The organism is Pseudomonas syringae, from assembly GCF_021605415.1.
Lineage (GTDB): Bacteria > Pseudomonadota > Gammaproteobacteria > Pseudomonadales > Pseudomonadaceae > Aquipseudomonas > Aquipseudomonas syringae_S.
Genome location: NZ_WKEQ01000016.1, coordinates 1 through 105,751 on the forward strand (window position 1 = coordinate 1; position 105,751 = coordinate 105,751).

Genomic DNA, 105,751 nt, shown 5'->3' on the forward strand with positions numbered 1-105,751 from the left:
CGCCGACGCGGTCTGAACCGTCAGCGGCCACGGCCCCAGCGCCGACGCGGTCTGAACCGTCAGCGGCCACGGCCCCAGCGCCGACGCGGTCTGAACCGTCAGCGGCCACGGCCCCAGCGCCGACGCGGTCTGAACCGTCAGCGGCCACGGCCCCAGCGCCGACGCGATCCGAACCGTCAGCCGCCACGGCCCCAGCGCCGACGCGGTCTGAACCGTCAGCGGCCACGGCCCCAGCGCCGACGCGATCCGAACCGTCAGCCGCCACGGCCCCAGCGCCGACCCGATCCGAACCGTCAGCGGCCACAGCCCCAGCGTCGACACGATCCGACCCATCGGCCGCCACCGCTCGCGCCTCGGCGGCCCAAACTCCAGGCACGACGACGGTTGTCGCCAGCGCAAATAGAACGCCTGACAAAAGCTTGTGTTTCATCATCTTCTCCACGACCCGTCAGCCACCCTTGAATGAGGCGTGGTGCGCTGATTCGGTTCAAGCAAATTGGCGATTGGCACGCGCGCGGACAAGCGCACGAGTGTCGATGTTTGCAAGGCTCACAGACAGAAAACTGGATGAGTATAGATGGCTATTTCGCGTTCACCCGTCGAGTAGACGACCGTTCGGCATTAGGCGTTTAGCTTCCTTGAACGGCCGTGCAGGAAGGAAATCAGTCTAAAAACCCGGCGGCAAATTTTCCGGGGTTTGCTAGGCTTTTAAAGGTAGGCGAAGACGCAGACTGATGCGCAAGCGGATAGCAAGCGAGCGTGGGGCGCGCTCCGAAGGGTACACGGTTAGAAAGATCTCCGCGCTGAGATCCAGCCCTTATGCCGTGTGAAGCAGCAGAGCACATTGCCTGATCTGTGGGAGTCCCGATAAAGCTTGTAAGCCAGATACCAGCACTGGCCGCCTACTCGAACATAGCTTCAAGCTACAGGCGTCAGAGCCCGCATTGTGCGGGCTTTGTCGTTTCTGTTGTCCGCACGCCTGGCACCTTCTCGTTCCCATGCTCCGCGTGGGAATGCCTCTAGGGACGCTCCGCGTTCCAGCTCTCGAATTGGAACGCGGTGCACAGGAAGGCTCCTCAGATCGAGGCCAGTGCCTGCGCAAGGTCGGCGCGCAAGTCCTCGACATCCTCAACGCCGACCGACAGACGCACCAATCCGTCGCCAATGCCCAGTTGCGCGCGGGTTTCTGCCGGAATGGTGGCGTGGGTCATGATTGCCGGGTGCTCGATCAGGCTTTCGACGCCGCCGAGGCTTTCGGCCAACGCGAAGATTTTCACGTTTTCCAGAAAGCGGCGGGCGCCGGCGAGGTCGCTGTTCAGGTCGATGGAGATCATCCCGCCGAAACCGCGCATTTGTGTGCGGGCCAGTTCGTGCTGCGGGTGCGACGGCAAGCCGGGGTAGTAGACCCGCGTGACCTGCGGCTGTTTTTCCAGCCATTGCGCCAAATTGAGAGCATTGCTGCAATGCCGCTCCATGCGCAAAGCCAGTGTTTTTACGCCGCGCAAGGTGAGAAACGCATCGAACGGCCCGCTGATCGCACCCACGGCGTTCTGCAAAAAGCCTAGCCGTTCGGCCAGTTCAGTGTTCTGCCCGACCACGGCGATGCCGCCGATCACGTCGGAGTGGCCGTTCAAATACTTGGTGGTCGAGTGCAGGACGATGTCGAAGCCCAGTTCCAGCGGCCTTTGAATCCATGGGCTGGCGAACGTATTGTCGGCCACGCAGATGATCCCGCGTGCGCGGCAGATACGTGCGATGCCGGCCAGATCGGCCAGGCTCAGCAGGGGATTGGTCGGCGTCTCGACCATGACCATCCGCGTGTCGTCCTGCAACGCCGCCTCGAAGGCCGACAGGTCAGTCAGGTCGACAAAACTGAAGCGATGCCCGGCGCTGCGCTGGCGCACCTTGTCGAACAGCCGAAATGTGCCGCCATACAAATCATTGCCGGACACGATATGCGAACCGGCGTCGAGCAATTCAAGCACCGTGGAAATCGTCGCCAGACCCGAGGCGAACGCGAAGGCGCGGGTGCCACCTTCAAGATCCGCCACGCAACGTTCCAGGGCAAACCGCGTCGGGTTGTGCGAACGCCCGTAATCCAGGCCTTTGTGTACGCCGGGGCTCTGTTGCAAATAGGTGGAATTGGCGTAGATCGGCGGCATCAAGGCGCCCGTGGACGGATCCGGTTCCTGCCCGGCGTGGATCACGCGGGTGGCGAAGGCCTGGGGCCGGTCGTTGTGGTCGGACTGACTCATGTCAGGGATCTCCGCAGTTGATTGAGCATGTCGACCCGTGTGATCAGGCCATGGAAACCGGTCGTGTCGGCAATGATCGCCACAAGGCCCCGGTCAAGGACTTTTTCCAGTTCCGCCAGCCCGGCGTCGGGCGCCAGGGTCTGCAATTTGTCGGTCATCGCGCCGGCCACCGGTTTGCTGAAGTGGGCGGCGTCTTCATGCACGCCGAGCAGGATATCCGACTCGTCGATCACCCCCACCAACCGTTGGCCATCCACCAGCACCGGCAACTGCGAAACGTCGGCCAGGCGCATGCGCTGGAACGCGGTCATCAGGGTGTCGTCCGGGCCGACGCTGATCACCCGGCCATCCTCGAAACGGCGGGCAATCAGGTCACGCAAATCGCCATAACCCTTGCGAGCAAGCAAGCCCTGATCGGTCATCCACTGGTCGTTGTAAACCTTCGACAGATAGCGCGTGCCGGTGTCGCAGACGAAACTCACAACCCGTTTCGGCTCGGTCTGTTCCCGGCAATAACGCAGCGCGGCAGCGAAAAGGGTGCCCGTGGACGAGCCGCCGAGAATCCCTTCGGCGCGCAGCAGTTGGCGGGCGTGATCGAAGCTTTCTTCGTCACTGATCGAGTAGGCGTGGCGCACGCTGGAGAGGTCGGCGATGGATGGAATGAAATCTTCGCCAATGCCTTCCACCGCCCAGGATCCGGCGGTGCCGAGGTGGCCGCTGCGGCTGTATTCGGCCATCACCGAACCGACGGGGTCGGCCAGCACCATTTCCAGCTCCGGCTGCACGCGCTGGAAAAATCGGGTCAGACCGGTCAGCGTGCCGGCCGAACCGACGCCGACGACGATGGCGTCCAGATCATGTTCGGTCTGCGCCCAGATCTCCGGCGCGGTGCTGCATTCGTGGGCCAGTGGATTGGCAGGGTTGTTGAACTGGTCGGCGAAAAACGCATCGGGAATGTCTTTCGCCAGCCGTGCGGCGACGTCCTGGTAATACTCGGGATGGCCCTTGCCGACATCGGATCGAGTGATGTGCACCTCGGCGCCCATGGCCTTCAAGTGCAGGACTTTTTCGGTGGACATCTTGTCCGGCACCACCAGTATCACGCGATAACCTTTGGCTCGGCCGACGAGCGCCAGACCCAGGCCGGTGTTGCCGGCGGTGGCTTCGACGATGGTACCGCCGGGTTGCAGGCGACCGTCGCGTTCGGCAGCGTCAATCATCGCCAGGCCGATGCGATCCTTGATCGAACCACCCGGGTTTTGCGATTCAAGTTTGAGAAACAGCGTGCACGGTCCGGTATCGAATCGGCTGACACGCACCAGCGGCGTATTGCCGATCAGACCGAGTACGGCGGGGCGGGAATCCTTCGACATGGTGTCACCTCACTGCGGTGATTTATCGCGGTCAATCGCGTCAATGGCATGCAAGGAACATAGGCCGGGATGCTGAGCCCCGCAACTCCAGCCGCCAATATCCGCGCACACCGCGAACCCCTCTAGGCGCTGCCGCAGGCTGCGATCTTTGCTGTTGATTTTTTAACGGCCAGATCAAAGATCGCAGCCTGCGGCAGCTCCTGCACAGTGGTCATGGCGTTTACGCGCCTGGCAGCAGTTTGACCTTGATCCAGCCGCGTTCATGTCGATCGAACGCCTTGAACGCTTCGATGGCGTCGGTCAGCGGTTCTTTCTGGGTGAGCACTTTCGCTGGATCGACGCGCCCGGCGAGGGTCATTTCGATCAGTTTCGGGATGTACTTGCGGTGGTGGCAGTTGCCCATGTTGAGGGTCAGGTTCTTGTTCATTGCCGCACCGATGGGAAAGGTGTCGAAACCCGGCGGATAGACGCCGATGATCGACAACGTGCCGGCCTTGGCCAACCCTTCGATGGCCCATTGCAGCGCTTGATGGGGCGCGTCCCCCGGTTGCCATTGCGATGGCGTGGCGTGGCCATGGTGGGCGTGGTTGGCGTCAATCCCTACCGCATCGATGGCGCGGTCGACGCCGATGTTGTCGGTCAGCCGCTTGAGCGTCTGCACCGGATCTTCCTTCTCGAAATCGATGCACTCGGCGCCCAGCTCGCGGGCACGTTCCAGTCGATCCGGTAGCCCGTCAATCGCCAATACCCGACCGGCGCCCATCAGTTTCGCGCTGACAATAGCAAACAACCCCACTGGCCCGCAGCCGAACACCGCAACGCTGTCGCCATCCTTGATCTCGGCCATTTCCGCGCCAAACCAGGCCGTGGGAAAGATATCGGACATGGCAATGGCCTGGTCATCGCTGATGGCCGGCGGAATCTTGATCAGGCCGATGTGTGCGTAGGGAATGCGCGCCTTTTCCGCTTGCAGCCCATTGAATGGCCCAGTGCCCTTGGGCCCGCCGAAGAACGACGTACCGGCCCCTTTGCCGTTCGGATTGACCACGTCGCACTGGGCGAAATACCCGGCCCGACAGTACGAGCAATTACCACAGGCGATGGTCGAGGGAATGATGACCCGATCACCGACGTTCAGGTTGCGCACATCCTCGCCCAGCGCTTCGACAATGCCGACGGCTTCGTGGCCGAGAATCGTCCCCGGTTGCATGTCCGGCACACTGCCGCGAATGAAGTGCAGATCCGTGCCGCAGATGGCGGACGCGGTAATCCTGACAACGGCATCGGTGGGTTGTTCGATTTGCGGGTCGGCGACATCGTCCAGGCGGATATCGCCCACGCCATGAAATACGACAGCTTTCATCATTCACCTCGTCATGAGTTGAAGTGTGAGTGGTAAGCAGTGGAGGTTCAGGCAAATCCAAAGGTTTTATCCGATGCAAAACTCGCCGGACGAATGGCCCGTTGTTGATGAACGAGCAAAAAATCAGAACTCCTGCACGCCGCCGCAGACATAAGCATTAAGGACAACAACATTTGGAAACCGGCAATGGCGCAGATTTTCAGCCGCTCGGCCGATACCTGGCTGCGCCTGGGGCTGCTGACGTTGTTCGTCGGTCTTGGGGGAGGCTTGCTGGTGGTACTGACTCTGGATCGCACCGATTACCGGACAGGTCGCCAGTGGGTGATCGAACAGCCGTTGCCGTTCAGTCATGCGCACCATGCCGGTGAGCTGAAAATCGATTGCCGTTATTGCCACAGTTCTGTGGAGTCTTCCGCGATGGCCAGCCTGCCGCCCACTGAAACCTGCATGACCTGCCATTCGCAAATCTGGAAAAACGCCGAAGTGCTTGAACCGCTGCGCAAAAGCCTGCGTGACCGGCAACCCTTGCACTGGCAGCGCGTGGTCGAGTTGCCGGATTACGTGTATTTCCATCACGGCGTGCATGTCAACGCGGGCGTCGGTTGCAGCGAATGCCACGGTCAGGTGGATCGGATGCAACTGATGTACAAGGCCGAGCCGTTGAGCATGGGCCAGTGCGTGGCTTGTCACCGCGATCCGGCACCGCACTTGCGACCTCGCGATCAAGTGACGCAGATGCGCTGGCACACCGACGAAGATCGCCGAGTGCTCGGCGAACGGCTGATGAAAGAGCGGCGCATCGACACGCAAGGATTGACCGATTGTGGAATCTGCCATCGATGAGCGCACCCGTCGATTTCGCCGCGCTGCGTGAACAACTCGCCGGACTTAAGGGCCCGGCGTATTGGCGCGGACTTGAAGCACTGGCCAACACACCGCAAGGTCAGGCGCTGATCGACGCGGAATTTCCCGGCGCGGCGCCGCTGATGGATCGGCGCAGGTTCCTGCAATTGATGGCGGCATCCATGGCCATGGCCGGACTCGCCGCATGCGGCAAAGCCCCGGAAGAGGCGGTGCCGGCGATTCACCAGGCGCCGCAACTGACTCCCGGTATCGCCAGCTGGTACGCCACAGCAATCCCGTTTTGCGGCGTTGCCCAACCGGTGCTCGGCAAAACCGTGGCGGGGCGGCCGATCAAACTCGAAGGCAACCCGCAACATCCAATGTCCGGCGGCGCCTGCGATGCCTTTACCCAAGCGGCGATCCTGCAACTCTACGACCCGGATCGCTCCCAGGCGCCGCGCTTCAAGGGCCGCGAAAGCAGTTGGGATCAGGTGCGCGCCGCGCTGGCCCGGCAGTTGCTCGCGCTCGACAGCCAGCAGGGCAACGGTTTGCACATTGTCTGCGGTGCGAGCAGCTCGCCGACCCTCGGCCGCCAGTTCGATGAACTGCGCCAGCGCTGGCCGCAGGCACGCTTCTACCACGGCGAACCGTTCGCCGAGACGCAAGCGCTCAACGTCAGCGGCCACGTGTTCGGCCAACCGCTGGAGGCGCGCCGCCGTCTGGAAAACGCCGAAGTGCTGGTGTGTCTGGAAGACGATCCGCTGGGCAGCGGCCCCCGGCAAACGCCATTGCAGCGCGGTTGGGCCGAACGCCGGCGGCAAGCGGCAAAGGGTCAGGGCGCAGCGTTGTCGTTCGTCGCCGAAAGTGTGCCGACGCTGACCGGCGCCGCCGCCTCGCGACGGTTGGCAATCGCGCCGTCACGGGTGCCGGATCTGCTGCTGGCGCTCAGCCAGGCATTGGGCGGAGACGACAGGGATCGCCCACGCCTCAGTGCTCTCCAGCTGGAGTGGGTCAACGCCGCCGCGACCGCGCTCAAGGCGCATCCCGGTCGCGGCCTGATCTGCGTGAACAAGCAAGCGGCGGCGGATGTGCAGGCGCAAGTGCTGCGGCTCAATCAGCGTCTGGACGCCTATGGCCAGACGATGGAGTGGCAAAAAACTTCGTTGCTCGGCTACGAGCCCGGGCAGGTCTGGGAGTCGCTGGAGCAACTCAATCGACATTTGAGCGCCGGCAACGTCAGCCAGTTATGGCTGCTCGATTGCAATCCACTCTACAGCGCGCCGCCGGAACTGGGCCTGGAGAGCCTGATCCAGAAAGTCCCGTTGCGCCTGCACGCTGGCCTTTATTACGACGAAAGCGCCGCGCAGTGTCATTGGCACTTGCCGCTCAATCACCCGCTCGACGGCTGGAGCGATGCCCGCGCGGCGGACGGCAGTGCGTGCATCGTGCAACCGCTGATCGAGCCGATGTACTCGACCCGAACCCTGCATCAGGTACTCGGCCTGTTGCTGACGGCGGGCGAAAGCGATGCGCTGGATCACGTGCGCAGCACCTGGGCGCATGTGCCGCAGAAGCAATGGCGCCAGGCGTTGAGCGATGGCTGGATTGAATCGGCCGCTGCAACGGTGGATGTACCGCCAGCCGCCAGCGTCGCGGTCAATCTGCCCGACCCCGAAGGCCTGGAAGCCGTGATACGTCCGGATCCGTGCGTGTGGGATGGACGTTTCGCCAATCTCGGCTGGCTTCAGGAGTTACCCAAACCCATCAGCACCCTGACCTGGACAAACGTGGTCGGTCTGCCGCCGCGCCTCGCTGAGCAAATCGGCGTGCGCAACGGCGACGGGGTCGAAGTCGCGTTGCCGGGGCAGTTGTTGCGCGGCGCGGCGTGGGTCGAGCCGGGACAGGCCGATCAGGTGATCGCGTTGTATTGCGGCTACGGACGCAGTCACGCCGGACGGGTCGGCGACGGTTTGGGTCACGCGGTGCGGCCGCTGCAAGCCTTGGCGGTCAGCGCGTCGGTGAGGCCCAGCGGTGAGCGGCACATGTTGGCAGCGACGCAAACCCATCACCAGTTGCCGGACGACGAGGATCCGCCCATTCGCGTGGTATCACGTGAGTCGCCGCAATTGCCGACCGCGCAAATTCCGGTCTCGCTCTACAGCGAGGTCAAGAGCAGCGGCCCGCAATGGGGCATGGTCATCGATCTGGATGTCTGCACCGGTTGCAACGCCTGCGTCACCGCGTGCCAGGCGGAAAACAACATCGCCGTGGTCGGCGCCGAGCAAGTGGCCAACGGGCGCAACATGCACTGGCTGCGCATCGACCATTATTACCAGGGCTCGCTGGACGCACCACGCTCGCGTTTTCAACCCTTGCCGTGCATGCACTGCGAACAGGCGCCGTGCGAAACCGGTTGCCCGGTGAACGCCACGGTGCACAGCCGCGACGGCTTGAATCAGATGGTCTACAACCGCTGCATCGGCACGCGCACATGCGCTTCGTATTGCCCGTACAAAGTGCGGCGTTTCAATTGGCTCGACTGGAGCGCCGATGCCACGCCGTCGATCCAGGCCCAGCGCAATCCCGATGTGACCGTGCGCAGCCGTGGCGTCATGGAAAAGTGTACGTACTGCGTACAGCGAATCAGCGCCGCCCGGATCGACGATAAACAAAATGCAGCGGATTTCGATCCGTCGACCGTGGTCACCGCGTGCCAGCAAACCTGCCCGAGCCAGGCCATTCGCTTCGGCAACATCGCCGACCCTGACAGCGCCGTGAGCCACGACCGCCGCGATCCCCGCCATTACCGCCTGCTCGAAGCGCTCGGCACGCGGCCACGCACCACCTATCTGGCGCGGATCGAAGAAGCGGAGGGCGGCGATGAAACCTGAGCCGCTGCTGCACGACACCGGGCATTTCTTGCCGAGGGACTTGAGCGACCAGCAAGTCTCGCGGCTGGTCTTCGGGCCGTTGCGGCAACTGCCTCGGCGCGGGGCATGGCGCTGGATGTTCGGCGTCGGCGTTGCTTTGTTGCTGATTTATATCGGTTCTGCCGCCGTGTTGCTCGGCAACGGCGTCGGCCTGTGGGGCAACAATCAGCCGGTGCATTGGGGCTTCGGCATTCTCAACTACATCTGGTGGCTGGGCATCGGTCACGCCGGGACGTTCATTTCCGCGCTGCTGTTGCTGGTCGAACGGCCATGGCGGCACAGCCTCAATCGTCTGGCGGAACTGATGACGCTGATGGCGGTGATCTGCGCCGCGCTGTACCCGATTCTGCACCTGGGGCGGCCGTGGCTGTTCTACTGGACGATGCCGTACCCGAATGAAATGGGCCTGTGGCCGCAGTTCAAGAGCCCTACGGCGTGGGACATGTTCGCAATCCTGTCGTACCTGACGGTGTCGATTCTGTTCCTCGCCGTCGGCGCGATTCCGGATTTCGCCACAGCGCGCGATCGTGCGCAAAAGCCCATGGCGCAAAGGTTGTACGGCTTGCTGGCGTTGGGCTGGCGCGGCTCGCAGCGGCATTGGGCGTTGTGGCGGCGCACGACGCGAGTGCTGGCGATTCTGGCGATTCCTTTGGTGTTCGCGGTGTCCAGCGGCTACTCGTTTTTGCTGACCATGGGCCCGCAAAGCGGTTGGCATTCGACGCTGTTTCCGCCGTATTTCGTCGCCGGCGCGGTGTTTTCCGGGTTTGCCCTGGTGGCATTGCTGGCGATTTTTGTGCGCTGGCTGCTGTGCATCGAAGCGCTCATCACCTTGCGTCACCTCGACATGCTCGGTCGGCTGTTGCTCGCCACCGGTTGGCTGACGGCTTACGGTTATCTGGCCGATCTGTTCATGCCGTTCTACAGCGGCGATGCCCACGAGATCGAGATTCTGCTGACGCGCCTCAGCGGGCCGCATGCCTGGAGTTTCTGGCTGGCGATTGTCTGCAACGTCGGCGTGTTGCAGGCGTTGTGGTGGCGCTCGCTGCGCCAGCGCCCGGGCGTGATCGCGCTGGTGGCGCTGGCGGTGCTGGTGGGCATGTGGGCCGAGCGTTTCATGTTGCTGATCCCGCCGCAGACCCGGGATTTTCTCGTGTCGAGCTGGAGCGGTTACAGCCCGACGCTGTGGGACTGGTCGCTGTTCGTCGGCAGTTTCGGCGTGTTTCTGGTGCCCTACAGCCTGTTTTTGCGCTATGTGCCCATGGTCTCGGCGTTCGAGGTCAAGCAAGCGCTGCATGAGGAGCGCCGCGATGTCTGACTCTCTCGGACTGCTCGCCGAATTCGATGCACCGCAGCCGCTGGTGGACGCCAGTTTGCACGCCTGGGTCATTGGCTATCGGCGGCTGGAGGCTTTTGCGCCGTTTGCGCTGGAAGCCTTCGAACCGATCCTCGCCACCCACGCCCGCCGCGTGCCGCACATGGCCTGCGTCGGCGCGGTGATCGGCATCGTGCTGGCGCTGGTGATGCAGATCGGCTCGGTGCTCGCCTATCCGCTCAATGTCGGTGGCCGACCGTTGATCGCGCTGCCGTCATTCATGGTGGTGACCTTCCTGTTTGCCGTGGTCGGTGCGGCGCTGGCGGCGGTGCTGGCGATGCTGATCGGCAGCCGTCTGCCGCGTTTGCATCATCCGCTGTTCAATATCCAGCGTTTCGCGCAGGCCAGTGACGACGGCTTTTTCCTGTTCATCGCCGCCGACGATCCGCTGTTCGACGCAAAAGCCACACGCGACTGGCTGGGGCAGTGCGCGGTCGCCGTGCATGAGGTCAGGTCATGAAACGCTGGGCCTGGGCGTTGTCGATCGCGGTGCTGTGCAGCGGCTGCGATGACATGTCGCGTCAGGCGAAGATTCAGGAACAACGCCCCGGCGCGTTGTACGAGAACGGTTTGAGCAGCCGTCATCCACCGTCCGGCACGGTCGCGCGCGGGCAATTGGCGCGCGAAGCCACCGTTGCACAACGCCCGCCAATGACTCAAAGGCTGCTGGCCGAGGGCGAAGCGGGTTATCAAGCTTTCTGCACGCCTTGCCACGGCCAGAGCGGGCATGGCGATGGTCTGGTGATCGGTCGTGGTTTCCCGTCGCCGCCGGACTTTATCGATCGCCGTGTGCTGGATGCCACCGACGCGCAATTGATGCAGGTCATCGCCGACGGCAAAGGCCTGATGGCCGGTTACGCATCACGCATTCCCCCCGCGCAACGCTGGGCCATCGTCGCCCATGTGCGGGTGTTGCAGTTGAGTCAGCACGCCTCGCTGGACAGCCTGCCAGCAACGCTGCGCCAGGCATTCGAGGAGGGCCAGCAATGACGCGCCTGTCGGCAGCTTTCGGCCTCGGCGTAGTGGCGATGGCGGCCCTGGGCGTCTGGCAACCGGCGCAGGTCGGAGCGGGCGCGCTGGCGGCGGCGGTCAATGCCAGCAACATCGCCTTGGGCTGTCTGTTGCTCGGCTTGCTGACGCCGCTGATCAGCGGTCGCTGGCAAGTGTTGCTCGCACCGGGCAGCCGTTTGGGCCGCACCGCGCTGATATTACTGCTGCCAATGCTGCTGCCGGTTCTGCTGACGATGGCGTGGCTGTATCCATGGTTTCGCGCCGACACGCCGGGGTTTCGCGGGCTGTGGTTGTCGCCATGGTGCTTCGCCTTGCGCAGTGTGGCCTACGCCGGAATCTTCTTTGCCTTGCAACGCTGGACGCAACGGCCGGAACGCTGCGCGATGGGCCTGATCGTGTACGCCGTGGTCGCGAGCCTTGCGGCGGTGGATTGGCTGATGTCGTTGCAGGCGGACTTCATGTCCAGCCTGTTTGGCCTGCTGTTGATCGCCCGGCAGTTGCTCGACGGCTTGGCCTTCGCCGGGTTGTGCGTGCTGTGCTGGAATCTTGTACCGCTGTCGGACGCGCAGTGCCGGGTGTTGCGCGGTTTGCTGGTCAGCGCGCTGGCGTTCTGGATGTATGTGCAGTTCATGCAGTTTTTGATCATCTGGTCGGTGGATCTGCCCCACGAAACCGTCTGGTATCGCGTACGCCGCCAAGGCGCGTGGGTCGTGCCCGGTGCGGTGTTGGTCGCGGGGCAGGTCGTCTGTCTGCCGGCATTGGCATCCCCGTGGGGCGCGCGGTCACGGGTTCTGGTTTGGGGCTGCGCAGCTATTCTGTTGCTGGGCACAGTCGAATCGATCTGGCTCAGCCTGCCGTCGATATTCCCGCAATTAAGCCTGGGCACCGGCGCCATCGCGCTGTTGTGCCAGAGCGTTTATGGCATCGGTCTGTGGGCCTGGTGGCGCTGGCATTGGCAGAGGAGGCGCCATGAAACCTGACACGCAACGCGGCTACGAAGCCAATCGGGTCGACAGCGGCAAGGTCTGGGCCATCGTCGCGCTGCTGTTTGCGGCGGTGTTGCTGTGCCTGACCGGCATCGCCTGGTGGTTGATCAGCCATCAACAGGCTGCGCAATCCCATCAGCCGCCCTTGAGCAACCTGGAACGTGAGCGACTGCTGCCGCCCGAACCGCGACTGCAAGCCCGGCCCCGCGAGGAGGGCAACCGCCAGATCGCCCTTCAGCGCATACATCTCGACAGTTTTGGCTGGGTCAACCGTGAGCAGCGCATCGTTCATCTACCGCTGGATCAGGCGCAACAGGTGTTGCTGGAGCGCGGCTGGCCGAATGACGGGGAGGGCGGGCATGGGCCTTGAACGTTTGCCGGCTATTGTATTTTTGATCGGATTGACGTCGCTGCAGGCGCTTGCCGCGCAACCGTTCGACCCGTTTGCGGCCGCTGGCATCGACACCGCGCAGGTCGGCCAACGGGTGGCGGTGAACACACGATTCACCGATCAGCACGGCCAGCCGGTTCGCATCGGCGAATTGCTCAACGGCCAGCCGACGGTGCTGGTGCCGTTGTACTTTCGTTGCCCGAATGTCTGCGGCGCGGCGCTTTCGACGTTGTTCAGTCAATTGGCCAATCAGCCGTATCGCATCGGCCGGGATTTTCAGGTGATCGCCTTCAGTTTCGATCCCCGCGAAGACGTCACTGCCGCACGCGAAGAGCTGGCGAAGCTCAGCCAGCACTGGCCGGCGCTCGCCAATGAGCCGGGCCTGCATCTGCTGACCGGCGACGCCGCAGCGAGTCAGGCATTGGCGCGTTCGCTGGGTTTTGGCTACCAATTCGACGACAAACAGCAGCAATACGCCCACAGTTCGGCGGTCGCGGTGTTGACCGGTGATGGACGCCTTTCACGCTGGCTCTACGGCCTCGGGTATCAGTCCGATGACTTGCGCCTTGGCCTGACCGAAGCCGGGCTGGGCAAACTGGGTGCGCTGAAGGAACAGCTCTTGCTCCTGTGTTTCCATTACGACCCGCAGACCGGCACCTACAGCAGCCGGATCATCGTGTTACTGCAAGTGGCGGGCGTGGCAACCGTCGCGGTGCTCGGTCTGTTCATTTTTCTGGCCGTGCGCCGTGATCGGCGGAGGCTGTCATGAACGAGCATTTCCTGCGTTTGTGGCCCGCCCAGGCTTCGGACTACGCGGTGTCGGTGGATTGGCTGGTCATCGGTTTCACCGGGATGATGGCGCTGTTCGTGGTGCCGGTGTTTGTGGCGTTGTGGATCTTCATCTGGCGCTACCGACGCGGGCGCCCGGCGGATCGTGATCACCGCCCGCGCAGCAATCTGCCGGTGGAGCTGGCGTGGATCATCCTGCCGTTCATTGGCTCGCTGGTGGTGTTCACGTTTTCCGCGCGGCTGTTTTTCATTGCCCGCACGCCACCGGCCGATGCCCTGGAAATGCAGGTGACGGCCCGGCAGTGGATGTGGAAATTCCAGCATCAGGGCGGCCAGCGCGAGATCAACACGTTGCACGTCCCGGCGCGGCGGCCGGTGAAGCTGACGATGATTTCCGAAGACGTGATCCACAGCCTGTTTTTCCCCAGCCTGCGCATCAAACAGGACGTATTGCCGGGCCGCTACACGATGCTTTGGTTCCAGGCCGAACACGCGGGCACTTATGAAGTGTATTGCGCCGAATACTGTGGCACCGATCACGCGGCGATGCTGGCGCGGCTGGTGGTGCTTGATCCCGGCGACTACGAACGCTGGCTGGCGGAAAACGGCAGCGCCTCCGATATGATCAGCCAGGGCGAAACCCTGTACCGCCAGTACGGCTGCGACAGTTGCCACGGTTCCGGCAACGCGCCGTCGCTGGCCGGCGTGTTCAACCGCTCGGTGAAGCTCGCCGATGGCAGTCAAGTGACCGCCGATGATGGCTACCTGCGCGAAAGCATCCTGCTGCCACAAAAACACCTGGTCGCCGGCTACCTGCCGATCATGCCGACCTACAGCAATCTGTTGGATGAAGAAGCCGTGCAGCGCCTGGTCGCGTACCTGCGCTCATTGCCGGCGGACGCAAACGGGGAGACGAAATGAGCGCACCGAGTTATCTGCACCGCCAAGGCCTGCTGTCGTGGTTCCTGACCCGGGATCACAAGCGCATCGCCGTGCTGTACATGATCACCGTGACGTTTTTCTTCTTCGCCGGTGGACTGGCGGCGAGCCTGATTCGCATCGAACTGGTCACCCCCGAGGGCGATCTGCTCACGGCCGACGGCTACAACCGCGCATTCACCTTGCACGGCGTGATCATGGTCTGGTTCTTTCTGATCCCGTCGATTCCCAGCGTGTTCGGCAACTTTCTCGTGCCAATCATGATCGGCGCCCGGGACATGGCGTTCCCGCGCCTGAACCTGTTCAGTTGGTATCTGTTGGTCGGCGGTGGCCTGTTCACGCTGCTCGCGCTGCTGCTCGGCGGCGTTGACACCGGCTGGACGTTCTATACGCCGCTGTCGACGATGTTCAGCAACGGCCATGTGGTGGCGGTGATCTGCGGCGTATTCATTGCCGGGTTTTCCTCGATCTTCACCGGCATCAACATCATCGTCACCGTGCACACGTTGCGCGCGCCGGGCATGACCTGGATGCGCATGCCGCTGTTCATCTGGTCGATGTACGCCACGTCGATCATTCTGGTATTGGCCACGCCGGTGCTGGCGATCACCTTGCTGTTGGTGGCCGCCGAGCATTTGTTCAACATCGGCGTATTCGACCCCAATCTGGGCGGCGATCCATTGCTGTTTCAGCACTTGTTCTGGTTCTACAGCCATCCGGCGGTGTACATCATGATCCTGCCGGCCATGGGCGTGATCAGTGAATTGATCACGGCGTCGGGGCACAAGCGCATCTTCGGCTATCGCTTTGTGGCGTGGTCGAGCGTGGCGATTGCGCTGATCGGTTTTCTCGTCTGGGGGCATCACATGTTCGTCGCCGGACAGTCGATGTACGCCAGCCTGGTGTTTTCTCTGTTGAGTTTTCTGGTGTCGATCCCTTCGGCGATTAAGGCCTACAACTGGAGCGCGACGCTGTACAAGAGCGACCTGACGATTCATGCGCCGTTTCTGTTTGCGCTGACCTTTATCGGCCTGTTCATTGTCGGCGGCGTCACCGGGTTGTTTCTGGCGCTGTTGGCGGCGGATCTGCACGCCCATGACACCTACTTCGTGGTCGCGCATTTTCACTACATCATGGTCGGCGCTGCCGTGGCCGGCTATTTCGGCGCGCTGCATTTCTGGTGGCCAAAGATCACTGGGCGGATGTATTCGCAACTGTGGGGCAAGATCACCGCGATCCTGATTTTCTGCGGCTTCAACCTCACGTTTTTTCCGCAATTTTTGCTCGGCTATCTGGGCATGCCCCGGCGTTACCACAGCTACGATCCGGATCTGCAATTTCTCAACGTGTTGTCCTCGGCCGGTGCATCGATTCTGGCGCTGGCCTATGTGCTGCCGTTTTTCTACCTGCTCGGTTCACTGCGCTGGGGCGAGCGCGCGCCAATGAACCCGTGGGAAGCCGCCGGCCTGGAATGGCGGGTGCCATCGCCGCCACCGGCGCACAATTTCGAAGCGCCGGTGACGGTTGACTTCGAAGCCTACGACTATTCGCCGGAGGCCCGCCGTGACCCGCTCTGAGGAGAAACCGGTCGAACCGTTCGTGGCCTGGGCGCAACAGCGCGAGGCGGCACGGCTGGGCATGTGGTTGTTCCTCGCCAGCGAAGCGATGATGTTCGGCAGCCTGATCATGATTGCCTGGTTCTACCGCTGGCAGCACCCCGACGGCGTGGCGGCGGCGGTCAGCGGTTTGCATGATCGCCTGGCGGCAATGAATACGGTGATTCTGGTGACCAGCAGTTTGCTGATGACCCTTGCCCTGAACGCTGACGGGCGCCGGCAACAGCGCCGCCAACTTGTGCTCTTGCTCGGTGCGGCAGGGCTGGGTGGGTTGTTTCTGGGTTTCAAAGGCCTTGAGTATTTTCTGGAATACCGCGAAGGCGTGCTGCCCGGTTTCACCGCGATGTCACCGCTGGCACAGCCGGCCTCCAAGCTGTTCATGAACGTCTATTTCTTCGCCACGGTGTTGCATGGCGTGCACGTGCTGGTGGCGGTCGTCTTGGTACTGGGGCTGAGCTGGCGCCTGAAATACGGCGACTTGCCGCGCCGTGCCCGAGACAGTCGGCTGGAAATGACCGGGTTGTATTGGCACTTGGTCGATGCCATTTGGCTGCTGCTGTTTCCCACGCTGTATCTGGTAGGACGCTGACATGGTGCAGGCATCGGCGTGGCGCATGTATGCGGGGTTGCTGCTGTTGCTGGTGTTGCAACTGTGCGTCGCCGAAAGTGAATGGTCGCTGCGCAATGTGGTGATTCTCATAGCCGCCTGCACCCAGTTTGTTCTGGTGTTGGTCTTCTGGCTGGGATTGGTACGCCACCGGGGCTGGGTGAGGGTGTTCGGCTGGTTGTACCTGTGCTGGCTGGGGATCATGGCGCTGTTCATTCTCGGGGAGCAGTTGACCCGTTGACCCGCGCGCCATTCGTCGATTGCGCTGCACTCGGGCGCCGCCGGTGTCTCCAAACCAGTTCAGACAGTAAAAGGAGACCGATCATGAACGACGCCAACCGTGACAATCAACAGACCCCCGATGACGCCCATGGCATGCCCGGCTACCCGCATGACGACAACGACTCGTCCAAGCCAAAAACCGGCGAGTCCGAGCCTGGCATCGAAACCCCGGAGCAGGGCAACGACAAAGTCGGTTGATCAGCGGAAGATCGCAATGAACAAAACCATCAGCGCCGACGACTTGCACATCAGCCTCGACTCCGCTCAGGAAGAGGGGCTGTTCAAATGGTTGATCGCCAGTTTTCTCATGGGCAAGCGCATTCAGGCCGACATTGCCGCCGAAGCCTATCGGGTCATCGTCGATAAGCATCAACGCGATACACCGCGCAAGCTCGCCAACTCCACCCACCGTGAACTGGTAGCCATGCTCGGCGAGGCGCATTACGTGCGTTACGACGAAACCACCGCCGACCGCTTGCATGCCTTGGCGGTCAAGCTCAACGACGAATACGGTGGCAAGGTGAAAAACATCGTGGAGGCGAGCGCCGATCGCAAGGATTTTGAAAAACGCCTGGAAGGGTTCGAAGGCATCGGTGAGAAGACCGTCGAGATTTTCATGCGTGAGGCCGGCCGGGTTTTGTTTTGAATCAACGAATTCATATTGGCTGTGCGGGCTGGAGTCTTGGACGTGAATACTGGCCGGACTTCGCCGCAGAAGGCACGCACTTGCACCGTTACGCATCCGGGCTCAATGCCGTCGAAATCAACAGCTCGTTCTACCGCCCGCATCGCCGTCAAACTTATGCACGCTGGGCGGAATCGGTGCCGGAGGACTTTCGCTTCAGCGTCAAAGTGCCCAAGCAGATTACCCACGAACGACGCTTGCACCATTGCGAAGGGCTACTCGATGAGTTCTTAAGCCAATGCACCGGTCTGGAACGGCGTCTTGGCTGTCTGCTGGTGCAGCTGCCGCCATCGCTGATGTTTGAAGAACCGGTCGCCGAAGATTTTCTTATCGCCCTGCGCCAGCGTTTCGACGGCCACGTGGTGTTCGAACCGCGCCATGAAACCTGGCTCGCCGCCCAGCCGTTGCTGATCACCCATCGCATCGCTCAAGTGGCGGCCGATCCATCGCGCATCAGCAACGATGCCTCGCCGACAGGCTGGCCGGGGGTGCGCTACTGGCGCCTGCACGGCTCGCCGCGTATGTATTACAGCCCCTACGATTTGCCACGCATTGAACCCTTGGCCCAGACGCTGCAAGCGGTTGCCATCGAGTGTATCGAGACGTGGTGTATTTTTGATAACACGGCCAGCGGCGCCGCACTGGGCGATGCCTTGCTGCTTTCGCGACTGCTGACAAGGACACTGTCTTGCCAAGAATTCTGACATCGCCACCGGATGAGTCCGAACTGACGGAACGCAACGCCAAGCTGTTCGGTTCCCCGAAAGAACGGCTGGATTTCTATCGACGGGAGATTCAGTACGAGACCAGCATTCTGGCCCACCGGACGGATGCCTATCTCACCGCGCAATCGTTTCTGGTGATCGCCTTTGCATCGTGCATGGCCAATCTCAACCCCGAATGGGGCAAGTTGTTCACGCTGGTGGTGCCGCCGTTTCTGGCGCTGCTCGGGCTGCTCAGCACGCTGAATGCCTGGCCGGGCATTCGCGCGTCCTACAACATTATTGACCACTGGTACTTCAAGCAAAGCGAACTGTTGCGAAGCGAACCGATCATGGGGCTGGCCTACGATGAATCACCGCTGTTCAGCGCCACTGAGTCGACCCACAAGGGTTATCGCAAGGCCTTGCTGTTCTCGGTGCGCACGCCATGGCTCTTCGCCTCGTTTTGGCTGCTGTTGGGGGCGTGGAGCATTTACATCCAAGTGACTAATCCCGGCGCCTAGTGTCATCCGCCGCTGACTTTCCAGTGCTTCACGTCTTCAGCAAAGACCATTTGCTTCATCTCATGGGCGATGCCGAAGGCCAGGGATTCGTGAGCAGCGATGACTTTCTCTTCCGCCGACAGGCAATGAAAAATATCCAGCTTGTTCGCCGCGTCGGCGGTTTCCAGTGCGTAGATCTGCACGTAGCGGGCGAGGTCGTTATCCAGGCTCGACAGGTATTCGCGCAAGCGTTGGTGATCGACGGAGCTTTGCGCGAAATACCAGTTCATCGGGTGAATCAGAAAGCGTGAATGCGGCGAGGTAATCCGTCGGCCCGCCGCAAGAAACATGATGATGCCCATCGACTCGATGTTACCGGCGTTGATCGCGCACAGCGGCACCGGCAAGGATTTGAGAAAGGTATAGAGGCTGAAGCCGAAATTGGTGCTGCCGCCGGTGGTGGACAGGTTCAGCAGAAGCGAGGTTGCGCCCTGTTCCATGGCTTCCAGGCAGCAGTCGCGAAAGCGTTCCGTCGTTCCCTGATCGATCTGGCAATGAAAATGGATGATGTGCTCAGTCATTTGCCGTGGCTCCCGTCGTGGTTTCGAAAGGCCTGTTCCGTACTCTAAAAATGACTGGCGGCACGCGCAAAAATTCCCGCTTCCGCTGGTCGTTCAGTGCGCACATTTGTGGAACCAATCCCACCATTCCGCTCGTCGCATGAGGGCTTTTTTCATTCAACTTTCAATTTTTACCGCCCTCCCAACTAAACGAGCCAACGTGCTCGTCAATAATCTAGAGGTGAATGGAAATGACCAACAAGAACTCAGGCAACTTCGCCAACGACCCGCAAAAAGCGTCCGAAGCCGGTAAAAAAGGCGGACAGTCCTCGGGCGGGAATCACACCAGCGACAGCAACCGCTCCAGCGGTGGACAAGGCAGCGGTCGCGGCAACTTTGCCGACGACAAGCAAAAAGCATCTGAAGCCGGGAAAAAGGGCGGCTCCAGTAGCGGCGGCGGTGGACGCAAGTCTTGATGCCGTTTGACCCGTCAGGCCCCGCTCAATGCGGGGCCTGATTTTTTGTGCCGGCAAAAACGGCTCAAGTGCCGAAGGGAAAGGTGTCCTGTTCACGGCTGGTCGAATGAGCGGTCGCCAGTGGCGTGACGGCGCTGGTTTCGGCGAACCACAGCCACGCATCGAACTGCTCGCTCAGGGACGCCTCGAAGTAGTGGCTCTGGCGCTCGGTCTGCGGCCGATAAATCACACCGATGGCACGCTCCAGCAAGCGTCCGGTCAAGGCTGAACGCAACGTTTGATGTTGATCGTCACGCCATTCATATAACGCTTGTGCATGGCCCGTTTCGGCGAAGGCCCGCTCCCAGCTGCGGGGCAGGGCGGGTACCACGTTTTTGATCTGCATCTCGCCGTCCCAATCGCTGGCGGCCGCGACGGTGCCGCAATCGGTGCCCATGCCGATCAGCACCACGTCATTGCCCCAGGCTTCGCGACACAACTGACCGAGGGTCAGCTGTCCGCCGTCGCCCATCTGCGTGGCCCGAGCATCGCCGATGTGCGAGTTGTGCGCCCAGACGATGGCTTTTGCCTGGCGCCCCGAGCGCGAGCGCACAGCCTGCAGCGTCTCGAACATGTGCCGGTCGCGCAGGTTCCACGATGCCGTGTTGCCCCGGTACATCGCCCGGTAATACTGCTCGGCGGCGTGAATGACCCGGGCGTTTTGCGTGGCATTGAACAGCGCTTCACTGTCCTTGCCCATCAACGCCAGGCGCTGATTCAACAAGGCTTGCAACTGCTCAAGTACCGGGCCTTCGCACGTCGCCATTCCGCCGCGTTCGGTGAAGTGGCCGTACAGCGCCGGGTCGTCGTGCCACGGTGTCAGGCAGGCGTAGCGTTGTCGGGCTTCCCGGGCCATCGCCGGATCGGCAGTTTCCAGATACCCCAGCACTTCACGAATCGAACTGCGCAGGCTGTACACATCAAGCCCACGAAACTCGACGCGCCGATCTTCCGCCAAGGCCTGGTTGTGCTCGGCCAGCCAGCGTGCGAATGCCTGCACATCGGTGTTGCGCCACATCCAGGTCGGGAAGCGTTCGAACGCCGGCTGATGCCAGTCGCCTTTAGCGCGGTGCCGGACGCAGCGGTCGATCTGGTCGGCATCCGGCCAGTCGGCTTCGACCGCGACCACGCTGAAACCGTGCTCAGTGATCAGCCGCCGGGTGATGGCCGCGCGGGCCTGATAGAACTCATGGGTGCCGTGGCTGGCTTCGCCGATCAGCACGACCTGGGCGTCGCCGAAACGATCGAACAGGGCGGCAAACGCTTCGCTCTCGATGTCCGGTAACGGTTCGGCGTGTGCTTTCAAGGTTTCGCTCAAAGTAGCCATGACTGCCTCCCTCTGCATTGTTATGCGGTAGAGAACAGTGGCTGCGACAGGTTCCGAAGGGGTGACTTGCGGCGTGGATCGACCGCCGATGAATTTTACGGAACGCGGCTGTTTTTTGACCGGTCGTAATTCTATTCGCGACATTCGAAAGCGCAAGGCGCACGGCGGATCGGATCAAGGCAGTGGCTGGGCGTGGCGAGCGGTGATTTTCGGTTGTCGGCGGTCGTTCGAACTGACATGGGGCAGGAGAATGAGCAAACAGGCAGCGATCTATCGCATGGTAATGAAGGAGCACTTGTGCCCGTTCGGGCTGAAAGCGCGGGATCTTTTGAGGCGTGAAGGCTTCGACGTGGAAGACCATTGGCTGCGCACCCGCCAAGAGACCGACGCTTACATGAAGGAGCAGAACGTCGACACGACACCGCAAATCTTTATCGATGGCAAGCGCATCGGTGGCTATGACGATTTGCGGCGCCATGTCGGCAAACCCGTCGCCGATTCCGACGCCGTGAGCTATAAACCGGTGATCGCAGTCTTCGCCATGGCGGCGTTGATGGCGCTGGCCACCAGTGTATTTGTGTTCGGCACGCTATTCACGGTGCAAGCGATCAAATGGTTCATCGCCTTCAGCATGTGCCTGTTGGCCATGCTCAAACTGCGCGATCTGGAAGGCTTCACCAACATGTTCCTGGGTTACGACCTGCTGGCGCAAAAAGTGGTTCGCTATGCTTACGTGTACCCGTTCGCCGAGGCGCTTGCCGGCATTCTTATGATCGCCGCAATGCTGACCTGGCTCGCGGCGCCAGTGGCATTTTTCGTGGGAGCGGTCGGCGCTTATTCGGTGTTCAAGGCTGTCTACATCGATAAGCGAGAACTCAAGTGTGCCTGCGTCGGCGGTGACAGTAATGTGCCGCTGGGTTTTGTCTCACTCACCGAGAACTTGATGATGGTGGGCATGGCCGTCTGGATGGCGCTGTCCGCCGCGACTTAAGCTCGCGCCGGCGAGTAGAGCCCGTGTGTTGATCGATTGGAGTGAGGAGCATGAGCGATTATTTTTCGTCAGTTCCAGTGTTCAAAGATCGTCGTCAGGCTGGCCAGCGACTTGTCGAACTGCTGCGCCCTCTCGTCCACGAAGCACCCTTGATCCTCGCGTTGCCACGCGGCGGTGTGCCGGTCGCTTATGAAATTGCCAAGGCATTGAATGCGCCGCTGGATTTGTTAATGGTGCGCAAGATCGGCGCGCCGGGTAACGAGGAATTCGGCATCGGTGCGGTCGTCGATGGCGCCGATCCGCACTGCGTCGCCAATCAGGCATTGATGCATCAACTTAACGTGACGCCTGAATGGTTCGAAGCTGAGAAACAGGTTCAACTGAAGGAAATCCGCCGGCGGCGCGCAGTCTATTGCGGCGAAGTGCCGCCGATTCCAATTGGCGGACGTGAAGTCGTTGTCGTCGATGATGGTGTCGCAACGGGCAGCACGGCGCGGGCGGCGCTGTCGGCGCTGGCTAAATCCACGCCCGCGCGGTTGCTCTTCGTAGCGCCGGTGGGGGCCTGGGAATCGCTGGAAATGCTCCGGCCACTGGTGGACGATCTGGTGTGCCCGTTCACGCCTGCGCCGTTTCATTCGGTGGGTGAGCATTACCAAGAATTTACCCAGACGAGCGATGAGGAAGTCATCGAATTGCTGGCCAAGGCGCGGCGCGAATTTTTGGACTGAATCCATCGCAAAAAAACTCAACCCCGGAAGGAGAGCGACATGAAAAGACTCTACGTATCCCTGACCCTGAGTAGCCTGTTAATGCTTGGCGGCTGTTTCGATAATTCCGACAACGAAACCAAAGACAACACGGACGGCAGCAAATCCTCGGTACAGGTTCAGCAGAAAGACGCGGCCGACGAGAGCAAATAACCCCCGCCGGCATTCAGTCATGCGGGCCCATGGGTTAGCGTGAGGTCGCTGATGATGCACACCGACCCGTCCGTGGTCGGGGTGCTGGTGGTGTAATCGATCTGGTTATAGACGCCGCCATGAAAATTGAAACGCTGTCCGGCCCAACTGTTGTCGAGTTGGGCGGGCAGCGTTTCGACGGTTGAGCCGTTGCGCGTCACGGCGACCGTTACCTGGCCGGCAGACGTGACCTTGAGCGCGACAGTGAACGGCATGTTCAGCGGCACCTTGTCGGCGATGGTCACACTCGAGGGATCGAGGCCATTGAAACTGACGCGGAACCCCCAACTGATCTTGCCCTTGTTCCAGAACACCTTCACCGGTGGGTTGTTGTTGCCCTTCACATGAATCTGCGCGATCACCACTTTTTGCAAAGCGTTGACCTGTGTGAGCACCATTTGCTGGCGGTTGACGTGTACGGCGGCGCTTTCGAGCGTCCAGTAAACGGGTTCCTTCCATTCGCATCGCGTGCGGTGCGTACTTTTGCTTGAGGCCCCGAGCGTTGGCGCGCTGAAGCGCACGGAACCGTCAGGCAAGCGGCTGATGACGTCGGGCAAACGCGCCAGGGCGTCATCACCCATCAGCTCAAGCGCCACGGGATTGGTGGGGGAGGTCGGAACCGGGGTGGTTATCATCAAACGGCTAAGATCGACTGGCATAAGGAAATCTCCTTTGCGGTATCAACGAGGTGATCAGGCACCTCGAACCTACAGTCAGTGACGCAGGCGATTTTGAGGTGGTTCCGGTGAATTGACTGGTCGGTCATCGGCGTGCCGTTCATCATTTTTTGGGCACTCGGCCGCCTCGGGGCTTTCCAACAAAGTCCTATGGATTTGCCCTTGGAGGACTCGATGAAACGCCATCCATCCAGCATTACCAATGTGCCCACAGAGAACCTTGGCGAGCCGAATGACGACGGGTGCGTCATCGGAACGGCGGGCCGCGATGAAGATCCGAATGCGGCGACGGACTGGGATCATGAAAGTGATTCTGCGGGGAATGTGCCGACTGTTGATGATGCTCACGCGCAGTCGAAAGAGAAGGCTGACCGATCAAAGGCCGATGATCTGGATGAGGGATAAGCCGGACACAAAAAGGCCGGGAAAACCCCGGCCAAAAGAACAACCCGTTGGTACAGGCTTAAACCTCAGCGCTGAAGAAACGCCAGCAAATCCTCGTTCAGTGCCTCGGCGTGCGTCACCGCGAACCCGTGGGGTGCGCCTGCATACACCTTCAGTTCAGCCCCGCTGATCTGCGCGGCGGCCGCTTTGCCGGTGGTTTCGAACGGTACGATCTGGTCGCCATCACCGTGAATGACCAGCGTCGGCACATCGATTTTGGCCATGTCCGGACGGAAGTCGGTTTCCGAGAACGCGGTGACACAGTCCACGGTGCCTTTGAGCGATGCCAGCAGCGCGATGTTCAGGGTTTGTGTCAGGACGCCGTCTGAGACTTTCTGGCCCTGGTTGGTGCCATAGAACGGGCTGGCGAAGTCGGCGATGAACTGCGCCCGATCCTTCAGAAGCCCGGCCTTGATCCCGTCGAACACGCCTTTTTCGACGCCTTGCGGGAAGTCGGGTTTCTGCCCAAACAGCGGCGTCACCGCGCCCAGCAATACCAGGCCAGCGACACGCTCGCTGCCGTGGCGGGCGATGTAGCGGCTGACATCGCCGCCGCCCATGGAGAAGCCCACCAGGGTGACGTCGCGCAGATCCAGGTGATTGATCAGTCCGGCAATGTCATCGGCGAAGGTGTCGTAGTCGTAGCCATTCCACGGCTGGTCGGAACGCCCGAAACCCCGGCGATCGAATGCGATCGTGCGATAGCCGCAGCTGCTCAGGTATTCCATCTGGTATTCCCACATGTCGGCATCCAGCGGCCAGCCGTGACTGAACAGGACGGGCTTGCCGCTGCCCCAGTCCTTGTAATAGATCTCGGTGCCGTCTTGGGTGAGGAACGTGCTCATGGCAACTCCTTGGGATTCGGGTCTAGTGGAATGACGTCGGTCGCCACGTTAAATGGCGATGTCCACTATCCGCGTAATCCCCGGCGGCCACTTGTATGTAAGTGCTGGATCGTGCAGCGAAGCTCAGGGCCGGTTATTCAAGCCAGGTATCCACGACCCGTCGCTCCAGTTCCTCCCAGTCCGCCATGCCCAGCACGCGGGTGGTGTTCAAGCCGCGCAGGTAACCGCGCAGTTGCAATGCCGCTTCCCGGGAACGTTTGGAGCCGGGAGGGTTTTGATCCAGTTCGGTTTCGTATTCCACCAGGTATTCGGCTACCCGGTCGTGAAAGTCCGGCAGAACTGCACTGCGGATCAAGTCAAAAGTGCGCACGGCATCATCCTCGAAAGTCTTTATTAGTTGGGACTGAGTGTGGCTCAGTCTTCAAGCAGGCAACTATCGCTATAAGTAATAGTGACCATCACCAAACGCAAGTTCTTGTTTAGCGCGCAAACAGGGACAATCGCCACCATTGAAACGCAACGTCAGCGCCCGTGAAGCCCGACCGTTGCCTGATGAGCCAGACTTTATTTCAGGATTGCACTCCATGCGCTCTTTGTTTTTGCCTGCGATCGCCACCGCTACATTGTTCCTGGCCGGTTGTGCCTCGGCCCCGAACAACCCGACTTTGACCTTGCAGACCCACAAGACACCTGCCGAATACGCCAGTTGTGTCGTGCCGAAGTTGCAGGGCAGTGCGCTGAACCCGACGGTTTCACAGACCCAGCGCAGTTACCGGATCGTGGTGCCGAGCAAGATCTCCGCCGACAACGTGCTCGAAGCTTACAAGTCCGCAGGCGGCGGCAAGGTGTTTGTGTACGAGCGCCAGTTGCTCGCCACCCACTACTTGCCTTCCAGTTTCGGACGCGTCGCGCAGGAATGCATTTAACACCCGGCTTCAGATGTTGTTGCAGTTGCTCCTTTGGTTGGCCGCAACCAACCAATTCCTTTGCCCCGCACCCTTATGGGTTGGCGGGGCTTTTTTTGTTCAGCGTTTGCCGGACAGCGGCGGAGTACGTGGAGGCACCCGACGCCTGGAACCGGTCGCCTCAAACGCCGACGCAAAGCGCAGCAGTGCCGAGTCGTCATAGGCACGGCCGGCAAACGTCAGGCCGGCGGGCATGCCGATATCGGCCATCACGCCCATCGGCACGGTGACGGTGGGCACGCCGAGGTGGCGGATGGCGAGGTTGCCGTTGGCCACCCAGACGCCGTTGCTCCAGGCGATATCCGCAGCTTGCGGGTCGATATCGGCGTTGGCCGGGGCGACGTCGGCCACGGTCGGGAAGATCACCGCGTCCAGTTTCAAGGCATCCATCCAGTCTTCGAGATCGATTTTTCGTGTTTTTTCCAAACCGCGCAGGCCATCAGGCACCGTGGAGATCTGATCCCACGGGGTAATGCCGCGCTCGGCCATGCGCACGTATTCGTCCATGCCGGCAACCAGGTCGCCCTCGCGGTTGGGCAGGGTGCCCGGGTCGTGAGGGAAAATCAGCGGGCCGTCGACGTCAGCCAGTCGATTGAGGTTCGGGTCGCCATTGGCTTGCAGGAAGTCGTCGAAAGCCCAGGCCGTCAGATCCCACAGTTCATGATGAAGGAACTCTTTTGAGACCAGCCCACGGTTGAACACGGTTGGTGCGCCGGGGCGGTCGCCTTCGCAGTTGGACACCAGCGGAAAGTCCACCTCGATGACTTCGGCGCCGGCCGCTTCGAGTGCCTGACGCGCCTGCTTCCACAGTTCGATCATGGTCGGGCGGGTGTTGATCCGTTGCCCGGTCGGCCCGCCGATGCCGGGGGCTTCGCTGGTGCCGGCCTCGGGGTCGGCATTGATGTACATGCGCGGCACGCCGAGGCGTTTTCCGGCAAGCGCTTCGGGTTTGGCCGCCAGTTCGGGGTAGGACGCCGGGCGCACGGAATCGACGCTCGGAATCGGCACCCACGGCTGCAAACGCCAGAGGTCGCCACGGGTGTCGGGGTCTTCGGCGACGATGATGTCGAGCACTTCAAGCAGATCGGCCATGGTTCTGGCGTAGGGCACGACGACGTCCATGGTCGGTGTCAGCGGCCAGTTGCCGCGCACTGAAATCACCCCTCGCGATGGGGTGTAGGCGCACAAACCGTTGTTCGACGCCGGACCACGACCGCTAGACCAGGTTTCCTCGGCCAGCCCGAACGCGGCGAAACTGGCGGCCGTGGCGGTGCCGGCACCGTTGGATGAGCCCGAAGCGAACGGTGCGGTAAGGAATTCGCCGTTATACGGACTTTCGGCGCGACCATAGACGCCGCGTTGCATGCCGCCATTGGCCATCGGCGGCATATTGGTCTTGCCCAGGCAAATCGCCCCGGCGCCGCGCAAACGTTCGATGGTGAACGCATCGCGATGGGCGATCAGGTTGGCGAAGGCCGGGCTGCCCGACGCGGCGGTCAACCCCTTGACCAGATAGCTGTCCTTGGCGGTGTAGGGGATGCCGTCCAGCGGGCCGAGGGTCTGGCCGTTGGCGCGGCGTGCGTCAGAGGCTTGCGCTTCCTTCAATGCTTCGGGATTTCGCACCACCACGGCGTTAAGCGCGGTGGAGGTATCGGCGCCGTCATAGGCGTCGATTCGCGCCAGATAGGCCTGCACCAGTTCTACCGACGTGGTCTGGCCGGATTCGAGCGCCGTGCGCAATTGGGCAATGGAAACTTCGGTGACTTCAATCATGCTGCTACCGCTGGCAATTATTTGAGGGTGTGTGACGAATGGCCCTGTTTACCATCAAGCCGCCGGCAAAGGAACCGCCAGCGCTGATCCTGTCGCGCTGATGTAAACTGCGCGCCACTGTCAAAACCCATCAGGAAAGCGCTCTCCATGGCCAATCACGACCTCACCTTCACGCCAGACCCTGACGCCGATTCCATCTCGTCCGACGTCATCGAATTCAACGGCATCCTCGTCTCCACGCAGATCCCGACCCGCGCCGACGGTAGCCTGGAACTGGGTGACGTCACCCTGCAAAGCGAGTGCACGCTGCAAGCGTTGAAAGTCGCACTGGAGCGCGCCGGCAGTTCCATGGATCGGGTCATGCACTTGACCATCTACCTGACCGACATGGCTGACCGCGCCGCATTCAACGAAGTCTACAAGCGTTTCTTCGCCAAGCCATGGCCCGTGCGGGCCGCCGTCGGCGTGGCCGCGCTGGCAGTGGAAGGCATGCGCGTCGAAGTCACCGCCATGGCCGCCAAAGCCTGATTCGCTAAAACCCTGTAGGAGCGAGCTTGCTCGCGAAGGCGCCGTCACAGGCGACACCGATGTCGGCTGAACCACTGCCTTCGCGAGCAGGCTCGCTCCCACAAGGGCTGTGGTTTCAGAGCCACCCGGCAGGGCACGGGTGCCGGGCGCGCGTTTCGCGGCTACAATGCGCGCCTCGACCGTGACAGCCTGACTAAAAAAATATATGTCCTTGCCCAAGCATCACCTGGAATTGCTCAGCCCCGCCCGTGACGTGGCGATTGCCCGCGAGGCGATCCTGCACGGCGCTGACGCCATCTACATCGGCGGCCCAAGCTTCGGCGCGCGCCATAACGCCTGCAACGAAGTGGCCGACATCGCCGAACTGGTGGAATTTGCCCGTCGTTACCACGCCCGCGTATTCACCACGATCAACACCATCCTGCACGACAACGAACTGGAGCCGGCGCGCAAGCTGATCCATCAGTTGTACGACGCCGGTGTCGATGCGCTGATCGTCCAGGATCTGGGTGTGATGGAACTGGACATCCCGCCGATCGAGCTGCACGCCAGCACCCAGACCGACATCCGCACGCTTGAGCGGGCGAAATTCCTCGATCAGGCCGGCTTCTCGCAACTGGTACTGGCGCGTGAGCTGAACCTGCAAGAAATCCGCGCCATCGCCGATGAAACCGACGCGGCGGTCGAGTTCTTCATTCACGGTGCGCTGTGTGTGGCGTTCTCTGGGCAGTGCAACATTTCCCATGCGCACACCGGCCGCAGCGCCAACCGGGGCGATTGCTCCCAGGCCTGCCGTTTGCCGTACACGCTCAAAGATGAAAAGGGTGGCGTGATCGCCTACGAAAAACACCTGTTGTCGATGAAGGACAACAACCAGAGCGCCAACATCCGCGCGCTGGTCGAGGCGGGCGTGCGTTCGTTCAAGATCGAAGGGCGTTACAAGGATATGGGCTATGTGAAAAACATCACCGCCTATTACCGCCAGCGCCTCGATGCCGTGCTCGAAGATCGTCCGGATCTGGCCCGCGCTTCCAGCGGCCGCACCGCGCATTTCTTCCTGCCCGACCCGGAAAAGACCTTCCACCGTGGCAGCACCGATTACTTTGTCAGTGACCGCAAGATCGACATCGGCGCCTTCGATTCGCCGACGTTCACCGGCCTTGCTGTCGGCGTGGTGGAGAAAGTCGGCAAGCGCGACATGCAGGTCGTGACTCACGATCCGCTGTCCAACGGTGACGGCCTCAACGTGCTGATCAAGCGCGAAGTGGTGGGTTTCCGCGCCAACATCGCCGAACCGAAAGGCGAGTTCGAAGAGGATGGCGAGAAGCGTTACCGCTACCGCGTCGAGCCGAACGAAATGCCGGAAGCCATGTACAAGGTACGGCCGAACCATCCGCTGAATCGCAACCTCGATCACAACTGGCAGCAAGCCTTGCAGAAAACGTCCGCCGAGCGCCGTGTCGGCGTGAGTTGGATGGCACGTCTGCGTGAAGAGCGTCTTGAACTGACGGTCACCAGCGAAGAGGGCATCAGCGCCAGCGTTATGCTGGACGGCCCGTTCGGCGTGGCGAACAAGCCGGAGCAGGCGCTGGAGCAATTGCAGGATTTGCTGGGGCAGTTGGGCACCACGCAATACCACGCGACCAACGTCAAACTGGATGCGCCGCAAGCGTTCTTCATTCCGAATTCGCAGCTCAAGGCCTTGCGCCGTGAAGTGATCGAAGCGTTGACCGCCGCACGCATCGCCGCCCACCCGCGCGGTCGCCGCAAAGCCGAAACCACGCCGCCGCCGGTGTATCCGGATTCGCACCTGTCGTTTTTGGCCAACGTCTACAACGAGAAGGCCCGGGCGTTCTACCACCGCCACGGCGTGAAGCTGATTGACGCAGCGTATGAGGCGCACGAGGAAACGGGCGAAGTGCCGGTGATGATCACCAAACACTGCCTGCGTTTCTCCTTCAACCTGTGCCCGAAACAGGCCAAGGGCGTCACCGGCGTGCGCACCAAAGTCGCGCCGATGCAACTGATCCACGGTGATGAAGTGCTGACCCTGAAGTTCGATTGCAAACCGTGCGAAATGCACGTGATCGGCAAAATGAAGGGCCACATCCTCAACCTGCCGCAACCGGGCAGCGTGGTCGGCCACATCAGCCCGGAAGACCTGATGAAAACCATCCCCCGCGCCCCGCACTGACACACCTCCATCATCGTTCCCACGTTCCGCATGGGAACGATGATGTCGCGAAGTCCGGTGGGTTCGGGCGACCATTGATCGGTCATCGATCATGAAAACTGAACCGCCGCTCACCTCGCATTGCCCCTATTGAAAGGCTGACACTTTCGGGAGGTGGGTAATGGAGACTCAATATTTCTGGATCGCGGCAGCGGTGGTTGTGTTGCTGCTGGATCTATGGGCGCTCAACAGTGTCTGGCGCAGTGATCGCTCGTCGGGCGCCAAAGGCATGTGGACGGTGATTCTGCTGGTGTTTCCGTTGCTCGGTCTGGCGATCTGGGGGTTTGCCGGCCCCCGCGGCGTGGTCAAAGGGCCGTCGTCAGCGGAGCACAGCAAGGGTTAAGCCTTGATCCAGCGTTGCCGACTCCACGCGCTCAATGAATCCACGGCCAGCACCAACAGCAACATCGCCATGATCACGGTGCTGGCCTGCGCTTCCTGAAACAGGCTGAGGCTGACATACAGCATTTGCCCCAGCCCGCCCGCGCCGACAAAACCCAGGACGCTCGCCATGCGAATGTTGTTCTCCCAGCGATACAGGCAATACGCAAGCAGTTGCGGCGCCAGATTGGGCAAGGTGCCGTAGCAGAACGCCACAACCGGATTGCCACCTTGCAACCGGATCGCCTCGGCCGGTTCAGGCGGTGTGTTTTCCAACGCCTCAGCGAACAGACGACCCAACACGCCTGTGGTGTGCAGCGCCAACGCGAGCGTGCCGGCGTTGGGCCCAAGCCCGGCGGCAAACACCATCAGCGCCGCCCAGACCAGTTCCGGGATCGCGCGCAATCCATTGAGCAATAATCGCGATGCACTCTGCAGCGGCCAACCGAAGCGCCCGGCGGCCGGCAAGGCCAGCACAATCCCGAACACCGCCGCGAGTAATGTGCCTAGCGCTGACATCGCCAGGGTTTCCAGGGAACCGTGAACGATCGCCTGCAAATGCCCCGCGCTCAGATCCGGACTGAGAAAACGCTCAACATAAGCACCCATCTGCTTCAGGCTGCTGGCGCTGCCCAGCTCCGCGAAATCCAGCCCCAGGTAGATGAACGAAGCAACCACTGCCGCTGCGATACCGCTGAGCAAAAGCAAGTTGATCAGGCGATTCATGCCAGCCTCCAGCGCAGCAAGCGGCTGAACTGATCGGCGCCAAGCACGAGCACCAGAAAGGTCAGCAACATGCTCGCGACTTCACCACCGGCAAACATGCGCAGTGACAAATCAATTTGCTGACCGAGCCCGCCGGCACCGACAAAACCCATCACCACCGAGGCACGAATCGCACATTCCCAGCGATACACCGTGTACGAGAGCAATTCTCCTGCGACATTGGGCAGCGTGCCGTAAAAAAATGCCGCCAATCGACTGCTGCCGGCCTGCAGCAAGGCATGGGTCGGGCGTTGATCGGTGGACTCGAAAATCTCCGCATACACCTTGCCGAGCATCCCGGCGTAGGTGATGGCAATCGCCAAAACACCCGCCGCCGGGCCGAGACCCACGGCGCGCACGAACAACAATGCCCAGACGATCTCCGGCACGCTGCGCAGAAAAATCAGCGCACCGCGCACCGGCCAGCGCAACCAGCGACCCCACGGGCCGGGGCGTCCCCCACGCGAAGCTGCCGAAAGCGACAAGGCGCGACTGGCCAGCAAACTCGCGGGAATCGCCAACAACAGCGCCAACGCCATGCCCGCCGTGGCAATGGCCAGGGTCTGTAACGTGGCTTTGAGCAGTAAATCGAGGAAGGCCGGGTCATGCGCCGGCGGCCAGAAACCCGAGACGAAGCGACCGATTTCACTTTGGCTGTCTGCGCGCAACAACACGCCCATATCCAGTTCACTGAGCTGGATGCCGGGCCAAAGCAGGGCAATCGCCAACAAGGTGATCAACAGGCGCGGCCAGGCGGCGGGATCCCGCGAGTCAGCCTTCAGCATCGTGGGATCTGCACGCTCAGCGGGGTGACAGCCACCGTCGGCACCTGCAATTGCTCATTGGCGTAGAGCGCGTCGAGCATGTCACGGCTGACCTGGTCGGACGCGCAGTCGAACAGAATGCACCCCTCCCGCAGGCCGATGATGCGCGGGAAATGCGACAGGGCCAGTTCCACCGCATGCAGACTGGCGATCAATGTCACGTTGTGTTCGCGGGCGTGACGCGACAGCACCGACAGCGTGTGCCCCGCCAGCACCGGATCCATCGCCGACACCGGTTCATCCGCCAACAATATTTGCGGTGCCTGGTACAGCACGCGCGCGATGCCGACCCGCTGCAATTGCCCGCCGGACAATTGCTGGCATTGCGCGAACAATTTATCGCCCAGATCAAGCTGCGCCAACGCAGCGCGAGCGCCCGGCACGTCCAGTGGATGCAGCAGGTTAAGCAGACTTTTGCCCAGGCTCCATTGCCCAAGCTTGCCGGCCAGCACCGCCGTCACCACCCGTTGCCGAGGCGGCAGCGGTGGCGCCTGATGCACCAGGCCAATGCGCGAGCGCAAACGCTGGCGTTGTCGTGGAGACAGCCGCCAGGCGCACTCGCCGAGCACTTCCATTTCACCGCTGCTCGGTTTCACGGCGGTGGCCAGCAGGTTCAGCAAGCTCGATTTGCCGGCGCCGGACGGGCCAATGATCGCCACCTGTTCGCCGGCGCCAACGTGCAGATCAACGCCGCGCAGCGCATCGACGCCATTGGCGTGGCGCAGGCTGCCCTGGGTGAGGCGTAACGTCATTTGAGCAGATCGGCAGCGCGGGCGGCTTCCTCGATGCCTACGTAGTTCTCAGGCTTGGTGTCGATGAAACGGCTGGCGGCTTGCAGGTCGAGAATCTTTTTCTGCTCCGGGTTGGCCGGGTCAAGATCAAGGAAGGCTTTCTTGATTTTTGCCGTGAGCGCCGGGTCAAGCGTGCCGCGCACGGTCCAGTTGTAATCGAAGTAGGCCGGGGTGGTGGCGAAGACTTTGACTTTGTGGGTGTCGACCTTGCCGGCGTCCACCAGCTTCTGCCAGACGCTGGCATTCAATACGCCCGCATCGACCTTGCCGGCCTGCACCCAGGCAACGGTGGCGTCGTGGGCGCCGGAATAGCCGACGCGGCTGAAGTAGCTTTCCGGTTTGATGCCATCCTTGAGCATGAAATAACGCGGCATCAGGCTGCCCGAGGTGGACGACACGGAGCCGAAGGCGAAGGTCTTGCCTTTCAGGTCGGCAAGGCTTTTCACGTTGGGGTCGGCGGTGATGAATTTGCTGGTGAACTGCGCATCCTGTTCACGCTGCACCAACGGAATGACCTTGTGCTCCGGCGGCGACTTCAATCGCGCCTGAACGAAGGTGAAACCGCCCAGCCAGGCCATGTCGAGTCGGTCGGTGGCGAGCGCTTCAACCACGGCCGGGTAGTCGGCCACCGGGACAAACTGCACCTTCATGCCCAATTGCTGTTCCAGATACGCGCCCAGCGGTTCGAACTTGCGCAGCAGCTCGGTCGGGGCTTCATCGGGAATCGCGCTGACCCTTAATACATCGGCGGCTTGCGCCATCACGGCGGAAAAGGACAGGGCGAGGCCCGCAGTCAGTGCCAGGGTACGTTTGAGCATGGAAATCTCCGTTTCATGAGCGTCGCATTCGAAGCGCTGCCGACAAGTGGACTCAATGCCGGCCCGCCTGGTCAAGGGTAGACGAATCGCGCGAGTTTATACGCGTTCCCAAGGCACACCGCAAACCCAGTATGAATGGCGGCATTTGGCAGCAGACAGAACGCCCGTCAAGCCTCACAAGTGATCGGCATCAATCACGGCTTTGGCAAATGCTTTCGGGTCTTCCTGCGGCAGGTTGTGGCCGAGACCACCCTTGATCAGACGGAACTCATATTTGCCGGTGAAACGCTTCGCATAGTCCTCGGGTTTAGGATGCGGGGCGCCATTCGCATCGCCTTCCAGGGTGATGGTCGGCACGCTGATGGACGGCGCCTTGGCGAGTTTCTGCTCCAGCGCTTCGTATTGGCTTTCGCCCTGCACCAGGCCCAAACGCCAGCGGTAGTTGAACACGGTGATGTCGACGTGATCAGGGTTGGCCAAGGCTTTGGCGCTGCGGTCGTAAGTGGCGTCGTCGAACTTCCATTGAGGCGAGGCGAGTTGCCAGATCAGCTTGGCGAAGTCGTGGGTGTTCTTTTCATAACCGGCGCGGCCGCGATCCGTTGCGAAATAGAACTGATACCACCATTGCAATTCAGCCTGGGGCGGCAGCGGTTGCTGGCCGGCGGCCTGATTGCCAATCAGATAGCCGCTGACCGACACCAGCGCCTTGACCCGCTCCGGCCATAACGCCGAAACGATGTCCGCCGAACGCGCGCCCCAGTCATAACCGCCGAGTACGGCTCGCTTGATGTTCAGGGCATTCATGAAGTCGATGACATCGCTGGCCAGCGCGGCGGGTTGGCCGTTGCGCAAGGTCTTGGCCGACAGAAACTGCGTGTCGCCATAACCGCGAGCGTAGGGCATCAACACCCGATAACCCTTGGCGGCCAACAGTGGTGCCACTTCGTCGTAGCTGTGAATGTCGTAGGGCCAGCCGTGCAGGAGAATCACCACCGGGCCGTCGGCCGGGCCGGTCTCAGCGTAGGCGACGTTGAGCAGGCCGGCGTTGACGTGTTTGAGCGGGCCGAAGGGGGTGTCGGCGGATGCGCTGGCGGTTGCGGGAGTCGCATCGACGGATTGCGCATTGGCGACGCCCAGCGCGCCGAATTGCATCAACGCGACTGCAAGCGTCGACAAACCGAACAGGCGAAGGTTTTTAGCGGTGGTTTTGCGCTGCTGTGCCGTTTTCATTATTAGGTTCTCCTGGCAAACGTTGGGTGTGGGATCTGGCAGACCCCGTTGAAACCGTCGTTGCAGTTGAACCCGGCGGCGTATCCGGGCGATGTCAAAAAAACGCACCGGTTAAAGCGGATGTATCGAGGGACGGCTGGTATACACAGCGATACAAATCCATTCCTCAGAACGAAACAAATCCTGTGGGCATTAGCCGGCTGGCGGTGTACCAGCCGAAGCGAATGTTGACCGTGCCGGCTGCGGTTGACGGGCAGGGCGTGTGCATCGGTCGTTCGACCTATGTCAACGACGACTTGCGCGCCGGGCGGTTGGTAGCGCCGTTTGGCCTGAAACTGAAATCGGACATGGGGTTTTATCTCGTCACGCCGCTGGCAACCGCCGACTCCAGCAAAATAACGGCCTTCAGAAATTGGTTGATCGCCTCGGCGCGCAAACCGCTCACCGAGCCAGCCTTTGTATAAGCGTGTATCCATCCCCTCGACAGACACACGCTGGTAACAAACCCGCGCCGCGCGACACATCTTCAATACACGCGACTTGCACAGTAGAGCCCGTCAAACCCCTACTGTTGAGAGGACGTCACCATGCCCCGCCATCTGTTTCTCGCCACCGCCGCCGTACTTGTTTCCATCACCGGTTTCGCCCATGCGGCGGACGCGCCGAAGCCTTGGCAACAAGGCCTGAGCCGAACCGATCTGGTGCGGCAGGATCTCGGCGCGGCTGACCGCGAAGTGATTCAGGCCCGAGTCGATTTCGAGCCCGGCGTGGCGGCGCCGCGACATGCACATCCGGGTGTGGAGGTGGCCTACGTTATCAGCGGCACCTTTGAATATCAGCTTGAAGGTCGTGCGCCGGTCACCCTCAAGACCGGGGATTCGCTGTTGATTCCAGAAGGCGTGGCGCATATCGCCAAAAACATCGGCCAGGAAAAGGGCTCGGAACTGGCGACCTATATCGTCAAGAAGGGTGAGCCGGTGTTGATCCTGAAGCCTTGACGTTACGCGTCCCAACGCAAAGGCCTGCCGCCATGGCAGGCCATTTTGTGTCTGTCACATCGACGACGGCGATTGCGGCGTATCCGGATCAAGCTGCCGGCGGCGGAACTGGCCCGGCGGCTGGCCGTGAATCTGCCGGAAGCGTCGTGAAAAGTAAGCCTCGTCAGCGAAGCCACACAACCGCGCCACTTCGCCCACCGGCCGCGTGCCGTTGAGCAGGTAATTGCGCGCCGCATGCATCCGCCGTTCAAGCACCAGTTCGGTGAAGGTTTTGCCCAGTTCCTTGCGCAGCCAGTGCGTAAGGTAGGTCGGCGACAGGTAGGTCGCGGCCGCAACCTTGATCAGGCTGAGGTCGGGATCGGCAATGTTCTTGCGCAAGTATTCGGACATCCTGCCCAGCGCATCGCGCCGACTGACTTCGGCGGCGTTTTCTTCGGCGAGGCGCTTGAGTGGTTCGGCGTACAAGGCGCAGACGCTGCCGATCAACTGCAACAACAAACCCTTGAGCATCTCCCGGGTGCCGAACTGGCGGTTCTCGTCGAGTGCGCGCATTTGCTCGATCAGTGCGCAGACGCGGGCGAAATCTTCATCGCACAAAATAAAATCCAGGTGCTCCTGGAAGCGGAAGGGCGACAGCTCGGGGGCCAGCAGGATCGAGACTTCTTCCAGATCCATCGGGTCGCATTGCAAATGCGGGAGCAGGAACAGCTGGGAGAAATTGATCACGATGAAGTTGCTGTCGTCCGGATGCGGAATCACGTGCATGCGATGGGGCAGGATGAACGCCAAGGTATTGCGCGGGAAGGGTCGCACGGCATTGCCGATGTGCTGCTGGGTGTCGCCGCCGAGGTTGATCTGGATCTGGAAGTATTCGTGGCGGTGCGGACTGGTTTCGGCCCGGCGACCCTTTTTGTCGCGGATGTAAAAGTCCGTCAGTTCGCTACGTTGCTGCATGACATAGGTCGGTACTCGGCTCGGTGTCAACATCGACGCAAAATCCTCGCTCGGGGGCTTGGGCGGGTCGCCTGGCAGATGGCGACGTGGATGATTCTGTACATCGAAGCTGCTGTATTTCAAGGTGTTATACGATGACTGGGCTCCAGGATCATACCCGGCGATTTGGACAAAGCAGTTAGCCATAAACTGGCTAGAAACGACATTAAGTTAATAAATTCCTTAAAAAACAATTGGATATCTGTGCTATCTAGAAAATGTGTAAATATCTTCGGTTTTCGGCTTTTTGGACTGGTTTATGACAAGTCGCTTTCGCCGGGAAAAATGATCTAACGAGAAGGTTGATTTTGAGAGGTTGTACGATCACTTTGACAGGCAATGCAGCCCGACCTCAATCAAAAACAATCGAAGGTGCGCACATCATGACCCTGCTTTTTTTCCTCACTGACCCTCCCGGATTTCTCCCTCGCAGCTTTAGTCTGACGGCGCCGCCGAACGCCTGATCGCGCTTCCATTTCACTGACGAATGCCTTGCCCCCGCCACGGAGGGCAACGGCTTCGGCTACCCGAAAACATCTCGATCCTTCTAACAATAACGAGGTCGTTCATGTCCAATTCCCACACCTCCCACGCCACGACCGCGTCAGCCATCGCCGGCGCCAGCGACGCGGTGCTGCCGCAACGTCTTCCCTCGCGGCGGCGCTGGTTCATGCTGTCGCTGTTGCTGATCGCGACGATCATCAATTACGTCGACCGGGTGAATATCTCGATTGCCGCACCGTTCATGGCCAAGGATCTGGGCCTGGACAAGATAGAAATGGGTTTGATTTTTTCCGCGTTCGCCTGGACTTACGCGCTGGCACTGGTGCCGGCCGGTTTTGTCGCTGATCGCTTCGGCTCGCGAGTGACGTACGGCGTGTCGCTGATCAGTTGGTCGGCCGTCACGGTCTGCCAGGGTCTGGCGACCGGGTTCGCGTCGTTGTTCGGGCTGCGCCTGGCCGTCGGCGCGATGGAAGCGCCGGCATTTCCGGCCAACAGCCGCGCGGTGACGGTGTGGTTTCCCGCCCGTGAACGAGGTCTGGCGAGCAGTATCTACGTCTGCGGTCAGTATCTGGGCACGGCATTGTTTACCGGCGCACTGCTCTGGCTGGCGACCACGTATGACTGGCGCCACGTGTTTTACAGCACTGGCGCGGTCGGGATCATTTTCGGTGTGGTTTGGCTGTTCCTGTATCGCGATCCGTTGAACTGCAAAAAGGTCAGCAAGGAAGAACTCAAATACATCGAGGACGGCGGCGGACTGGTCAAAAGCAGCCAGGAACGCACCCGCTTCAACTGGCGCCAGGTTGCCGAGCTGTTCAGTTACCGGCAGGTCTGGGCGATCTGCATTGGCAAGTTCGCGAGCACCTCGGCGCTGTATTTCTTCCTGACGTGGTTTCCGACGTACCTGATCGAAGAACGCCAATTAACCATGATCAAGGCCGGCGTCTTCGCGGTGTTGCCGTTCGTGGGCGCGACCGTTGGCATCCTGCTGGCCGGTATCGTTTCCGATCTGTTGATTCGCCGGGGTTACTCGATGTCCTTCGCGCGCAAACTGCCGCTGGTGGTCGGCTCAATGCTCGGCATGTCAATCGTGCTGGTGAATTTCACTGACTCGAACGTGATTTGCATCGCTGTGTTGACCGTGGCGTTTTTCGCCCAAGGCATCGCGTCGTCGTCCTGGGCTGCGGTGTCTGAAGTCGCGCCCAAGGAGCTGATCGGCCTGACTGGCGGGATCACCAGCCTGGCGGCCAATATCGGTGGCATCGTCACGCCAATCGTCATCGGCGCGATTGTCCATGCCACCGGCTCGTTTGCGTGGGCGTTCTGGTTCATTGGCGGCGTCGCGCTGATCGGCACCTTGTCCTACTCGTTGTTGTTGGGACGCCTGTACCGCATCGAACTGAAGCCGCGCTGATTGAACAAGACCGGTTTTCTCCAATGAGAGGCGGCTTTCGTCCAACTACGCGACCGATTGCCGCCGTACGCTGATGTTTCACACAGGACAACGATCAGGATGAACATGACCGAGTACGTTTTTACCCCGGATCTTCAAGTCACTTTGCCGGTGGTTGGCAGCGAACGACGCTTCCCCGTTGGCCGGGTGTTTTGTGTCGGCCGCAACTACCCGTGGCCCGACACCCAGGGCCAGACCCGTCAGCCACCGGTGTTCTTCATGAAACCGGCGAGCACGGTGGTCGAGGCGAACGGCGAAATACTTTACCCGCCAGTGACCGACGAGTTTGTCCACGAAGTCGAGTTGGTGGTTGCCATCGGGGAAGGGGGCGCGAACATCCCTGAAAACGAGGCGATGGCCTATGTCTGGGGCTATGCCGCCGGCCTCGACCTGACCCGCCGCGACGTTCAACGCAATGCCAAGCTCAACGGTTTGCCGTGGGAGGGCGCCAAGGTATTCGACGGTGCCGCGCCGATGACCGCGATTGTCCCGGTCACTCGTTCCGGGCATCCCGACGGCGAGGTGTGGTTGAACGTCAACGGCCAGGAACGCATGCGTGACGGCCTCGAAAGCCAGATTTGGTCGGTCAGTGAAGTCATCAGCCGGATCTCGCAATCGGTCGCGCTGCGGGCCGGTGACCTGATCATGACCGGCAGCCCGGCCGGGGTTGATCTGCTGCAACCCGGTGACGTCGTCACGGCTGGCATCGACGGCATCGGCCAGTTGGAAATGCGCGTTGGCCCGCGTCCCTGAACCCTTTGGAGTCATCCGCATGTCGAACAACAATGAATTGAAAGTGGCGCTGGTGACCGGTGCCGGCAGCGGTATCGGTCGCGCCGTGGCCTTGGCGCTGATGGAAGACGGCTTCACCGTGGTGCTGGCGGGCCGCCGGATCGAGCCGTTGCAGGCGTTGGTCGAACAGGCTGCCGGGCAGGGGCACAAAGCGTTGGCGGTGTCGACCGATGTGCGCGACCCGGCGAGTGTCGATGCGCTGTTCGCAACCATTGCCGAGGTGTACGGGCGCCTCGACGTGTCGTTCAACAACGCCGGGGTCAACGCGCCTGCCGTGCCGCTGGATGAACTTACGGTCGAGCAATGGCGCAACGTGGTCGACACCAACCTCAATGGTGTTTTCCTTTGCGCACGTGGCGCTTTTGGCCTGATGCGCCGGCAGCAGCCGCAGGGTGGGCGAATCATCAACAACGGCTCGATTTCGGCGCACACCCCGCGCCCGTTCAGCAGCGCCTACACCGCCAGCAAACACGCGGTGCTGGGCCTGACCAAATCCCTGGCCCTGGATGGCCGTGAATTCAACATCGCCTGCAGCCAGATCGACATCGGCAATGCCCTGACCGAAATGTCCGTGCGCATGACCAAAGGCGTGCGCCAGGCCAACGGCAGCATCGCGGTCGAGCCCATGGTCGACGTCAAACACATTGCCGACGCGGTGCGCTATGTCGCCGGCCTGCCGCTCGAAGCGAACGTCCTGAATATGACCGTCATGGCCACCGCCATGCCGTTTGCCGGTCGCGGTTGACCGGCCTTTTTATTCCGATTTGCCGAGGTAATTATGAAACCTGAAGTCTTGCAGCTGAGCCCGATCCTGATCCCGGAAATCCGTGACCGACTCGATGAGCTGTTCACGATTCGCCGCTACTACGAGCAGTCCGACAAGGCCGCGTATCTACAGGAACACGGCGCAAACATTCGCGGCGTGATCACTGGTGGCCACACCGGCATCACCCAGGCGGTCATGGCGCAGTTGCCGAAACTGGAAGTAGTGGCCGTTAATGGCGTGGGCACCGATGCCGTGGATCTGGCGTACGCCCGTGACCGCGGAATTCGCGTGACGGCAACCATTGGTGCGCTGACCGACGATGTCGCGGATCTGGCCATCGGTTTGTTGATCGCCGTGTGCCGGGGGCTGTGCACCAGCGACCGCTACGTGCGCTCCGGACAATGGCCGCAGAGTCCGACGCCGCTGGCGCCGTTGCCGCTGGCCCGGCAAGTGTCCGGCATGCGCATCGGCATCGTCGGCATGGGCCGGGTTGGTCGTGCGGTCGCAACCCGGGCGGCGGCGTTTGGGTGCCCGATTAGCTACACCGATCTGCAGCCGATGAGTGATGTCAGTCATACCTTCGTGGCTGATCTCAAGCAACTCGCCAGTCAGAGTGATGCGTTGATTCTGGCGGCAGCGGCGGATAAAGCTGAAGCGATCATCAATGCTGAAGTGCTCCAGGCCTTGGGCAAGGGCGGTTATCTGGTGAACGTGGCGCGGGGCAAACTGGTCAACGAGACGGATCTGGTGGCCGCTTTGGAGGCCGGCGACATTGCCGGTGCGGCGCTGGACGTGTTTGTCGATGAGCCGAATGTGCCTGAAACGCTGTATGGCAATGAACACGTAGTGTTGCAACCGCATCGGGCGAGCGCGACGATTCAGACCCGTACGCGGATGGGAGAGATGGTGGTGGCGAGTCTGCTCGATACCTTCGCCGGAAAGAAGCCAGAGGGTAGCGTCACAGACCTGTAGGCTCACTCCTATAGGAGCTCTGGGTCAAACCGGAAACTGCGATTCGCCGCCAATCCCTGTGGGAGCTGGCTTGCCAGCTCCCACAGGGATTTGTGTTGGCTCATGAAATCTGGATTCATCGCCAGACACTGAGCTGCCGAAGGCTGCGATCTTTTGGTTTAAAAGCGATCCAGGCGATACGGCTCCAGCGCCGGAATTTGCCTGGCTGAAAGATTTGGCCAAAGCATTTTTTCGATCAATTCGGCGGTAGCTGCCGCCTGTGTCAATCCCAGATGTTGATGGCCGAAGGCGAGCAACACCTTGCCGTCGCACACCCGGTCGATGATGGGCAGCGAATCCGGCAGCGAAGGGCGAAAGCCCATCCAGGGCGTGGCGTCTTCGGCATTCAATTCCCGACGAAACAACCCCTTGCTCAACCGATGCAACTGCCACGCACGTTCCATCACCGGCGGCCGTTCCAGCCCAGCGAACTCCACCGTACCCGCCAATCGAAGCCCCCCAGTCATGGGCGTCATGATGAATTTGCGCTCCAGCGACGTCACCGCAAACGGCAGCCGCTCGTGCTCATGAGGCAGCATCAAGTGATAACCGCGCTCGGTGTCCAGCGGCACCTTTTTCCCGGTCAGCGTTTCGGTGAGTTTCGCCGAATGGGCGCCGCAGGCAATGAGCACCTGGCGAGCCTGCAACCGCCCCTGATCGGTGCCCAACGCAATGCCGTCCGCGGTCAGTTCTCCACCGTTTACGCGCCTCTGGAGGAACTGCACGCCATAGCCTTTCGCCGCTTCAACCAATTCACAAACAACCGCGTGCGGATCAAGAAAATGTCCCGTGCGCGGATAAAACAAGCCACCCCGAATCTGCTCGCTCAGCTGCGGCGTACTCGCCTGTACCTCGCTGGCCGACCAGAAATCCACCGGCACTTGCTGCTGACACATGCGCGCCTGCAAGACTTCAATCGCCTGGCGCGATTCGGCGCGCTCGAACACCAGCAGCGAACCGTTCTCTTGTAGAAGATTTGGCCGCTCGATTCTTTGCAGCAACCGCTGCCACGCGCCCAGGCTGCTTTCATTGAGCGCACGAAGGCCGGCGACCGTCCGCTGAAACGGCGCCGGACGCAAGTTCAGCAACAGTCGCGTAAACCAGGGCAGGGCGCGGGGCAGGTGTTTCCAGTCGAGGCGCAACGGCCCCATCGGATCCATCAACATCGCCGGCAAGCGTTTGAGAATCGTCAGGTCGGCAATGGGAAACACCTGCTCCGTCGCCAGATGCCCGGCATTGCCGAACGAGGCGCCATGCCCCGGTGCTTGTTGATCGACAACGACCACGCGCAAGCCATGTTGCGCCAGCCGCAGGGCACAGGCGACGCCGATGATGCCGGCGCCGACCACGACGATATCGGTCGGATCGTGTGATGCAAGGGCGTTCACCATGGCTGGATTTTCTCTCTGGCGGCGAATCAGCCGACGTTTTGTTCAGCCGACCAGTTGGCGTACCACTGGCGGAACAGGTTGTACTGGTGCTCGGCGTAGTTGCGTTGTGCATCAGTCAGCGCGTCGGTTTCGTTGAAGTGCAGGGCGTATTCCTTGTCGCCGTTGAGCACCATCAAGTGCTTGTAATAAAGCACCAGATCGCAGCCCTCATCGAACGATGACAGCACGGCCAGCGCCGATTCCAGCTCGCGAGCCTGACGACGGGCCTTGGCGTCACCCTTGGCGGCTTTTTTGCTCAGGGCCACCAGTTGCAGGACTTCGCGGGGCAAGGCGTTGCCGATGCCGGTGATGGCGCCGGTGGCGTTGCAGTTGACGAAACCGTGCACGACCTGGGTGTCGACGCCGACCATCAACGTGACGTTGTCATCTTGGGAGGTGATGTGTTCAGCGGCATAACGCAGGTCGGCACCGCCACCGAACTCCTTGAAGCCGACCAGGTTGGGAAATTCGCGACGCAGTTCAAAAAACAGATCGGCGCGGGTGGCGAAGCCGTAATACGGGCTGTTGTAGATCACCGCCGGCAGGTGTGGCGCGGCATTGAGGATTGCACCGAAGTGGGCTTTTTGCGCAGTGGCCGACGTGCCACGGGACAACAAGCGCGGAATGACCATCAAGCCATGAGCGCCGACTTTGGCGGCATGGGCAGCGTGGGACACCGCTTCACGGCTATTGACCGCGCCCGTACCGACGATAGTGGGAATACCTGCCGCGACCAGACGCGCCACGCCTTGCTGACGTTCGGCTTCGGTCAGCAGCGGCCAGTCACCCATGGAGCCGCAATACACCACCGCGCTCATGCCCGTATCGACCAATTGACGACCCTTGGCCACCAGCGCGTCGAAGTCCGGTGTGCGCTCGGCGGTGCAGGGGGTCATCAGTGCCGGAATGCAGCCAGTGAAAATGTTGTCGCTCATTGTTTTAGCTCCTGGAGAATTCATGCGGATTAAGGTGTCAGAGCGAAGGGTTTAAATGCCCCATGCAAAAGGATCCTCTTCGTCGATCAGCAACGTGGCGTCGGCGGTCATGTAGGCGCGGCCGGTGATGAACGGGCGCACGCGCTCACCCTCCCATTCGAAACGGCACTCGAACCGGCTGCCGGTGATGCTCGCCTGTATCCAGGGCGCGCCTTCGGCAAGTTTGCCGTCGGCGGCCAGGCACGCGAGCTTGGCGCTGGTGCCGGTACCGCAGGGCGAGCGGTCGTAGGCTTTGCCCGGGCACATGACGAAGTTGCGGCTGTCGGCCTGCTCGTCATCGGCGAACAGTTCAACGTGGTCGATCAGCGCACCGTCCTCGCCAAGAATGCCTTGGGTTTCAAGTGCCTTGAGCATGGCCCAGGTGTATTCGGTCAGGGCATCGACGTTGTCCATCTGCAGGGTTTTGCCGTGCTCTGAAACCAGGAAAAACCAGTTGCCACCCCAGGCAATGTCACCGTAGACACGACCATGCCCGGGCACTTCGACCGCGACTTGCTGGCGATAGCGATAAGCGGGAACGTTGCCCAGCGTCACGGTGCAGTCCGCATGCAACGTGGCACTGACCGGGCCGACCGGGGTGTCGATCGTGTGCACGCCGGCGCTGATGTGCCCCAGGTGCTGCAACGAATTGATCAGGCCGATGGTGCCGTGGCCGCACATGTTCAAGTAGCCGCTGTTGTTGAAGAAAATCACCCCGCAGATCGCGTCCGGCGACACGGGCTCGCAATACAGCGCACCGACCAGCACGTCGTTGCCACGCGGTTCCAGCAGGCAGGCGCGGCGCCATTGATCATGCTGATCGCGCAGGGCATCGCGCTTCTCGGCCATGGTGCGGCCGGGCAGCTGCGGGAAGCCGCTCATCACCAGACGCGTAGGTTCGCCGCCGGTGTGGGAGTCGATCACGTGTAGTTTTTTCATGGGGCTTTCCACTCAGGGGTTATCCGCTTGCCGATACGATGAACCCGTCACAGCGCCTGCGATTGATGTTTTTTGCCGCCATCGATGACGAAATCAGCACAATTGCAACGGCTCGACAGGCTGCCGAACATGCGGCAATCTGCGCGACAGTCGTGGTCTTCCAGGCGCAGGGCCCGGGCGAAGAGTGAGGAAAACGTCATGACGCAAAATGCATTTGCGATCCTGTGCCAGGAAAACGAGGCGAGTCGTCCGCAAACCCTCGAAGATCTGCTGGCGGGCATGGCGCTGATATTGCCGATGCTCGATGTCATCCCGAACGCTGCGATCTTCATCAAGGATGTTCACGCCCGCTACGTCATGGCCAACAACACGCTGGTGCAACGCTGCGGTCTGAAAAGCCTGAAACCGTTGCTCGGCAAGACCAGTGCCGAAGTTTTCCCCGCGCAATTGGGCCCGGGCTACACCGAACAGGATCGCAAGGTACTGGAGCAGGGGCTGGTGCTTGAGGATCAGCTTGAATTGCATTTGTACGGCAGCCGCGAACCCGGTTGGTGCCTCACTCACAAACGGCCGCTGTACAACCGCGATGGCGAAATAATCGGCCTGGCCGGCATCTCGGTCGACCTGCAATCGGCCAGTGAAACCCATCCGGCGTATCAACGGTTGGCAGCCGTAGACGAATACATTCGCGCTCACTTCAACAGGCGCGTCACCTTGGCTGAACTCACCCGTATTGCCGGGATCTCCGTGGCGCAACTGGAGCGCTACTGCAAACGGGTGTTCCACCTCACACCCAGGCAGATGATCCAGAAAGTGCGGCTCGAACAGGCGCACCGCTTGCTGCACACCGATATGCCGATCACCGAAGTCGCCTTGCAATGCGGGTATACCGATCACAGCGCATTCACCCGGCAGTTCAAGGCGTTGACCGGGTTCACGCCGCGCCAGTACCGGCAGGCGACGGATATTTAAACAGTTGAAGTGCCGTTGATCCGGTCACGCCGCTACGCAATGAAACTCGCCGCGACTTTGCCAGCCCTTAATTAATGACCAGCCATATTCATTAATCGAGGAAGCCAGCCATGCGCGCGATGACCTACCACGGCACTCATGACGTCAGAGTCGAAACGGTGCCCGATCCCGTAATTGAAGCCGCCGACGACATCATTTTGCGCGTCACGGCGACGGCCATTTGCGGCTCTGACCTGCACCTGTACCGGGGCAAGATTCCCACCGTCGAGCATGGCGATATTTTCGGCCATGAGTTCATGGGCATCGTCGAAGACACCGGGTCTGCGGTGACTGCCGTGCAGCGGGGCGACCGGGTCGTCATTCCATTTGTGATCGCTTGCGGTGACTGCTTCTTCTGCCAGCTTGAGCAATACGCGGCGTGCGAAACCACCAACACCGGGCGCGGCGCAATCATGAACAAGAAGTCAATACCGCCAGGCGCTGCGCTGTTCGGTTACAGCCGTTTGTACGGCGGTATTCCCGGCGGCCAGGCGGAACTGGTTCGGGTGCCCAAAGCCAATACCGGCCCCTTCAAGGTTCCGGGCACGCTGTCGGATGAAAAAGTGTTGTTCCTTTCGGATATTCTGCCGACGGCCTGGCAAGCCGTCATCAACGCCAACATCGTGCAGGGCTCGAGTGTGGCGATCTACGGGGCAGGGCCGGTCGGCCTGCTCAGTGCCGCATGCGCAAAAATGCTCGGGGCCGAGCGCATTTTCATGGTCGATCATCACCCATATCGCCTTGATTATGCGCAGCGCACTTATGGCGTCATCCCGATCAACTTCGATGACGATGATGATCCGGCGGACACGATCATCAACCAGACGCCAGGCCATCGCGGCGTGGATGCGGTGATTGATGCGGTCGGCTTCGAAGCCAAGGGCAGCACCACGGAAACCGTGCTCGCCACTCTCAAGCTCGAAGGCAGCAGCGGCAAGGCGTTGCGCCAATGCATCGCGGCGGTTCGCCGGGGCGGGGTGGTGAGCGTGCCCGGCGTCTACGCCGGGTTCATTCACGGCTTCCTGTTCGGCGATGCGTTCGACAAAGGCCTCACCTTCAAAATGGGCCAGACCCACGTTCAGCGATTCTTGCCTGAGCTGCTGGAACACATTGAGACCGGCCGACTTCAGCCCGAAGCGATCATCACGCACCGGATGTCGCTGGAACAGGCCGCCGAGGGCTACAAGATTTTCGACAAGAAACAGGAGAACTGTCGCAAGGTGATCCTGACTCCGGGCGGCAGCGACGTGCCGCTGACCGAAGCCATCACGGATCCGACCTTGGTGCCGGCCAGTTGATGATTGTCGTGCATCGGCAACAGCGCAAATGATTGATCGGCCGCACCGCGCAAAGGGACAGGCGCCGTGCGGTCTCTCGTTGAACTCAAGGAGATGACATGGCGCAATCCACGTCTGCGGCCCGCACGCCGCTGCGTCAATGGTGGGATTTTGCTTCGAGCGGAGGATGGCCGGGACTGTTGTTCTGGTCGACGCTGACCCTGGTGACCGTGTTGCTGCTCGCCAGTGGTTATAACGCGCTGGTCGGCGCCGACCAGAACAACCTGCGCTATGCCGCACTGGGCGGGCTGGCCGGGTTCGGTGCCACGGCGACGGGCGCGATGGTGGCCGTGGTCCTGCGGCATATCGCCTCGCGCACCCAAGACATCATGCTCGGCTTCGCCGCCGGCATGATGCTCGCGGCCAGTTCGTTCTCATTGCTTCTGCCCGGCATCGACGCCGCGCAGGCGCTCTGCGAAAACAAGATGCTGGCGGCGTGTGTGGTCGTCACCGGATTGGCGCTGGGCGTGGCGCTGATGGTCGGGCTCGATCGTTTCGTGCCTCACGAACACGAGAAAAGCGGCCGACGCGGGCCTGAGGCCCAGCGCTTCAATCGGGTCTGGCTGTTTGTATTGGCAATCACCCTGCATAACCTGCCGGAAGGCATGGCCATCGGCGTGAGCTTCGCCAATGGCGACATGAGAGTGGGCTTGCCGCTGACCACCGCCATCGCTATTCAGGACATTCCTGAAGGGCTGGCCGTGGCCCTGGCGCTTCGGGTCACCGGGATTTCAGCGCTGCGGGCGGCGTTGATCGCGGTCGGCTCAGGGCTGATGGAACCGTTGGGCGCGATCATCGGCCTGGGAATTTCCAGCGGCTTCGCATTGGGCTATCCCGTCGCGCTCGGGCTGGCGGCCGGGGCGATGATTTTCGTGGTGTCTCACGAAGTCATCCCGGAAACACATCGCAATGGCCATGAAACACCTGCGACGCTGGGTTTGATGATCGGTTTCAGCGTGATGATGTTCCTCGATACCGCGCTGGGTTGAGCGCCGCAACGGCGTTCCTCCCGTCAGGATCGTTGAACCTGCGTCGAACGCTGTTGCTCCATGTAGAAACACTGTCGGAGAGCCGAGCCGTGAACTCATTCAAAAGCCCTCTTACTGCTGCGCAAGAACACAAACTTCGTGCTTATGATCGCTGGCACCGAATATTGGAAGACACTGCGCTGCGAATGGACACGCCAGACGCGTACCACGAAGAACTGCTGCGCCGGTCCGACGAAATGGATCGACAGGGCATCATCACCTGGCAAGAGTGGCGCGACTTGCGTATCGAGGCCGATCAGGCCTACTTGCGCGCCATCGCTGGCGATGACTTCACTGACCGTATGACGTCTTGATATCTGCTGATTCGGGAGGGCCGGATATGTCGATTGCATCCATCGCGGTCAACTATTTGCGTGACCAGAGGCTGGTGCTGACGAGCGCGGAATCCTGCACGGCGGGCAAGATTGTTCTGTTGCTGTCCGAGATCAAGGGCACCGGTGAGCTGATCGAAAGCGGTTACGTGGTCTATTCGCCCGAGGCCAAGCAACGGCTGTTGAATGTCAGTGCGAAGACCATCGACACCTTCGGTCTGACCAGTTGTGAAGTCGCCCGCGAGATGGCCCTCGGCGCGTTGCGTGACAGCACGGCCAACGTGGCGGTGGCAACGACCGGGATTCTCGGACCGGAGGATGTCAACGGGATTCCGGGTGGCACCATCTGTTTTGCCTGGGCATTCCAGACCGAAAAGGGTTGCAGTCTTTTTACTCGGCAGCTGCGATTTTTCGGTACGCGCTGCGAAGTGCAGACGCTGGCCGCCGAACATGCCCTGAAAGCGCTGCCGGTTTTTCATCAACGTGCGCTCGCCGGCGAACAGGCGTAGAGAGGGCGCCATGGATGATCGACATTCCGACTACCGCAGCCGCACTTACCCCGTACACGAGGACATGGCGTTTCAGCGCAAGGTCTGGCGCTTTGAACATTGGGGTTGGTACACGCTGGTGCTCATCGTGGTCATGGCCCTGTCAGGTGCCTTTTCGCGCGGGCCGTTGAGCGCCCGTGAGGCGCAGAGCAGCGATGGCAAGCTCAAGGTGGAATACGAAATGATCCATCGCAACGGTTCTACGAATGCGATGAAGCTCAGCATCAACGGCAAAGCAAATGCCCCCGCAGAGCTGGAGCTGTCCGGTGATTTTCTGGATGCCTTCAGCATCGAGACCTTGCAACCGGATCCGATCAAAGCCGTCAGCGCAGGTCAGGGCCTCAAACTGACGCTGCAAGTCGATGCTCAAGGGCAGGCGACACTCTATCTGACCTTGCGCAGCGACGGTCTGGGCAGTTACAGCAGCCAGGTGTCCAGCCCCGGATCGGCATCGGTCAATTTCACGCAATTCATCCTTCCGTAGGTGCGCCATGGATTCGGTAATACGCGCGGCCGTGATGTATGCGGCCCTGATGATTCTGTTCAAGATTGCCGGCCGCCGTTCGCTGGCAGAATTGACAACCTTCGATTTTGTATTGCTGATGATTATGGGCGAGGCGACCCAGCAGGCTTTGCTGGGCGATGATTTTTCGCTGACCAATGCGATCATCGTCATCATCACGCTGATCGCCATCGACGTCGGCCTGTCATTGCTCAAGCGCCGCTCGGCGGCGGTGTCGAAGCTGATCGACGGCGGGCCGACAATCATCGTTGAAGACGGCAAGATCCTGCATGAACGGCTGCGACGTTCGCGGTTGGTCGAGGCGGACCTGATGGAAGCCGCACGCTCGAGTCAGGGCATCGAGACTGTCGACGAGATCAAGTTCGCGATCCTTGAGCGGAACGGCAAGATCTCGATCATCCGCCGCGATCAAGAGTGAATACGCTAAAGCGGCGTGTCTTGCGCCGTTCTTGAAGCGTGCAGCAACCGCGCAAACGCTTCTTTGTCGATCGGTCGGCTCATCAAATACCCTTGGACTTCCTGACATTGGTCTTCGCTAAGGATGCCCAGTTGTTCCTCTGTCTCCACCCCTTCGGCGGTCACGGTCAGGCCCAAAGCCTTGCCCAGCCCGATGATCGCTTGCACCACCGCCCGGTCGTTGTCGCCGCTGCTGATCGAGGCGATGAAGCGTTTGTCGATCTTGATGCCGTCGAATGGATAGGCACGCAGATAGCCCAGTGACGAATAGCCGGTGCCGAAGTCGTCCATGTTCAGCCGCACGCCCAGCTCCTTCAGGGCATTCATGCTTTTCAACGCGCCTTCGGTGTCGTTGAGCATCACGTTCTCAGTGATCTCCAGTTCCAGACGACTGGCCGGAAATTGCGTGTCGATGAGCACTTCCCTGACATCCTCGACCACATCGCTGCGGGTGAACTGCGCCGGGGACAGGTTCACCGACAACATCACGTCGTCAGGCCAGGTCAGGGCAGTTTCGCATGCCTCCCAAAGTACCCACCTCCCTAGCGGCACGATGAGATCTGTCTGTTCGGCCAGCGGGATAAACAAATCGGGGCCGAGCAATCCTCGGGTCGGATGCTGCCAGCGAACCAGCGCTTCGACCGATACGATCTCCTTGCCATCAACCTTGTAGCGCGGCTGGTAATGCAGGACGAACTCACTGTTCTTGATCGCGTGACGCAGATCATCTTCGAGTTGGCGACGGCTCTGGATCTGGTCGCTCATGTGCGGTTCGAAATAGCACCAGGTGTTCTTGCCATCCGATTTGGCTTGATACAGCGCGATGTCGGCGCAACGGATCAGTTCGTCAGGCACGAACCCCTGGCGGCGACTGAGGGCAATGCCGACGCTTGCGCCGATGTGCAGCGGTTTGCCTTCATAGTCGATCGGCTGATGCAAGCCGCCGATCAGCCGTGTGCAGAACTTGTCGATTTCGTGGTGGCTGTCCATGCCGCTGAGCACCACGACAAATTCGTCGCCGCCGAGCCTGGCGACCAAATCATGGTCGCGCGTGCATTCACGCAGGCGCGCCGCCACTTCTTTCAGTACCGCGTCGCCGGCAGGGTGGCCGAGGGTGTCGTTGATCGGTTTGAAATTATCCAGGTCGATCATCAGGACGGACAACGGCGAGGCGTGTTCCTTGACCAGCAAAGCCTCGTCGAGAAACCGTGCCAGTTTGTTGCGATTGGGTAATCCGGTCAGCGCATCGTGCAGCGACAGATGCTGGATCTGCGCGTGGGCGGCGACCTCGTCGGTGATGTCGCTGGCCGTGCCGCGATAGCCGACCACAGTGTCTTTTTCGATGATTGGCCGGGCTGAAACCCGGCAGTAGCGCGTCTGGCCTGACTGGTCGCGATAGGTGCAACGCAAGTCGCTGGTGTTGGCGTCTTCGGTCATCTTGTTGAACCACATCGACAACGGCGTGGTGTCGCACGACAGCAGTTGTTCCAGATCCCGTCCCAGCCACTGTTGAGCGGAAAACCCGGTCACGGCACTGAAACGTCCCGACAGATAGGTGATGCAGCGACCTTTGTCGATCTCCCAGATCCAGTCGGACGCCGCTTCAGCGACTGCGCGAAAGCGCTCTTCGCTGGATTCAAGCGCCTGATTGGCGGTTTCCAGTGCCTGATTCGAGCTTTGCATGGCGGCAAAGCTGCGGTCGCCGGATCGGGACGCGCGCAGTGCGTGGCGGAAAAAATACCCGGTGACCAGTAGCAGCACCACCATTGTCCCCAGCAGTGTCGGCAGCAATGACCACAGCAATTGATAGCCCGGGCGCTCGAGATCGGCAACAAGGCTGTAACCGGTGCTGTCCAGCGGAACCTTCGGCTGGCTGTCCTTGATGGTGTCATCCAGCGCCAGGGTGAGGTTTTTCAGGCCGTAGGCGCTGCCCAGTCTGCGCAGTTTGGTGGGGGTCAATTTGTCGGCGAAGACCAGTACGGAAACGTTTTCGGGATCTGCGAGGGGTTGGTCTTCAGGAAGGATTGCCGATGCGGTGATCAAGGCCGGCCAGCCTTCAAACAAGGTGTAGGAACTGACGGGTTTGCTCGCGTCGACCTGATTCTGAATTTGATCCACCAGCGAGAATGCCGAAGCCTGTGCGTACTGCGCGATGTCGTTTTGGACGAGCTGACCCCGGATCAGGGCGTATTTGGTGCGCTCGTGATCGAGCACAAACACGCCGTCATAACCGTCCTTGGTGAACAGGGATTTGCCGACGTTTTGCTCGGCGTAAGCCCAATTCAAATCAACTTCTCCGTTGAGGTGTTCGTAGGCCGTCGTCCAGTAGGCGTAGCTGGTGATGTAGCTCTTTGCGGCGGTGATACGGTTTTCCAGAGCGCGTGCCGAATAGAACTCGGTTCGGTGTTCATCTTCCGAGTCCAGACGGTTTGCAATGGAAAGCAGGGCGCCGACCGCAACGGCGACGCCCACGAAAAACAGCGCACCCACGGCGAATGCCAAACGGCGAGTTACGGCGCTCTGATGGGGGGCGGGTGTCGCAGTCATTGCAGCGCAAAGGGCCATTGTCTCTTCCTTGAACCGGTTGTCTGGGTTTTGAAACCTGCATGGGCGCGTTGTTCAGACTTTCTCCAATGGATTTCGCGCCGTAGCCAGCCGTCCAGCGCCGCTTAAAAAAATGGAATTTCCGCAAATTCACGGGCTCTTCTGATCATGGCGCCGTAGTGCGGCTCAAACAGGAAATCCGTCATGACACTTATTCAATCGCCGGTCGGAACCCCCGTGCCGCTTACGTTCGGACACACCGGATCTAACCGGGATCTATACCAGGCGCTGTTCAAGGAATCGGCCGATGCCGACGCGCTTGCGCGCAGTTTCCTTGAGCGCCAGCTGAGCGAAGCCGCTCAACTGTCGAGCGATCTGCCTGACGATCCGGAGCAATTGCTTGAGTGGTCACAAGCTCGCTGCGCCGTCGTGGCGGCTGACTACGCGGGTTATCTGCAATCACGCAAGGACGGCGCGCCCCGGCGTTATTTCCGGAGCAAATCCCACGCGTTGTATTTTTTACAACGTGTCGCACCGACCAAGGAGGTGGACGGCGCGTGGTTATCCGGCTTGATGACGCACTGGCAGGACTGCCGGTTTGACGGCCTGCTGGACACCTATCTGGAAGAGCTCGGTGAAGGCATTGCACGGCAGAATCATGTGGTGATCTACCGCATGTTGCTGGCCGATCATGACTGCGCCGACCTGCAAAGCCTGGACGACGAAGATTTCCTGCAAGGCGCATTGCAACTGGCGCTTGGCCGTTGCAGCGACGCTTATCTGCCTGAAGTGATCGGCTACAACCTCGGGTACGAGCAGTTGCCGCTGCACCTGCTGATTACTGCCTATGAGTTGCGCGAACTGGGTATCGACCCGCATTACTTTCGGCTGCACGTCACGATTGATAACGCGAGCACCGGCCATGGCCGCAAAGCGGTGCAATCGCTGCTGGAGTTGATGCCGATTGGTGAAGGGCGCGAAGACTTCTGTCGGCGCGTGGCGTTGGGCTATCGCCTTAATGACCTCGGCGTGGGCTCGACCGCCGTGATCAAGAACTTCGACCTGCACCAAGAGGTGCTGGCCATGCTGGAACGCAAGCGTCTGTACGGTCAACACATGCATTCCGATTACTGCCGGATCGAAGGTCGCACAGTCAATCAATGGTTGTCGGCGCCCGGTCAGATGGATGCTTTTCTTGAGGCGCTCGAGCAAAAACAGTGGATCAATCGCGGCCAGCCGCCACAGGACAGCCGGTTCTGGCAACTGATCGAGGGTAGCGGGGCGGTGATGTTCGGCGTGTTCAGTGGCTACGAGAAGCAGTTGCTGCATGACTGGATCGCTAACGGCTGGAAGGAGCCGCACAGCCGGCCTTTCGTTCATCGCGCTGCGCCGGATGAGCTTGAAGCGGTGGAAGTCGAGGACGTGGAACTGGATCAGCTGAAAACCAGCCTTGAATATTTGACGCCAGACGAAGAGATCAGAGCGCTGATTCCCTGGCTCTCGGCCCAGCGCCACTGGCGTCCGGCGGGGCTCTATGCGACGCGGCGTTTCATGCAACTGCGTTCAACCTTGCGCTGAATCCGGGGAGTTTTCATGACAATACAAGAACAGGCTGATCGGGGTTTACTGGCACTGGGGACGCGGTTGCGCGAAGGCCATTATCGTTTCATCACGCCAACGCCGTTGACCCACGAACGCATTCTGCAACGCTACAGTTCGCCGCTGGCCAAGGACTTGCGCGATGTCTTCGGCTGGTCGATGCCGTTTGCCAGCGAGCTGTTTTCAACGGCTGAACTCGAGAGACTGGAGCAGGCTGGGATCATCGAACAGCACGGAAATCTGTGGCGCAGCACGGTTCGCTGGTCGTCTTTGCATGACCAGCTGTTCGCCCATTCGGCCTATCCGACGACGCAAAGCGATTCGGTATTTTTCGGCCCGGACACCTACCGTTTCGCCCAAGTAATCGAGGCATTGCTGCGGCAGCGGTTCGAGCCGATCAAACGCGCCGTGGATATTGGCTGCGGGGCCGGCGTTGGCGCGGTGCTGATCGCACGCGCTCGACACGATGCCGAAGTGTTGGCGGTGGACATCAACCCTCGCGCATTGCGCCTGACAGCGGTGAACGCCGAATTGGCCGGTGCCTCGAACGTGGCGGCCTATCACAGTGATTTGTTGACCAGCGTCCAGGGCCAGTTCGATTTGATCATCGCCAACCCGCCGTATATGAACGACCACCAGCAACGCGCTTATCGCCATGGTGGCGGCGCATTGGGCGAAGCGTTGTCGGTGCGCATCGTGCGTGAATCGCTGCCCCGGCTAGAGACGGGCGGGACGCTGTTGTTGTACACCGGCGTGGCAATGGTCGCCGGAGAGGATCCGTTTCTGAAGGCTGTCGTGCCGCTATTGTCCGGCGATCACTTCGGCTGGACGTACCGCGAACTTGATCCGGATGTCTTCGGCGAAGAATTGCTTAAACCTGGATACGAACGTGCGGAACGCATCGCGGTGGTCGCTCTCACCGTTACCCGTTTGCCTTGACGGTTGCCGCCATCATGGGCTTGCCACTGCATTTCGGTATCGAAGAAGAATATTTCCTCACCGATCTGCAGAGCCGGCAGATGCTGGCCGAACCGTCCGTCGAGCTGCTGCATGAATGCCGTTCGATCATCGGTGAGGCTTTTGCTTTTGAAATGTTCCAGGGACAGATCGAAGTGGCCTCGCCGGTATTTTCAGCCACCGGCGAAGCGGCTGACTATCTGGCGGGTATTCGTGGGCGGCTGAGCGAGGCGCTGGCACAAGAGGGTATCGGCCTGTTGTGCGCTGGCAGTCATCCGTTAGCGCGTTGGCGTGATCAGCAGCCGACACCGCTACCGCATTTTCAGCAATTGTTCGAAGCGTTTCAGTCAGTGGCGCGGCGCAGTGTGCTCAGCGGATTGCATGTGCATGTGGAAATCCCCCAAGGTATCGATCGCATCGCCGTGATGAACGAGGTCGCTCCCTGGTTGCCGATGCTGTTGATGCTCAGTTGTTCATCGCCATTCTGGCAGCGTGAAAACAGCGGCTTCATGAGCTATCGGCAGGTAGTCTGCGATGGCTGGCCGCGCATGGGCACGCCTGAGTATTTCGTGGATGAAGCGGATTACCGCAATCACCTCTGCTTGCTGCAGCGGATCGGCACGATTGAAAAGGGCGGGAACGGCTGGTGGGGGATTCGGCCGGCGTCGCGCTATCCAACCCTGGAGTTGCGCATGACCGATGCGTGTCCCCGATTGAGGGACACGATTTTGCTGGCGACGATGTTTCGGGTGATGGTGGCCCATGCGGTCAATCTGCCGCGGCCGGGTGCCGAGTTTGATGTCACCCGACGGCGGTTGCTGAAGGAAAATCGCTGGCAGGCCAAGCGTTATGGTACGGGCGGGAAATTTGTGCTGGATGAGCGGGGCGAGGTGATGAGCGCGGCGCAGTGGCTGGATCTGGCGCGGTTGACGTTCGAAGCCACGGCGCGGGGAATGGGTGAGTCGCAGTTGTTTGATCAGGTGGACGCATTGCTGCTGGAGGGCAATAGCGCTTCGCGGCAGTTGGCTTGTCTCGCGCAGGCCGGTGCCTCATCCGATGCTGTGCAGCAGGTGGTTGATTTGTTGTTGGCGCAGACTCGATCCAGTTAGGAAAAAGCGCAACCGGCGCAGAGTGAACGGCCGGTTGCGCAAGGCGGTTTGTTTCGATCATCTGATTTAAATGCAGGCATGAGATCGGTTGATCAGGGTTAGATCGGAAATGCTGTAATGATCTCGGTTTCGCCCGAATTTTTTATTCTCATGACGAGGCGAACACCCTGGGTGACCACGCCATTAACCGTTCCCGTTTGAACGCCAGTGTCTACATCTTTTACCGTTCGCAAATACTGATTCTGGGTAAGCGTTACCTCACCGTTTCCGTCGACACTGCGTATTTGCTCCTGGCGAAATTGATCAAACGCATTTTCAACCATTTGCGTAACGTGCGCTTCGTTGCCATACCATTTGGATTTACGTAGCGAATCTCTTTTCATCGAGGCGTCGCATTCTTCGAGGCCATGATCGGTAAAGAGATGGTCGTTCAGGCCGCCTACGAGGCCCAGCGTCAGAGGGTCGATTTTCATGATTTTTTACTCAAGCAAGGGTTTTCAAAAAGGGTTGATGAGGATGTTTTGCGGGCGTCTACGCGGTTCCAGCCTCAACATCGACAGCGCGCGTACTGCCCGGCCACACACCATACAAATCGACATGACGCACGCCGCCGATCCATTGCCCGCGTGGACTTTTCCATTGCAGCAAGTGTTTTTCCGTCGACATCACGCCGCGAAATCCGCATTCCAGAACAACATTGCTCGCGTCCAGCGGGATGTCGCTGAAGCTCACGGTCAAGCCGCCCGAAGCGGTACCTTCTGCAGTCTTGCGTCCGCGTGGAGTGTCATAGGCCAAGGTCGCGTCAACGATGTACGTGCCACCGTTGGCGTTGCTGATGATCAACTGAAACGCGTTGATGTACCTGACCCAACTTGGCAACACCAAACGCCCGTCGAATGAGGCAAAGGTGTAGGCCAGCGGGGCAGAGCCGGCCGCCAGCACGCCCGATTCACTGGGCCACAAATGTTTGTCGACGCTTTTGCTTGAGCTTGCCGAGCTGTACGAGCCTTTGCCTTTGACTTCACCCACCATTTTCTGCACGGCCGAAGCATTGCCCTTCAGCGAGAACGCGTTGTCGCTCGACATGGAGCCGACATTCAGTCCGCTGCGCGCGTACAGCACACTGGTGATGATGCCGAAGCCCTGGGCGATGCCGCTGTCCGAGCCCATGCCCGACTGAGTGGCACGCTGAACCAGCCAGTCCAGATGGTTGGCGAGCACCGTATCCGGATTGTTCAATACCGATTCCAGGTCCAATGCACACTTGGACACCATCGAGCCTTCCCGGCCGAACTTCCAGGTGATGTCCATGCCCGCTTTCGCGCTTACACCGGTTTCGGGATCGGTCACTTCACCGCCCAGGTCGATTTCAGTTTCTGTTCGGGATACTTCGCTGGACATGGTGTCCCAGTCCGAACTGACCGTGGTCTTGATAAAGTTGTCCGCGCTAAGTCCGGGGACTGTATCGGCAATCAGTTTGAAGGTGCCTGTCAGTGGGTCGAGAATACCGACCGCGCCTGGTGAAACTTCACTGCTTAGCGTCCAGTTGCCCCAAGCGCCTGGCTTGGATTGCCTGATGAGCTGAGTGAATTGACCATTCCAGTTGATCATGTTGTGTACGCCTTCTTGGTGTGAGTTGAAGATCCTTTAAATTGGCGACCGGATGCCGCCTGACGCAGAACATGAAAGTCTTGCGTCGCAGACATCGTGTGCGGCTGAAGACGAGACTTAAATAACTCCAATGGCGTACATAAAACGTGCAGGAGCTGCGGAAGGCTGCGATCTTTTGATGTTGATCCTTAACAGCGCAAGATCAAAAGATCGCAGCCTGCGGCAGCTCCTACAGGGTGGCTGACAACGGCCAATCAGCATGTCGGCGGCACCGGCACCGGCACCGGCACCGTTGCGATCATTCCGGTTTCTGCAGCGGGCGGGATCCCGACGGCGTGCCACATCAGCGCTGCCATCCGGGTTACCTGGACGCATTTCATCGCGTTTTCGCGATGTTTGCGTACGGTGGCGGGGCTGATATTCAGACATCTTGCGATCTCTTTACTGGTCAGTCCTTTCGCCAGACACTCGACGACTTCGCGCTGGCTGACCGTGAGCGGGGAGAGCGCCTTTTGATCTTGAGCATCGCCGCGTTGAAGCAGGCGGGCGATCGCAAATGCCACCAGTTGCGCGGTGCTGTGCAGGTCGAATTTGCTGAGGATATTGCACCGATGTTTGCGCACCGTAAGAGTGGCGATGCTCAGTGTCGCGGCGATTTCCCGGCAAGACAGGCCTTTGCCGGTCCAGGCGAGCACTTCCCATTCCCTCGCCGTCAGGCCTTCCCGGTTGCCTGCAAAAACAACAGCGCTCGCGCTCGGGGCGACGCTGTTCAGCTGCAGTTTCCAGGTTCGGCAATAGTTATAGACGAGGCTTTTGCTGCCAGGAAAACCAATGATTCGCAAACATTCCAGATACGTGCAGACGCTGCTACGTTGGCGCTCGCCGCAGTGCCGACCGGCCTCCAGCCAAACCACCAGATGTTCTTTATAAGGATCCAGCAAGCCCGGTGAAATCGGGCGAAGCGGGTAACAAGGCTCGACGCCCTGAGGTACGGACAGCCAGCGCGTGGCAGTGTTTCTGGAAATGCCTAATCGACGCGAGGCCTCGCGCACGGAGAGGCTTTCGTGCTGCACCAGAAACCTGAGTGTCTGCAGCGTCCGCGTGCTGATCACCTGCGAACTTCCCTGTCGAGTTTCCCAGCAGGATAGGTGGCGAACGCGGCTCAGTTTTGGATTGGAATTGTGCTTTGGAGAAGGCGGGTAAATTTATGGGGCTTCACCCGGTGGTTTGTTCGTGAGTCAACGGGGTGCTGTCGATCTGTTGCGCTTTTGTTTGCCACTAGCGACCGGCCGATACGCGGAGCGCACGGTCGGCCGATATTCAGTGGGAGGGTTCTCTTTGGTTGTTTGCGTTCGGGGTGGCTCCTGAGTCTGCTGCGTCATCGATCCTGATTCGTTGCTGGACAGTTCAGGTCCCGCCACCCACGCCTTCGACTGCCTGGGCGTATCGCCGGGTCGCTTCCGTCACCAAATGTTTGCGTTCGTCGCGGTCGATAAAGCCCTGCTTTGAATATTCTTCGGCCAGACGCAACAGCTCCTCGTAGTGCTCCTCGGCGTTCATGCGGATTTCCGGGTGATTGAGCAACTTATGCCAGGTTTCCAACGCTTGTAGCCTGCGATCCTCATACATAGCGGCGACTCCAGAGGTTGTGACCGGTAGAAAGCGGCGACAGGTTGACTGTTCAGGCGAACCGACGCATGGCACCCCCATCCCCAGCAGGCGCTGCCGCAGGGGGATGTGATGCGTCGGGACGTTTTCAGTTGATGTCAAAAAAACCGAACTGTCGGCGTCGGTCCGCCGTCCATTTTGTTAATAGGCATTTACAGCCAGACGATGAACGTGAGGAGACCGCTCAATGGAACGCTATCCACTGGATGACAACGACTTGGACCACCGTAACCGTCAGATTGGCCTGGCGGTCGGCTTGGCGGCGGACGAGGTTGAATTGTGGGTCGCGTCGGTCGAGGAAGACGGCAGCGGCATGGGTTATGTCGTGCATTTCTCCAGCAGCACGCCCAAGGAAGTGCTCGCCAAAGTGGCAGGATTGGGCGATGACCGAACCATGAATATCGGGCCGATTGATTGATCAGATTGACCAAAAGCGGTGCGCAAAGTGAACGCAATGGATGAGCACAATAATCACCTGGTAGTGATCAGCGGAGCGAGCGCAGGCGTGGGGCGCGCCACCGCACACCGGTTTGCCGCCGCCGGTTACCGCATCGGCTTGCTGGCGCGCGATGAGGCAGGGCTGGCCGCCACCCGCGAAGAGCTGGCGCAATACGACGTGCAGGTGATGGCAATCAGCGTCGACGTTGCCGATGCGCCAGCGGTTCTGGCGGCAGCCGCTGAGCTGGAGGAAAAACTGGGGCCGCTGCTGATCTGGATAAACTCAGCGATGGTTACGGTGTTTTCACCCATCGAAAAACTCACCGCCGAAGAGATCCAGCGTGTCACCCAAGTCACCTATCTCGGCACCGTTCACGGAACGTTGGCCGCTCTGCAACTGATGCGTCCGCGCAATAACGGACTGATCATCCAAGTGGGTTCCGCGCTGGCCTATCGCGCTATTCCATTGCAGTCAGCTTACTGCGGCGCAAAATTCGCCGTTCGCGGTTTCACCGATGCGTTGCGCTGCGAACTGCTGCATGAGCAGAGTCGGATCCGCGTCTGCATGGTGCAACTGCCGGCGGTCAACACGCCGCAATTCGACTGGGCGCGCAACCAACTCGAAAAACGTCCGCAACCTGTGCCACCCATCCATGATCCGGATGTCGCCGCCCGGGCCATTTTCAGTGTGATCCAGCATCCACCCCGTGAATTGTCGGCGACAACCTGTTCGAAGCGCAACGCGCTGACCTGCATCAGACGCGCGGGCGCTTCGTCGGCCGCTCACGAGATTTCGCGCTGGCGCTGACCTCGACGCAAGTGACGGTGCTGTCTGCGGTGCTGGCTCTGTTAGTCGCGGTGGTTTTACTGCTGTTCTGAACCCACCCGGCGAAACCAGCGATAGCCAAACCCATTCAACGTCAGCGCTGCATTTTCGCTGAGCGGTAAAGGATAAGCGGCGTCCGCCAGAATCTGCTCAAAACCCTCCAGTTCTTCACTCATTGCCTGTTCCAGCGTGGCCGCTTGCCGACTAAGATTGGCGAGCATGACCGTCGTGGCGTGCCTGGCAGCGACGCCAGCAGCGCCTGGGCCAGCGCCTGATGACGTACATCGCCGTCAAGCATTGGCGCCAGGCGCCGGCGGATGCCGCGCCCATACACGCGCATGTCCGGTTCCGGCGCGAACACCTGCATGACTTCTTCACGCTCCTGTTCCGTCAAGCGTTCCAGATCAAGCTCGTCATGGTTGCGCAGCCACACCGCATAACCCGCGTTGTCTGGCGCGGCCGGTCGCCGTTGCAATGCGCGCAAGAGCGGTTCGGCGCGCTCGCGGGCCAGTGCCAGAAACAGGTGATTGTTGACCCAGAAATCCAGCGTCAACTGCAAGCGATTGCCCGTGCCGAAGTAATGCCCGAAACGCTCCGGCTCAACATCCACTTCGCCTATCAACAGGCATTCGGGATTGATCCCGTGCGCATGCTTCGCCAGTCGCTCCAGTAACCACACGCCGTGTTCTTCCTCGCCGCCGCCGGCCTGTTCGACCGCATGGGAAGCCGCATCCAGCCGAAACCCGGCAACGCCCAGGCGCAGCCAGTGCGTGATGAACTGTTCGATCTCCTCGACCACCGTTTTTCCACCAAGGCAAATTCGGCGTGACAGACATGGCCTTCTCCTTGAAGTAGTTCCTGCTCATGGTTGCCGTCGATCGTTGGCGATTACGGCTTGGCGGGCGTGAGCTTGCCGGCAGATGGCTTGAGCTTGTCTTGAAGCATTTTCACCGTTTGTTCCTGCTTGAGAATGTCCGGCAGAGCGGCTTCGGCGAATTTTTTCAGTTCGGGTTTTTCCGAAGACATCGCTTCTTTCTTGAACAGATAGACTTTCTGTTCGAGGGTTTCGGCCTGGCTGTCGATGTAAATGCGGTCGAATGATTCGTCGCGAGACTCCAGGCGCATCTGCTTGGCTTTACCGGCCAATGAGGCTTCGTCCGGCACGTTCATGTGCAGTTGTTCGCCGAGCGCCTTGAGCTTGCTGTACAGCTGCGCGTTCTTGCTGATCATCTGATTGGCAAAGTCCTTCACTTCCGGCATCTGGCTCTTTTGCAGTGCCACTTTGGCGCCTTCAGTCTGGAACACGCTCTGTTGCGCGGCTTCTTCGAGGAAGGCGTTGACGGTCACGGCGTGCGCCATCGAAGCGCAAAGGCTCAACACCAACGCCACCATCCATTTCGCTCTGTTCGGGTTCATGTCGGACGACCTCTTGTGCGCACGGCTTCAAGGCTGTTGATAGTGACCGGGGATGTTGTCGCCTTCCTCAGGCTTGGTTCTTTTCTGCACCTGGACGTCGCTCATGTTGGCGTTCTTCAGCTCGGGAAAGTTCTGCTTTACCAGCGCTTGCGCCTCCTGCGGTTCGAGGGTTTCGCTGTCGTGCTCCAGCGTGCGGCTTTGCGGCTGGTTGTCGATGATGAAGCTGACGATGTAGCGGGTCTTTTCAAACATGAGCGTCGTCCTTTCTTGAAATGGATATCAGCGTTTCGCTTGTCGATCCTCATCGGCCGGCCCGGGGTGCACACGCGCGCCGTTCTGCCGATCGGACTTTTCCCGGCTAGCTCGTTGGTCGTCGGTCAGGCCGTCACCTTCGTCTTCAATGTGCAGCTCTTTATCGGGCTGATCCGTCGGCTGCTGGATCGGGTCGTTGTCGTTGTTTGCGGTCATGTGTTCACCTTGGAGTTCGTTTTTTCGTTACGCCAACGAGGCCAATGGATGCCCCGCACTTATAGGGACTGACGCTGCGGGTGAGGGGTTGTTCCGCTTGATTGACTCAATGGTCGGCCTGTCATTCGTCGTTCCCTGTGACTTGAGAATGCTGCCGTCGCCGAACGGCACAAGGCCAAGGCCTATGGCATCCCTGAATCAGCGAAACGGCGGTATCGCCGCTTGCTCGCATCAGTTCCTGACCATTGATCGTCAACGCACATTCTTTTTGAAATTTCCCAATGGCCATCGCTTCACAAGAAGGTAGGCGCGCGTTTCTGAAGAGGCGTCGCCACATTCTGAAGCCTGAGGAGATTTGTCATGTTTCTACATAACAAGCGACTTCAATACACCGTCCGTGTCGCCGAACCCAATCCCGGTCTGGCGAACCTTTTGCTCGAACAATTTGGTGGCGCCCAAGGGGAATTGGCCGCGGCGTCGCGCTATTTCACCCAAGCCTTGTCCGAGGATGATCCCGGGCGCAAAGACTTGCTGATGGACATCGCCACCGAGGAACTCAGCCATCTTGAAATCATTGGATCGATCATCGTCATGCTCAATAAAGGCGCGAAGGGACGGATGGCTGAAGGCGTCGAAGCCGAGGGCGAGTTGTATCGCGCGATCAACGGCGCGGGCAACGATTCGCACATCACCAGCCTGCTGTACGGTGCCGGCTCGCCGCTGACCAATTCGGCGGGCGTGCCCTGGACGGCGGCCTACGTCGACACCATCGGCGAGCCCACCGCCGACATGCGTTCCAATATCGCTGCCGAAGCACGGGCCAAAATCGTCTATGAGCGCTTGATGAACGTCACGGATGATCCGGGCGTGAAGGAAGCGTTAGGCTTTCTCATGACTCGCGAAATCGCCCACCAGTTGTCGTTCGAAAAAGCCTTGCACGCGATCCAGCCGAACTTCCCACAGGGCAAGCTTCCCGGCATGCCTGAATTCACCAACGTCTACTTCAATATGTCCCAAGGCACCGACGACATGCGCGGGCCATGGAACCAGGGTGACGATTGGGAATTTGTCGAGAACCCCGTGCCGGCGGTCGACGGCGGGGACGGCAGTGCCAGCGTAGAACTCACCGCCGAGGACGAAACACTGCTGACCAACATGAAGACCCGGACGATGTCCGATCCGCTCAGCAACCCTGCAACGGGCGCGGATCTGGGGGCGGGCCTGCAAACCAAACCGGAACTCTGACGCAAACAAACTGCACGCCGCCCAGCGTGCGGTGCCGTCAGATGCGCTTGTTCATACTCAAAGAGGACTGAAAAAATGGCGACCCCACAGGAAAACCTGCTCGACTGGTTGCGTGACGCCCATGCCATGGAACAACAGGCGGAACAGATGCTCAAGACGCAATCCCAGCGGCTGGAGCATTACCCGCAGCTCAAGGCGCGGATCGATCAGCACCTACAGGAAACGCTTGGCCAGCAAAAACTCATTGATGAATGCTTGCAGCGCCTGGGCGGCAGTTCATCGACGATGAAGGATCTGGGCGGCAAGCTGATGGCGTTCGGTCAGGCGATGGGTGGCTCGTTGATGAGCGACGAAGTGATCAAGGGCGCCATGGCCGGTTATGTGTTCGAAAACCTCGAAATTGCCAGCTACACGGTGCTGATCGCGGCCGCCGAAGCGGCGGGCGACACTCAGACGAAAGCCGCCTGCGAGAAGATTCTGCCTCAGGAAATCGCCATGGCCGAGTGGTTGCTCGAGCATCTGCCGCAGCTCACCGAAGCTTTTATCGTGCGCTCCGCCGACCCGGACAAAGAAGCCAAGAAATAACCGCACCAGAGGCGTCCGCTTGCTCGCCGGCAGCGGACGCACCCTCACTGCCTTCGTTCAGACGCCACCGGCTGCAAGCGTCCATCGCGCTCAATGTGATAGCGCTGCAAATCCTGCGCAAGAATCAATTGCCCGCTGTAATGCGCTGCTGCCTCTTGGCGCACGTCCTCGATGGAAGGACTGCGTTCGGGGTTCGGCTGATAGCGAGCGCCGAAGTGGCTGAGCACCAGATTCGGGATGCCCGCCGATTCGGCAAATTGCGCGACAGCCGCCGCGCTGCTGTGGCCGTAACTGGCGCGGGTGCGGTCGATGGCCGATTGCACGAAGGTCGCTTCATGTACCAACACGTCGGCGGTGCGGGCCACATCGGCGAGCAGCTCGGGTTTGTCGTTGTCGCCACAAACGATGATCCGTCGGGCCGGCCGGGCAGGGCGCAGGTAGTCCGCGGCGGTCAATCGTCTACCGGCAAATTCGACGTCGCGGCCGTGGGCCAGTTCGCCCCAGAGCGGGCCGCGCGGAATCTGTTCTTCTTCCAGGCGTTGCAGATCCAGCCGTGGGTCAGGATTGATTTCGGTAAAGACGTAGCCACGACATGGCACACGGTGGGACAACTCGACCGTCTCAACCTGAACATTGCCGTTGCGCCAGCCATCCAGGCTTTCAACCGCGTGTAAATGCAATTCGAACGGCAAGTGAGAGTGGGTGACTGCCAGGCTCAGTTGCACCCAAGGGTGCAGGGCTACCGGCAGAATGATGTCCAGTGGCCGGGTCCGGCCGGACATCGCGGCGCTGGCGAGCAGGCCGGGCAAACCAAAGCAATGGTCGCCATGCACATGGGTGATAAAAATGCCGCGAAGCTCGCTCAGCGACAACGGCGTACGCAGCAGCTGATGCTGCGTTGCTTCTCCGCAATCGACCAAGTACCAGCCGCGACCCGAACCTTCGATCAACGCGGTGCCGCTAACGTTGCGGCTGCGGGTGGGCGTCCCGGCTGATGTGCCGAGAAACAACAGATCCATGGGTACCTCCGTTGGGTTGGTTCTTCGTTCGCCATTTCTTGTTCGACAGACGGCCTGACCGATTTTGCCAAAACTCTTTCGGCAGCGGGTAACTCTGGGCACTCCGGGCTATTCTCAAGGTCAATGGGCAATCTGAGATGTAGTGCATGAGAGGCTCACCTTGCGCCGAAAGAAAAAGCCGGCCATCGACCGGGTCGATGCAGCGGCAATATCCGAAAACAGGAAGGGACTCTTCCTCGCGGCGATTGAAACCAGCCGCACGGCCATGATCGTGACAGATCCGGGCGCGCCCGATAATCCGATCATTTTTGCCAACGATGCGTTTCTTGAGCTGACCGGTTTCGACCTGGACGAAGTGATCGGACGCAACTGCCGGTTCCTGCAAGGTGAAGAGACCGATAGAAATGCCTTGCAGCAAGTTCAAACCGCGTTGAAAGAGCATCACGAGGTTTGCGTCGAAGTTCTCAACTACCGTAAGGACGGTTCTTCTTTCTGGAATGAACTGTTTATCTCGCCGTTATTCAACGAGGCCGGTCAGTTGGTCTACTTTTTTGCGTCGCAACTGGATGTCAGTCGACGTCGCGATGCCGAAGACGGCTTGCGTCAGGCGCAAAACATGGAAGCCCTGGGGCAACTGACCGGCGGCATCGCCCATGACTTCAATAATTTGCTGCAAGTAATGATCGGCTATATCGAGCTTATCCAGCACGGTGCGAAGAAGCCAAACGGCGACCTTGCGCGGATTCTCACCAGTGCCACTCATGCCCGTGCAGCTGCGGAGAAAGCAAGCATATTGACCCAGCAGTTGTTGGCGTTTTCGCGCAAGCAACGTCTTCAGGGTCGAGTCATCAACCTGAACGCCTTGTTGAGTCGAACCGGCATCGACCGTCAGCTTGCCGTCAATACCATTCTGCACGTTGATCTGGCGCAGGATCTGTGGAACTGCCGGATCGACACCGCGCAGGCTGAACTGGCGTTGCAACATGTGCTGTCAAACGCTGCAGATGCCTCGGCTGGCCGCGATCATCCCGCCGTGACCGTCGAAACCCGCAACGTGCAGGTCACGGCCGATTGCAGGACTTTATCCAAAGGTCTGGCGCCCGGGCGTTACGTGGAAATTGCGGTGACTGACAACGGCACGGGCATCCCCTGCGAACTGCTGGACAAAGTCATGCAGCCGTTTTTCACCACTAAGGAAGAGGGCGCGGGCTCCGGGTTGGGGCTGTCGATGGTGTATGGGTTCGTCAAACAGTCTGGCGGTACGGTGAAGATCGAATCCACGCCAGCTGTTGGCACCACGATTCGCCTGTATTTTCCGGCGGATGACAGCCAGTTGTCGCTCGAGGGCGAGCGGGCGGATCCGGCGCGGCTGCACGGCAGCGAACGCATTCTGATCGTCGAGGATCGGGCAGAAGTGGCCGAACTGGCGCAAGTGACGCTGGCTGAGTACGGTTATCAGACAAACGTTGTGTTCAATGCCATGCAGGCGTTGGCGGCGCTAGAGGTGGCGACGTATGAATTGGTGTTCAGTGACTTGATCATGCCGGGCAGCATGAACGGCGTGATGCTCGCGCGGCGCGTCTGCGAATCATACCCGCAGACCCGAATATTGCTGACCACCGGCTTCGCCGAAGACTCGCTGGAGCGAACCGATATCGGCGGTGGCGAATTTGAGTTGATTCCCAAGCCGTACCGACCTGTCGATCTGGCGAGGAAAATCCGCTTCGTTCTGGATCAACCAGGTGCGGCGCACGCCCGTTGAACAACAAAAAGCCCTGCGTGCAGGGCTTTTTTCGGTCTAGGTTTTCATTGCACGCTTGATGCGCATCCAATCCTGAAACGCTTGCGTCCTTTTTGCGTCAGCGAGCATTTTTGCTTCGGTATAACGCGCCCAGGCGTCCGCATTGTCATGGTCATACTGAATGATTTCGTACGCTGCGGTGTCCAGGTGATCCGCCTCTCGGAACAGCTCAGTGTTGCAGGCGATTTCTTCGTCCCAGGTGTGTTCGATGCCAATATTCAACGCCTGTTCTTTCATGGCCCATGCCCCTCGTCCCAAGCGAGCGATGCTGACTCTCGCCACTGCACTTCGGTGACTCCAAAACGCTCAGCCATCGGCTTGGAAAAGCGCTTTAACGGCGGGCGGCCAGGTCTTGGAATGGGCGCGATGCCCGCATCACAACTTGCCCATTGCCAAGCCTCGGAATTGTCCATTTTCTTGGTTCGAATAATGAACGTCTTGGGCTCGCCGTGAAGCCGGTAGTTAATAACGTATAGATCAATTTGCCCCATGAAGCCCTCCTTTCGCTCATGACTTAAAGAGGAGGGGTGTTTTAAAAAAATTCCAAATTTTTGTCTGACAATCGCTATACGGTACAAGCGCTTGCTATTTGTTGTACATCCTAAAGATTTATGTACAGCAACGGTCTAGTAATCCAAAACAAGTTACCGCTTAGTTGGCGTTCCATAGCCGCTTGTTACCGCAAACGCCGCGAAAAATGTTGTACAAGTATTGATAGACGCGTTTTTCCACTCGTCGCCCCAGAAGTTTTTCGTTTGGAACCACCGCAACGACAATCGGCTCGCACGTATAAGGCCGGGCGGGTGCTCTAGCTCGCACCGGCCGCTTTGCCAGCACGCTGTTTTCTGACTGCCAGGTGGTTGCGATGTGTAAATGTATTGTTCAAGGTTTTTGCGAGAAGGATCCACTGTCGTTTCTGATGCACATGCAACCCCTCGAAGGTGCGGTGGGGCTGGAGCCCGGTGCGGTCGATGGGTACCCGCCCGCCGTTGACACACCTGCTGCATCTGGTCATGCGTTCCAAAACAACGGGACGGCGGCTATTTGACTGCCTGATTGCTGAATGCGGGTCGTCTCGCCGCCATTTCAGCGCGCAATTCACCGATCAACTGGGCGATCGCACGGGAGGAGGTGAGGTGCTGCGTCGACACGCCAGTCTCCAGAAGCTCGACCCGGCCCGATTCAGGCTCGAACACTTTGATCATTAACGAGCCATCCGGGTTGACGGTGCACGAACACGACAGTGGCAAAAAACCGCACTCTATGGTGCGGCGCAATTCAAGAATGGAGATCATGACTTACGTCCTTTGAGTCAAGGTTGATGCGGCTGTCCTTGATGATAGCTGCATCCTGGGCGCGGTCGCCTGTTTCCCGCGCCGTTTATCCGAGGGCAGGAATATTTCTCAAACAAGACGGATCAGTCCGAAGGCGGAACGAATTTATCGGTCGGTCGGCCATCCAGTTCGGGCATGGGATCAGTTGCGATGCCATTGAGATGGGTAGCCCAGGCTTCGTAGGCGACGCGTTGACGTGTTGTCGCTTCTTCCCAAACGTTGCCCGACACATCGCTGGCGACCACCAGCATCATAACGCGGGTGGTGGCAGCGTCGAGTTCTATCAGCAGCGGATGGGCTTGAGTGCGAAAAGCTTCGATGTTGAGCATACGGTCTCGTCTTTCAAGCAGGACTGACGCGATTATACGCGCCGTTGTTCCCGTTAAAGCAGTGTGGCATTAAACGACTGTGTTCGTCATTTGACGAGATGACCGGTTCTGCCGGGAGCTGCCGTCTGCCTCCGCCTGTCGTAACGCAGCGAGTGAGAATTGACCTACATGAGGCTTCCTAGTTTACTGTACAAAAATACAGTATTTGTAGAAGGCGTCCCCATGAGCGTTACCGTCCTTGGCCCCCTTGCGGAAGGCGGCGTTGCGTTGCCGCGATGTTCCTTTCGCGTGCCCGCCGGGTTTCCCTCGCCCGCAGCGGATCACATCGAACAGCACATCTCTTTGGATGAAGTTTTAAACATCCGTGCGCCCCACGTTTATCTGGTGTCCATTTCCGGTGACAGCATGCAAGGGGCGGGGATTTTTGACGGCGACCTGGTCATCGTCGACCGGGCGCTGGACGCGGAGCACAACGACATCGTCGTCGCCTTGTTGAACAACGAACCAGTGTGCAAACGCCTGTGCCGGCGTGGGGCGCAGATGATCCTGCTGTCGGAAAATCCCAAATATCCGCCACGCTACGTGCTGGAGGGCGATGAGCTTTCCATTTGGGGCAAAGTCACCCACAGCGTGCGCAGCCATGGTTAAGACACATGAGCCGGTGTTCGCACTGATCGACTGCAACAGTTTCTACGCCAGCTGCGAGCGGGTGTTCCGCCCCGACTTGGCGCGGGTGCCGATTGTGGTGTTGAGCAACAACGACGGGTGTGTGATAGCTCGATCCTACGATGCAAAACCATTCGTAAAAATGGGCGAACCATATTTCCAGATTCGAGACAAACTGAGGCAGCACGGAATCGTGCCGTTTTCCAGCAATTATGCCCTGTATGGCGATATATCCGAACGCGTCATGACCATTCTGGAATCAACAGTCGATTCCTGTGAGCGGTACTCGATCGATGAAATCTGGCTAAGCATAGGTGGTATGCCCGGTAACCTTGAGGCATTCGGCCGTGATCTTCGGTCCCGAGTATTACGCTGCACGAGCATCCCGGTAGGTGTTGGAATAGCATCCACTAAAACCCTTGCCAAGTTGGCCAACCACACCGCCAAGCGCTTGCAGGCTCAAACTGGAGGCGTTGTGGATATCCGTGATCCTTTCAAGCGAGACTGGGTTTTGCGTAACACCGCGGTTAGGGAAGTCTGGGGAGTTGGTAAGCGAATGACAGTGCACCTGGAATCCATGGGCATCCTGAAGGCTATGGACTTGGCAACGGCTGATCCCAAGATGCTGCGGCAAAAATTCAGCGTGGTGGTGGAGAAGACCGCCCGTGAACTGGCGGGCATATCTTGCTTGGACGTTGAAGAGGTCGAGCCGCCAAAGCAAGAGATCTGCTGCAGTCGGGCATTCGGCAAACGCCTCACAGAGATTGAACCGATCAAGCAGGCGGTGGCCACTTACGTTGGACGCGCAGCGGAAAAACTCCGAGATCAAGGTTCGATGTGCAAGCGCGTGCGAGTGAGCATCCGCACTGGTATGTTCAATCCTGACGAGGCCCATTACGCCCAGGGAGTGATGGTAGAACTGCCTTACCCGACATGTGACACTCTGCTCATGACGCGAATGGCTACCGACGCAGTGGCTAAAATCTTTCGTCCCGGCTTCCGTTACAGCAAAGCTGAGGTTCTTTTGATGGATCTGAGGCAGCCAGGTGAGTTCACCGAAGACCTGTTTGCCCCCAAGCAATCTGCAGAATGCGTTCGGCTGATGCAAGTCCTGGACAATATCAACGGAAGATGGGGCCGGGGCACACTGCGGACTGCCAGTGTTCCAGCGTCACCTGACTGGGGGATGCGCCGTGAAATGATGAGCCGATCTTATACGACCAAGCTGGACGAACTTTGGATGGTGCGCTGCGATTAGAGGTACCAGCGGTCGAGGGATTCTCATTGCCGTAAAATCCACGGTGCCCTGAAAACCAATTCTGAAACTGGGATTTTCAGATGGAAGCTTTAGCCATTTTCACCAGGCAAATACTCAGTCGTTCGAGAGAACACCAACGAGCCATGCAGCTTCTGGCCACAGCAAAAATTTCGAGTCAGATGATGGCTGTTCTCCGTCAAGAATTGGACTCGATGGTTCGTGTTGTTTATTTGCTGAATCAGGGACCCTCAAGGCGAGCGAAATTGATTGAAGCATCGGTGAATGGGCAGCAATGGGTGCAGCCCGGCGGTCGAGGTCGTGTAACAGATCGCGAGATGGTCGAGTTGGCTCAACAGCTCCAAGGTTGGACGCGCTCCGTATACGCGTTTGGGTGTGCCTTCATTCACTTGTCCAACCTGCACGATTACAACGACCGAGACCCGATGTCACTGCTTCCCGCCGAAGAATGCGAAGCCATTCTCGACCATTGCCGGTACTATCACGGCGGCCCGGAAGGTTCTGCGTTTATAGATTTGCTGCCCTACTTGCCGAGAGTTCTGGAAAAGGTATCGGGCAACCTCAAATTCTACCTAGAGCAGTTGCATGAGGGGGCCCTTAGACCCGATGAAAATTAGGAAAGCGACAAGGACAGTCTCATGTTACGAGTGGCTGTATTTTTGGCTGTGACACTCTGGCCGGTTGCTTATGTGCATGCCGAAAGCGTTTCTCCGTGGGAGCCGGGTCAGGATCTAGAACAGTTCTACACCCAGTATTGCTCGGCACCAAATCTTGAAAAGCACTACTTTCCATCGCTTGATTCACGGCAGTTAGCCGGACTCACTCGGCTGACCTCCGAGGTGTTGTGGGCTGATTTATCAGAAGACTTGGTGGGTCGAGAAGGCGCATCAACACAGGTTCAGGGCCGCCTGCGGGATTTGGGTCGCCCGATAGCGCCGGCGTTCACATCGATGCTACAACAAGCTGCCAAAGAACCTATGCGCATCAAGTATGTGTATGCATACAACACCAACGCGGGCCAGCGCAGTTATGCCCTTGATGCGTTCTTGAAATTGGGTAAAAGCGATGCTGCGTTAGGGGCTGCAATGGTGACCGTGCTTGAGTGCCGGATCATCCGAAACGTGAAGTCGTTAGACCCTTTTGTGGCCAGCCGAGTCGACCAGGTCAAGACCATAAATGTTCCAAAGGCCTCCGCCAGATCAACCAAGGCCAGCTCGGGAGGTGGTTACTCCGAACCTGACTGCAGCTGCGGCGGCGGGAATTTTTGCTACGGGCCTCGAGGCGGGCATTACTGCATCACATCAGGTGGACATAAGGACTATGTGAAACACTGAGGGTCTATGTGGGAAATTGCACGGACTTGCCCACCCATTTGCATTCGACCTGACCAGTCATTTGCATCGGATATGACCAGCATGATTCGTAGGCATGACCGGCAGAGAACGACCCTCAACTGCCGTTCACCATAGGAATGCTTTTGCCCGTTTGTAGTACCTCACGATAGGTCGCTTTCGCCGATAGCTGTCGCTCACCAAGCCCCATTTTTGCTCTATTACTGACCTTGGGGGCAGCCCGCCCCTTAAAGAGCAGGGTCTCTTACATTTTTACGTCACCCACCGACAACAAACTCCGCGCCGAGTAGCGATGGAGAATTCAGAACAACTGTTCAGATGTCGCTAAACCTGATTCGGGTTGCTTCCGCGTAAGCCCGGATCCACTCCGAGGTTCTCATCACATGGGGGTTGCTAACGTGTTTTCGATTAATCACTAGGAACTCCTTAAGGCGGCTTGATTTCTTCAATGGCAACACGGGGCATAAATCCCCTCGCACCAAAGCCTCGGCGACATAGTATTTCCAGCCAAGTGCCACTCCGTGGCCATAAATGGCGGCATCTAGTAGGGTTGAATAGGTTGAATAGGACCTCACTACAGTAGGGATGGGGTGATCCAGTGCCTGGTTGGGTAGCCATTTCCTCCAGTCCATTAACGGGCTGTGGTGAGTGGCTAATTGCAGAAGAGGAACAGTGCAAAGGTCTTCAATTTTCCTTATCGAATGCTGGCGCAGGAAATCGGGGCTCGCGACGGGCATGATCACCTCTTCCAGCAGGGGGTAGCTGATCCCGTCATCCCAGTTTCCGCTACCGAATCGCACCTCAATGTCGAAATCCGAAATGTCGACTGATGGCGACTCATCAATACAGATCAGCTGGAGTAAGACATCCGGGTTGGCAGCGTAGAAGTCGCTGAGTGCGGGGAGCAGCCAGTTTGACGCTGCGACACTGGTTCGCAGTTTAACCACACTGCTTTCTTCCACCGCAGGGCGCAATGCCAAGGCTGTGTTCTGAATGTTGTCAAAAGCCACGGTTACTGAATTAAGCAATTTCCTTCCTGCTTCAGTGAGCTCCAGGCGCGTACCAAACCGGACGAATAGCGAAACTCCAAGGGTATTTTCGAGCTCCTTGATCTGACGGCTGATCGCCGGTTGGGAAATCAGCAACTCCTCTGCGGCTCGCGTGAAATTGCAACTCCTGGCCGCAGCTTCAAAGGCAACGAGCCGACTCATCGAGCCGAGGAGGTGACGTTTTGAAGTCATGAATTGCGCTTCCTGAAATGTCGTCTCATAACATGGTGTTATCAGAATGATAAAAACAGCTGCCCTTCCGCTATATTTTTCTAAGTCGTAGTATCTGCTCAAGTCATGAGGCGGTGGAAGATTTTCTTCGGTGACTCAGGCCTGAATGGACACATTCGCAAATCTGAAGACGGAGTGACCCATGAAACGCAAACTCGAAGTCAAAAACCTTTGCAAGGTCTTTGGAGGCTGCCCGGAAGATGCAATGCGCCTGTTAGGCGAGGGATTGGAAAGAACAGAGATTTTCGCCCGTACGGGTCAGTCTCTGGCGGTCAACAATGCGTCGTTTACCGTGTATGAAGGCGAAATTTTTGTGGTGATGGGGCTGTCCGGGTCAGGCAAGTCGACTCTGGTTCGCCTGCTCAATCGTCTGATTGATCCCACCTCCGGGCAGGTGCTTTTTGACGGGGTCGATATTGCCTCCATGTCCGAGGCTCAATTGCGCGAATTACGCCGACGGCATATCAGCATGGTGTTTCAGTCATTTGCGTTAATGCCTCATTTGACGGTTTTGCAGAATGTGGCTTTTGGTCTCGAACTCGCGGGTGAACCGCGATCGACGCGCAATCAAAAGGCGCAGAAAGTGCTTGAGCAAGTTGGGCTCGGGACCTACTCAGACAGCTTTCCTCATGAGTTGTCTGGCGGGATGCAGCAGCGGGTCGGCCTGGCAAGGGCATTGGCCAATGATCCGTCGGTGCTGTTGATGGATGAGGCGTTTTCCGCACTGGACCCAATGATTCGCGGCGAGATGCAAGGCGAGCTGATAAAACTGCAGCGCAAAGACAAGCGCACCATCATCTTTATTTCTCACGATATCGAAGAGGCGTTCCGCATCGGTGATCGTATCGCGATCATGCAAGACGGCGTCGTGGTGCAGGTCGGTACCAAGGAAGAGATCGTGAAACAACCGCGCAATGATTATGTGCGGTCATTCTTCAAAAACGTCGACGTTACGCATGTCTACTCGGCCCTGGATGTGTCCGATATGCCCGGGAAGGCCTTGCTCAATGCCAGTCAAAGCAGCCTGCAGGAGGCCCGCGCACAGCTGCTGGCGAGTGATCGTGCGTTCGGTTATGTCGTTGACGAAAAGCGTAATTTTCTCGGCGTCGTGTCTATCGAATCCCTAGACGCCGAGATCCAGGTTAAAGGCCAGTCAAATCTGCTGTCAGCCTTGCTGGCGGTTATCCCCAGCGTCCCTTCGACGACATCGGTTTGCAGTTTGTACAACACCCTTGCCAACTCTCAGTACGACTTGCCGGTAGTCGATGCCGATGGACAGTTCCGTGGAGCAATTAGCCGGTCCCGTGTCTTCGAGCTATTGGGGCGACGCCCGCTGGCGGTCGAGGTACACATTGCCGGGATAAATGAACCTGATACCTGTTGTTGAAATATGAATGGCGGCTGATTCAGTCCGTCTGGCGGCGCGATTCAGATTGTTTTGATCAAGCCGAATTAACGGTAAAAGCGACACCGAGTGGAATACACCATGAGCCTTTACAACTATAAAAATCAGTCATTGGTCTGGGCCTGTTTCGTTGCACTTGCTTGCACTGTGCTTTCGGGTTTGGCGCAGGCTGCACCGCTAGAGACCACGACGCAAACTGTAGCTGTGGCATCTGGCCCAACCGAACAGGCCGGCGATTTTCTCAGTGGCTCGCAGGCCGCGGTGCACGAAGCGCATTTTGATCTGTGGCATCCGTTCAGCGAGCAGACGGTCATCCCGCTAGATCATTGGGTAACGAGTGGACTGGATTGGATCATCGGCAATTTTCGCCCGGCCTTTCAAGCGGCTCGAGTGCCTATCGACCAGACCTTGATGGGTTTTGACGCAGCGTTGCAAGCCGTGCCGCAACCGCTCATGTTGCTGCTGATCGGCATTCTGGCGTGGCGCGCCAATGGCTATCGACTCGCCTTCGGGGCTGTTCTTTCATTTGTATTGATCGGTCTGATCGGTGCGTGGTCGGAGGCGATGGTCACCCTGTCCCTGGTCCTGACCTCGTTACTATTTTGCATCGTTGTGGGCGTACCCCTTGGAATTGGCTGCGCGCGCAGTGATCGGCTGCAAGGCGTAGTCCGGCCGATCCTCGATGCCATGCAAACCACCCCCGCATTCGTCTATCTAGTTCCTGTGGTCATGCTGTTTGGTATCGGCAACGTTCCCGGGGTGCTGGTCACCATCATCTTTGCGCTGGCCCCTCTGGTTCGCTTGACCAATCTGGGGATCCGTCAGGTCCGTCCGGACCTGATCGAAGCCTCACGTTCATTTGGCGCATCACCATGGCAAATCCTGGTCAAGGTTCAGGTACCGCTGGCCATGCCGACCATTATGGCCGGGGTCAACCAGGCATTGATGATGTCGCTGTCGATGGTTGTCATTGCTTCGATGATAGCCGTTGGCGGGTTAGGGCAGATGGTCCTCAGAGGCATTGGCCGGCTGGATCTTGGCCTGGCAGCAGTGGGCGGTGTGGGGATTGTACTGATGGCGATCATTCTTGACCGGATGACTCAGTCGTTGGGTCACGCCAAAAGGGCTTCGAAAAAACGCAGCGCTGCGCCCAATAAAAAAAGATGGCTACTGAAGAACTGAGCAATCGGATCAACGGGGCGGATGTCTGCCTCGCACAGTTGAGTTGTACGCCAGTCACGGATTTCCAACGGAGTGTTCACAATGAAATGCCATGAAATTTCAAAGCGTCTCCTGACGGTATCGCTGTTCGCCGCCATCTCTTGCACATCCCTCGCCAGCCTCGCGCTGGACATGCAGCCCGGCAAAGGCGTGGTCGTGATTCCGGTCAAAAGTACTGATCAAGGGGTCTCGTTTCAGAACCAACTTGTTGTGCGTGGCCTGAAAGACCTTGGTTATGAAGTCAAGGATGCCAAGGAGGTGGAATACGCCACGGCGCATATCGCGATCGCCAACGGCGACGCCACGTTCCTGGCCGGCAGTTGGGAGCCTCTGCACAATGAGTTTTACGAGAAATCCGGTGGCGACGCCAAGCTGGTTCGCGCAGGAACCCTGTCCGCCAATGCATTACAGGGTTACTTGATCGACAAGAAGACGGCCGACCAATACCACATCACCAACATTCTCCAACTCAAGGACCCTGCGATTGCGAAGCTTTTCGATGCCGACGGTGATGGCAAGGCCGACTTGACCGGATGCACCCCGGGTTGGGCCTGCGAGAAAATTATTGAAAACCTGCTCAAGACCAGCGGATTACGGGCAACGGTTACTCAGAAAGAAGGCTCCTATTCGGCACTGATGGCCGATGTGCTAGCGCGTTACAAAGAAGGCAAGCCCGTTCTCTATTACACATGGACCCCTTACTACATAAGTGCCTTGCTGGTTCCGGAAAAGGATGTGGTCTGGCTTGAAGTACCCGTGCCTGCTGGCGAACAGCAGCCGGCAGGCAAGTATTACGGATATGCCGTCAATACCCAGCACATCGTGGCCAACAAGGCGTTCGTGGAAGCCAATCCTGCTGCAGGAAAGTTGTTCGAGGAAGTGAGCATCGACGTGAACGACATCAACGCGCAAAACAACCGCTTGTTCAGTGGTGAAAAATCGCCTGCCGATATCGAGCGACATGTCGACCTGTGGATCAAGGCCCATCAGAAGACTTACGACAATTGGCTCGCGGCAGCGCGTGCGGCCGGTGATAAATAACGTGCCCATCTGAATGCATGTCATCTTTGACGATATGGATACCGACCCCATGAGCCCGTTGAACAGCCCCACCACCGATGCGCGACAAACGTTGAACCAGGGAGATTGGCCATTGATGCCCACACCCGGTTTCGTTAAAGGGCCGGTTCATTCCCCGGCCATCGGTTTGCTTGAATTGTCGGTAGAAGTGGTGATGGCCAAGGAACTGCTGGCTTTTTGTCCGCCACAGGCTTCGCTCTACACCGGGCGGATGGCTTTCAGCGGCGAGACCACGGTAGAGGGGCTGAGCGCAGTCGCCAAAAACGTCACTAGTGCCGCAGCGCTCTTGCCGGAGGCGCAGTGGATGCATGCAATCGTTTATGGCTGTACATCCGGCACCATTGTTCTCGGGCAGGAACGGGTGGCCGCGCTTGTCCATCATGTCCGGCCCAATGTGCCCGTTGTCACTCCAATCGGTGCAGTGCTGAAGGCGCTGCGGGCTCTTGGGTTGGGCAAGGTGGCTGTGGTGACCCCTTACGTACCTGAAATCAACCGACTGGTGGCGCAGACTCTCGATGCGGCGGACATCGAGATCGTCAATGCCAGAACGTTTGGCCAGCGAGACGCCGAAAATATGTTCCGCACCCCCGCTGAGGCCTTCCTAGAAGCAGCGCTGGTGGCTGACAGTCCGGACGCCGACGGGATTTTCATCTCCTGCACCGGTATATGCGTCAGCCCGATTATCAGGGAGCTCGAGCGGCGAACAGGCAAGCCGGTGGTTACAAGTAATCAGGCAATTGCCTGGCAATGTCGCGAGATTGCGGGTACGCCCGAGACAGAACATGACCTCGGTGGGTTATTCCGGCAACGGCTCGTCGATTAGCCCATCTCTTTTGTAACGCGAAGGGGAAGACTCGACACTACTTCCCGCTATGTCGGCAGCACTTCAGTGATGCCGCACGGGCATCGTTGCGCTTTTTTTTGCAGTCGGTCAGCCAGTGGATTCGGGTCTTGTGGCTGATCTGGCGGCGAACATCAATAAATTGAGTTTTAAGCTGATGAACAATAAAACTGATAAGTATCGCCTCCCGTTCGGTTCGTTGTGGAAAATGAAAATTGAGCATCCGTATTCTTTGCTGGTGCAGGAAGCGGGGTTCGCCTGGACCTGTGGCCAGTGTCCACTCGATGAAAACGGGCAGGTGGCGCACGAAAACGACTTGGTCGCGCAGACGCATCACGTTGTGCAGTCAATCCGAACAATCCTCTCCAGGGCAGAACTGCAATCGCCCATAGTTGGCAAACTGGTTGTTTACTACGTCGAGCAAAGTGCCGAGTGTGTGCAACAGATGCTGGCGATACTGCAACATGAGTTCGGCTCTTCGGCGATCATTCAACCGATTGCGGTGCCTTACTTCTATTACAGCGGCATGCTGGTAGAGATTGATGTCCATGCAGCCGAATCCCGGCACTTTGTGCGCAGTACCGTGATCGATAAAGCAGGTTTGAACATCCATGTCACTGATTTCGATCAGCTGGTGTGGGTCAATGTCATTGCCGAGGCAGGTGAGCAGTTCAATCAAGCGATGCGTGCCGAGCAACTGGTTAAAGCCTTGGCTGCCTTTGATCTCGGGGCCGATGAACTGTTGGCCGATCATTGGTTTACCAGCCCTGAACTTGCCCAACCAGTACTTGATGCATTCGCCGCAAACGGTCTTGTCACCGACCTCGGTGCTGTGGCAATTACCCGGTTACCCCAGAATACAGCGCTGGTAGGCGAGCTGACTTTCGCCAAGAGATCGGGCAGTCAGCGCAACTCTGTGTCCAGCGCTCGCCGTATCGGCGACTTGACGCTGACGCTGCGCAAAAAAGGCGATTTCTTTTGGGCCGGGGTCAGGATGGGCAACTGCACAATGACACTGCCGGAGCAAACTCGCAAAGCAATGATCGCCTTGAATAATGTAATGCTTAGCCATGGCTTGAGTTTTGACCGTGTGTGCAAGGTCACGACCCATTACGTCGGGGACAATACCCCGGCCGATCTGCATGACAACATGACCGTTCGCAATTCCTATTACGCTCAACCCGGCCCCGCTTCGACGGGGCTGCCGGTTGATGCATTGATGGATCCGCAAAGTCTGATATCCATCGATGTCCTTGGGAGGTGCTCGCGATGAGCCGCTCGATCAACAGGAGGAACATTTCCCTTCCCGCACTATCACCTGGGTGTTCTTACGAACTTGCGGTTTTTTCATTCGGCGCTGCTAATGATGGGAAGAGTATTTACCTGCAAGCCGGTTTGCATGCGGATGAACATCCCGGGCTTCTGGTGCTACAACACCTGCTAATCCAGTTACTGGAACTGGACGCACAGGGCAAGATCAAGGGGCAGGTGACCGTCGTACCCTATGCGAACCCACTCGGGATGGCCCAACGTATGTTCGATAGCGTGCTTGGCCGTTTCGATCTGACAAACGGGGAAAACTTCAATCGTAACTTCCCGGATTGCAGCCGCTTTATCAGCGAGCAAATCAAGGTGGGGAGCAGGCGCTCCAGTTCTGAATGGAAGCGTTGTTTTGCCACTCACCTGGCATCAGTGAAACCCTCGACACCTGCGGCCTTCTTGAAGTTGGAGCTGACAAAAATGGCAATGAAGCACGACATCGTGCTGGACCTACATTGCGACTCCGATTGCGTTTCTCATCTATATGCCTCACACGCTCAGCAAGACCAAGCCGTCAAACTTGCAACCGCGCTAAACGTCCCGGTTGTTCTGTTGGAGCCTGACGATGTCGGAGGGCACGCATTTGACAACGTTTATTGCAGTGCGTGGCACGAACTGGAGGTCAATCACGCCATCACATCGGGCAAACGCGGATTCTCGGCAACGGTAGAATTGCGAGGCAAGGCTGATATCAACGACCGATTGGCGCAGGCAGATGCAGCAGGTCTGCTGAGATTCATGTGTGAAGAGGGCATCATTGTTGACGCAGCAGCAGCCCACCCAAAGAGTCAAACGACGCTTACCCAGACCTTTTCGCTGGTAGCCACCTCGCATATTCCTAGCCCCACCGTGGGAATTGTGGTCTACAAGAAAAATCCAGGCGACAGCGTGAACGAGGGTGAGGTCATTGCCGAAGTGGTCCATCTGGACAGCGACATCATCGGCGAACGCATCCCTGTACATAGCGATACCGATGGCGTTCTCGTCATCCGTCAAGCACCCGGGCTGGTGCGTCCCGGACAACGATTGGCATTAATAGCAAGTACCATTGAGCCGACTTTCAGGGATGCAAGCCGACCATTGCTGGACGCGTAACAGCTTGGCAACGGCACTTTGCCTGTCCGAAAAACCACATCGATTCTGAGGGAAGGTCAAACAGATTGGATCTGGCGAAGGTCCGCTAATGGCCGATTTCTGCGTGCCACGACTGGCTGACACCGACCCGAAGCGGACAGTCAACTACCGGCTCAACAGCACTCGCTAACCCAGAGCCCAGGACTCTCGAGTCGCTCGAAATAGGAACTTCAGTGCTCGCTGGAACACCGGATGGCAGTCGGCATAAGGAAGATCTTCGAGCGAAGCCCAGAAAAACTCGAATACATGGCCGTGGTCATCCAGTGTCTGATGAGTCCAGCGTTCAGGTAGATCCCGTCCCGCTCGGCAAAGGTGAAACGACGTTTGTGACAGCCCGGACAGATACAGCCACAAGCAAGACCATTCTCGACCTCATAGGCTCGGAAAAGCATTCCCTGACGTTCACCGACGGAATCTTTGTACCCTGCATCTAAAATCAACCTTTGGCCATTGCACTCTGGATTGCGGCGACAACTGAGCGACCGCCGGTCAAGGCTGCCTCAATAAGTGCCTGCAGATGGTCTGTCGTGCCGCTACGAGTTCCGATGTAGCCAGAGCGTACTAGCTCAATAAACGGGTCACTTCGTAGATAATGGCCGTCCAGTGCCTTGTAACTTATACGTAGGCCTTTTCGAGGTCCTGTAGTACAGCCATCCTCGATCAACCGAGTCAAATGCTGCAGGCTCAGCATGATTCCCGCAGATTTGATTGCCGAATGGCGCCGGACGAGCTTAAAGAAGAATGCTCCAGGATTCAGTCGATAGGGCCCTTCGGGTGAGAGATCGTTGTCGAACCTCTCCATCCGCTCCATCTCACTCTGGAACTGAGCATTGATTGGCACGGTCCATTCCTTTGCGTCAAGCTCGTCAATGTCGGGCGTGTCAGTCTTAATGCGATGCACCTTACTGCTTTTTGGCTCCATCATTTTGTATTGGACCATCACCAACGAGCCGCGTGGCTTGTTCAGATAGATAAGGTCGACGCCAAACAACTCTTCAAGCGGTCGCTTGTTGGCAGTAAAAACTTCGAGCTGCTCACCGCGCCGAGTGAATACGGCTTTGCCGGTAAGGTCACTATCGGACAAGTGCCAGCCAGAGATCCAGCGTGCGTCATGCTCAATGACTGCGTCCTCTTGGAGTCGGACCGTGCCAATAGCGGTATGTCCGCCGGGCAGCGCGACGCTTATCGCGCCGTCCGTTACTCCAAAAGCTTTGAGTGCGAGGTCAAGGGCATTTACTTGTAGCGCGTGGCCATTCTCATAATATTTTGGTCGCCCGACTTCGGCGAGAATACGATGAAAAACTGCTGCATTGGCTGGTACTTCCGCAATCAGTGCAATGAGTTTTTCACCGAGCTTCTCTGACACCGGTTGAAACTCGACGGTCTCCGATTTCAGCTTATTGGTAGCTCCGCGCAAGGTGGTGCTGGTGACGCCAGCGACAAGGGCATCAAGTGATTGTGGAGCGATCAGCAAGACACAATCGAACATCACCCGGGAGTCGAGCGTGGAGATCGTTTGAATCGAGCGGATAAGCCCTAACCGCAAGGTGGGAGCTTTTCCATCTGTGGCGATCAGAACCAAAGTATTGGGTCTACCACTACGGGAAATTACGTGCGGAAAAGTAAGTGAAAATTTTGTACCGTGATTTCGACACGCTTCAAGCTCCATCCAGCGGTTTTCAGTCAAGCGAAGCAGCGACAGTCCTCGTTGGGCTAGAGCCTTGAGATCCTTTTCGTCAATGTTGCTGGTCATATCCGAATTTTCCATGTGCGTCTCGCCAATCCACCTTGAACTCCTACAAAATAATTAGCGCCCGCGAATAGGGCAATCACGTCCCGTTCATTGGCGTGCAGAACGACTACAAGAAAATCAACTCGTGAGTCTGCCCCTGTCGAACTACGAGCTATGGACATAACTAGGCAAGATTGACAGAAAATGTCGTTTTGCCATGGACAGCTGGAGATTAACCTTGAACTCCCGTTTAGCAAGGTACGGAACCATGTCCATGGCTTGAAATCTTTCCTTTACGTTGATGAAGCGTTCGCCGACCTGACCGGCATTGCGCAAGCCGATGCGTTGGGCCGACGGATTCGCAGCCATGTCTTGCGTTGCACCGGCATCCCGGTAGGCGTGGGCATTGCGCGAACCAAAACCCTGGCCAAACTGGCCAACCACACCGCCAAGCGTTTGCAGGCGCAGACGGGCGGTGTCGTTGATATTTGCGATCCGTTCAAACGCGATTGGGTGCTGCGCAATACCGATGTGACCGAAGTCTGGGGCGTGGGCCGGCGCATGAAAACGCACCTGCACGCCTTGGGCATCAAAACCGCCATGGATCTGGCCAGCGCTGACCCTTGGTCTTTGCGCAAGCAGTTCAGCGTGGTCATCGAGAAAACCGCCAGGGAACTGGCCGGTACGCCGTGTCTGGAGCTGGACGAGCCGGATCCGCCGAAGCAGGAAATCTGTTGCAGCCGTATGTTCGGCAAGCGCCTGACCGAGCTGCCGCCAATCAAGGAAGCGGTCGCCACCTACATGATGCGTGCCTCGGAAAAACTGCGGGCGCAGGGCTCGTTGTGCAAAAAAATCCGCGTGAGCATTCGCACGGGCATGTTCAATCCCCACGAGGCGAAATTTGCCAACGGCGTGGTGATCGATTTGCCATACCCCACGGATGACGTGCGCTTGCTGACCAAGGCCGCGGTCGACGCATTGGATCATCTCTTTCGTCCGGGTTTTAACTACAGCAAGGCCGAAGTGCTGTTGATGAGCCTTTGTCAGCCGGGTGAATACACCGATGACCTGTTCGCCCGATCACAGCCTGCCGAGGCGACGCGGGTGATGGCGGTGCTCGACAAGATCAACGAGCGGTGGGGCAGGGGAACGTTGCGGGCCGCCAGTGTGCCAAGCGATCCGGACTGGGCGATGCGCCGCGAGTTGATGAGCCAGAGTTTTACCACGCGGCTCGACAAGCTCTGGACGGTGCAGTGTCGGTGAGGGTCATGTCCGGGTAGTCGGGAAGCCGTTGGCGAATAGCGCGACGCGTTGAAAAGCTGACCGCATCGCTGACGACGAACGCCACCCGGCTGGCACCTAATGAGACCCCAGGCGCTTAAATAGTCAGTTGGCAAACACACTCCAGATTCACCCCGTCAGGGCCCAGTACATAGGCCGCGTAATAGTTGGAGTGGTACTGAGTCCTGATCCCTGGTACGCCATTGTCCTGTCCGCCAGCGGCGATGGCAGCCGCATGGAATGCGTCGACGGCCTTATGACTCAGCGCCATCAGCGCGATATGAGCCCCGTAGCTGGGAACGGGAGCGTCGTGTAGCCATAGAAATGGCTTGCCTGCTGAGCCGAACCCCAGTCTGCGAGGCGTCGATTGCGGTGGATCCGTCTCGATGCTCATGATCAATGTTATTCCCAACGGTTCGAGCGCCCGCTCGTAGAAGGCGCGAGCACGCAAAATGTCCGAAACACCGATGCCCACATGATCGATGACTGATCCAGCAAATTTACTCATTTGGTAACTCCTTGAATCCCCGATTCGCTCGGCAGCGATGCTAGGGCTTGTCATCTAAGCGAATGATATTTGCCGTTGGGCGGATTGCCCGTTAAGGCAATGTCGGGGATCAGTGGAAGGTCAGCGCGGGGCGAATCGAACGCTCCATGCACGTTCAGACCTGAGAAGCTCCACCGTCGGCGAACAGCTCGGCGCCATTGACATAGCTCGACGCATCGCTCGCCAGGAAGAGCGCGGCCTGGCCGATCTCGTGCGCCTGGCCGATCCGGCCAAGCGTACTCTTCTCGTTGAACAAACCGATCACCTGCTGCGCGTTTTCACCCAGCACATCGCGTAGTGAGGGGGTGTCCACTGGCCCGGGGCTGAGTAAGTTAATGCGCACACCCGATCCTTTGATGTCGAGAATCCAGCTCCTCACCATCGCACGCAGTGCGGCCTTGGTTGCTCCATAAACACTCATACCAGGCCCGGGGTTGATCGAAGAGGTCGAGCCGATGATGACAACGCTGCTCCCCTCGTGCATCAACGGCAACGCGCCCTGAACGGTAAAAGTGGTGCCTTTGACGTTGGTCGCGAACACCCGATCGAAGCCCGCTTCGGTGATTGCACCCATTGGCTCGATTTCACCCATCCCGGCGTTGGCAATCAATACATCGATACGGCCGTGAACCGCACCGATATGCGTAAACAGGTCCCCTAGGGTGGCAGGGTCCGAGATGTCGGTCCGCACGGCCGAAACATTACCACCGAGGCGACTTGCAGCTTCGTCGAGCTGAGGTTGGCGGCGCCCGGTGATGATCAGATCCGCGCCTTGGCTGGCGAACGCTTCGGCGATCGCAAAGCCGAGGCCCGAGGAACCGCCAGTGACAAGCACAACCTTGTTCTTGAATTGCATGGGAAAAGCCTCAACAGCTGAATATGTAGTGAACACTACATAGTGTCGAGGCCATCTGCAAGCTATTTAGCGACCACTAAATAAAAGCGGCCGGCAGAAGCGTATTTGAACTTGAATGTAGCGATCGCTAAAGTACCGTATCACCTTGAGAGACAAGCCATGAACGAAAAACCCAGGCAACGCCGTTCCGCCTTTGACCGGCAGCAAGGGATAGCCATTGCACAAGCACTGTTTCACCAGCGTGGATTCGACGCCGTTAGCCTGACTGACCTGACCGAGGCCATGAATATCAAGCCGCCAAGCTTTTATGCAGCTTATGGCAGCAAGGCCGAACTGTTCGAACGAGCGATGCATCGCTACGCCGCAGAAAACGCGCTGCCGATGGACACGCTGCTGGCACCGGAACGACGTCCCGCCGAAGCGCTAACCTCACTGCTGATTGCCGCTGCCCAGCAATACGGGCGAGATAGCGCTTTGCGTGGCTGTCTGATCACCGAAGGCCTGCGCGCGGACGATCCGATCGCGCGAAACATGGCGGAAAAACTCGGCGACGCCGGAATCCAGGCGATCCGCCGTTATCTGGACCAAGTCTGCCCGGACAATGCGCATATTCTGGCTGACTACATCCTGATAACACTGCGGGGGCTGTCTGCGGCGGCATGCAGTGGGATGTCCTGCGAGCGCTTGGTGGACGTCGCAAGGATTGCCGGCAGGTTGCTTGCTTATGAGCTAAAGGCAGACGACAGCGAAGTGGAATCCTGAGTAAACAACATCCCCGCTATCGTCCGATCAATCAGCAATCAGTGATGGTCGTACCGTTGATGCGCTCGGCGAATCCGCCCCCAGAAGCTTCGCCGGCGTCTCAAAACCCGGTCATCGCACGCAGTTCAATACTTGGCGTTCAGCCCCCACCCACGCCGCGCGCGGACAGGAGTGTTATCACCGACTGCAACAGGAAACAGCAATGGCTGGCTCATTGATAAAATTTACCAGCCAGCAAAATGGCCGCACAGCGTTGCCATACGTTTGATCTACTGGCACTCACAGCAACTTTCGACGTATTCAGTGCGTTTTCACACAGCCTGGACCCGAAGCAGACATTAGAGCAGGGTAAATCAGTCCGGCGCCTGTCTTCCTTTGGTCTCTTGTTTTGCCCCCATATTCAGCTTGTCTACCGATCGCTCCGATAGAATCAGGCAATACTAAAATCCGATACGGCATAGTCCCCAACCCCTCTGCGCCCTAGCATGGCCTCACCTTAAATCTTCAGGAGTGCGCCCCATGAGTGCAGAAAAAACCATTTTTATCACCGGCGTTAGTAGCGGCTTTGGCCAGTCCCTGGCTAAGGAAGCTCTCGCTCAGGGCCATCGAGTGATCGGCACGGTTCGCAATGAATCCTCGCTGGCAACTTTCCAGGCGCTCTTGCCAGAGCGGGCCCATGGTGTGGTGCTGGATATTACTCACTTTAGTGCCGTCGACGCCGTGGTCGCCGGTGTTGAGGATCAGTATGGCCCAGTGGATGTGCTGGTTAACAACGCGGGTTATGGCCACGAAGGGATTTTCGAGGAGTCGTCGTTGGCGGAAATGCGCCGTCAGTTCGATGTCAATGTATTTGGCGCGGTGGCTATGACCAAGGCGTTTTTGCCGTATTTTCGCCAGCGGCGGGCGGGGCATATCCTCAATATCACGTCCATGGGCGGCTATATCACCATGCCGGGCATTGCTTATTACTGTGGCAGCAAATTTGCGCTGGAGGGCATCTCTGACACGTTGAGCCAAGAGCTTGCACCCTTCAATATTTTTGTCACGGCCGTGGCGCCAGGGTCGTTCCGAACGGACTGGGCAGGTCGTTCAATGCAGCGTACGCCGCGCAGCATCAGTGACTACGATGCGACTTTCGACCCGGTGCGAAAAGCTCGCGAGGAAAAAAACGGCCATCAACTTGGCGACCCGCAGAAAGCCGCACGCGCCATGCTGACGATTATCGCCAGCCCCAATCCTCCGGCTCAACTGCTGCTGGGCAGCGATGCCCTGGCCCTGGTGCGTGACAAACTGCACCGGACCGCGGAGAGTATTGAGCAATGGGAAGCGCTTAGCCGTTCAACGGACGGTTGAGCATGACAGTGGAGAGTGTGCGACCGATGCCGAAACCCAAGGACCCGAGAACAGCGCGTATGGTGCAGTTGATGGGCCAGCTTGCACCGCTGGAGGGTTACAACCTGAGTCCGCTGGATGATGTGCGTTTTTTGCGGTCCAACCGGCCGCTGACGCGTACGCCGGTTTTATATGAACCGGGCATCGTCATCCTTTGTCAGGGGCAAAAACGCGGCTATCTGGGTGATGACGTGTACGTCTATGACGCCCAGCATTATCTGGTGGTGTCGGTGCCAGTGCCTTTTACAATGGAGACCGACGCTAGCGAGGCGGAGCCAATGCTGGCGGTGTACATGCGTCTGGATTTCAATCTGGCCGGACAGCTCATTCAGCAGGTAGATGAGGTATGGAACCTCAGCGTGGCTCAGCCCATGGGCATGTATGCCTCGCCCATGGATGAACCTCTGCGCCAGTCGACCTTGCGTTTTCTGGAAGTCATGGGCGACCGTAACGACGCGCAAATCCTCGGCCCGGCGATGTTGCGCGAACTCTACTACCGCATCCTGACCGGCGAACAAGGCGGCACCCTGCGTGCAGCCATCGCCCAGCAGGGTCAGTTCGGCAAGGTGACGCGCGCCATTCACAAAATCCACCGCTGTTACCACGAGCATCTGGATGTTGAAACCCTGGCCCAGGAAGCGCAGATGAGCGTGCCCAACTTTCATCTACATTTTCGCAAGGTGACTGACTCCTCGCCTATGCAGTACCTCAAGTCGACGCGGTTGCATCAAGCGAGGTTACTGATGCTGCGTAACGACCTGACAGCGGCCAAATCGGCATTTCTGGTGGGCTATGAAAGTGCTTCGCAATTTAGCCGCGACTTCAAGCGCCTCTTCGGCCGCACACCGATAGCGGAGGTGACGTGGATGAAACAAACTTATGCGTTGCCGGCACCGACAACCCCGTCGCCCTTCGTGTCATCACACTGAGCTTCAATCAATCCTATCTTCGGCGTATCCCAGAAACGACAAAGCCCTGAATAATCAGGGCTTTGTCGGTACCAAATATGGCGGAGGCGATGGGATTCGAACTCATGGACCTGTTACAGTCGACGGTTTTCAAGACCGTTGCCTTAAACCACTCGGCCACACCTCCGTTTGCGTTGCGGGCGCCATAATACCTGAATGAAACACACTGTCAAACTCTGTGCATAGCTTGTTACAGAGCGTCTGTTATGATCTTTGCGACTGAACGTTTCAAACCAACAGGAGTGTCGCCATGCGCGAACAGGATTACGCAGTTCACAACAGCTCGCAGGCTGAGCAGCTAGAAGTTAGCCGCGTCCTGCGCAACACATACGGCCTACTGGCGCTCACCCTCGCATTCAGCGGCGTGATGGCATTCGTCGCGCAGCAGATGCGGGTCGGCTACCCGAATATTTTTGTGGTGCTGATCGGCTTTTACGGCTTGTTCTTTCTGACCAACAAACTCCGTGATTCCGCGTGGGGCCTGGTGTCGGCGTTTGCCCTGACCGGTTTCATGGGTTTCCTGCTCGGCCCGATCCTCAACCGTTACCTGGGCATGCAGGGCGGTGCTGAAGTCGTCAGTTCCGCGTTCGCCATGACTGCGCTGGTATTTGGCGGTCTGTCGGCTTACGTGCTGATCACCCGCAAGGACATGAGCTTCCTCGGTGGATTCATCACCGCTGGTTTCTTCGTGCTGCTGGGCGCAACGCTGGCCAGCTTCTTCTTCCAGATCAGCGGTCTGCAACTGGCGATCAGCGCAGGTTTCGTGCTGTTCTCTTCGGTCTGCATTCTGTACCAGACCAGCGCCATCATCCACGGCGGCGAGCGCAACTACATCATGGCGACCATCAGCCTGTATGTATCGATCTACAACCTGTTCGTCAGCCTGCTGCAACTGTTCGGCATCATGAGCCGCGACGACTGATCACAGCGTTGAAATGGAAAAACCCGCTTCGGCGGGTTTTTTTTCGTCTGCGAAAAGCAGTCATCGATCAATTGATGATGATGCTGCCGTCGGCCTGCTGCTTGTAGATTGTGTAGGGCAGCAGCAACGTGTCGAGCGCCCCGGACAAAACGGCGTCGATCAGCAGGCCTGGAGTGGAGTTCTTGTGGTTGAAAGTATCAACGTCTTCCCCGGGCGGGGCATGCAGAAGACAGAAGTCGTAAGTCACGCCGCTGTAAATGCGCGGAACCGCTCCGCAGTAGGATCTTTCTTTCTTGAGCTCATCAACCGCTACCTGATCGTTGCGCACAACGGTCTGCACTGTCCCGCAACCCCCGAGAAATAACGCCGTCAGCATCACTGCCTGAATTTTCATACCGCCAATCCTTCGCCGGAAAAAACATAATCTACGCGCAAGGCAGGGCCGACGCTATCGCGGGCGAGCCCGGCACACTGTTTGGCGGTGAGTCGGGATTTCTCAGGTTGAACACAAAAACGCCTGTAGGAGCGAGCCTGCTCGCGATGGCGGTTTGGCAGCCAACATTGATGTCGGAATTGATGGCCTTTTCGCGAGCAGGCTCGCTCCTACAAATTCCGGTGGTGGATCCAGATTTGACGACCTGACTCGGCCAATCGCACTCACGCCATCGGTGGCAGGCGACGTTTGACCGGAGTTTTCTTGACGATCGAGGTGTTGGTCTCCGCCAGGGTGTTGAGGCGGTCGAGCAAGGTGTCCAGTTGCTCCATTGAGCGCACATGCAGTCGCGCGATAAAGCAATCCTCACCCGTTACCTTGTCGCATTCGGTGAACTCGGGAATCGACAGAATCTGTCGCTCGACTTCCTGCAACTGCCCCGGCAATGGGCGAATCCGCACGATGGCCTGCAATTGATAACCGAAGCACTTTGGATCGATTTCAACGGTGTAACCCTTGAGTACACCGCGCTCTTCAAGCCTTCGTAAGCGTTCGGCGACGCTGGGCGAGGACAAGCCGCTGATCTGCGCCAGTGCCTTCAGCGAGCGCCGCGAATCTTCCATCAGCGCGCCGATAAGAACCTGATCGATGTCGTCGGTCATGGCGAAACTCCTGAATTAGGCAATCCGCAAGGATCACCCTTGATAAAAAAGGCAGACGCCGAGTTTAGCCTGCTTTTTAGTCTGGAGAAGCCGGCAGCCGAATTGGCATACTTTTGCCACATAAACAGGAGATTGATGATGGACAACACAATCCGTCGTGGCTCATTCGAAATGACCGCCGCCATGCTGATATCGGGCACCATCGGCTGGTTCGTGCTGGTGTCCGGGCAACCGGTGCTGGACGTCGTGTTCTGGCGGTGCGCGTTCGGCGCCGGCACGTTGCTGCTGATCTGCGCGGCTTTCGGTTTTCTGCGCCCGGGTATTCTGACCCGCACCACGTTCCTGCTCGCCGTGCTCAGTGGCATGGCGATTGTCGGCAACTGGGTGCTGTTGTTCGCGTCCTATTCCCGCGCCTCGATTGCCATCGGCACGGCCGTGTACAACGTGCAGCCGTTCATGTTGGTGGGATTGGCGGCGTTGTTTCTCGGCGAAAAAATCACTCTGCAAAAGCTGTTCTGGTTGGGCATCTCGTTCATGGGCATGTTGGCGATTGTCAGTGCTCACGGCCAGCAGGGCGAGAGCGGTGGCGATTACCTGATCGGCATCGCGCTGGCGCTCGGCGCCGCATTTCTCTACGCCATCGCCGCGCTGATCATCAAGCGCCTGACCGGCACGCCGCCGCACTTGATCGCGTTGATCCAGGTGTGCACCGGGATTCTGTTGCTGGCACCGTTCGCGCATTTTTCCGCGATGCCACAAGCGCCAAGTGCCTGGGCCAGCCTGATAACGCTAGGCATCGTGCACACCGGTTTGATGTACGTTCTGCTTTACGGCGCGATCCAGAAACTGCCGACCGCACTGACCGGCGCACTGTCGTTCATCTACCCGATTGCGGCGATCTTCGTTGACTGGTTCGCCTTCGGCCATCGCCTGGAACCCCTGCAATGGATCGGTGTGGCGGCGATTCTGCTGGCGGCGGCGGGCATGCAACAGGGCTGGGGTTTCAAGGCGCGGCGCTTGGCCGCGCAGTGAAGTTCACGACTGGGTTTCGCAGGCCCACATTTGAATCGCCGGTTGGCTCAGGTTGGGCGCGCCAACCCATTGGCTCATCCCATGGCATTGGCCGTCGAAACACAGTTGATAATCGCCGGCCTCAGGCGTCCTCCCCAGATTCAGCGGTTGCAGTGGCGGCAGTGAGCGCCGGTAATGCCAACTGCCGTTTTCGAGTCGGGCGTCCTCGGGAATCTCCATGCCCGCACCGTTGCCACGGATGCGGGCCTCGCCCAACAGCAGACCTTGTTCGCTCACACGGTAATCTTCTTCCCAGCGGATTTTTTCGACGGTGTGGTTCCACGCCAGCGTGAATTGCGAAACCGCCACTTGAGCCCACACCGCGCCGGCCATCCCCAGGCACAGTCCGATCATACGTTGGCGACCTTCGCCTGACGGGCACGCCAGAAGTGCTGAAGTACCACGACGATGCCCAGTGCGAAGCCGATTTCATCGGTCAGCGGCAACGCCACCACCAGCAAGGCACCGGCACTGACCCCCAGCAACCGTTCCCACACCGGCATTTTTTGCAGCAAATAACCAGTTGACGCCATGCCCCACAGGCCAACGGCGAAAACAGTTTTTATCAGCATGTAAGCGGTCATCCACAGGTTATCGCCTTGCAGCATCAGCGCCGGGTTGTAGACCGCCATGAACGGAATCACGAACCCCGCCAGCGCAATACGCACCGCCCACAAACTGATCTTGAACCCGGTTTCCTTGGCAATCGGCGCAGCGGCAAAGCACGCCAGTGCAACGGGCGGCGTCAGATCCGCGAGGATGCCGAAATAAAACACGAACATGTGCGAGACGATCAGCGGCACGCCGAGTTCGAGCAGGGCAGGGGCCGCAATCGAACTGGTGATGATGTAGTTGGGAATGGTCGGAATACCCATGCCCAGCACCAGACATGTGATCATCGTCAGGATCAGTGACAACAGCAGATTGTCCCGACCAATCGCCAAAATATAGCCGGCAAACGTCGAGGCGACGCCGGTCAGCGACACGACGCCAATGATGATCCCCACCAGCGCGCAGGCAATGCCGACCGGCACAGCATGGCGTGCACCTTCGACCAACGCGTGCAGGCAAATCGTCAACGTTTCCCGGCCACCCTTGATAAAGGCGCATGCCAGCACCAGCACCGCGATGACCGCGAAAATCACGCCGATGCCCATCTGGAAGAAGCCGGTACACAGAATTCCCAGCGCAACCCAGAACGCGCAGCGCAGGCCAAAACTCTGCACCCGCAAAATGATCGCCGAGCCGAGGATGACAATGGCGGTCAGCGCCAGGCCGACCATCCCCGAAAACAGTGGCGTGCGCCCGGAAAACAGCAGGTAGACCAACACCAGCAGCGGAATCAGCAGATACCAGCTTTCTTTGACCGCGCCCCACGCACTCGGGCATTGATCCTTCGGCAGGCCGGCGAGGTTGGAACGCTTGGCTTCGAGGTGAACCATCCAGAACACCGAACCGAAATACAAGATCGCGGGAATCAGCGCAGCTTTGGCGATCTCCACGAACGGCACGTTGATGGTTTCCGCCATGATGAAGGCGACTGCGCCCATTACCGGCGGCATCAATTGGCTGCCCATGCTGGACGTCGCTTCAACCCCGCCAGCGAAGGCGGCGCGGTAACCAAAACGCTTCATCAGGGGAATGGTGAATTGCCCGGTGGTCACGACGTTGGCAATGCCCGAACCGGTGATGGTGCCCATCAGCGCCGATGAGGCCACCGCAACCTTGGCCGGCCCGCCAAGTTTGTGGCCGAACAGGCCCATGGCGAAATCGGTGAACAGCTTGATCATCCCGGCTTGTTCGAGGAACGCGCCGAACAGGATGAACAGGAAAATGTAAGTGGCCGACACATAGGTCGGTGTCCCATAAAGGCCTTCGGTGCCGAAGGACAATTGGTTGATGATTTGATCAAAGCCGTAACCCCGGTGCGCCAAGGCGCCCGGCAAGTATTCCCCGAACAATCCATAGGCCAGAAACAGTCCGCAAATGATCGGCAACGCGATGCCCATCACCCGTCGCGCGGCTTCAAACACCAAGGCGATCAAGACAATGCCAATGACCGTATCGGCCATGGTCAAATCCCCGGAACGCTGGATCAAATCCGCTTCGAACACCCATTGATACACCGCTGTCGCGATGCCGCCCAGACAGAGAATCCACGCCAGCGGCTGCCACGGACGGCCATTGCCCCATCCCGGATAGCTGAGAAACACCACCCACAGCAGAAACCCCACGTGGAAGGCGCGCAACACCTGACTTGAAACCGGAGAAAACGCGGCGGTGACGATCTGGAAAATCGAAAACAGCAGCGCCACGTAAAACAGGGTTTTTGGCCAATCTCGCGGGTTCGCGGATAAGCCCTGATGGTCAACACTCATGGACTGCCTGCCTTATGACTGCATTGAAAAAAGGTCAGCGAACGGCGCAGCGACCCGATTGATCGCTGCGCGCTACGTCGTTACAGCGCACCTTTTTCCTTGTAGTAGCGCTCGGCACCCGGATGCAGTTCGATGGGCAGGTTTTTCGCCGCCGTTTCCAGCTTGATGTCCTTGGCCGCCGAATGGGAGTTGCCCAACCGTGTCAGGTTCTCGAACAGCAGCTTGGTCATTTGATAGGCCACTTCATCCGGCACATCGGTGCGGGTCACCAAAATGTTGGTGATTGCCACCGTCGGCACGGCATCTGGCTGGCTGTCGTAGGTGTTGGGCGGAATCATCGCGCTCTGATAGGCCGGGTTGTTGATCTTCGCCACCACGTCACTGGGGATGGAGACGTAGTTCAGCGGCATCACCGAAGACAAGTCGCGAATCGCCGCCATGCCCAGCCCGGAGGATTGCAGTGTCGCGTCCAGTTGACGGTTCTTGATCAGCTCGACCGACTCGGCAAACGGCAGATATTGCACTTTGCCCATGTCCTCGTAGGTCAAGCCCGCCGCTTTGAAAATCGCACGCGCGTTCAATTCGGTGCCCGATTTCGGCGCGCCGACTGAGATGGTTTTACCTTTGAGATCGGCGAGAGTCTTGATTCCCGATTCCTGGCTGGCGACGATTTGAATGTAATTGGGATACGCGCCAGCCAGGGCACGCAACTTGCTCAGCGGCGCATTGAAACCAGCGTCGGCCACACCATTTTTGGCATCGGCGACGGAATCACCCAGCGCAAAGGCCAGTTCGCCGCGCCCGGCCTGGAGCAGGTTGAGATTTTCCACCGAAGCCTTGGTGGCCTGCACCGATGTTTTGACGCCTGGAATACCATCGCTGTAGATCTGCGACAGCCCGACCCCGATCGGGTAATAAACCCCGCTGGTGCCCCCGGTCAGCACGTTGATAAATATTGGCGCGGCCTGACTCGCCGTAGTGACCGCCAAGGCTGCTGCCGCGGCCAGAAGGGTAAAGCGGCTTTTGATTCGCATGGAAACTCTCCGTCTTGTTTTGGTTTTATCCAGAGTTTTTCAACTGTAGTTGATGCCAGCGCACAGGCGATGCGTTAATCGCCGCCTGTGCGCTTCAACATGTTGCAACGCATGAACGTTACGTAATGGCAGGCATCAACTCATCCCCAACCAGGTTGGCAGCGCCAGGGAAATCCACGGTACGTAAGTGATCAGGATCAGGAACATCAGCAATAGCAGCAGCCATGGCATGGCTGCTCTGATGGTCGCCGGCAGAGACATGCCGGTCACCGCCGAGGTCACGAACAGGTTCAGCCCCACGGGCGGGGTGATCAAGCCGATTTCGAGGTTGACCACCATGATGATGCCCAGGTGAATCGGGTCGATGCCCAGCTTCATGGCGATGGGGAACAATATCGGCGCCAGGATCAGGATGATTGCCGAGGGTTCCATAAAGGCGCCCGCGATCAACAGCACGATGTTCACCACCAGCAGGAACGTCACTGGCGTCAGCCCGGCTTCAATGACCCAGGCGGTGATTTGCTGCGGCAACTGCTCGGTCGTCAGTACGTGCGCGAAGAGCATGGCGTTAGCAATGATGAACATCAGCATGATGCTCAGCTTGGCGGATTCCAGCAGGACTTTGGGCGTCTCGCGGAAGGTCAGATCCTTGTAAACAAACAGGGCGATAAACGCCGAATACACCGCTGCGACTGCCGCTGCTTCCGTCGGCGTAAACATCCCGGAGTAGATGCCACCGAGGATAATCAGCATCAACAGCAAGCCCCAAATGGCCTTGCGGGCGGCGGTCAGCCATTCGCGAAGGGTGGCGCGAGGCATCGCGGGCAGGTTTTTCTTAACGGCAACAATGTAGATCGCGACCATTAACACCAGGCCCAGCAAGAGTCCGGGGATGACCCCCGCCATGAACAGCTTGCCTACCGAGGTTTCCGTGGCGGCGGCATATACCACCATCACAATCGACGGCGGGATCAGGATGCCCAGTGTCCCGGCGTTGCAGACGATGCCCGCGCCGAAGGCCTGCGGATAACCCGAGCGAACCATCCCGGCAATGGCAATCGAACCCACGGCGGCTACTGTCGCCGGGCTGGAACCGGACAGGGCGGCGAACAACATGCAAGCCAGTACAGCGGCAATCGCCAGACCGCCGCGGATGTGTCCGACGCAGGCATTGGCGAAATCGATGAGTCGGCGAGCTACACCGCCCGTGGTCATGAACGCGCCGGCGAGCAGGAAGAATGGAATCGCCAGTAGCGTGTAATGCTCCGATGTCTCGAACAGTTTGATCGCCAGGGAACGGACGGAGTCAGGGCTGAAAAACACAATGGTCATAGAACCGGCCAGGCCCAGGGAAATCGCAATGGGCACACCGATGAACATCAGAACGAACAGTGTCACGAACAGGAAGGCAATGGTCATGGCTTGTTGTCCTCGATGTCCGTCAGTTTCAATGCGTCGGCTGCTTCATCGGCCAGGCCGAGACCGGTTTGCCGGCCGCGCAGGATGCGCACGAGAATTTCGACGAAACGAATGAACACCAAGGCAAAACCCACGGGCACGATCAACCCGATGTGCCATTGCATGATGCCGAAATGGCCCAGGTCTTCAGCGCCGATTTCTGCCGTCATCAACGTGTGAATCCATTCGAAACTGGCAATGCTCAGGAGCCCGGCATAGACCAGGCAGCAGAGGCAGGCGAGGACGCCGATCAGCCGCTGGACAGGCTTGCTCGCCAGTTTTACCAGCGCATCGACGCCGATGTGGCCCGCCGTGCGTACGCCATAAGACAAGCCGAAAAAGATCAGCCAGCCAAACAATGCCTTGGTCAGCGCGGTGCTCCACGTCATGGCCTGGGCCATGCCCATGACCTGATCGCCGATGCCGAACAGGATCTCGCTCGCACCTTGCCAGTGATCGGCAAGGCTGTAGAAAAGGGTGTAGAGGTTATTGAGGACGACATAGACGAAGGTCACCAACGTCATCGCCGCCAGGAGGAAGACGATGAAACCCTCCTCGAAGTGTTCCCAGATGCGCCGAAGGGCAATCATGGATGGCATCTCCTGTAGCGAGAAGGCGGCAAGTGCTGTCAGGGTGCCAACACTTGCCGACGGATCATTGAGCCTTGTTGGCAGCTTCGGCAGCGGTGATCAGGTCAGGCCCGATGTCCGCTTCGAACTTCTTCCAGACAGGCTTCATTGCTTCTCGCCATTCCTGACGCTGCTCAGGCGTCAGGAGGATGATTTCAGTGGTTTTCGCAGCGACGATGCTTTGCTTGGCATCCTGGTTAAGCTTCTCGGCGTCTTTGTTCACCTGAGCGGTGACCTCGACCAGAATCTTGTCCAGTTCGCTACGCACGTCTGGCGGCAGGCCGTTCCAGAACTTGGTGTTGGTGATCAGCATGTAATCCAGCACACCGTGATTGGACTCGGTGATGTACTTCTGTACTTCATGCATTTTTTGGCTGTAGATGTTCGAGTACGGGTTTTCCGCACCGTTGACCACGCCGGTCTGCAAACCTTGATACACCTCGGCGAAACTCATTTTGCGCGGGTTGGCACGCAAAACCTTGAACTGCTCTTCAAGCACCGCAGACGCTTGTACACGGAACTTCAGACCCCGTGCGTCACCGGGGACACGCAGCGGTTTGTTGGCCGACAGCTGCTTCATCCCGTTGTGCCAATAGGCCAGGCCGGTGATGTTTTTGCTTTCCATGGACTTGAGCAGCCCCTGACCCTGCGGGCTCAGCTGGAAGCGGTCAACAGCGGCGATGTCGTCAAACAGGAAGGGCAAATCGAACAACTGGACGGTCTTGGTGTACTGCTCGAACTTGGCCAGTGACGGCGCGATGATCTGGACGTCGCCGAGCAGCAGCGCTTCCATTTCCTTGCCATCGCCAAACAGCGAGGAGTTGGGGTAGACCTCGACCTTGACCTTGCCGGGCAAGCGTTCTTCCACGAGTTTCTTGAACATGATCGCGCCCTGGCCCTTTGGGGTCTGGTCGGCAACCACGTGGGAGAACTTGATGATGATCGGGTCAGCCGCCATGGCCGTGTTCACGGCACCCATGGCGAGGGTCAAAGCCAGGGCTTTGTAGATGGTTTTCAACATGTCGGTAAATTCCTCTTATTATTTTGTTTTACTGTAGCTCCATGCGGTACGGCGCATTCCTACGGCGGACACGCTCTAGTTTAGGCACAAAACGTCGTGAAGAGGGTAGTCTGCCATCATTGCCATGTTGAACATCGATTGGAAAACGCTCGAGTGATCAAACCGATTCTTCTGTTGCGACGCCGTTTTGCCTCTCTCCGCTGGCGCACCCGCGTGACGCTCTGGGTTGCCGCCACGCTCGCCGGGCTGCTCGTCGTCCTGTTCGCTCGACTGGCTGACCTCGCGCTCACTCAATTTGCCTTGCAGACTGCCGAGCGGCCGTGGCTCCCGTTTGTTTACACGCCGTTGGTGGGCATGTTGGTCGTATGGCTGACCACGCGTTTTTTTGTCGGCGCTCAGGGCAGCGGTATTCCCCAAGTCATCGCCGCGACACGGTTGGCGCATCAGGGCAAACCAGTCGACAAGCTGGTCTCGCTGCGCATTGCCTTCGCCAAGATCAGCCTCGGCACCCTGGCGCTGACCGGCGGATTCTCGGCGGGACGCGAGGGCCCGTCCGTGCAGGTCGCGGCGTCGATCATGCATTTTTTCCATCGTTATCTGCCGAATGCACGGATCATCCGCAGCGAAGATTTGATCCTGGCCGGCGGCGCTGCGGGCATCGCGGCGGCGTTCAACACGCCTTTGGCCGGTATCGCGTTTGCCGTCGAGGAACTGGGACGCAAACTGGAAACCCGCACCAGCGGCGTCTTACTAAGCACGATCATTCTGTCGGGGATGGTCGCCATCGCCTTGCAGGGTAACTACAACTATTTCGGCCACTTCGACGTGCAAGACATCAAGCTCGATATTGTCGTTCCGGTATTGGCGGCGGGTATCGGCTGCGGTCTCTTGGGCGGTTTGTTCAGCCGGATGCTGTTGTGGCCGCAGCGGCATCAGCGCTTTGTCTTGTGGGAATGGCGGCGCGTGCACCCCGTCTGGTTTGCCGGGGCCTGCGGGCTGATCGTGGCGATGTTGGGCTGGGTCAGTGGCGGGATGTCATTCGGCAGCGGTTACGGCGTCACCTCCCAGATCATCGTCTCTGATACCGGCCTGCCATGGCATGCGCCGGTGACGCGGTTTCTGGCAACCGTGGTGACGTACTTCTCCGGCATTCCCGGCGGTATTTTCGCGCCGTCACTTGCAGTCGGCGCGGCTGTCGGTGCCAACGCGGCGGAACTGTTCGGGCTGGCGACGCAGCCGATTATTGCGCTGTGCATGGCCGGCTTCCTCTCGGCAGTGACTCAGTCGCCGATTACCTCGGCGATCATCGTCATGGAGATGATCGACAGCCATGGCATGGTCATCAGCCTGATGGCCGTCGCGCTGATTGCCAAAGCGGTGAGCGCGCGGTTGGGGCCGGAGTTGTATCAGCAATTGGCTCGAGGGTTCCTGCAATCAGTCCAGGTGGATGCAAGAGCCCGCAGAGATTGAGGATCAGATATTCCAGCGCGGCGCCGTCTTCGCCAGGCGCTGGCGCATTTCGCCGACGTTGGCCGCCAGTTGCCGGGTCAGTAAACGGTAGCCGTCCAGCGTGTTGTACACCGGTGCGTCGAGGCTGGCATCGGGTAACTCCATCGGTCGCGCCAGTCGCTGAGACGCGCCGGACTTCAGCGCCCGCGCCATGCCGATCAACTGCACACGAATCTGCCGGTGTTCGGCTTTCAACGCCGATTGCAAATGGGCCATGGCCTCGGCGTCATTGCCATCGGGGCGGGTATTGCCGAGGATTTCCAGGGTGCTGATGCACATGCGCAGGTTGCGCTGGATGGCATCGAGTTCGGTCATCGACACTTTGACCTCCTTGGACACCGACGGCATCAGCGAGCGCAGCTGGATCATCACCGAGTTCAACCGGCCCATCAGCTTCAAATGTTCGTCGGCGCTGACCGCTTGTCCACTAATGATCCGCCCGTACACCGTGGCGCAATCGCGCAAGGCATCAGCGAGGTTGTAGCGCCACGAATAAACGGCGTACAGCGGCAGGGCGAAAGAAAACGCCAGGGCCAATGCGATGCCGATGAGAATGTCGACCCCACGCCACAAACCGTCGGTGATCGGGTTGTCACCGTGGCCGGCGACGATGAATACGGTAATTGCCGAAAGCAGGGCGGTGTAACCGCCTTTGCCGATGGCGTGGTAGGAAAAAAATCCGCAGACCACGGCCATGGCGAAATACGTCAGCCACGGTAGGCCGAGCCAGGCGTGTTGCGCCACCAGCAGCAAGCCGACAGCGGCGCCAATCAACGTTCCGGTGGCACGCTCCGCAGCTTTTTTGCCGATGTTGCCGTGATGCTGCAAGCCGCCGATCACCACCAGCATCGTCACCGAGGCCCATTCACCGTGGGGCAGGTTGATCCCGGTTGTGAGCAAGATGGTTGCCAATAATCCCAGTGCGACCCGCACCGAGTGAATCACCCGGGCGTGGCGGTAACGGCGATACGGATCCAGCAGTGGGCGCAGGACCCGACGTAGCAAGGGCGGCAAACGGTGGGTGCTGAACGTGCTCAGTGCGAATTCCTCGTCGGTGCGTAAGGCTGAGTGTCGGGCCAGTTTGGCAAACTGCGGCGCTCAACACCACCGCCACGCCGGACGGGATTGCGTGGTTTCGCAGGTCAATGGAACGGAAAGATGTAATTCATCCACGCGGCCATGCGCAGAAGGATTTTGCGCATCGTCGCGATGTGGTGAAAGTGCTGACTGTAAACCGCCGCTTGCCCATAAGCCCCGCCGGGCATCTGCTTGCTGTACTGAGCGAATTGCGGATCGGTGATTTCAATGATCACCGGCACGCGTCCGGCGGGTGGCGAGCCGGTGTAACCAATCAGTGTTCCGGACGGCTGCACCTGGCCTTCGGCAATCACGGTGATGACATTTTTGACCCGGCCCGCAAAAACCTGGCCGGGAATGCCGTCAAACGCGACTTCGGCTTCATCACCGGCCGTCAGGCGCAACAGACTGTTCTGGCGCATCCACGCCGCAAAGTATTGTCCTTCATCCGGAATGAACACCATGGACGGCCGCAGCGGCAACTTGGTCGCCATCATGCCTGGACGTAATGAGACGTGGGTGACGAAGCCCTTGCTTGGCGCGCGAACGGTGGTGTTGTCCAGTTCGAACTGGGCATTATCCAGTTGCGCCTGCAAGTCATCGGATCGTGAAATTGCCGTATCCAGTTCGCGCTGCGTGCCGAAATTGCGCTTGATCAGTTCGGTGATCCGATAACGATCACCCTTGGCGGCCACCAGTTGTGCCTTGAGCGATTTCACCCGGTTCTCAAACGGGGTGGGATCAATGCGAAACAGCACATCGCCTTTTTCCAGGGGCTCATTGCCTTGCACCGGCACGTCGATGACTTTGCCGCTGACAATCGGAATCACCGGAACGGAAACAAAATAAGAGCGGGCGACTTCAGAATAAGGATGGTTGTAGTTCATCGTGAAGATCAGCGCCCCGATCATGATGATCCCGCCCAGCACGGCGGTGGGAACGGTCCACTTGTTCAACGGGATACGGAAGATTTTGAAGATGGCGACGCAAATGGCGGTGTAGGTCAGAATCAGCAGAAGATCCATGATTTAGACGCCTTCGCCAGGGTGACCGGCAGGCGACGTAGCGGGCGAGCCCACTGCCGGTGTTTCGAGCCGTTCGATCCGACTCTGCAGTTCGCCAATCTGCAACTCCAGACGAGCGACATGACTTTGTACGGATTTGCCGTCACCAAATCCCCAGCCCTGATCTTCCCGGTACGCCATCGCCCAGATCCAGAGAAAAGGCCAGAGCGCGTGCAAGGTGAACAGACTGACCCAGCCGGTGGCATGAATCGCATCCTGGTGCGGGTGATTGCGGTGGACGGCAATTTCATAAGGAATGTCGTGAAGGACAATGATCCCGTAAAACAGGACGAGCCCGACAAAGACCAACAAGCCCAATGCGAAGTAATCAAGCATGATTGATCTCCGAGCATCACGCGAACTGCTGGGCTCAGTGTAGTCACTGTTCTACGGAATATGGCCCGGGTTTAGACCCGAAGTTGATGTCACTCCTCGCCGTTATTTCGAAAGTTAAAAGATGTAATCGGTGGTCAGGAAGCTCGAATCACGCCCGCGAATAATCTCGCTGATCAGATCCTTGTTGCTGTCCTGGAACTTGGTCGCCACCAGCGTGCGAATGGAGAACACGCGCAATGCATCGTGTACCGACAGGGTGCCTTCGGCGGAATTTTTTCGTCCGTTAAAGGGGTAGGTGTCCGGGCCGCGCTGGCACTGGGCGTTGAGGTTGATACGTCCGACCTGATTGGCGAAGGTGTCGACCAGTCGCCCGATGGCGACCGGGTTGGTGCCGAACAGGCTCAGCTGCTGGCCGAAATCCGACTCCAGCACGTAATCGATCACGGTATCCAGGTGACGGTACGGCACGATTGGCACGACCGGGCCGAACTGCTCTTCCTGATAAACGCGCATTTGCGGCGTTACCGGGTACAGCACCGCCGGGTAGAAAAACGACGCACGGGCTTCACCGCCATTGGGATTGACCACCGCCGCGCCTTTGCTCACCGCATCGGCCACCAGTGCATGCAGGTAATCGACCTTGCCCGACTCCGGCAACGGCGTCAGCGCCACGCCACTGTCCCAAGGCATACCCGGTTTGAGCGTGGCGAGTTTGGCATTGAATTTCTCGATGAACGACTCAACCACGTCTTCATGAACAAAGAGGATTTTCAGCGCGGTGCAGCGCTGGCCGTTGAACGACAGGGAACCGGTGACCGCTTCGTTGACCGCATTGTCCAGATCCACTTCCGGCAGGATGATGCCCGGGTTCTTCGCATCCAGGCCCAACGCAGCACGCAAGCGGTGTGGTTTCGGGTGCAGTTTCTTCAGGTCGCTGGCGGCTTTGTTGGTGCCAATGAAGGCGAAGATGTCGATCTTGCCGCTGGCCATCAGCGCACTGACGGTCTCGCGGCCGCTGCCGTAGATGACGTTGATCACCCCGGTCGGGAAGCTGTCGCGGAACGCTTCGAGCAATGGACGAATCAGCAAGACGCCAAGCTTGGCCGGTTTGAACACCACGGTGTTGCCCATGATCAGCGCCGGGATCAGCGTGGTGAAGGTCTCGTTCAACGGGTAGTTGTAAGGCCCCATGCACAGCGCCACGCCCATCGGTACGCGACGAATCTGCCCGAGCGTGTCTTGTTCCAGTTCGAAACGGCTGGAGCGGCGGTCGAGTTCTTTCAGGGCATTGATCGTGTCGACGATGTAGTCGCAGGTGCGGTCGAACTCTTTTTCCGAGTCCTTGAGGTTCTTGCCGATCTCCCACATCAGCAATTTGACCACGGCTTCACGTTGCAAACGCATGCGCCCGAGGAACGCTTCGACGTGCTGGATACGTTCGGCCACGCGCATGGTCGGCCATAAACCCTGACCTCGGTCGTAGGCGCGCACGGCAGCATCGAGGGCGGTGAGAGCGGTGTCGGCGTCAAGCAGCGGCGTGCTACCGAGGATTACTTGTTCATCGCCGTTGTCGCCGTGCAGATAAACCGGGCTGCGCACCGTGCCGAGCGGGCCGTCCCAGCGGCGCAGTTCGCCGTCGACGAGGTATTCACGTTGCTCGACCTGGCCTTCGAGGCGGTATTTTTCCGGGATGCTTTCAGCGCTGGGAAACAGGTTGCCAAGGATCTGTGATTCATTCATGTCGCTACCCCGAATATGGAGAGTGGATTCGATACCTGTAGGCGCGAACCTGCTCGCGAAGGCGGTGTCAGCCAACCCTTCACAGGCAGACACACCGCTATCGCGAGCAGTCTCGCTTCTACATTGAATGGAGGCAGGTCTAGGTCTTGTGCCCCAAGCCTAGACCCGTTTGCCCCCGGCTGGAAACCCTCAATCTGCAAGCACCCCGCCCCCTGTCGGAGCCGGGCTTGCCCGCGAAGGCGTCAGCACACTTAGCATCGTTGTTGCCTGATCCACCGCATTCGCGGGCAAGCCCGGCTTTTGCAGGGGCAGGGGCGTTCTCGCGAAATCCTGGCCTTGTAAGTCCCGTCGCTGTCCTGCAATGCCCTCAATCCGTTGCCGTCGTTGTCATTCTCTGACGTCATAAATAAGCGACATTCCACGCGAGGATCGAAGCGGTGCTGCTGCAATTCGGCGATCTGAATGGCCGTGCGCGGCAACAAAATCATCGTCACTTGGCCCATCTATTTCTGAGCCAGCCACACCATCCAGACTGTTAGGAGCTGCTGCAGGCTTCGATCTTTTGATGTTGTTTTGTCAGCAACAAGATAAGAAGCGTAGCGGTCTGATTTTTCCAGACACCCCGATAGGTAGAAATGCTCCTATCGAGGAGTTTTTCATGACTGACAAACGCGGGAATTTCGACGAATACTGGCAGCCCAAGATGGATAACGCATCTTAAAAAAGGCCACCGTCTTCTTTTCCCGCGAGCTTAAGAACGTAGCGGCTGGTTCGACAGGTGACCGGAATCAGCTGACCACCACACTGGTGCTCCGGGTGACTGCAGTGGTGAGTGCGAATCCAGCAGGGAGTGGGAGATCCTTTAAAAGGCCGTGCGGGTGCCAGGTGAAAATGCCTACTACCCAGGAATCATTAAGATAGAAGGGCTCCCCCCCGCCCGTGACCATTAAGTACGAGGTGGGATGATTTGTGTACTTCAAGTTAATGAGCGTGGTTGCGGTTGTGTCAATTTCGTCAGCTTTTTGCGCCAAGCGCCAGTGATACGCTTGGTCGCCGTTAAGAACCGGGCCTATTAGGAGTTGAATCACGTTAGACGCCCGTACTGGGTAGGAGCCGTAGCTGCCGTTTGCATCGGTGACCAAGATGGTCGCAGTGCCGTCTCCCTCGCTGTATACGAGGCCCGCATCCCCATAGACGCTAACGACGTTCTCGTCCGACGATTGGTAGGTGTAAGGGGGAACGCCATTGGATGGAACACGGAAATTATATGAACCAGCCGGGAAATTTCCCGAGAGAGTTAATCCTAAGTTGGTTCCGCGGACGGTAATCGTGCGGCCGTCGAGGACGAGTTCGGTAGTGTCAATGATGAGTCCGGTGATCACGGTCAAGGTACGCTCGGCGGAGGTCTGACCGTTGCCGTACAGCGCCGCGGCAGTAAACCTGTGGAGTGCCAGGCCCAGGCCTCTCAGTTCCCTGCTCCAGATACCCGAAGACGCATCGGCGGTGGCTTCGCCCATGTCGTCGGCGCCGTCGAGGATTTGCACTTTTTGCCCTTTGGCGGCGGTGCCGGTCAGGATCACGGTGGTTTCGACGGTGTGGCTGCCTTCGGGGATTTCATTTCCTTTGGCATCCTCGATTCTGGTGATTTCAGGGCGTACCAATTCCACAGCCCTTACCGTATAAGTGCGCAGCGGAAACGTCACCGCCTGCGATTCTTCCGTACTCTGGCCCAGCGCGGCCTTGAAGGACAACGCAAGTGTCGAACCATCTTTCAGCCGCTTCAAGTCGGCAAAGGGGGCCGCGTGTTCGTAATAACCGTTTCTTATCCAGTCAGCATTAGTTTCACTGGCCGTCGGCTGCAAAATCGTTTTTTCAAACTTGCTATCGTCCTCCAATGTTCCGTCGAGACGCAGCCAAACGTATTGGCGTAGGGCAATATGCGGCCAGTCGTTACAGCGCAGTTTGCCGGTGGATGTCAGGTTCATGAG

At 59.0% G+C, this 105,751-nt stretch carries 113 protein-coding genes, 1 tRNA gene and 1 pseudogene; 63 read left to right on the top strand and 52 right to left on the bottom strand.

Features of this window, described 5'->3' with window-relative positions; genetic code table 11:
- The 4 genes from GIW69_RS13345 to GIW69_RS13360 all read right to left on the bottom strand — a co-directional run.
- The coding region (locus GIW69_RS13345; RefSeq protein ID WP_496570915.1) for a hypothetical protein at positions 1-333 on the bottom strand (333 nt) is incomplete at its 3' end.
- A gap of 743 nt (positions 334-1,076) precedes the next feature.
- Entirely contained in the window at positions 1,077-2,255 is a 1,179-nt protein-coding gene (locus GIW69_RS13350) for a cystathionine gamma-synthase family protein (RefSeq protein ID WP_236483146.1), read from the bottom strand.
- A complete protein-coding gene (locus tag GIW69_RS13355; protein ID WP_236483147.1) occupies positions 2,252-3,628 on the bottom strand; it encodes a cystathionine beta-synthase in 1,377 nt (458 codons plus the stop codon). Before GIW69_RS13355 ends, GIW69_RS13350 begins: the two co-directional genes overlap by 4 nt.
- A 220-nt stretch (positions 3,629-3,848) precedes the next feature.
- Entirely contained in the window at positions 3,849-4,991 is a 1,143-nt protein-coding gene (locus GIW69_RS13360) for a zinc-dependent alcohol dehydrogenase (RefSeq protein WP_236483148.1), read from the bottom strand.
- 186 nt (positions 4,992-5,177) lie between these two features.
- On the opposite strand from GIW69_RS13360, the gene GIW69_RS13365 reads away from it, so the two are divergent.
- The 16 genes from GIW69_RS13365 to GIW69_RS13440 all read left to right on the top strand — a co-directional run bounded on the left by GIW69_RS13365 (position 5,178) and on the right by GIW69_RS13440 (position 18,667).
- Complete coding sequence (locus GIW69_RS13365) at positions 5,178-5,834, top strand: cytochrome c3 family protein (RefSeq protein WP_236483149.1); 657 nt, start codon at positions 5,178-5,180, stop codon at positions 5,832-5,834.
- On the top strand, positions 5,831-8,725 hold the full coding sequence (locus tag GIW69_RS13370; protein ID WP_236483150.1) for a TAT-variant-translocated molybdopterin oxidoreductase: 2,895 nt from the start codon (positions 5,831-5,833) through the stop codon (positions 8,723-8,725). The genes GIW69_RS13365 and GIW69_RS13370 overlap by 4 nt, the downstream gene beginning before the upstream one ends.
- Positions 8,715-10,079 carry an NrfD/PsrC family molybdoenzyme membrane anchor subunit gene (gene nrfD, locus GIW69_RS13375; RefSeq protein ID WP_236483151.1) on the top strand — a complete coding sequence of 455 codons (1,365 nt, stop codon included), beginning with the start codon at positions 8,715-8,717 and terminating at the stop codon, positions 10,077-10,079. The genes GIW69_RS13370 and nrfD overlap by 11 nt, the downstream gene beginning before the upstream one ends.
- Positions 10,072-10,596, top strand: a complete 525-nt coding sequence (locus GIW69_RS13380; RefSeq protein ID WP_236483152.1) for a DUF3341 domain-containing protein — start codon at positions 10,072-10,074, stop codon at positions 10,594-10,596. The genes nrfD and GIW69_RS13380 overlap by 8 nt, the downstream gene beginning before the upstream one ends.
- Positions 10,593-11,126, top strand: coding sequence for a c-type cytochrome (locus GIW69_RS13385; protein ID WP_236483153.1), 534 nt, complete (start codon positions 10,593-10,595; stop codon positions 11,124-11,126). The genes GIW69_RS13380 and GIW69_RS13385 overlap by 4 nt, the downstream gene beginning before the upstream one ends.
- A complete protein-coding gene (locus GIW69_RS13390; protein WP_236483154.1) occupies positions 11,123-12,127 on the top strand; it encodes a hypothetical protein in 1,005 nt (334 codons plus the stop codon). The genes GIW69_RS13385 and GIW69_RS13390 overlap by 4 nt, the downstream gene beginning before the upstream one ends.
- A complete protein-coding gene (locus tag GIW69_RS13395) occupies positions 12,117-12,503 on the top strand; it encodes a hypothetical protein (RefSeq protein WP_236483155.1) in 387 nt (128 codons plus the stop codon). The genes GIW69_RS13390 and GIW69_RS13395 overlap by 11 nt, the downstream gene beginning before the upstream one ends.
- The gene (locus GIW69_RS13400; RefSeq protein WP_236483156.1) at positions 12,493-13,293 is read left to right on the top strand and encodes an SCO family protein; all 801 of its coding nucleotides are present in this window, start codon (positions 12,493-12,495) and stop codon (positions 13,291-13,293) included. Before GIW69_RS13395 ends, GIW69_RS13400 begins: the two co-directional genes overlap by 11 nt.
- Positions 13,290-14,234 carry a cytochrome c oxidase subunit II gene (coxB, locus tag GIW69_RS13405; RefSeq protein ID WP_236483157.1) on the top strand — a complete coding sequence of 315 codons (945 nt, stop codon included), beginning with the start codon at positions 13,290-13,292 and terminating at the stop codon, positions 14,232-14,234. The genes GIW69_RS13400 and coxB overlap by 4 nt, the downstream gene beginning before the upstream one ends.
- Complete coding sequence (locus GIW69_RS13410) at positions 14,231-15,829, top strand: cbb3-type cytochrome c oxidase subunit I (RefSeq protein WP_236483158.1); 1,599 nt, start codon at positions 14,231-14,233, stop codon at positions 15,827-15,829. Before coxB ends, GIW69_RS13410 begins: the two co-directional genes overlap by 4 nt.
- Positions 15,816-16,457 carry a cytochrome c oxidase subunit 3 gene (locus GIW69_RS13415; protein ID WP_236483159.1) on the top strand — a complete coding sequence of 214 codons (642 nt, stop codon included), beginning with the start codon at positions 15,816-15,818 and terminating at the stop codon, positions 16,455-16,457. The genes GIW69_RS13410 and GIW69_RS13415 overlap by 14 nt, the downstream gene beginning before the upstream one ends.
- Position 16,458: 1 nt before the next feature.
- Complete coding sequence (locus tag GIW69_RS13420) at positions 16,459-16,716, top strand: hypothetical protein (protein WP_236483160.1); 258 nt, start codon at positions 16,459-16,461, stop codon at positions 16,714-16,716.
- Positions 16,717-16,799: 83 nt separating this feature from the next.
- Positions 16,800-16,955: a hypothetical protein gene (locus tag GIW69_RS13425; protein WP_236483161.1), complete on the top strand. Its 156-nt coding sequence runs from the start codon at positions 16,800-16,802 to the stop codon at positions 16,953-16,955.
- A gap of 16 nt (positions 16,956-16,971) precedes the next feature.
- Positions 16,972-17,403, top strand: coding sequence for an HhH-GDP family DNA glycosylase (locus GIW69_RS13430; RefSeq protein WP_236483162.1), 432 nt, complete (start codon positions 16,972-16,974; stop codon positions 17,401-17,403).
- Complete coding sequence (locus GIW69_RS13435) at positions 17,400-18,146, top strand: DUF72 domain-containing protein (RefSeq protein WP_236483163.1); 747 nt, start codon at positions 17,400-17,402, stop codon at positions 18,144-18,146. Before GIW69_RS13430 ends, GIW69_RS13435 begins: the two co-directional genes overlap by 4 nt.
- Positions 18,131-18,667, top strand: a complete 537-nt coding sequence (locus GIW69_RS13440) for a hypothetical protein (RefSeq protein WP_236483164.1) — start codon at positions 18,131-18,133, stop codon at positions 18,665-18,667. The genes GIW69_RS13435 and GIW69_RS13440 overlap by 16 nt, the downstream gene beginning before the upstream one ends.
- A 2-nt stretch (positions 18,668-18,669) precedes the next feature.
- On the opposite strand, the gene GIW69_RS13445 is transcribed toward GIW69_RS13440, so the two are convergent.
- Entirely contained in the window at positions 18,670-19,227 is a 558-nt protein-coding gene (locus GIW69_RS13445; RefSeq protein WP_236483165.1) for an ATP-dependent Clp protease proteolytic subunit, read from the bottom strand.
- 230 nt (positions 19,228-19,457) lie between these two features.
- On the opposite strand from GIW69_RS13445, the gene GIW69_RS13450 reads away from it, so the two are divergent.
- Positions 19,458-19,682, top strand: a complete 225-nt coding sequence (locus GIW69_RS13450) for a KGG domain-containing protein (protein ID WP_496570916.1) — start codon at positions 19,458-19,460, stop codon at positions 19,680-19,682.
- A gap of 64 nt (positions 19,683-19,746) precedes the next feature.
- Here the strand turns inward: GIW69_RS13450 and GIW69_RS13455 are convergent, their stop codons facing one another.
- Positions 19,747-21,048: an erythromycin esterase family protein gene (locus GIW69_RS13455; protein WP_236483167.1), complete on the bottom strand. Its 1,302-nt coding sequence runs from the start codon at positions 21,046-21,048 to the stop codon at positions 19,747-19,749.
- A gap of 250 nt (positions 21,049-21,298) precedes the next feature.
- On the opposite strand from GIW69_RS13455, the gene GIW69_RS13460 reads away from it, so the two are divergent.
- The 3 genes from GIW69_RS13460 to GIW69_RS13470 are packed head-to-tail and all read left to right on the top strand — an operon-like array spanning position 21,299 to position 22,959.
- A complete protein-coding gene (locus tag GIW69_RS13460; RefSeq protein ID WP_236483168.1) occupies positions 21,299-22,039 on the top strand; it encodes a glutaredoxin family protein in 741 nt (246 codons plus the stop codon).
- A gap of 50 nt (positions 22,040-22,089) precedes the next feature.
- A complete protein-coding gene (locus GIW69_RS13465) occupies positions 22,090-22,767 on the top strand; it encodes a phosphoribosyltransferase (RefSeq protein ID WP_236483169.1) in 678 nt (225 codons plus the stop codon).
- Between the two features lie 39 nt (positions 22,768-22,806).
- Entirely contained in the window at positions 22,807-22,959 is a 153-nt protein-coding gene (locus tag GIW69_RS13470) for a hypothetical protein (RefSeq protein WP_236483170.1), read from the top strand.
- Positions 22,960-22,976: 17 nt separating this feature from the next.
- Here GIW69_RS13470 and GIW69_RS13475 read toward each other — a convergent pair whose 3' ends face one another.
- Positions 22,977-23,657 (bottom strand): polysaccharide lyase family 7 protein, encoded by a 681-nt coding sequence (locus GIW69_RS13475; protein WP_236483171.1) that lies wholly within the window; start codon positions 23,655-23,657, stop codon positions 22,977-22,979.
- 192 nt (positions 23,658-23,849) lie between these two features.
- Between GIW69_RS13475 and GIW69_RS13480 the strand changes: the two genes are divergently transcribed.
- Positions 23,850-24,080, top strand: coding sequence for a hypothetical protein (locus GIW69_RS13480; RefSeq protein WP_236483172.1), 231 nt, complete (start codon positions 23,850-23,852; stop codon positions 24,078-24,080).
- Between the two features lie 65 nt (positions 24,081-24,145).
- On the opposite strand, the gene GIW69_RS13485 is transcribed toward GIW69_RS13480, so the two are convergent.
- A complete protein-coding gene (locus GIW69_RS13485) occupies positions 24,146-24,964 on the bottom strand; it encodes an alpha/beta fold hydrolase (RefSeq protein WP_236483173.1) in 819 nt (272 codons plus the stop codon).
- 133 nt (positions 24,965-25,097) lie between these two features.
- Entirely contained in the window at positions 25,098-25,334 is a 237-nt protein-coding gene (locus GIW69_RS13490; protein ID WP_236483174.1) for a hypothetical protein, read from the bottom strand.
- A gap of 214 nt (positions 25,335-25,548) precedes the next feature.
- On the opposite strand from GIW69_RS13490, the gene GIW69_RS13495 reads away from it, so the two are divergent.
- Entirely contained in the window at positions 25,549-25,890 is a 342-nt protein-coding gene (locus tag GIW69_RS13495) for a hypothetical protein (RefSeq protein ID WP_236483175.1), read from the top strand.
- A 99-nt stretch (positions 25,891-25,989) separates the two neighbouring features.
- On the opposite strand, the gene GIW69_RS13500 is transcribed toward GIW69_RS13495, so the two are convergent.
- Positions 25,990-27,702 (bottom strand): amidase, encoded by a 1,713-nt coding sequence (locus GIW69_RS13500; protein ID WP_236483176.1) that lies wholly within the window; start codon positions 27,700-27,702, stop codon positions 25,990-25,992.
- Between the two features lie 147 nt (positions 27,703-27,849).
- On the opposite strand from GIW69_RS13500, the gene GIW69_RS13505 reads away from it, so the two are divergent.
- The 3 genes from GIW69_RS13505 (at position 27,850) to GIW69_RS13515 (ending at position 30,806) form a co-directional block, all read left to right on the top strand.
- Entirely contained in the window at positions 27,850-28,230 is a 381-nt protein-coding gene (locus GIW69_RS13505) for a RidA family protein (RefSeq protein WP_236483177.1), read from the top strand.
- 205 nt (positions 28,231-28,435) lie between these two features.
- The gene (locus tag GIW69_RS13510) at positions 28,436-30,424 is read left to right on the top strand and encodes a peptidase U32 family protein (protein WP_236483178.1); all 1,989 of its coding nucleotides are present in this window, start codon (positions 28,436-28,438) and stop codon (positions 30,422-30,424) included.
- A 160-nt stretch (positions 30,425-30,584) separates the two neighbouring features.
- Positions 30,585-30,806 carry a PLD nuclease N-terminal domain-containing protein gene (locus tag GIW69_RS13515; protein ID WP_236483179.1) on the top strand — a complete coding sequence of 74 codons (222 nt, stop codon included), beginning with the start codon at positions 30,585-30,587 and terminating at the stop codon, positions 30,804-30,806.
- Here the strand turns inward: GIW69_RS13515 and phnE are convergent.
- The 5 genes from phnE to GIW69_RS13540 form a co-directional block, all read right to left on the bottom strand.
- Entirely contained in the window at positions 30,803-31,570 is a 768-nt protein-coding gene (gene phnE, locus GIW69_RS13520; protein WP_236483180.1) for a phosphonate ABC transporter, permease protein PhnE, read from the bottom strand. The two genes, GIW69_RS13515 and phnE, sit on opposite strands and share 4 nt — an antisense overlap.
- On the bottom strand, positions 31,567-32,394 hold the full coding sequence (locus GIW69_RS13525) for an ABC transporter permease subunit (RefSeq protein ID WP_236483181.1): 828 nt from the start codon (positions 32,392-32,394) through the stop codon (positions 31,567-31,569). Before GIW69_RS13525 ends, phnE begins: the two co-directional genes overlap by 4 nt.
- Positions 32,388-33,185 (bottom strand): ATP-binding cassette domain-containing protein, encoded by a 798-nt coding sequence (locus tag GIW69_RS13530; RefSeq protein WP_236483182.1) that lies wholly within the window; start codon positions 33,183-33,185, stop codon positions 32,388-32,390. Before GIW69_RS13530 ends, GIW69_RS13525 begins: the two co-directional genes overlap by 7 nt.
- Positions 33,182-34,042: a putative selenate ABC transporter substrate-binding protein gene (locus GIW69_RS13535; protein ID WP_236483183.1), complete on the bottom strand. Its 861-nt coding sequence runs from the start codon at positions 34,040-34,042 to the stop codon at positions 33,182-33,184. The genes GIW69_RS13530 and GIW69_RS13535 overlap by 4 nt, the downstream gene beginning before the upstream one ends.
- A 174-nt stretch (positions 34,043-34,216) precedes the next feature.
- Entirely contained in the window at positions 34,217-35,272 is a 1,056-nt protein-coding gene (locus tag GIW69_RS13540; protein WP_236483184.1) for an alpha/beta fold hydrolase, read from the bottom strand.
- Here GIW69_RS13540 and GIW69_RS26390 point away from each other — a divergent pair.
- Together GIW69_RS26390 and GIW69_RS13550 are read left to right on the top strand one after the other, a co-directional pair.
- Positions 35,260-35,736, top strand: coding sequence for a hypothetical protein (locus GIW69_RS26390; protein WP_496570917.1), 477 nt, complete (start codon positions 35,260-35,262; stop codon positions 35,734-35,736). The genes GIW69_RS13540 and GIW69_RS26390 overlap by 13 nt on opposite strands.
- A gap of 123 nt (positions 35,737-35,859) precedes the next feature.
- Positions 35,860-36,270, top strand: coding sequence for a cupin domain-containing protein (locus GIW69_RS13550; RefSeq protein ID WP_236483185.1), 411 nt, complete (start codon positions 35,860-35,862; stop codon positions 36,268-36,270).
- A 54-nt stretch (positions 36,271-36,324) separates the two neighbouring features.
- Here GIW69_RS13550 and GIW69_RS13555 read toward each other — a convergent pair whose 3' ends face one another.
- Entirely contained in the window at positions 36,325-37,257 is a 933-nt protein-coding gene (locus tag GIW69_RS13555) for an AraC family transcriptional regulator (RefSeq protein WP_236483186.1), read from the bottom strand.
- A 574-nt stretch (positions 37,258-37,831) separates the two neighbouring features.
- On the opposite strand from GIW69_RS13555, the gene GIW69_RS13560 reads away from it, so the two are divergent.
- The 4 genes from GIW69_RS13560 (at position 37,832) to GIW69_RS13575 (ending at position 41,750) form a co-directional block, all read left to right on the top strand.
- Positions 37,832-39,181 carry an MFS transporter gene (locus GIW69_RS13560; protein ID WP_236483187.1) on the top strand — a complete coding sequence of 450 codons (1,350 nt, stop codon included), beginning with the start codon at positions 37,832-37,834 and terminating at the stop codon, positions 39,179-39,181.
- Between the two features lie 99 nt (positions 39,182-39,280).
- Positions 39,281-39,973: a fumarylacetoacetate hydrolase family protein gene (locus GIW69_RS13565; RefSeq protein ID WP_236483188.1), complete on the top strand. Its 693-nt coding sequence runs from the start codon at positions 39,281-39,283 to the stop codon at positions 39,971-39,973.
- Positions 39,974-39,992: 19 nt separating this feature from the next.
- Positions 39,993-40,757 carry an SDR family oxidoreductase gene (locus tag GIW69_RS13570; RefSeq protein ID WP_236483189.1) on the top strand — a complete coding sequence of 255 codons (765 nt, stop codon included), beginning with the start codon at positions 39,993-39,995 and terminating at the stop codon, positions 40,755-40,757.
- 33 nt (positions 40,758-40,790) lie between these two features.
- Positions 40,791-41,750 carry a 2-hydroxyacid dehydrogenase gene (locus GIW69_RS13575; protein ID WP_236483190.1) on the top strand — a complete coding sequence of 320 codons (960 nt, stop codon included), beginning with the start codon at positions 40,791-40,793 and terminating at the stop codon, positions 41,748-41,750.
- Positions 41,751-41,908: 158 nt separating this feature from the next.
- Here the strand turns inward: GIW69_RS13575 and GIW69_RS13580 are convergent, their stop codons facing one another.
- From GIW69_RS13580 to GIW69_RS13590, 3 genes are read right to left on the bottom strand one after another with little or no spacing between them, the layout of a single operon-like run.
- Positions 41,909-43,180, bottom strand: a complete 1,272-nt coding sequence (locus tag GIW69_RS13580; RefSeq protein WP_236483191.1) for an FAD-dependent oxidoreductase — start codon at positions 43,178-43,180, stop codon at positions 41,909-41,911.
- Positions 43,181-43,206: 26 nt separating this feature from the next.
- Positions 43,207-44,154 carry a dihydrodipicolinate synthase family protein gene (locus GIW69_RS13585; protein ID WP_236483192.1) on the bottom strand — a complete coding sequence of 316 codons (948 nt, stop codon included), beginning with the start codon at positions 44,152-44,154 and terminating at the stop codon, positions 43,207-43,209.
- A gap of 51 nt (positions 44,155-44,205) precedes the next feature.
- Positions 44,206-45,132: a 4-hydroxyproline epimerase gene (locus tag GIW69_RS13590; protein ID WP_236483193.1), complete on the bottom strand. Its 927-nt coding sequence runs from the start codon at positions 45,130-45,132 to the stop codon at positions 44,206-44,208.
- 198 nt (positions 45,133-45,330) lie between these two features.
- Here GIW69_RS13590 and GIW69_RS13595 point away from each other — a divergent pair, with 198 nt between their 5' ends.
- The 7 genes from GIW69_RS13595 (at position 45,331) to GIW69_RS13625 (ending at position 50,329) form a co-directional block, all read left to right on the top strand.
- The gene (locus tag GIW69_RS13595) at positions 45,331-46,104 is read left to right on the top strand and encodes an AraC family transcriptional regulator (RefSeq protein WP_236483194.1); all 774 of its coding nucleotides are present in this window, start codon (positions 45,331-45,333) and stop codon (positions 46,102-46,104) included.
- Between the two features lie 110 nt (positions 46,105-46,214).
- Positions 46,215-47,441, top strand: coding sequence for a zinc-dependent alcohol dehydrogenase (locus GIW69_RS13600; RefSeq protein WP_236483195.1), 1,227 nt, complete (start codon positions 46,215-46,217; stop codon positions 47,439-47,441).
- A gap of 98 nt (positions 47,442-47,539) precedes the next feature.
- Positions 47,540-48,469: a ZIP family metal transporter gene (locus tag GIW69_RS13605; RefSeq protein ID WP_236483196.1), complete on the top strand. Its 930-nt coding sequence runs from the start codon at positions 47,540-47,542 to the stop codon at positions 48,467-48,469.
- A gap of 89 nt (positions 48,470-48,558) precedes the next feature.
- Positions 48,559-48,822, top strand: a complete 264-nt coding sequence (locus GIW69_RS13610) for a hypothetical protein (RefSeq protein WP_236483197.1) — start codon at positions 48,559-48,561, stop codon at positions 48,820-48,822.
- 26 nt (positions 48,823-48,848) lie between these two features.
- Entirely contained in the window at positions 48,849-49,349 is a 501-nt protein-coding gene (locus GIW69_RS13615) for a CinA family protein (protein WP_236483198.1), read from the top strand.
- Positions 49,350-49,359: 10 nt separating this feature from the next.
- Positions 49,360-49,872, top strand: coding sequence for a hypothetical protein (locus GIW69_RS13620; protein WP_236483199.1), 513 nt, complete (start codon positions 49,360-49,362; stop codon positions 49,870-49,872).
- A 7-nt stretch (positions 49,873-49,879) separates the two neighbouring features.
- The gene (locus GIW69_RS13625) at positions 49,880-50,329 is read left to right on the top strand and encodes a YetF domain-containing protein (RefSeq protein WP_236483200.1); all 450 of its coding nucleotides are present in this window, start codon (positions 49,880-49,882) and stop codon (positions 50,327-50,329) included.
- A 5-nt stretch (positions 50,330-50,334) separates the two neighbouring features.
- Here the strand turns inward: GIW69_RS13625 and GIW69_RS13630 are convergent, their stop codons facing one another.
- Positions 50,335-52,932, bottom strand: coding sequence for an EAL domain-containing protein (locus tag GIW69_RS13630; protein ID WP_236483201.1), 2,598 nt, complete (start codon positions 52,930-52,932; stop codon positions 50,335-50,337).
- 183 nt (positions 52,933-53,115) lie between these two features.
- Here GIW69_RS13630 and GIW69_RS13635 point away from each other — a divergent pair, with 183 nt between their 5' ends.
- From GIW69_RS13635 to GIW69_RS13645, 3 genes are read left to right on the top strand one after another with little or no spacing between them, the layout of a single operon-like run.
- Positions 53,116-54,489, top strand: coding sequence for an iron-containing redox enzyme family protein (locus GIW69_RS13635; protein WP_236483202.1), 1,374 nt, complete (start codon positions 53,116-53,118; stop codon positions 54,487-54,489).
- A gap of 15 nt (positions 54,490-54,504) precedes the next feature.
- Positions 54,505-55,449 (top strand): N5-glutamine methyltransferase family protein, encoded by a 945-nt coding sequence (locus tag GIW69_RS13640; protein WP_236483203.1) that lies wholly within the window; start codon positions 54,505-54,507, stop codon positions 55,447-55,449.
- A 14-nt stretch (positions 55,450-55,463) separates the two neighbouring features.
- Positions 55,464-56,576, top strand: a complete 1,113-nt coding sequence (locus GIW69_RS13645) for a carboxylate-amine ligase (protein WP_236483204.1) — start codon at positions 55,464-55,466, stop codon at positions 56,574-56,576.
- Positions 56,577-56,674: 98 nt separating this feature from the next.
- Here the strand turns inward: GIW69_RS13645 and GIW69_RS13650 are convergent, their stop codons facing one another.
- From GIW69_RS13650 to GIW69_RS13665, 4 genes are all read right to left on the bottom strand, one after another.
- Positions 56,675-57,049: a hypothetical protein gene (locus tag GIW69_RS13650; RefSeq protein ID WP_236483205.1), complete on the bottom strand. Its 375-nt coding sequence runs from the start codon at positions 57,047-57,049 to the stop codon at positions 56,675-56,677.
- 58 nt (positions 57,050-57,107) lie between these two features.
- A complete protein-coding gene (locus tag GIW69_RS13655) occupies positions 57,108-58,187 on the bottom strand; it encodes a hypothetical protein (RefSeq protein ID WP_236483206.1) in 1,080 nt (359 codons plus the stop codon).
- Between the two features lie 254 nt (positions 58,188-58,441).
- Positions 58,442-59,299, bottom strand: coding sequence for a LuxR C-terminal-related transcriptional regulator (locus GIW69_RS13660; protein WP_236483207.1), 858 nt, complete (start codon positions 59,297-59,299; stop codon positions 58,442-58,444).
- A 295-nt stretch (positions 59,300-59,594) separates the two neighbouring features.
- Complete coding sequence (locus GIW69_RS13665) at positions 59,595-59,816, bottom strand: hypothetical protein (protein ID WP_236483208.1); 222 nt, start codon at positions 59,814-59,816, stop codon at positions 59,595-59,597.
- 226 nt (positions 59,817-60,042) lie between these two features.
- On the opposite strand from GIW69_RS13665, the gene GIW69_RS13670 reads away from it, so the two are divergent.
- Together GIW69_RS13670 and GIW69_RS13675 are read left to right on the top strand one after the other, a co-directional pair.
- A complete protein-coding gene (locus GIW69_RS13670; protein ID WP_236483209.1) occupies positions 60,043-60,273 on the top strand; it encodes a hypothetical protein in 231 nt (76 codons plus the stop codon).
- A 36-nt stretch (positions 60,274-60,309) separates the two neighbouring features.
- Positions 60,310-61,101, top strand: coding sequence for an SDR family oxidoreductase (locus GIW69_RS13675; protein WP_496570918.1), 792 nt, complete (start codon positions 60,310-60,312; stop codon positions 61,099-61,101).
- A 56-nt stretch (positions 61,102-61,157) separates the two neighbouring features.
- Here GIW69_RS13675 and GIW69_RS13680 read toward each other — a convergent pair whose 3' ends face one another.
- The 5 genes from GIW69_RS13680 to GIW69_RS13700 form a co-directional block, all read right to left on the bottom strand.
- A complete protein-coding gene (locus GIW69_RS13680) occupies positions 61,158-61,295 on the bottom strand; it encodes a hypothetical protein (protein WP_236483210.1) in 138 nt (45 codons plus the stop codon).
- Positions 61,292-61,918: an alpha-amylase family protein gene (locus GIW69_RS13685; RefSeq protein ID WP_236483211.1), complete on the bottom strand. Its 627-nt coding sequence runs from the start codon at positions 61,916-61,918 to the stop codon at positions 61,292-61,294. Before GIW69_RS13685 ends, GIW69_RS13680 begins: the two co-directional genes overlap by 4 nt.
- Positions 61,919-62,007: 89 nt before the next feature.
- Positions 62,008-62,535, bottom strand: a complete 528-nt coding sequence (locus GIW69_RS13690) for a DUF4142 domain-containing protein (RefSeq protein WP_236483212.1) — start codon at positions 62,533-62,535, stop codon at positions 62,008-62,010.
- Positions 62,536-62,562: 27 nt separating this feature from the next.
- Positions 62,563-62,787, bottom strand: a complete 225-nt coding sequence (locus GIW69_RS13695; protein WP_236483213.1) for a hypothetical protein — start codon at positions 62,785-62,787, stop codon at positions 62,563-62,565.
- 27 nt (positions 62,788-62,814) lie between these two features.
- On the bottom strand, positions 62,815-63,003 hold the full coding sequence (locus GIW69_RS13700; RefSeq protein ID WP_236483214.1) for a hypothetical protein: 189 nt from the start codon (positions 63,001-63,003) through the stop codon (positions 62,815-62,817).
- Positions 63,004-63,363: 360 nt separating this feature from the next.
- Between GIW69_RS13700 and GIW69_RS13705 the strand changes: the two genes are divergently transcribed.
- Positions 63,364-64,248 carry a manganese catalase family protein gene (locus tag GIW69_RS13705; RefSeq protein ID WP_236483215.1) on the top strand — a complete coding sequence of 295 codons (885 nt, stop codon included), beginning with the start codon at positions 63,364-63,366 and terminating at the stop codon, positions 64,246-64,248.
- A 75-nt stretch (positions 64,249-64,323) separates the two neighbouring features.
- On the top strand, positions 64,324-64,833 hold the full coding sequence (locus GIW69_RS13710) for a DUF892 family protein (RefSeq protein WP_236483216.1): 510 nt from the start codon (positions 64,324-64,326) through the stop codon (positions 64,831-64,833).
- A 44-nt stretch (positions 64,834-64,877) separates the two neighbouring features.
- Here GIW69_RS13710 and GIW69_RS13715 read toward each other — a convergent pair whose 3' ends face one another.
- Positions 64,878-65,852: a ribonuclease Z gene (locus GIW69_RS13715; RefSeq protein WP_236483217.1), complete on the bottom strand. Its 975-nt coding sequence runs from the start codon at positions 65,850-65,852 to the stop codon at positions 64,878-64,880.
- 160 nt (positions 65,853-66,012) lie between these two features.
- Between GIW69_RS13715 and GIW69_RS13720 the strand changes: the two genes are divergently transcribed.
- Entirely contained in the window at positions 66,013-67,614 is a 1,602-nt protein-coding gene (locus GIW69_RS13720; RefSeq protein WP_268945557.1) for a histidine kinase famiy protein, read from the top strand.
- A 36-nt stretch (positions 67,615-67,650) separates the two neighbouring features.
- Here the strand turns inward: GIW69_RS13720 and GIW69_RS13725 are convergent, their stop codons facing one another.
- The 4 genes from GIW69_RS13725 to GIW69_RS13740 all read right to left on the bottom strand — a co-directional run bounded on the left by GIW69_RS13725 (position 67,651) and on the right by GIW69_RS13740 (position 69,316).
- Positions 67,651-67,890, bottom strand: coding sequence for a hypothetical protein (locus GIW69_RS13725; protein WP_236483218.1), 240 nt, complete (start codon positions 67,888-67,890; stop codon positions 67,651-67,653).
- Positions 67,887-68,144 (bottom strand): DUF6555 family protein, encoded by a 258-nt coding sequence (locus GIW69_RS13730; protein WP_236483219.1) that lies wholly within the window; start codon positions 68,142-68,144, stop codon positions 67,887-67,889. Before GIW69_RS13730 ends, GIW69_RS13725 begins: the two co-directional genes overlap by 4 nt.
- 549 nt (positions 68,145-68,693) lie before the next feature.
- Positions 68,694-68,948 carry a DUF1652 domain-containing protein gene (locus GIW69_RS13735; protein ID WP_236483220.1) on the bottom strand — a complete coding sequence of 85 codons (255 nt, stop codon included), beginning with the start codon at positions 68,946-68,948 and terminating at the stop codon, positions 68,694-68,696.
- Positions 68,949-69,070: 122 nt separating this feature from the next.
- On the bottom strand, positions 69,071-69,316 hold the full coding sequence (locus GIW69_RS13740) for a hypothetical protein (RefSeq protein WP_236483221.1): 246 nt from the start codon (positions 69,314-69,316) through the stop codon (positions 69,071-69,073).
- Between the two features lie 222 nt (positions 69,317-69,538).
- Between GIW69_RS13740 and GIW69_RS13745 the strand changes: the two genes are divergently transcribed.
- The 4 genes from GIW69_RS13745 to GIW69_RS13760 all read left to right on the top strand — a co-directional run bounded on the left by GIW69_RS13745 (position 69,539) and on the right by GIW69_RS13760 (position 72,592).
- Positions 69,539-69,964 (top strand): S24 family peptidase, encoded by a 426-nt coding sequence (locus tag GIW69_RS13745; protein WP_236483222.1) that lies wholly within the window; start codon positions 69,539-69,541, stop codon positions 69,962-69,964.
- Positions 69,957-71,240: a Y-family DNA polymerase gene (locus GIW69_RS13750; protein ID WP_236483223.1), complete on the top strand. Its 1,284-nt coding sequence runs from the start codon at positions 69,957-69,959 to the stop codon at positions 71,238-71,240. Before GIW69_RS13745 ends, GIW69_RS13750 begins: the two co-directional genes overlap by 8 nt.
- 80 nt (positions 71,241-71,320) lie before the next feature.
- A complete protein-coding gene (locus GIW69_RS13755) occupies positions 71,321-71,875 on the top strand; it encodes a hypothetical protein (RefSeq protein WP_236483224.1) in 555 nt (184 codons plus the stop codon).
- A gap of 21 nt (positions 71,876-71,896) precedes the next feature.
- On the top strand, positions 71,897-72,592 hold the full coding sequence (locus GIW69_RS13760) for a hypothetical protein (protein ID WP_236483225.1): 696 nt from the start codon (positions 71,897-71,899) through the stop codon (positions 72,590-72,592).
- Positions 72,593-72,924: 332 nt separating this feature from the next.
- Here GIW69_RS13760 and GIW69_RS13765 read toward each other — a convergent pair whose 3' ends face one another.
- Positions 72,925-73,851, bottom strand: a complete 927-nt coding sequence (locus GIW69_RS13765) for a LysR family transcriptional regulator (protein WP_236483226.1) — start codon at positions 73,849-73,851, stop codon at positions 72,925-72,927.
- Positions 73,852-74,032: 181 nt separating this feature from the next.
- On the opposite strand from GIW69_RS13765, the gene proV reads away from it, so the two are divergent.
- The 6 genes from proV (at position 74,033) to GIW69_RS13795 (ending at position 80,852) form a co-directional block, all read left to right on the top strand.
- Complete coding sequence (gene proV / locus GIW69_RS13770; RefSeq protein ID WP_236483227.1) at positions 74,033-75,277, top strand: glycine betaine/L-proline ABC transporter ATP-binding protein ProV; 1,245 nt, start codon at positions 74,033-74,035, stop codon at positions 75,275-75,277.
- Positions 75,278-75,376: 99 nt separating this feature from the next.
- The gene (gene proW / locus GIW69_RS13775; RefSeq protein WP_236483228.1) at positions 75,377-76,477 is read left to right on the top strand and encodes a glycine betaine/L-proline ABC transporter permease ProW; all 1,101 of its coding nucleotides are present in this window, start codon (positions 75,377-75,379) and stop codon (positions 76,475-76,477) included.
- A gap of 81 nt (positions 76,478-76,558) precedes the next feature.
- Positions 76,559-77,557, top strand: coding sequence for a glycine betaine/L-proline ABC transporter substrate-binding protein ProX (proX, locus tag GIW69_RS13780; protein WP_268945559.1), 999 nt, complete (start codon positions 76,559-76,561; stop codon positions 77,555-77,557).
- Positions 77,558-77,606: 49 nt separating this feature from the next.
- A complete protein-coding gene (locus GIW69_RS13785) occupies positions 77,607-78,419 on the top strand; it encodes an aspartate racemase/maleate isomerase family protein (RefSeq protein WP_236483229.1) in 813 nt (270 codons plus the stop codon).
- 130 nt (positions 78,420-78,549) lie between these two features.
- Positions 78,550-79,710, top strand: coding sequence for a Rid family hydrolase (locus GIW69_RS13790; RefSeq protein ID WP_236483230.1), 1,161 nt, complete (start codon positions 78,550-78,552; stop codon positions 79,708-79,710).
- Positions 79,707-80,852 carry a succinylglutamate desuccinylase/aspartoacylase family protein gene (locus tag GIW69_RS13795; RefSeq protein WP_236483231.1) on the top strand — a complete coding sequence of 382 codons (1,146 nt, stop codon included), beginning with the start codon at positions 79,707-79,709 and terminating at the stop codon, positions 80,850-80,852. The genes GIW69_RS13790 and GIW69_RS13795 overlap by 4 nt, the downstream gene beginning before the upstream one ends.
- A 475-nt stretch (positions 80,853-81,327) precedes the next feature.
- On the opposite strand, the gene GIW69_RS13805 is transcribed toward GIW69_RS13795, so the two are convergent.
- Complete coding sequence (locus tag GIW69_RS13805; RefSeq protein WP_236483232.1) at positions 81,328-82,644, bottom strand: hypothetical protein; 1,317 nt, start codon at positions 82,642-82,644, stop codon at positions 81,328-81,330.
- Between the two features lie 258 nt (positions 82,645-82,902).
- Here GIW69_RS13805 and GIW69_RS13810 point away from each other — a divergent pair, with 258 nt between their 5' ends.
- Complete coding sequence (locus GIW69_RS13810; RefSeq protein WP_236483233.1) at positions 82,903-83,886, top strand: DUF4113 domain-containing protein; 984 nt, start codon at positions 82,903-82,905, stop codon at positions 83,884-83,886.
- A gap of 115 nt (positions 83,887-84,001) precedes the next feature.
- On the opposite strand, the gene GIW69_RS13815 is transcribed toward GIW69_RS13810, so the two are convergent.
- Both GIW69_RS13815 and GIW69_RS13820 read right to left on the bottom strand, forming a co-directional pair.
- Positions 84,002-84,412 (bottom strand): VOC family protein, encoded by a 411-nt coding sequence (locus GIW69_RS13815; RefSeq protein WP_236483234.1) that lies wholly within the window; start codon positions 84,410-84,412, stop codon positions 84,002-84,004.
- A gap of 154 nt (positions 84,413-84,566) precedes the next feature.
- Entirely contained in the window at positions 84,567-85,307 is a 741-nt protein-coding gene (locus tag GIW69_RS13820) for an SDR family oxidoreductase (RefSeq protein WP_236483235.1), read from the bottom strand.
- 159 nt (positions 85,308-85,466) lie between these two features.
- Here GIW69_RS13820 and GIW69_RS13825 point away from each other — a divergent pair, with 159 nt between their 5' ends.
- The 3 genes from GIW69_RS13825 to GIW69_RS13835 all read left to right on the top strand — a co-directional run bounded on the left by GIW69_RS13825 (position 85,467) and on the right by GIW69_RS13835 (position 88,390).
- Positions 85,467-86,069: a TetR/AcrR family transcriptional regulator gene (locus GIW69_RS13825; protein WP_236483236.1), complete on the top strand. Its 603-nt coding sequence runs from the start codon at positions 85,467-85,469 to the stop codon at positions 86,067-86,069.
- A gap of 519 nt (positions 86,070-86,588) precedes the next feature.
- On the top strand, positions 86,589-87,422 hold the full coding sequence (locus GIW69_RS13830; RefSeq protein WP_236483237.1) for an oxidoreductase: 834 nt from the start codon (positions 86,589-86,591) through the stop codon (positions 87,420-87,422).
- Positions 87,423-87,448: 26 nt separating this feature from the next.
- Positions 87,449-88,390, top strand: coding sequence for an AraC family transcriptional regulator (locus GIW69_RS13835; RefSeq protein WP_236483238.1), 942 nt, complete (start codon positions 87,449-87,451; stop codon positions 88,388-88,390).
- Positions 88,391-88,468: 78 nt separating this feature from the next.
- On the opposite strand, the gene GIW69_RS13840 is transcribed toward GIW69_RS13835, so the two are convergent.
- Positions 88,469-88,556 (bottom strand) — tRNA-Ser (locus GIW69_RS13840).
- 123 nt (positions 88,557-88,679) lie between these two features.
- On the opposite strand from GIW69_RS13840, the gene GIW69_RS13845 reads away from it, so the two are divergent.
- On the top strand, positions 88,680-89,351 hold the full coding sequence (locus GIW69_RS13845) for a Bax inhibitor-1/YccA family protein (protein WP_236483239.1): 672 nt from the start codon (positions 88,680-88,682) through the stop codon (positions 89,349-89,351).
- 67 nt (positions 89,352-89,418) lie between these two features.
- Here the strand turns inward: GIW69_RS13845 and GIW69_RS13850 are convergent, their stop codons facing one another.
- Together GIW69_RS13850 and GIW69_RS13855 are read right to left on the bottom strand one after the other, a co-directional pair.
- Positions 89,419-89,745 (bottom strand): YceK/YidQ family lipoprotein, encoded by a 327-nt coding sequence (locus GIW69_RS13850; protein ID WP_236483240.1) that lies wholly within the window; start codon positions 89,743-89,745, stop codon positions 89,419-89,421.
- 263 nt (positions 89,746-90,008) lie between these two features.
- The gene (locus GIW69_RS13855) at positions 90,009-90,446 is read right to left on the bottom strand and encodes an Lrp/AsnC family transcriptional regulator (RefSeq protein ID WP_236483241.1); all 438 of its coding nucleotides are present in this window, start codon (positions 90,444-90,446) and stop codon (positions 90,009-90,011) included.
- A 138-nt stretch (positions 90,447-90,584) separates the two neighbouring features.
- Here GIW69_RS13855 and GIW69_RS13860 point away from each other — a divergent pair, with 138 nt between their 5' ends.
- Positions 90,585-91,478, top strand: coding sequence for a DMT family transporter (locus GIW69_RS13860; RefSeq protein ID WP_236483242.1), 894 nt, complete (start codon positions 90,585-90,587; stop codon positions 91,476-91,478).
- Between the two features lie 3 nt (positions 91,479-91,481).
- On the opposite strand, the gene GIW69_RS13865 is transcribed toward GIW69_RS13860, so the two are convergent.
- From GIW69_RS13865 to GIW69_RS13890, 6 genes are all read right to left on the bottom strand, one after another.
- Positions 91,482-91,871 carry a DUF1850 domain-containing protein gene (locus tag GIW69_RS13865; RefSeq protein WP_236483243.1) on the bottom strand — a complete coding sequence of 130 codons (390 nt, stop codon included), beginning with the start codon at positions 91,869-91,871 and terminating at the stop codon, positions 91,482-91,484.
- Positions 91,868-93,895, bottom strand: a complete 2,028-nt coding sequence (locus GIW69_RS13870; RefSeq protein WP_236483244.1) for a TRAP transporter permease — start codon at positions 93,893-93,895, stop codon at positions 91,868-91,870. The genes GIW69_RS13865 and GIW69_RS13870 overlap by 4 nt, the downstream gene beginning before the upstream one ends.
- An 80-nt stretch (positions 93,896-93,975) precedes the next feature.
- On the bottom strand, positions 93,976-94,929 hold the full coding sequence (locus GIW69_RS13875; RefSeq protein WP_236483245.1) for a TAXI family TRAP transporter solute-binding subunit: 954 nt from the start codon (positions 94,927-94,929) through the stop codon (positions 93,976-93,978).
- 135 nt (positions 94,930-95,064) lie between these two features.
- Positions 95,065-96,348, bottom strand: a complete 1,284-nt coding sequence (gene dctM / locus GIW69_RS13880; protein WP_236483246.1) for a C4-dicarboxylate TRAP transporter large permease protein DctM — start codon at positions 96,346-96,348, stop codon at positions 95,065-95,067.
- Entirely contained in the window at positions 96,345-96,977 is a 633-nt protein-coding gene (locus GIW69_RS13885; RefSeq protein ID WP_236483247.1) for a TRAP transporter small permease, read from the bottom strand. The genes dctM and GIW69_RS13885 overlap by 4 nt, the downstream gene beginning before the upstream one ends.
- A gap of 64 nt (positions 96,978-97,041) precedes the next feature.
- On the bottom strand, positions 97,042-98,037 hold the full coding sequence (locus tag GIW69_RS13890) for a TRAP transporter substrate-binding protein (RefSeq protein ID WP_236483248.1): 996 nt from the start codon (positions 98,035-98,037) through the stop codon (positions 97,042-97,044).
- Positions 98,038-98,190: 153 nt separating this feature from the next.
- Between GIW69_RS13890 and GIW69_RS13895 the strand changes: the two genes are divergently transcribed.
- Positions 98,191-99,507, top strand: a complete 1,317-nt coding sequence (locus GIW69_RS13895) for a chloride channel protein (RefSeq protein ID WP_236483249.1) — start codon at positions 98,191-98,193, stop codon at positions 99,505-99,507.
- 3 nt (positions 99,508-99,510) lie between these two features.
- Here the strand turns inward: GIW69_RS13895 and GIW69_RS13900 are convergent, their stop codons facing one another.
- The 5 genes and pseudogenes from GIW69_RS13900 to GIW69_RS13920 all read right to left on the bottom strand — a co-directional run.
- On the bottom strand, positions 99,511-100,551 hold the full coding sequence (locus tag GIW69_RS13900; RefSeq protein WP_236483250.1) for an FUSC family protein: 1,041 nt from the start codon (positions 100,549-100,551) through the stop codon (positions 99,511-99,513).
- Positions 100,552-100,688: 137 nt separating this feature from the next.
- A complete protein-coding gene (locus GIW69_RS13905; RefSeq protein WP_236483251.1) occupies positions 100,689-101,648 on the bottom strand; it encodes an HlyD family secretion protein in 960 nt (319 codons plus the stop codon).
- A 3-nt stretch (positions 101,649-101,651) separates the two neighbouring features.
- Positions 101,652-102,023, bottom strand: coding sequence for a DUF3302 domain-containing protein (locus tag GIW69_RS13910; protein ID WP_236483252.1), 372 nt, complete (start codon positions 102,021-102,023; stop codon positions 101,652-101,654).
- A 114-nt stretch (positions 102,024-102,137) separates the two neighbouring features.
- Positions 102,138-103,763: an NADP-dependent glyceraldehyde-3-phosphate dehydrogenase gene (locus GIW69_RS13915; protein ID WP_236483253.1), complete on the bottom strand. Its 1,626-nt coding sequence runs from the start codon at positions 103,761-103,763 to the stop codon at positions 102,138-102,140.
- A gap of 788 nt (positions 103,764-104,551) precedes the next feature.
- Positions 104,552-105,751, bottom strand: a pseudogene (locus GIW69_RS13920) (hypothetical protein); the annotation flags it as partial.

Bases quoted from the DNA above. Each gene is read 5' to 3' on its own strand.
- GIW69_RS13390 (WP_236483154.1), top strand. From the start codon at position 11,123: ATGACGCGCCTGTCGGCAGCTTTCGGCCTCGGCGTAGTGGCGATGGCG.
- GIW69_RS13535 (WP_236483183.1), bottom strand. From the start codon at position 34,042: ATGCTCAAACGTACCCTGGCACTGACTGCGGGCCTCGCCCTGTCCTTT.
- GIW69_RS13915 (WP_236483253.1), bottom strand. From the start codon at position 103,763: ATGAATGAATCACAGATCCTTGGCAACCTGTTTCCCAGCGCTGAAAGC.
- GIW69_RS13635 (WP_236483202.1), top strand. From the start codon at position 53,116: ATGACACTTATTCAATCGCCGGTCGGAACCCCCGTGCCGCTTACGTTC.
- GIW69_RS13565 (WP_236483188.1), top strand. From the start codon at position 39,281: ATGAACATGACCGAGTACGTTTTTACCCCGGATCTTCAAGTCACTTTG.
- GIW69_RS13675 (WP_496570918.1), top strand. From the start codon at position 60,310: ATGGATGAGCACAATAATCACCTGGTAGTGATCAGCGGAGCGAGCGCA.
- GIW69_RS13645 (WP_236483204.1), top strand. From the start codon at position 55,464: ATGGGCTTGCCACTGCATTTCGGTATCGAAGAAGAATATTTCCTCACC.
- GIW69_RS13560 (WP_236483187.1), top strand. From the start codon at position 37,832: ATGTCCAATTCCCACACCTCCCACGCCACGACCGCGTCAGCCATCGCC.
- GIW69_RS13380 (WP_236483152.1), top strand. From the start codon at position 10,072: ATGTCTGACTCTCTCGGACTGCTCGCCGAATTCGATGCACCGCAGCCG.
- GIW69_RS13910 (WP_236483252.1), bottom strand. From the start codon at position 102,023: ATGCTTGATTACTTCGCATTGGGCTTGTTGGTCTTTGTCGGGCTCGTC.
- GIW69_RS13385 (WP_236483153.1), top strand. From the start codon at position 10,593: ATGAAACGCTGGGCCTGGGCGTTGTCGATCGCGGTGCTGTGCAGCGGC.
- GIW69_RS13555 (WP_236483186.1), bottom strand. From the start codon at position 37,257: ATGTTGACACCGAGCCGAGTACCGACCTATGTCATGCAGCAACGTAGC.
- GIW69_RS13350 (WP_236483146.1), bottom strand. From the start codon at position 2,255: ATGAGTCAGTCCGACCACAACGACCGGCCCCAGGCCTTCGCCACCCGC.
- proV (WP_236483227.1), top strand. From the start codon at position 74,033: ATGAAACGCAAACTCGAAGTCAAAAACCTTTGCAAGGTCTTTGGAGGC.
- GIW69_RS13530 (WP_236483182.1), bottom strand. From the start codon at position 33,185: ATGACGTTACGCCTCACCCAGGGCAGCCTGCGCCACGCCAATGGCGTC.
- GIW69_RS13735 (WP_236483220.1), bottom strand. From the start codon at position 68,948: ATGATCTCCATTCTTGAATTGCGCCGCACCATAGAGTGCGGTTTTTTG.
- GIW69_RS13760 (WP_236483225.1), top strand. From the start codon at position 71,897: ATGTTACGAGTGGCTGTATTTTTGGCTGTGACACTCTGGCCGGTTGCT.
- GIW69_RS13620 (WP_236483199.1), top strand. From the start codon at position 49,360: ATGGATGATCGACATTCCGACTACCGCAGCCGCACTTACCCCGTACAC.
- GIW69_RS13755 (WP_236483224.1), top strand. From the start codon at position 71,321: ATGGAAGCTTTAGCCATTTTCACCAGGCAAATACTCAGTCGTTCGAGA.
- GIW69_RS13595 (WP_236483194.1), top strand. From the start codon at position 45,331: ATGACGCAAAATGCATTTGCGATCCTGTGCCAGGAAAACGAGGCGAGT.
- GIW69_RS13480 (WP_236483172.1), top strand. From the start codon at position 23,850: ATGAAACGCCATCCATCCAGCATTACCAATGTGCCCACAGAGAACCTT.
- GIW69_RS13725 (WP_236483218.1), bottom strand. From the start codon at position 67,890: ATGAAAGAACAGGCGTTGAATATTGGCATCGAACACACCTGGGACGAA.
- GIW69_RS13845 (WP_236483239.1), top strand. From the start codon at position 88,680: ATGCGCGAACAGGATTACGCAGTTCACAACAGCTCGCAGGCTGAGCAG.
- GIW69_RS13475 (WP_236483171.1), bottom strand. From the start codon at position 23,657: ATGCCAGTCGATCTTAGCCGTTTGATGATAACCACCCCGGTTCCGACC.
- GIW69_RS13470 (WP_236483170.1), top strand. From the start codon at position 22,807: ATGAAAAGACTCTACGTATCCCTGACCCTGAGTAGCCTGTTAATGCTT.
- GIW69_RS13540 (WP_236483184.1), bottom strand. From the start codon at position 35,272: ATGAAAACGGCACAGCAGCGCAAAACCACCGCTAAAAACCTTCGCCTG.
- GIW69_RS13730 (WP_236483219.1), bottom strand. From the start codon at position 68,144: ATGGGGCAAATTGATCTATACGTTATTAACTACCGGCTTCACGGCGAG.
- GIW69_RS13630 (WP_236483201.1), bottom strand. From the start codon at position 52,932: ATGGCCCTTTGCGCTGCAATGACTGCGACACCCGCCCCCCATCAGAGC.
- coxB (WP_236483157.1), top strand. From the start codon at position 13,290: ATGAACGAGCATTTCCTGCGTTTGTGGCCCGCCCAGGCTTCGGACTAC.
- GIW69_RS13410 (WP_236483158.1), top strand. From the start codon at position 14,231: ATGAGCGCACCGAGTTATCTGCACCGCCAAGGCCTGCTGTCGTGGTTC.
- GIW69_RS13680 (WP_236483210.1), bottom strand. From the start codon at position 61,295: ATGAGTGAAGAACTGGAGGGTTTTGAGCAGATTCTGGCGGACGCCGCT.
- GIW69_RS13875 (WP_236483245.1), bottom strand. From the start codon at position 94,929: ATGCGAATCAAAAGCCGCTTTACCCTTCTGGCCGCGGCAGCAGCCTTG.
- GIW69_RS13500 (WP_236483176.1), bottom strand. From the start codon at position 27,702: ATGATTGAAGTCACCGAAGTTTCCATTGCCCAATTGCGCACGGCGCTC.
- GIW69_RS13600 (WP_236483195.1), top strand. From the start codon at position 46,215: ATGCGCGCGATGACCTACCACGGCACTCATGACGTCAGAGTCGAAACG.
- GIW69_RS13495 (WP_236483175.1), top strand. From the start codon at position 25,549: ATGCGCTCTTTGTTTTTGCCTGCGATCGCCACCGCTACATTGTTCCTG.
- GIW69_RS13745 (WP_236483222.1), top strand. From the start codon at position 69,539: ATGAGCGTTACCGTCCTTGGCCCCCTTGCGGAAGGCGGCGTTGCGTTG.
- GIW69_RS13865 (WP_236483243.1), bottom strand. From the start codon at position 91,871: ATGATCGGACTGTGCCTGGGGATGGCCGGCGCGGTGTGGGCTCAAGTG.
- nrfD (WP_236483151.1), top strand. From the start codon at position 8,715: ATGAAACCTGAGCCGCTGCTGCACGACACCGGGCATTTCTTGCCGAGG.
- GIW69_RS13370 (WP_236483150.1), top strand. From the start codon at position 5,831: ATGAGCGCACCCGTCGATTTCGCCGCGCTGCGTGAACAACTCGCCGGA.
- GIW69_RS13655 (WP_236483206.1), bottom strand. From the start codon at position 58,187: ATGATCAACTGGAATGGTCAATTCACTCAGCTCATCAGGCAATCCAAG.
- GIW69_RS13550 (WP_236483185.1), top strand. From the start codon at position 35,860: ATGCCCCGCCATCTGTTTCTCGCCACCGCCGCCGTACTTGTTTCCATC.
- GIW69_RS13815 (WP_236483234.1), bottom strand. From the start codon at position 84,412: ATGAGTAAATTTGCTGGATCAGTCATCGATCATGTGGGCATCGGTGTT.
- GIW69_RS13505 (WP_236483177.1), top strand. From the start codon at position 27,850: ATGGCCAATCACGACCTCACCTTCACGCCAGACCCTGACGCCGATTCC.
- GIW69_RS13430 (WP_236483162.1), top strand. From the start codon at position 16,972: ATGAACAAAACCATCAGCGCCGACGACTTGCACATCAGCCTCGACTCC.
- GIW69_RS13455 (WP_236483167.1), bottom strand. From the start codon at position 21,048: ATGGCTACTTTGAGCGAAACCTTGAAAGCACACGCCGAACCGTTACCG.
- GIW69_RS13665 (WP_236483208.1), bottom strand. From the start codon at position 59,816: ATGTATGAGGATCGCAGGCTACAAGCGTTGGAAACCTGGCATAAGTTG.
- GIW69_RS13830 (WP_236483237.1), top strand. From the start codon at position 86,589: ATGAGTGCAGAAAAAACCATTTTTATCACCGGCGTTAGTAGCGGCTTT.
- GIW69_RS13705 (WP_236483215.1), top strand. From the start codon at position 63,364: ATGTTTCTACATAACAAGCGACTTCAATACACCGTCCGTGTCGCCGAA.
- GIW69_RS13365 (WP_236483149.1), top strand. From the start codon at position 5,178: ATGGCGCAGATTTTCAGCCGCTCGGCCGATACCTGGCTGCGCCTGGGG.
- GIW69_RS13890 (WP_236483248.1), bottom strand. From the start codon at position 98,037: ATGTTGAAAACCATCTACAAAGCCCTGGCTTTGACCCTCGCCATGGGT.
- GIW69_RS13425 (WP_236483161.1), top strand. From the start codon at position 16,800: ATGAACGACGCCAACCGTGACAATCAACAGACCCCCGATGACGCCCAT.
- proW (WP_236483228.1), top strand. From the start codon at position 75,377: ATGAGCCTTTACAACTATAAAAATCAGTCATTGGTCTGGGCCTGTTTC.
- GIW69_RS13805 (WP_236483232.1), bottom strand. From the start codon at position 82,644: ATGACCAGCAACATTGACGAAAAGGATCTCAAGGCTCTAGCCCAACGA.
- phnE (WP_236483180.1), bottom strand. From the start codon at position 31,570: ATGAATCGCCTGATCAACTTGCTTTTGCTCAGCGGTATCGCAGCGGCA.
- GIW69_RS13355 (WP_236483147.1), bottom strand. From the start codon at position 3,628: ATGTCGAAGGATTCCCGCCCCGCCGTACTCGGTCTGATCGGCAATACG.
- GIW69_RS13740 (WP_236483221.1), bottom strand. From the start codon at position 69,316: ATGCTCAACATCGAAGCTTTTCGCACTCAAGCCCATCCGCTGCTGATA.
- GIW69_RS13860 (WP_236483242.1), top strand. From the start codon at position 90,585: ATGGACAACACAATCCGTCGTGGCTCATTCGAAATGACCGCCGCCATG.
- GIW69_RS13825 (WP_236483236.1), top strand. From the start codon at position 85,467: ATGAACGAAAAACCCAGGCAACGCCGTTCCGCCTTTGACCGGCAGCAA.
- GIW69_RS13510 (WP_236483178.1), top strand. From the start codon at position 28,436: ATGTCCTTGCCCAAGCATCACCTGGAATTGCTCAGCCCCGCCCGTGAC.
- GIW69_RS13835 (WP_236483238.1), top strand. From the start codon at position 87,449: ATGCCGAAACCCAAGGACCCGAGAACAGCGCGTATGGTGCAGTTGATG.
- GIW69_RS13590 (WP_236483193.1), bottom strand. From the start codon at position 45,132: ATGAAAAAACTACACGTGATCGACTCCCACACCGGCGGCGAACCTACG.
- GIW69_RS13695 (WP_236483213.1), bottom strand. From the start codon at position 62,787: ATGTTTGAAAAGACCCGCTACATCGTCAGCTTCATCATCGACAACCAG.
- GIW69_RS13765 (WP_236483226.1), bottom strand. From the start codon at position 73,851: ATGACTTCAAAACGTCACCTCCTCGGCTCGATGAGTCGGCTCGTTGCC.
- GIW69_RS13670 (WP_236483209.1), top strand. From the start codon at position 60,043: ATGGAACGCTATCCACTGGATGACAACGACTTGGACCACCGTAACCGT.
- GIW69_RS13570 (WP_236483189.1), top strand. From the start codon at position 39,993: ATGTCGAACAACAATGAATTGAAAGTGGCGCTGGTGACCGGTGCCGGC.
- GIW69_RS13485 (WP_236483173.1), bottom strand. From the start codon at position 24,964: ATGAGCACGTTCCTCACCCAAGACGGCACCGAGATCTATTACAAGGAC.
- GIW69_RS13785 (WP_236483229.1), top strand. From the start codon at position 77,607: ATGAGCCCGTTGAACAGCCCCACCACCGATGCGCGACAAACGTTGAAC.
- GIW69_RS13575 (WP_236483190.1), top strand. From the start codon at position 40,791: ATGAAACCTGAAGTCTTGCAGCTGAGCCCGATCCTGATCCCGGAAATC.
- GIW69_RS13450 (WP_496570916.1), top strand. From the start codon at position 19,458: ATGACCAACAAGAACTCAGGCAACTTCGCCAACGACCCGCAAAAAGCG.
- GIW69_RS13585 (WP_236483192.1), bottom strand. From the start codon at position 44,154: ATGAGCGACAACATTTTCACTGGCTGCATTCCGGCACTGATGACCCCC.
- GIW69_RS13615 (WP_236483198.1), top strand. From the start codon at position 48,849: ATGTCGATTGCATCCATCGCGGTCAACTATTTGCGTGACCAGAGGCTG.
- GIW69_RS13905 (WP_236483251.1), bottom strand. From the start codon at position 101,648: ATGGATCTTCTGCTGATTCTGACCTACACCGCCATTTGCGTCGCCATC.
- GIW69_RS13465 (WP_236483169.1), top strand. From the start codon at position 22,090: ATGAGCGATTATTTTTCGTCAGTTCCAGTGTTCAAAGATCGTCGTCAG.
- GIW69_RS13700 (WP_236483214.1), bottom strand. From the start codon at position 63,003: ATGACCGCAAACAACGACAACGACCCGATCCAGCAGCCGACGGATCAG.
- GIW69_RS13395 (WP_236483155.1), top strand. From the start codon at position 12,117: ATGAAACCTGACACGCAACGCGGCTACGAAGCCAATCGGGTCGACAGC.
- GIW69_RS13650 (WP_236483205.1), bottom strand. From the start codon at position 57,049: ATGAAAATCGACCCTCTGACGCTGGGCCTCGTAGGCGGCCTGAACGAC.
- GIW69_RS13525 (WP_236483181.1), bottom strand. From the start codon at position 32,394: ATGCTGAAGGCTGACTCGCGGGATCCCGCCGCCTGGCCGCGCCTGTTG.
- GIW69_RS13750 (WP_236483223.1), top strand. From the start codon at position 69,957: ATGGTTAAGACACATGAGCCGGTGTTCGCACTGATCGACTGCAACAGT.
- GIW69_RS13400 (WP_236483156.1), top strand. From the start codon at position 12,493: ATGGGCCTTGAACGTTTGCCGGCTATTGTATTTTTGATCGGATTGACG.
- GIW69_RS13640 (WP_236483203.1), top strand. From the start codon at position 54,505: ATGACAATACAAGAACAGGCTGATCGGGGTTTACTGGCACTGGGGACG.
- GIW69_RS13870 (WP_236483244.1), bottom strand. From the start codon at position 93,895: ATGAGTGTTGACCATCAGGGCTTATCCGCGAACCCGCGAGATTGGCCA.
- GIW69_RS13885 (WP_236483247.1), bottom strand. From the start codon at position 96,977: ATGATTGCCCTTCGGCGCATCTGGGAACACTTCGAGGAGGGTTTCATC.
- dctM (WP_236483246.1), bottom strand. From the start codon at position 96,348: ATGACCATTGCCTTCCTGTTCGTGACACTGTTCGTTCTGATGTTCATC.
- GIW69_RS13580 (WP_236483191.1), bottom strand. From the start codon at position 43,180: ATGGTGAACGCCCTTGCATCACACGATCCGACCGATATCGTCGTGGTC.
- GIW69_RS13690 (WP_236483212.1), bottom strand. From the start codon at position 62,535: ATGAACCCGAACAGAGCGAAATGGATGGTGGCGTTGGTGTTGAGCCTT.
- GIW69_RS13460 (WP_236483168.1), top strand. From the start codon at position 21,299: ATGAGCAAACAGGCAGCGATCTATCGCATGGTAATGAAGGAGCACTTG.
- GIW69_RS13855 (WP_236483241.1), bottom strand. From the start codon at position 90,446: ATGACCGACGACATCGATCAGGTTCTTATCGGCGCGCTGATGGAAGAT.
- GIW69_RS13420 (WP_236483160.1), top strand. From the start codon at position 16,459: ATGGTGCAGGCATCGGCGTGGCGCATGTATGCGGGGTTGCTGCTGTTG.
- GIW69_RS13605 (WP_236483196.1), top strand. From the start codon at position 47,540: ATGGCGCAATCCACGTCTGCGGCCCGCACGCCGCTGCGTCAATGGTGG.
- proX (WP_268945559.1), top strand. From the start codon at position 76,559: ATGAAATGCCATGAAATTTCAAAGCGTCTCCTGACGGTATCGCTGTTC.
- GIW69_RS13445 (WP_236483165.1), bottom strand. From the start codon at position 19,227: ATGACTGAGCACATCATCCATTTTCATTGCCAGATCGATCAGGGAACG.
- GIW69_RS13795 (WP_236483231.1), top strand. From the start codon at position 79,707: ATGAGCCGCTCGATCAACAGGAGGAACATTTCCCTTCCCGCACTATCA.
- GIW69_RS13715 (WP_236483217.1), bottom strand. From the start codon at position 65,852: ATGGATCTGTTGTTTCTCGGCACATCAGCCGGGACGCCCACCCGCAGC.
- GIW69_RS13710 (WP_236483216.1), top strand. From the start codon at position 64,324: ATGGCGACCCCACAGGAAAACCTGCTCGACTGGTTGCGTGACGCCCAT.
- GIW69_RS13820 (WP_236483235.1), bottom strand. From the start codon at position 85,307: ATGCAATTCAAGAACAAGGTTGTGCTTGTCACTGGCGGTTCCTCGGGC.
- GIW69_RS13625 (WP_236483200.1), top strand. From the start codon at position 49,880: ATGGATTCGGTAATACGCGCGGCCGTGATGTATGCGGCCCTGATGATT.
- GIW69_RS13515 (WP_236483179.1), top strand. From the start codon at position 30,585: ATGGAGACTCAATATTTCTGGATCGCGGCAGCGGTGGTTGTGTTGCTG.
- GIW69_RS13360 (WP_236483148.1), bottom strand. From the start codon at position 4,991: ATGAAAGCTGTCGTATTTCATGGCGTGGGCGATATCCGCCTGGACGAT.
- GIW69_RS13850 (WP_236483240.1), bottom strand. From the start codon at position 89,745: ATGAAAATTCAGGCAGTGATGCTGACGGCGTTATTTCTCGGGGGTTGC.